Consider the following 90,000-nt stretch of genomic DNA (forward strand, 5'->3'; position numbering starts at 1 on the left):
CGGATAAAAGCTACCCCGGGGATAACAGGCTTATCTCCCCCAAGAGTCCACATCGACGGGGAGGTTTGGCACCTCGATGTCGGCTCATCGCATCCTGGGGCTGTAGTCGGTCCCAAGGGTTGGGCTGTTCGCCCATTAAAGCGGTACGCGAGCTGGGTTCAGAACGTCGTGAGACAGTTCGGTCCCTATCCGTCGTGGGCGTAGGAAATTTGAGAGGAGCTGTCCTTAGTACGAGAGGACCGGGATGGACGCACCGCTGGTGTACCAGTTGTTCTGCCAAGGGCATAGCTGGGTAGCTATGTGCGGAAGGGATAAGTGCTGAAAGCATCTAAGCATGAAGCCCCCCTCAAGATGAGATTTCCCATAGCGTAAGCTAGTAAGATCCCTGAAAGATGATCAGGTTGATAGGTTCGAGGTGGAAGCATGGTGACATGTGGAGCTGACGAATACTAATAGATCGAGGACTTAACCATATAATATGTAGCAAATGTTATCTAGTTTTGAAGGAATATATATTAAAATTTCTTCTTGACATTTCGAAAGAAATGTTTATAATGATAAAAGTCTGGTAATGATGGCAGAGAGGTCACACCCGTTCCCATACCGAACACGGAAGTTAAGCTCTCTAGCGCCGATGGTAGTTGGGACCTTGTCCCTGTGAGAGTAGGACGTTGCCAGGCTAATATTATTCCGCAGTAGCTCAGTGGTAGAGCTATCGGCTGTTAACCGATCGGTCGTAGGTTCGAGTCCTACCTGCGGAGCCATTATGCTTCCATAGCTCAGCTGGTAGAGCACTTCCATGGTAAGGAAGAGGTCACCGGTTCAAGCCCGGTTGGAAGCTTGGGAATAGGTTTAAAACTTTTTTGGCCCGTTGGTCAAGTGGTTAAGACACCGCCCTTTCACGGCGGTAACACGGGTTCGAATCCCGTACGGGTCACCACTTTTGGAGGATTAGCTCAGCTGGGAGAGCACCTGCCTTACAAGCAGGGGGTCGGCGGTTCGATCCCGTCATCCTCCACCATATATATTTAAAATGTCGGAGGGGTAGCGAAGTGGCTAAACGCGGCGGACTGTAAATCCGCTCCTTCGGGTTCGGCAGTTCGAATCTGCCCCCCTCCACCATTTTCTTTAAAATAACCTGAGAGGGTTTATTTTTTTGAAAAGATAACCATACTAGTAAATATTAATGGGCTATAGCCAAGCGGTAAGGCAACGGACTTTGACTCCGTCATGCGCTGGTTCGAATCCAGCTAGCCCAGCCATTTACGAGCCATTAGCTCAGTTGGTAGAGCATCTGACTTTTAATCAGAGGGTCGAAGGTTCGAGTCCTTCATGGCTCATCATTTTTGCGGAAGTAGTTCAGTGGTAGAATACAACCTTGCCAAGGTTGGGGTCGCGGGTTCGAATCCCGTCTTCCGCTTAATTAATAAGGGGCCTTAGCTCAGCTGGGAGAGCGCCTGCCTTGCACGCAGGAGGTCAGCGGTTCGATCCCGCTAGGCTCCATCTAAATAAAAAAGCTTATATCATACGATGTAAGCTTTTTTTGTGTTTAAAAAGACAACTTTTATACTTGTCGTTTAAAATGAAGAAAACGTAAAAATAAGGGATGGGGAGATAATTGTGAAAGTTGTTATTGCATCTGATTCATATAAAGAAAGCCTAAAAGCTATAGAAGTATGTGGAGCTATTGAAAGAGGTTTTAGAGCAATTTTTCCTAATGCAGAGTATGTGAAAATACCAATTGGAGATGGAGGAGAAGGGACGGTTGAATCACTTGTTGATGCTACAGGGGGGAGAATTATATCAATTAGTGTGACAGGACCGCTTAGAGAAGGTATACAAGCTTTTTATGGCATTTCTAAAGATAAAAAGACAGCGTTTATTGAAATGGCAGCAGCATCAGGATTACAGCACGTTCCAGTTGAAAAGCGCAACCCACTTATTACAACGACAAAAGGAACAGGAGAACTTATATTACATGCACTAGATCAAGGAGTGGAGTACATAATTTTAGGACTTGGAGGAAGTGCTACAAATGATGGCGGGGCAGGTATGTTAGCGGCTTTAGGAGTAAGGTTTATAAATGGAAAGGGTGAAGTAATAGATCCATCTGGAGGCACATTACACTCGATTGTTACTATTGATTTTTCACGAATGGACCCACGCTTAAAGGGGGTAAAGATAGAAGCGGCATGTGATGTGGATAATCCATTAGTCGGAATGCAGGGAGCATCTTTCGTATTTGGGAGACAAAAGGGTGCAAATATAGAGATGATGAAAGAGCTAGATGAGAATTTACAACATTATGCGAATATGCTTAAACGATATGTATCTTTTGATGTATCTGAAATACCTGGTGCAGGGGCAGCGGGAGGAATGGGAGCGGCTGTTATTTCAGTGTTAAAGGGAGACTTGCGTAGGGGCATTGAAATTGTATTAGATTATACAAATTTCGATAAACATATAGAAGATGCACATCTTATTATAACTGGTGAAGGTAGAATAGATAAACAAACTGCATATGGAAAGGCTCCTGTGGGTGTTGCGGGGCGTGCAAAACGTTTTTCTGTGCCTGTAATTGCTATTGGAGGGTCTGTATCATCTGATTATTCAGCTGTGTACGAGAAAGGAATAGATGCGGTATTTAGTATTACAACGAGACCGATGACACTAGAAGAAGCATATAAAGTAGCAGAAGAAAATATTGAAATGACAACGAAGAATATTGCAACAGTATGGAAAATAGCATCAGAAAAACACTTCTAAATATAGGAGTGTTTTATTATTATTATTTAATAATAGTGATTACGATTGTTTCATTAAGTTAACTTTATACATAGAATAGTCTTAAAATTTGGTTTTCAACGTGAATATAAGTGAATAAATTGTATATCCATACAGAAAAATGTCGAGTTGAGTCAGACTATATAAAAGATTTAAAATATTTAGTGAAGGCATAAAAGGGGGATACTATCTATGAAAAAAGAAATCTCAGTTATTGGAGTTCCAATGGATTTAGGACAGATGCGTCGTGGAGTTGATATGGGACCGAGCGCGATCCGTTATGCAGGGGTAATTGAAAGAATTGAAGAAATTGGATATGACGTTAAAGATATGGGAGATATATGTATAGAGAGAGAAAAAGAGATAGATGAAAATACAAAATTAAGAAACCTTACACAAGTTGCAACTGTATGTAATGAATTAGCAAGTAAGGTGGATCATATTATAGAAGAAGGTCGTTTTCCACTTGTATTAGGTGGTGACCATAGTATTGCTATCGGTACATTAGCTGGTGTAGCAAAACATTATAAAAACTTAGGCGTTATTTGGTATGATGCACACGGTGATTTAAATACAGAGGAAACTTCACCATCTGGAAATATTCATGGTATGTCACTTGCAGCAAGTTTAGGTTATGGACATTCTTCACTTGTAGATTTATACGGAGCATATCCAAAGGTGAAAAAAGAGAATGTCGTAATTATCGGTGCGCGTGCATTGGATGAAGGAGAAAAAGATTTCATTCGCAATGAAGGTATTAAAGTGTTCTCAATGCATGAAATTGATCGTATGGGGATGACGGCTGTGATGGAAGAAACAATCGCATATTTATCTCATACCGATGGTGTACACTTATCATTAGATTTAGATGGTCTTGATCCTCATGATGCACCAGGTGTTGGAACGCCTGTAATTGGCGGTCTATCTTATCGTGAAAGTCATTTGGCGATGGAAATGTTAGCAGAAGCTGATATTATCACATCTGCTGAATTTGTTGAGGTAAATACGATTTTAGATGAGAGAAATAGAACGGCAACAACAGCAGTTGCTTTAATGGGTTCTTTATTCGGTGAAAAACTAAAATAAATGTAAGAAAAGCAACTGAGAAGTTGCTTTTTTTATTTGAAAATAAGCGTATAATAATGATTTATATTATACTGTACAATAAAAATGTTTGACATCTTACCAATTTGAGCTAAAGGGGGTTGTTTGTAATTGTCGTTTGTTTCATGTATGGTATAATTAACTAGTTGTTGGAAATACATACAGATAGAGCATAAAACAATATTTCAATATATGGATAGAATTGCTCGTAAGTAGGAGGAAGGGATAGCATGCCTTTTGAAGATACGACCATTTTGAAATATCTTAGTACGGCATTAGATATTGCCATTGTATGGTTTATTATATATAAGCTAATTCTTATAATCCGAGGGACGAAAGCTGTTCAACTTTTAAAAGGGATTACAGTTATTATCGTCGTTAAGATGATCAGTATTTTCCTTGAATTGCGTACGCTATCTTGGCTAACTGAACAAGTATTAACGTGGGGATTTTTAGCCGTTATTATTATCTTTCAGCCAGAATTGCGAAGAGCACTTGAGCAGCTAGGGCGCGGGAGTTTATTTTCGCGTGTTGGAACGCATGAGGATGATGAACCTGAAATGGTTGCAACAGCAATAGCAAAAGCAACCGAATATATGGGGAAACGTAGAATTGGTGCATTAATTACTTTGTCAAAAGAGACCGGTATGGGTGATTATGTGGAAACGGGTATTCCGCTTAATGCAAACGTATCATCGGAATTACTTATTAATATTTTTATTCCAAATACACCTCTTCATGACGGAGCGGTAATTATGCAAGGAAGTACAATTAAAGCAGCAGCATGCTATCTTCCATTATCAGAAAGTCCGTTTATTTCTAAAGAATTAGGAACTAGACATCGTGCTGCAATGGGAGTTAGTGAAGTTACTGATAGTATTACAGTAGTTGTGTCTGAAGAAACTGGTCAAATTTCTTTAACGAAAAATGGTAAGTTGCATCGTGATTTGAAGACAGAACAGCTGAAAGATATGTTATTAGCTGAATTTAGTGGAAACGAAAAAACGACTTCTTCGTCTTTATGGAATTGGAGGAGAAAGCGTCATGGATAAGTTAATGGAGAATCATTGGTTTTTAAAAGGGATCTCATTACTATTGGCGTGTATGCTTTTTATGTCAGCGACGTTAACTGAAAAAAATACGACATCAGGTATATTACCTTTTGCAAATGATACGAAAGAAACATTAACTAATTATGCTATTAATCTTAAGTATGATGAGGAGAAATATATTGTAAGTGGTATTCCGGCAGAGGGCGTTAAAGTAAAATTAGAAGGCCCAAAAGCATCAGTTGCTACAGCAAAAGCAAAAAAACAATTTGACATACCGGTTGATTTGCGAGATAGTCCAAAAGGAACTTATGAGATTTCTTTAAAAACGAACGGGCTTCCAGATGATGTGAAAGGAACAGTTCAGCCATCAACAATTAAAGTTACTCTTCATGAAAAGGCGAGAAAATATGTTCATGTAGATCTGAAATTATCAAATGAGGATCAGATGCCAGCGGGGGCTACTCTAGAAAAATCAAGCCTTAAACCGGATACTGTTGAGGTAGTTGGGACGAAAGAAGAAATTGAAAGCATTTCCTCTGCCAAAGCGTATGTTGATTTAAAAGGTGTTAATAAAACTGTTACAAAAACGCCCGAAGTTACATTATACAATAAAGAAGGAAAACGTTTAAATGTAAGAACAAGTCCATCTAAGATTAGTGTAACGTTGAATGTGGCAACGCAAACTACAGCCAATAATACTGAAAAAACTGTTCCTGTAACGTATACGAAGAAGGGGAGTTTAGCAGAAGGATTGGCGGTTACAAATATCAGTGTTGAACCGAGAGAAGTAACGATAGCTGGTCCAAAAGATATTTTGGATAATATACAATCGCTAGAGGGGGTCGAAGTAGATCTTAGTCAATTGACAGAGTCTACAACATTCGATGCCTCTGTTTTATTACCCAAGGGTGTAACAAGTGCAAAACCGAATCAAGTGAAGGTTTCGGTGGGAGTGCAAAAAACAAAACAAACGAAAACAAAAACGATTGATGGTATCCCAATCCAGAAAAATGGACTGTCTAAAGATGTTACTGCTCAGCTACTTTCGCCGCAAGATGGAAAGATAAGTGTTGATATTTCAGGAGAAGCAAGTATAGTAGATAAAATAACAGCTGCTCAAATAACAGCGGTAATTAATCTGCAAAATGTATCCTCAGGGACGAAAGATATTTCCATTCAAGTGAGCGGTCCTGGTAATATTTCAATAGAGCCAAAACAAAAAAGTGCTAAAGTTACTATTGTGAAGAAAGAAAAACCAGATAAAGAAGTACAGGGTAACGGTCAACAACCGGATTCAAATACGGATCAAGAAAATCAAAATGAGAAACCAAAAAATCCTGAACCTGATTCAGAAAAAGAACAGGAAAAGAATCAAAACCAAAATCAAAATCAAGATAAAGATAAAGAAACGAGTCAAGAACCAACAGTAGATAATCAAAAAGAGCAAGAAAAAGGAGCGAATCATAATGGGTAAATATTTTGGTACAGATGGAGTACGCGGAGTTGCAAATAAGGAGTTAACACCTGAATTAGCTTTCAAAATTGGACGTTTTGGTGGTTATGTATTAACAAAAGATACAGATCGTCCAAAAGTAATTATCGGTCGTGATACACGTGTATCTGGTCATATGTTAGAAGGAGCTTTAGTAGCAGGTCTATTATCAACTGGAGCAGAAGTAATGCGCCTTGGCGTTATTTCTACACCGGGCGTTGCTTATTTAACAAAAGCACTAGATGCACAAGCGGGTGTTATGATTTCTGCATCTCATAATCCAGTACAAGATAACGGTATTAAATTCTTTGGTTCAGACGGCTTTAAATTAACAGATGAGCAAGAAGCTGAGATTGAAGCTTTATTAGACAAAGAAGTTGATGAACTACCACGTCCGACAGGTACTAATCTTGGACAAGTGAGCGATTACTTTGAAGGTGGACAAAAATATTTACAGTACATTAAACAAACTGTTGAAGAAGATTTCTCTGGCCTACATATCGCTTTAGATTGTGCACATGGTGCAACTTCTTCTCTAGCTCCATACTTATTTGCAGACCTAGAAGCTGATATTTCAACAATGGGAACTTCTCCAAACGGTATGAATATTAATGAGGGTGTAGGATCTACACATCCAGAAGGCTTAGCTGAATTGGTAAAAGAAAAAGGTGCGGATATCGGACTTGCTTTTGATGGCGATGGCGACCGTTTAATTGCTGTAGACGAAAAAGGAAACATCGTTGACGGTGATCAAATTATGTTCATTTGTGCGAAATATATGAAAGAAACTGGTCAATTAAAACATAATACAGTTGTTTCAACTGTTATGAGTAACTTAGGTTTCTACAAGGCACTTGAAGCAAATAATATTACAAGTGATAAAACAGCAGTTGGTGACCGCTACGTAATGGAAGAAATGAAGCGTGGAGGTTACAACCTAGGTGGAGAACAATCAGGCCATATTATCTTACTTGATTACATTACAACTGGTGATGGAATGTTAAGTGCACTTCAACTTGTAAACATCATGAAAATGACGAAAAAGCCATTATCTGAGCTTGCAGGAGAAATGACGAAATTCCCACAATTGTTAGTAAACGTTCGTGTAACAGATAAAAAATTAGCATTAGAAAATGAAAAAATTAAAGAAATTATTCGTGTTGTAGAGGAAGAAATGAACGGTGATGGCCGTATTCTTGTTCGTCCATCTGGAACAGAGCCACTTATTCGTGTAATGGCAGAAGCACCAACACAAGAAGTTTGTGATGCATATGTACATCGCATTGTAGAAGTTGTGAAAGCTGAAGTTGGCGCTGAATAATTAGCTGAATTTATATGAAAAAGGAGCACAAAAAGTGCTCCTTTTTCATATGTTTTATAGACGATGAAAAAAATTTCATTGACGGTTTATCCATGTTTGTTATAAGATGGTCTTGTTCTTTTTCTCAAAGGAAATATTGTAAATTATAAAAGCGCCAGAACTACAAATAGTGTAGTTGACGAGGTGGGGTTTATCGAGATTTCGGCGGATGACTCCCGGTTGTTCATCACAACCGCAAGCTTTTACTTAAATCATTAAGGTGACTTAGTGGACAAAGGTGAAAGTGTGATGAGAGAAGAGGAACGGATGAAAACTAGCTGTATAAGTATATACGGACTTAAACCCAATCGAGAGGAAGGTGAAAGCCGTTACAAGCTTACAGGGCTAGCAATATGTAATCCGTTTTTTAGTATAAATAAAAATGGTATCGGACTATGTCGTTACATGTTCGCAGAGCAGTGTAAGCATTTGTAACGGCGACTAAACATGTGTGGAATCGTAGGATTTATTGGAGAGCAAGATGCAAAGGAAATTTTATTAAAAGGTTTAGAAAAGCTAGAATATCGTGGATATGATTCAGCAGGTATTGCAGTACAAGCAGAGAACGGTGTTGTTGTATACAAAGAAAAAGGCCGTATCGCAAAACTTCGTGAAATCGTAGATGAGAACGTAGCAGCAAGCGTGGGTATCGGACACACACGCTGGGCTACACACGGTGTTCCAAGTAAAGTAAACGCGCATCCGCATCAAAGTACATCAAAACGCTTTACATTAGTTCATAACGGTGTAATTGAAAACTATGAATTAGTGAAAAAGGAATATTTACAAGATGTAACGTTCGTAAGTGAAACAGATACAGAGGTTATCGTACAGCTTATGGAACAACAAGTGAGCACAGGATTAAGTGTAGAAGAAGCGTTCCGTAATACGCTATCTCTTTTACATGGCTCTTATGCAATCGGATTACTTGATGCTGAAAATCCAAACATGATTTATGTTGCTAAAAACAAAAGCCCGCTATTAGTAGGTGTTGGTGACAACTTTAATGTTGTGGCAAGCGACGCTATGGCGATGTTACAAGTTACAGATCAATTTATTGAGTTAATGGATAAAGAAATCGTAATCGTAACGAAAGAAAGTATTACAATTAAAAACTTACAAGGTGAAACGATTGAACGTGCACCGTTTACAGCGGAATTAGACGCAAGTGATATTGAAAAGGGAACATATCCTCATTTCATGCTTAAAGAAATCGATGAGCAACCACTTGTAATCCGTAATATAATTCAAAAGTATCAAGATGAAAATGGCGAAATTGAATTAAATCAAGACATCCGCAATGCGATCTTAGATAGCGATCGTATTTACATCATTGCATGTGGAACGAGTTATCATGCAGGTCTTGTTGGAAAACAATTTATCGAGAAGTTTGCAAAAATGCCAGTTGAAGTACACGTGGCAAGTGAATTCTCTTACAACATGCCATTATTAACAGAAAGACCATTCTTCATTTACATTTCACAAAGTGGTGAAACAGCTGATAGCCGTGCAGTACTTGTGCAAACAAATGAAATGGGCCATAAAGCATTAACAATTACAAACGTGCCTGGTTCTACGCTTTCTCGTGAAGCTGATTATACACTTCCGTTATACGCTGGACCAGAAATTGCAGTTGCATCAACGAAAGCTTACACAGCACAGCTTGCAGTACTTTCAATTTTAGCGGCTGATATTGCTAAAGCAAAAGGTGAAGTTCTTGATTTCGATTTAACACACGAACTAGGACTTGTAGCAAATGCAATGATAGAACTTTGTGATCAAAAAGAAGAAATGGACGCATTAGCAAAACAATTTTTAGCAACAACGCGTAACTGTTTCTTCATCGGCCGTAGCGTAGACTTCTACGTAGGATTAGAAGGTGCGTTAAAACTAAAAGAAATCTCTTACATCCAAGCAGAAGGATTCGCTGGAGGAGAGTTAAAACACGGTACAATCGCTTTAATTGAAAATGGTACACCAGTTATCGCACTTGCTACACAAGAGCACGTAAACCTTGGAATTCGTGGTAACGTGAAAGAAGTAGTAGCACGCGGGGCTAACCCATGTATCATCTCAATGAAAGGCTTAGAAATGGAAGGTGACAGCTTCGTATTACCAGCTGTACACGAAGCGCTAGCACCGCTAGTAGCAGTTATTCCATTACAACTTATCTCATACTACGCAGCACTTCACCGCGAGTGTGACGTTGATAAGCCACGTAACTTAGCTAAGTCTGTTACTGTTGAGTAGGAGATTGGTAGGTTAATAAGTATAGTTATACGTTTGAAATAAATTAAAACTAAGAAAAAACTCTGTAAAAATCATTTTACAGAGTTTTTTTAGTTATTTATTGTTTTACATAACAAATTGTTACTTGTTCGTCTATGTGGAAAATCTGTAACGCTTTACCATCTAAATTTTTAACCTCATATGATGAATAAATAGGTCTTTCCAATTTCACTTCTTGACCATTTTGAGTTCCTTTTTCCACCATTAGCGTTAACTGATGGGAAGAAACGTCTGCTTGGTATGTTCCTGTTAAGTAATTATCTTTATTTGGATAAGAACCATTTGCATATGTTTCAAATGTCTTATCTGCTTTTAGGACTAACGTAGTTTTGACTCCGTCTCCGTAATCAATACCCCAATTACCTACAAGCTCTGTACCGTCTTTATAGTTGTTCTGTACATTCTTAAACTTAGCGGAATCCTCGTCTGGTGTATCAATTTTTCCTTTGAATATACCAGTTTTATCTTGGGTACTGTATGTTTTAACTGTATTACCACTAGATAAACTCGGTGAGTTAGAAGAACTAGTACCACTTGTTGTAGAAGTAGTTGTTGAACCACCCTTAGCTTCCGCTTTTAACTTATTAAATACAGGTTTCCAAATGCGTTTTGCTTCATCTAATTTATTGTTTGCTTTATCTATGATTGCATCATCCGTATCTTTAAGTGTTTTAGAGTAATCAAATAACTTGGATACTTCTTTGAAAGATTCTTTTAACTTTTGAACAGCTTTTACAATTTCCTTATGATCTTCCTTGTATTTTCCTGGTGCATCTATACGCTCTATTTTATTAAATACTTTATCTAAGTCTTTAATACTATCTCGTACCTCTTCATTTGACTTACTTCCCTTTTTATTATCTCTCACAGAAGCATCATAGTAATCTAGACGTCTTAATAAGTCTTCTTCAATGTCTACCATAAGTTGTGGGTAATCCTCAGGTAAAACCATAATCATCTTAACATCTTTACTTTCTTCTTTTGAGTTAGTTGATTTTTCCTTTGTTTCAGATGATTTACCTTCTGTCTTAGTTTCTTTACTTTCTTGTTTACCAGATTCAGCATTTGTTTTTTCTTTTTCTCCAAATAAATTTGTTACACTACAAGCTGACATAGAAACTACTAATCCAGATGCTAGTAAAATTTTACCTGTACTCTTTTTGAAATTCTTCATATGATTTTTCAATTCTCCCTTTAAAAACATAAAATAGATGTGCTTTAGCCCCTTTAAAACTAAAAAACATACCCCTTCTATATTTATTTTATAATACCTTTCTACGTATAATATTTTACAATTAATTACAGATGCGGTCAAAATTTATCTTAGTTTAACGATGTTCACAAAAAAGATGCGAAGCTTTATTCCTTCAAGTAAAGATTCTAAGTGAGTTTTGATTAAAATTTTTTTATAAAAATCTCATACTTAGTTAAAAAGAGTGATTCTATTTTGATCAATCGTTTTTTCAAAATGAATTTTTTTGTTGTTAAATAAAGATTTGTGACTTCATTTTTATCAAATTTTATTCTAAACCAACATATAGTTATAGCTTTAAAATAAATTTACAAATTTGTATCTAAAAGGGGTGTTTTTGTGTCGGAAAAGAACATCTAGAATTGGTAAGTGGATAGAACTCCATAAATTAAAGTTTTACTTTATCGACTTCACTTTTATTTATCTGAATTTTCCGTTATCATTTTAAGTATTCGTGAACAATTTCCTTTATTACGATAAAAAGAGACGAGAGATTTATGGACATTTCAAGGGGGTATATTGATGAAAGTGAATGAAAAAACATATTTAAGTATAGAAGAGATTATTTCATTACCAACCGTATCAAGTACAAACATAAGTGATGATGGTAAAAACGTAGCATTTGTTAAGAAGACGGCTGATTGGAAAGACAATACATATAGGAATCATGTATGGATATATGAAAAAGATAAGAAGCAGAGTTACCCATTATCAAATGGTGATATAGATAGTACACACCCATTATGGTCTCCAGATGCTAGGTGTATCGCATATCTTAGTCCAGTTGGCGATGGGAAAAATCAGATATTTGTTAAGTCACTAGATGGTTATAGAGAGTTTCAAATTACCGATGAGAAAGAAGGAGTCAGTACATTCAAATGGGGTCCTACTGGCAAGGCTCTTTATTATGTTACGCAGTCAAAAGAATGTGAGGAGATAAAGAAACGTAAGGATCTATATGGAGATTTTCAACATATAGGTAAGGAACACCAGAATAATTGTTTATATTACATTGAAATAGAGAAGGTGATACAAAGTGATACAGATGAACACGAGAACAGAGTTGTTTATCAATTAACGGATGGTAAGGATTTTCATATCCATGAATTTGATATTTCAAATGATGGTAAAAAGGTTGTATTTATGGCGACACCAAGCTCAAATATGGCAGATTATATAAATGGAGATCTATACATACTCCATATTAAAGCTGGAGAGCTACAAAAGCTGAATGTGGATAAGTTGTTGGGAGGGAGTGTTTGCTTTTCTCCTGACGGCAGTGAAATATGTTACACAGCAAGCATAAGAGAGAAGGGTTACTATAGAAACCATATACAAGATAGTACGTTAGAGATATATGATATAAATACCGGAGAGCTAATTCAACCTTTAACAGATTTTGATAGTACGGTTATGCCATTACAGTGGACAGCTAAAGGGGTTTTAATTAGGTGGCAGAATAAAACGAATTATCTTATTGGATTGCTAGCCGAAGATGGCACTGTGGAAATATTAAGCGAAAAAGTAGATGGCTTTATAATGGATGCTTCTATAACAAAGGATGGCAAACATATATCCTACAATAAGGCTATAACAAATGAAACCTTTGAAATCTATTTAGACGATAAAAAAATAACGGATGAAAATAGCTTTTTCAAAGGGAAACTTAGAAGTAACAGGGAAATCATCTCATGGAAAAGTAGCGATGGTCTTGAAATAGAAGGTGTTTTATCAACGCCAGTAGAGTTGGACACTAATAAAAAATATCCTTTATTAGTAGTAATTCACGGCGGTCCGGCTTGGGCATCTTTTCCGATATTTTCAGACTGCTTCAATGAGAAATATCCGATTGAACAGTTTGTTGAAAAAGGCTTTATCGTTTTAGAACCAAATTACAGAGGAAGTTCAGGTTATGGTAATGAATTTTTAAAAGCTAACTATAGAAAACAGGGGATTGCTGACTACGATGATGTTATATCTGGAGTGGATGAACTAGTAGAAAAAGGGATGGTAGACAAGGATAGAGTAGGAGTTATGGGATGGAGCAACGGTGGATATGTATCAGCTTTCTGTTCTACGTTTAGTAGTCGGTTTAAAGCTATTTCAGTTGGCGGTGGAATAACTAACTGGAGTACCCATTATGTAAATACAGATATACCTTACTTTATTAGAATGTATTTAGGAAATACTCCATGGAATGATCCAGAGATATATACGAAGACATCACCTATGACGTATATTAAATCAGCTTGTACGCCTACCTTAATTCAACATGGGGAAAAGGATGCAAGAATTCCAATTACAAATGCATATGATCTATATCAAGGATTAATGGATATGGAAGTTGATACAGAATTAATTATATTTAAAGGAATGGCATATAGTTCTGACCAACCAGGAGTTCATGTGGCTATTATGAAGCAGAACTTGATGTGGTTTTCACACTATATTCTTGGAGAGAGTATGGAGGGTTTTAGGGCTTTGTAAGGGATGTTTGTACAAGACATAAGGTTGAAACGGTCTTCATATTGAGATGATTTATTATAAAATATATACTTAAACTACTATCAGTACATACATCAGGGAGGACTAATATGACAGGAAATAAAAATGACTTACTAGTAGAAAAACGTGAAGAGTTATTGAAAGTATTGCAAGCTCGTTTTGAGAAAAACATGAACCGCCATGAAGGTCTTGAATGGGCTAAAGTTGAAGCGAAGCTGACTACTAATAATGAAAAAATGTGGTCACTTAACGAAATGGAAATAACTGGTGGTGAACCGGATGTTGTTGGTTATGATGAAGAAAAGGACGAATATACTTTCTATGATTGTTCAAAGGAGAGTCCTAAAGGCCGCAGAAGTCTTTGTTATGATCTTGAAGCGTTAGAATCAAGAAAAAAACATAAACCAGAAAATAACGTTATTGATGTTGCCAATGCTATGGGCATTGAATTATTAACGGAAGAACAGTATCGGGAATTGCAACAACTTGGCGATTTTGACATGAAATCATCAAGTTGGGTACAAACACCTTCAGATATTCGAGAACTCGGTGGTGCTTTATTTTGCGATTATCGCTTTGGACATGTTTTCGTGTACCATAATGGAGCAGACTCTTACTATGCTGCCAGAGGTTTCCGTGGCTCGTTAAAAGTTTAAATTAGGAGAAATAAGAAAAAGAGCCTATATTCAGGCTCTTTTTCTTATTTATATTTTAAAAGTAAACTGTTACTATGCAGTTTTACTTAATTTATATGTTCCGTGGTTGTTTTTACGGAAAAGTTTAGGGAAAACATAGCCATCTAATCCAATACGTCCAGCGTTCTGCCCTGCAACTAAAATGAACATAGTCAAAATAAGCAGGTTTGGGTTTACACTAACGGTTCCACTTAATAAAAATGAAAGATTCATTATGATTCCGAAAAATGCAGCTGTTTTTGTTAATCCGCCTAAAATTAAACCTAGACCTACTAAAATTTCTCCCCATTGAACTAAAAAGCTAAATAGGTCTGCGTTTGGAAGGACAAAATGTTGAAGAAAATCTGCCCACCAACTTTGTACTGCAGGGTGGTCACCTGATGCTTGAGCAATAGCACCCTTTAGAAAGCCACTTGCGTCAAAAGATTGTCCGAAGACTTTGCCTATCCCAGCAGCGAACCATGTATACCCTATGTAAAGCCGTAAAAGTAATAATATGAAAGTAGCACGTTTATCAGTTCTTAAAAAATTGATAACCATTGAAATCCCTCCAATATTGTATTTACATGTTTATTATATATATATTGTGAACAAATTCACAATGGATATAATGTGAACAAGTTTATGATTTTTTATTTGTAAAATTGTACATAAAGCATTTTGAAATTTATTTTTGGAAGGTGAAGAATAAATGTAGTATGGGAGCTATCTATTTTAGTAGAGAGCTCCCATAGTAAACAGATTCATGTAGTTTTTTTAGTGTATCTGGGCATTACGTATTATTTCTCTGGCTTTATATAAGGAACAACTTGCGCAGTCACCCCTACAGAAGCACCGCGAATAAAATCTTGGTTTTCTAATGCTTTAAAGTTTTCCGTTTTTCCTGTTAGCATAACACCTAAAATTTTCACTTGATCAAATGGTTTGTTTTTGTTTGCTTTTAAAAACTTCTGTATATCTTCGTCATGTCCATCGTCATCGTATTGATTAAGTGAATCAATGAACTCTTTGTACGCTTCTTTAGGGGACTTGTCTGGATTGAATCCGTAAACAGGCATACCAGCAGGTCCTTTACTTTCATCTCTGATTGGTGAGGTCATATATAGCCATACGATATTTAAGTTATCTGGTATTTTTGTTTGAACCTCTTTTAATGTATAGGGTTGATTGAAAGAGATGGCAACTTCGGCAACATAGTTGTTCATTTGTGAAACTTCACCTAATTCATTTTGCACACCATCGTGATAATCTTTAATAGCCGGATTATAAAATGTCGCAAATTTATTCTTTGTTTGTTTATCATACTCATAGAAATTTGTATCTGACCAATAAAAGCCAGGTGTTAACTCATTGAAGTCAATATGAGTCAGGAACCAACCATAAGAACTTGTTAATGTGTTCCATGGGACTACATAACCGTTAATGTTTTTGGAACGGTTTGATATAATATTGCCGCCAAACATAGATGAATTACTTGTTACTTGAGAATCAATTTGTACATTCGGTTCTGCAATTGCGTTATGTAAAAAGAGATGTTCGTGAAGTTTCGTAGAGCTTTTCGCTGCGAAGTAATTGCCAACTTTATAAATGATAGGGATAAGCATCATGACAACGATAATAGAGGTAATGATGATTTTAAGCAACTGTTTCCTTTTAGCCTTTTTTAAAGCATCTTTTAAAGAAGTATCCATTAATTTTTTCCTCCTACTTTAGAATGAATTGTCTTACGTGCACGATGTAATTTTTGTTTGACGCTGTTTACTTGAATATCTAGTATTAGAGCGATTTCTTCGTATGTAAAATTGTAATAATATTTTAAAAAGAAGGCTTCTTTATATTCTAATTTTATATCTTTTAATAAATAGAAAATCTCATCTTTATTTAAAACTGTATCCAATTCTCGGTCTGTATATTGAAGTTTTGAATAGATTTCTTCAGTTAAGTAGATGTTTTGCTGTTCTTTTTTGCGTTTTAAATCAATGTATTCATTTAATGCGACTCTGAAAAACCATGGACGTATGTTACTCTCGGTTAGATTATCTAGCAATGTGTATACTTTATAGAAGGTATTTTGGATGATGTCTTCTGCATCTTCTTTTATAGCCCCTTTCGCTAGTAGTAGTTTGAACACTTCCTCCCCTAGATTGATAAGATAGGAGGTAAATATATTTTCTTTTCCCATCACTTTTCCTCCCTACACTTATACAACGAATAGGTAATGATAAATGTATACACTTAAATTTAAATTAGTTATTCACTATGGTTTATAGTACACGATACTTTATAAATAGGAGTGGTTCTTTTATTTTTTGAAATATTAAATCTTTAGTGCTAAAATAAAATTTGGAGATATATGTAAAGGAGACAAAGACTCAATATGTGGATGAACTTGTAATGATTAGAAACTAGATAGATGAATTTTGCTCTCATAAGCGAGGGTTTATTTAGTCATCTGTAAATCATTCAAGGAATGCATATTTGGATTGTACATCCCTTTTATAAGGATAGGGGCCTATTTTATGTATCTGTCTTTTTTGTGGGAAAGTTTATATCTCTTATATAAAATATGCGTCCTTTAAACTTGGAGGAGTATATGATGAACCAATTAAAAAATAAAGTAGCAGTTATTACAGGGGTAAGTCGTCTAGATGGTATAGGCGCAGCGGTTTGTAAAGAATTAGCTGAATCAGGATACGATATATTTTTTACGTATTGGACAGCTTACGATAAAGAGATGCCTTGGGGCGTTGATAAAAATGAACAAATACAATTAAAAGAAGAGTTACTAAAAAACGGTGTTAAAGTCTCAAGTATGGAGTTAGATTTAACTCAGAATGATGCACCGAAAGAGCTTATAAATAAAGTTACTGAACAATTAGGGTACCCTCATATATTAATTAATAATGCAGCATATTCTACGAATAATGATTTCTCTACGTTGACTGCTGAAGAATTAGATAAGCATTATATGGTGAATATTCGTGCGACTACATTGCTCAGTAGTCAATTTGCCCGAGGATTTGATAAAAAATCTGGTGGTAGAATTGTGAATATGACTTCGGGGCAATTTCAAAGTCCTATGGTAGGAGAACTAGCGTATGCAACAACGAAGGGAGCTATTGATGCTCTTACTAGTACGTTGTCAGCAGAGGTAGCTCATTTAGGAATAACAGTGAATGCAATTAATCCAGGACCAACTGATACAGGATGGATGACTGAAGAGATAAAACAAGGGTTAAAGCCGATGTTTCCTTTTGGCAGAATTGGTGAGCCAAAGGATGCAGCTAGACTCATTAAATTTTTAGTAAGTGAAGAAGCTGAGTGGATTACTGGGCAAGTTATTCATTCAGAAGGTGGATTTAAAAGATAAAAAAGAAGGTATCTCACCTTAGTGAGATACCTTCTTTTTTAATCTTTCTTCAACCTTCGTGCAATACCATTCCCTAAAGACTGTAATCCTTGAACGAGGATAATTAAAATAAAGACAGTTGCATACATTACTTCAGGTTCATAGCGTAAATGTCCGAAGCGGTATGCTAAATCTCCTAGCCCACCAGCGCCTACAAGACCAGCCATTGCTGTTGCGCCGATTAAGCCAATCGTTGCAATTGTTAATCCAAGTACAAGGGAGGGACGAGCTTCTTTCACCATAACGTGCCAAATAATTTTTATAGTAGAAACGCCCATCGCTTGATAGGCTTCAATAACGCCGCGATCTACTTCTAATAAAGCAGTTTCCATTAATCGTGCAATATAAGGGGCCGTGAATACGACAAGCGGTACGATTACGCCTTGTACACCAATGGAGGTACCCATTAGAAACTTTGTAAAAGGTAAAATGAAGAATAATAGAATGATAAATGGAAGAGAGCGAATGATATTAATAATTGTATTAAGAATTGGGTAAATGATTTTATTTTCGTGCTGCCCACCAGGTCTCGTTAAAACAAGTGTAACACCAAGTGGTAGTGCAATAAGGATAGAGATGAATAGTGAAATAGATGTCATTTGAAATGTTTGAATGGTTGCTTCCCATATGACTTTACCCCATTCATCCAAAAAGGACTTGTTTCCCATAATCTGTTCTACCCCCTTCTACGATGATTCCTTGCTCTTGTAAAAATGATAAAGCGTGGTTGATTTCATTTTGTTCCCCTTGCATATGAATGACAAGTTTCCCGTATGCCTCATGTTTTAACTGTGTAATATTACCGGATAAAATATTTGGATACACTTGGAAACGTTTTGTAGCGATAGCTAACGCTGGTTCACCAGAAGAATTTCCTATAAATGAAAGTGTTACGATTTCTCCGGTTCTTTGTAGTTCTTTTTGTACTTCAGCTGGGATTTTTGCTGCAAATGCACTATTTACAAATTTCTTCGTTGTTACATGTTGTGGGTTTGTGAAGATCTCCTTCACAGTCCCGCTTTCAATTACTGCTCCATGTTCCATAACAGCAACTCGGTCGCATATACGTTGGATGACATTCATTTCATGTGTAATTAATAAAATTGTAATCCCGATTTCCTCATTAATCTTTAATAATAGGTCAAGAATAGAATCAGTTGTTTCTGGATCTAAAGCACTCGTTGCTTCGTCGCTTAATAACACTTCCGGTTCATGTGATAGTGCACGTGCAATGGCAACACGTTGTTTCTGGCCACCAGAAAGTTCACTCGGATAGGCATCTTTTCGATTAAAAAGATCGACAATACGTAAATACTTTTCTACCCTTTTTTCAATTTCTAATTTTGGAACGCCAGCAAGGCGTAACGGTAATGCGATATTTTCATAAACGGTAACAGTTTTGAGCAAATTGAATCCTTGAAAAATCATCCCGATTTTTTGTCTCGCTTTTGCTAGTTCTTTTGTAGACAGTGTTGTTAAATCTTGCTCGTTTACAATAATATTTCCTGTCGTTGGTTTTTCTAATAAATTTACACAGCGAATTAATGTACTTTTGCCAGCGCCACTATATCCAATGATTCCAAATACTTCGCCCTTTTTTACTTGGAGGGAAGTGGACTTAAGAGCTTCCACATTCCCCTTTTTTGTTGTAAATACTTTGGATACATTTTTTAATTCAATCATTATCGTCAGCTCCTACCAAGACGGTAAAACAGAACCATCAAATTTTTTCTCGATAAATTCTTTTACTTCTTTAGATTGATAAGCTTTCTTTAATTTATTTACAACAACATCATCTTTATTTTCAGTACGAACAACTACCCAGTTCACATAAGGCGAATCTTTGCCTTCACGGAAAATGGAATCTTTCGCAGGGCTTAATTTTGCACCTAATGCAAAGTTTGTATTAATTGCAGCTGCTTTTACTTCACTTAGTTGTGTTGGTAATTGAGATGCCTCTAACTCAACAATCTTTAATTTTTTTGGATTTTCAATTACATCTTTCGCAGTCGCTTTTTCTGTCGCTTTTGGATCCACTTTTAAAACCCCTGCTTTTTCAAATAACTTTAAAGCACGAAGTTCATTCGTTGGGTCATTTGGGACAGCGATTGCGTCGCCCTCTTTTAATTCTTTTACATCTTTTATGTCTTTAGAATAGACGCCCATAGGGAATGTTACTGTTGAAAATACTTCGGTTAATTTCATATTACGTTCAGCTTTAAATACGTCTAAATATGATTTCGTTTGATAGCTATTTACATCAAGGCTTTTTTCATCGAGGGATACGTTTGGTGCTACATAATCATTAAATACTTTTATATCAATTTCGAGACCATCTTTCGCTGCCACTTCTTTTACCTTTTCAAAAATCTGCTCATGCGGCCCGCCTGTTACACCGACAGTAATCTTTTTCTCATCTAACGCTTTTACTTGTTTATCTGAACCTGCGCTACATGCGCCTAATAATAGTACCGCTCCGCTTACAATGCTTAATAATACTTTCTTCATCTATGATTCCCCCTTCATATACGTTCCAAAATAAAAAGCACCTCTCAAAATAAGAGAGGTGCCGAATAGACGAAATAGGTTCCTCTCTTATCTTCCAAAACGAAAACTCGTTTTGCAGGAATTAGCACCTTAGCTTATACGTCATAAGCTCGGTTGCCGGGCATCATCGGGCCAGTCCCTCCGCCACTCTTGATAAGAGTATGTGTATGTAGTTTTTTAGTATGGTACTAATAGTAAATCTTACAAAAAGAATTGTCAATATTGTTTTCTGAATATATTTTATTTTAAGGTAATCGAAATGTTTCCTTTTTTATGCCCTTTTTCCACATACATATGAGCTTCAGCAATTTCTTCTAATCGGTAAGTTCTATCAATAACAGGTTTTAAATGTTCTGTTTCAGTTAGTCTTTTTAGTAGAATCATATCCTCTTTACTTACTTTTGCCATCATTCCATTCACAGATACATATTTTCCATTAGGCGCTAATACTTGTTTACAAAGGGATTTTTTATGCTTCCCAACTGCATCAAATATAATATCGTAACGCTCGCGCCGCTTAGTAAAATCTTCTTTCGTATAATCAATCACTTTATCCGCTCCTAAAGATTGCACTAGTTCAAAATTTGAATTACTACAAACAGCTGTAACGATCGCACCAAAATATTTAGCGAGTTGTATGGCAGCTGTTCCTACTGATCCAGAGGCACCATATATGAGAACTTGTTGCCCCTTTTTTATTCGGCCTTTTCTCAGAAAATGCAACGCTGAAGTTCCACCAAAAGGAATAACTGCCGCTTCTTCATACGTTACATTGGTAGGTTTTAATGTTATTAATCCACTTTCATGCACGCATGTGTATTCGGCATAACCACCAAGATTTAGTTCTGTTAATGCAAAAATTTGATCTCCTTTTTTAAATTGAGTTACATCTGTCCCGATCTCCTCTATCTCTCCTGCTAATTCTACGCCAAGTATAGGGTTTCTCGGTTTTCTAAGTCCTAATATAAGTCGCATAGGAATCCAAAATAATAGAGGGCTATTAAATCCGCGTATTCTACAATCTCCAGTCGATACACTTGTTGCGTGAATTTTAACTAATACTTCGTTCTTTTTAGGTATAGGTTTCTCTATATTTTGAAGCTGAAGAACGTTAGGTGGTCCATACTGTGTGCAAATGATCGCCTTCATAATGTCCTCCTGAAATGAGTTGTCTTTATTTACATCATATTTAAGATCTTTATTAAACATGTCGCTATATAGTGAGTATAGATTAAAAATTATATAGATTTCATAGGAAAAGAGGTGATATTATTTTGGGAAAGGGGGCAACAGTATGAAAAAAATTATTTTTGTTTCAAGTTTAGTACTTGCAATCAGTCTAGGGGTAGGGTGTAGTAATGAGAAAACAGCAAAGACGGATGAGCCGAAAAAAGAATCCGTTCAAAAAGAAAAGGAATTAACGGCGAAAGATGTTTTCAAGAAAACGAATGAAGCTTTTAAAAATGAAGAACATGTAACGATGACATATGGTGTAGGGGTAAAAGCTGAGGGAACAGAGATGGATATATTAAAGGCTAAGATGCAATTAGAGCCAAAGACAAAGAATTCTCGTTCTGAAATGAATATTTCCGGTACAGATGTTGTAGTGTATACTGTGGATGGTAAAGTTGCTGGTGAGGTAAAAAACCCTAATACAGGAGAAGTTGTAACCGTACCAGAGGAGCAATTAAACGCTGGTGGAATGAAAGCGACTCAAGATATTATAGATAAATTAGAAGTACCGGAAGTAGTTTTAGATAAAATGAAGCTGGAGAAAAGCAGAGATAAATATAAACTGAAATTTACATTAAAAGGGCAAGAAACAGAAAGTATGTTAACTAGCATGGATGAAACGCAGAAGAAAATGTTACAAGCACAAAATGCGAAGATAGAAGAAGTGGATGCAGAATATATCATTACAAAAGATTTTAAATATGAATCAGCAAAGATAGACATGATTATGAGTAGCAATGGCAAGGATAAAGCACACATTATTACGAACGCAAAATATACGTCGTATGAAAAGTTTGACCCAATACAATTGCCAGCAGCAAAGTAACAGTTTTGATAAGGAGGGACCTAAAATAAGGTCCCTCTTTTTTGTATTCTTTCTTCATAGGAAAATAGGTACAATATAAAGAGGAAAAGATGTAGAAGAGGAGAGTGTCATTTGAAAAAAGGAAAGATAGCGGCGGTCATTGTTGCATATACGGTTTTGCTTGCAACGTCTGTACATACGTATAAAAAACAAATTGATCATCCTATTATGAGTGATGTAGGTAAATTGCTTCCGACAAAAATAAAACGTGTTGAAAGTGCTACGGAAGAGCGCTCGTTAATAAAATTAGTGCGAGATGCAAAAGTTTCAGGAGAGAAAATTTCCATTGCAGGCATGCAACATAGCCAAGGAGGACAGACATATTATCCAAATGGCACGATGCTCGATATGAAAGGATATAATAAAATATTAGAATTTGATCCAGAGAAGAAGCAGATTACAGTTCAAAGTGGTGTCACGTGGAATGATATTCAGAAGAAAATAAATCCATATGGCCTTGCGGTACAGGTCATGCAGTCTCAAAATATTTTTACTGTTGGTGGTTCATTAAGTGTAAATGTACACGGGCGTGATATTCGTCATGAGGCACTAATTGATACAGTAGATTCATTTAGATTGTTAATGGCAGATGGTACGGTACGTAATGTAAGTAGAGAAGAAAATGCAGAGTTATTTCCATATGTCATTGGGGGTTACGGTTTATTTGGAGTTATTTTAGATGTGACGCTGAAGTTAACAGATGATGAATTATATGAAATGCACACGAGAATGATAGATTATAAAGAATACGTATCTTATTTCAAAGAGAAAGTGAAAAGAGATGAAAATGTTCGTATGCACTTAGCGCGTATTTCTGTTGCTCCAAATTCATTTTTAAAAGAGATGTATGTGACAGATTATACTTTGGCACAAAATCAAAATATGAGAGAAGAGTACAGTGAATTAAAGGAAGAAAATATTATAGCGGTACCGAAATTTTTACTTGGGTTATCACGTTATAGTGATTGGGGAAAGAATACGTTTTGGGATATACAAAGAGGTTATTTTGAACGTACAGATGGAAAGTATGAGACGCGTAATAATGTTATGAGATCAGATAGTGCTTTTATGGAATATGAAAATCCAAATAGGACCGAAGTGTTACAAGAATACTTTGTGCCTATAGATGCTTTCACGGAGTATATAGATGATTTACGTAACGTATTAAATGAAGAAGAGTTTAATTTACTCAACATTACGATTCGTTACGTGGAAAAGAATGAAAATGCAGTTTTGTCCTATGCGAAAGATGATATGTTTGCGCTGGTTCTTTTGATTAACCAGGGACGCTCAGAGAGTGAGATAAAGAAAACAGAGGATGTCATTCGGAAGATGATTGATGTTACTTTAAAGCATAACGGTAGTTACTATTTGCCGTACTATTCTTATCCAACGAAAGAGCAGTTAAAGAGGGCATATCCTCGTATTGAAGAATTTCTCAAGAAAAAGAAGGAAGTAGATTCAGAAGAGAGATTTGTGAATTTATTTTATAGGGAGTATACGAAATGACATATAGAAGATTTGTGGCTTCGCAAAGTATCATCATGATGGCAGGAAGTATGGTATTTCCTTTTTATATATTATTGCTTCGAAACATTGGAAATAGCTTCTCGCAATTTGGCTGGGCGTATGGCTTATTTGCTTTAACATCAGCACTTGTATATCCACTAGTGGGAAAGATATCTGATCAAGTAGGTGATAAAAAATTATTAATCATATACGCTTGGTCCATGGCAATCTTAATGCTTTGCTTTCCGATTGCCACGGAAGTATGGCATGTGTATATTCTTCAAATTGTAATGGGAGTTTTAGGTGCTGTGCAGCGTAATACTGAGAAGACTTCATTAGCACGAAAGGTTGCGCAGGAAAAGGCTGGTTATGAGATTGGAAAATACCATGTGTGGACATCCATTGGCGGAGCAGTAGCGGTTATTGCCACGGGATATTTAGTAGATTTCTTTACGATTGGTACAATTTTTTATATTGCATCTATTCTATATGTAGTGAGCGGGATTGTATTAAGTAGTAAAAAAATATAACTATTCCTATTTTCACCTTAATACCCTTTATTTGTTATACTAAAAGGGAATACAAAAGAAAAGGGGACAGTGCCTTTGATGAAATTTGTAGTTTTAGCTATTCTTACTTTGTTTTTGATTCCATGGACAAGAAGTAGTAGTAAGCTTCGAGCAGTGGATAAGAAGGGAGATAAGAAGGTTGTAAAGGGTAAGAAATCATCTATTTTAGTTATTCCTGTTTTATTTTGGATAGGTATTGCAATCTATGAATACTTTTGGCTAATTGATGATCGGGTAGACTCGATTCTTACTCATTATTCTGTTGCAGTAGCAATTTTAATTGGGCTTGTTTTATTTTCACAAGATCAAATAGGGAAATTAGAAGGTACATTAAAAGGACTTCTAATGTTTATTTTACTCGCAAGTTACGGCTACTTTGGTTATTTGCACGATATAGTAATCTCGCAAAAGAAATATGATTCTGTTGTTAAGGTAGAGAAAGATATTTCAGAGCCATTTACTGAAAATGACCAGCCGTTTACAGTGCCGCCAAAGACAGCGGAGAATAAGATGAAAAAAGTATTTGGTGATATTCCGAAAGTAGCTTATTTTGAGCTAGGAGAATTAACGCCACAAATGGTAAACGGCGAAGCTTTATATGTAGCGCCGATTGAAGTTTCAGGATTTTTTAAAGCGCGTAAAGCTGAGACAATTCCAGGGTATGTAACGATGTCAGGTACGAATCCTGATGCGGAAGCGAAACTGCACCTCGGTTATAAAATGAAATATGTGCCAAGCATGTTTTTTGGTAATAATTTAGAGCGTGTGGTAAGGCAAGCAGAACCAAATTTAATCTTTAAAGGAAAACCTAAATTTGAGGTTGATGATAAAGGAAAACCATATTATACAATGACGTATGGTGAATTTATTTCAGGAAGATCTGGATTTGAGGTAGAAGGTGTTGTCGTAGTAGATGCACAAACAGGTGAAGTGAAAAGATATGATAAAGGAAAGGCACCTAAATTTGTTGAGGGTGTATTAAATCATGAGACTGCATCTACGTTAAATACGTACTTTGGTAAATATATTCACGGATTTTGGAATACGAAATTCTCACAAACAGATATGAAAATTCCGACTGAGTGGGGAACGAAAGAAGGCGTGACCCCGATCTTTGGTAAAGATGGAACACTGTATTATTTTACAGACTTTACTTCTCCAAAAGAAGGAGTAGATTCAGCCCTAGGCTATTCATTAGTAGATGCACGCACAGGCAAGCTATATTACTATAATGGAAAAGAAGTAAAGGGGATTATGGATGGTTCAGCAGCTACAGAAGTAGTAGATAATTCCTTTAAGAGAGAGAAATGGCATGGGACAATGCCTGTCATTTATAACGTATACGGTAAACCAGCTTGGATTATTCCGGTTGTTGATGACGGAGGCCTAGTACGTGCACATACAGTTGTATATGCTGCTAATGCAAAAATATTTGCGACAGGTTCTTCGCAGAAAGAAGCGCTTGAGAATTATAAAAACGTAATGAGCGGTAATGGTGATACATTTAGACCAACCTCAACAGGAAAAGAAGCGCAAAAAGAAGGTATTGTACAACGTGTATATAAAGAAAAATCAGGTGAAAATACAATCGTGTACGTACTTTTAGAGAATGAACAAAAGGTATTTATGATACCGGTGAAGAAATTCCCATATGCTATGTTTACAGAAGTAGGAGACCCAATTCAAATTACATATTTAGATACGGGAGAGATGATGTCCTCAGTATCTAAATTTACGAATAGCAATGTGAAAAAGTAAAGCGATAGAATTTCTATCGCTTTTTTTACATTATGAAAGAGGAAAACGCGCTGTACTTGACGTATGTTTATGATGTAACTATAATTGTTACGATTCAGTTTGTATAGGAAAGGGTGAATTGAAAAAGTGAATGAAGTTAATCACGAAATATATAAACCTGTAAAGGCAAACAGGTTATGGATGATTCTTGTATTAGGAACACTTACGGCGATTGGACCATTATCTATTGATATGTATTTGCCTTCATTACCGAAGTTAACGGATGATTTGCAAACAGGTGCATCCCTCGCGCAGCTTACATTAACAGCTTGTTTGCTTGGGCTGTCAGTAGGACAATTATTTGTTGGCTCAATTAGTGATATTTACGGAAGACGCAAACCTCTTATTATTGCTCTTATTATTTATGTTGCTTCTTCTTTACTTTGTGCTGTTGCGCCATCTATTTGGACATTAGTGTTATTGCGCTTCCTACAAGGAGCTTCAGGATCAGCCGGGATTGTTATATCACGTGCGATGGTACGTGATATGTATTCAGGTTCTGAAATGACGAAGTTTTTCTCACTGCTTATGTTAGTAAACGGAGCAGCACCTATTTTGGCACCGATTATTGGGGGGCAATTATTACAGTTTACAACGTGGCGCGGTGTTTTCATCGTTCTTGGAGCAATTAGTGTATTCATGTTAATCTCAGCTACTTTTGTATTGCGTGAAACATTACCTCCTGAAGAAAGAGAAACGGGTGGTTTGTCAGGGACTTTGGCGACGTACGGAAAATTGTTAAAGGACCGTCTGTTTATGGGATATGCATTGTCACAAGGATTAGTAACAGCGGCAATGTTTGCATACATTTCGGGCTCACCATTTGTGTTGCAGAACATATACGGAGCATCACCACAGCAATTTAGTTTATTTTTTGCGATTAACGGCATCGGTATTATTATTGCTAGTCAGGTAACGGGTCGTTTAGCGGGGAAAGTGAATGAGAAGACATTATTTGTTGCTGGTATTATTATCGCAGCTGTTGGTGGCCTATCTTTACTACTGACAATCGTACTAGGAATAGGTTTAATCGGTGTTTTATGTTCGTTATTCCTTGTCGTATCAAGTGTCGGGGTTGTATCAACAACTGGGTTTTCATTAGCGATGAGAAATCAGAAACAAGCTGCAGGAACAGCATCAGCTTTATTAGGCTTATTACAGTTCATTTCAGGAGCTCTTGTTGCGCCGCTAGTAGGTATCGGTGGAAGTAATACAGCATTACCGATGGGGGTTGTTATTGCGCTTTGTGAAGTAGGAGCAGTGTTATGTTATCTATTTATGGCCAGAAGAAGTGAGAAGCAGTTTGAACTGCAGCAAAAACAAAATTTAGAGGCTTAACAAAAAAGAACTGATTCAAAGGGAATGTTTGAATCAGTTCTTTTTTTCATTTCTTTGAAATACCTCATACATATTATTCATGATCGTATCATATAAAACAGCAAGTTTATCCCACACCCAGCGATTACTATCGACTTCTTTTTCCCCACAGTCGATAATATCGGTATGGTCAGTAATTTTATACGCTTTTTTAACGATAATAGGAGCAATCTTCGGTATACGTGGGATTTCCTTTAAGGTATCTGCAAAGTTTCCAATGTAGACATGACCGATGATTTCGATTGTTAATGATTTATCCGATATATTGAGCACGGTATGAAATTGATTTGTATGTTGTTGTTTTAAATATTGAGCTAACTTAAATGGAGCATGCTTCTTCTTTAATACGCGGCGAAGGCTCTCTGTATTTTCGATATGAAGTGATTTTTCGCGAATAAGGACACGAATATCTTCTCCCATAAAAGGTATTGTGTTGTACATAGATGATTCTCCTTAAAACCTTACATATGTTTGCGTTATGCATATGTAAGTCTAGCATGGTTTGTTCTTTATGTGTGCTTACAGTTTTGTAAGGTGAGTAGTAAAGCATTGCAAAAGTTATTTGTATAAAGTGACGATACTGTGACAAACATGTTGGTATATATATTACGATGTCGTCTTAAGTGTAAAAAGTAGGGCGTTCTCGGTATAATAACAAGTGGAGATAAAAGAAACTATAATGAGTAATAGCTGTAGATAAAAGGAGAAGAAGAGATGAAGAAGGTTTTGGGTATTGCTGTAATGGGAAGTATGCTCCTTCTAGCAGGGTGTAATGGAAATAAAGATACGAAAGAAAAGGTAGAGCAATCTACTGAACAAACAGAAGAGATGAAAGAATACCGTGCAGTACATGAAAAATACGATATAAAAATCAATAAAGAAATTAATAAAGCACTGCAGTTATTTGAAGTGGCAAAAGAAAAGGGCGGTAAGGAAATAACGAATGCTACATATAAAGAAGATGTGCAAAAGGTAACAACTAGCATGTTAGAAGATATTGATCATATACGTAAAGAAATTCGTGTTCCAAAATCGAAAGAGCAAGAACATGAGGTATATGTTGGTTTCTTGAATGAATCAGAACAAGCAATGAAAAAATTACAGAAGTTAGCTAAAGAAGAAGATTCATCGTTGATTCGTGATATAGAAATTAATTTTGCAACAGCATCGACATACTATAAACGTTTTCAAGCAGAAACGAAAAAATAACCTTGCCTATGCAAGGTTATTTTTTCTTCTTGCCATCTCCATCTTCATCCTCGGATACTAATATCTTCTGTTCTTCGTGAAATTCGGAAATAGTTTGCCCGGTAATATTATCGAAAGGGGTATAAAAAGAAGTGATACTTTTCTTTTTGATGAAGAGTTTGTAGAAGCCGATGATGACAAGTATAACGATTGTTAAGGGTAATCCTATAGTAGCTAGAAGTAAGGGGTCCATCTTATAACTCCTTTCATATCTTTTTTTATTATAAGCGAAATACGATATAGATAAATAAAAGTATTAAAAACTGATTTTTCTAAATATATCCAATTTGATTGACTTTTCATTTTTTCAGAATTATAATTCGAAATATACAATTTGAACCAAATAATAATATAGCAATTTACTTATCCAGAGAGGTAGAGGGACTGGCCCTATGACACCTCAGCAGCGGGTTCTGTAATAGGAACACCGTGCTAATTCCAGCAAGCAAGTCTTGAAAGATAAGTGATGGGCCTTTGTTTATTAAGCCTTGATCTTATTTTTTAAGATCAAGGCTTTTTGTATTCTAAAAAGAGAAAAGGGAGTAATGGAAAAAGTACGTTTATAAAACTAAGTAAATATATGTGTTTAGGGGGTTATTGGGGTGTATGTAATTAAAAAATTATCAGTTATGGTGTTCACGCTATGGGTTATTACGACGGTGACATTTCTAATTATGCATATTATTCCGGGGGATCCATTTTCATCAGATGCAAAAATCTTTCCTGAAGAAGTGATCCAAAACATGAGAGCGAAGTATCACCTTGATGAACCGTTATGGAATCAATATGTTGCTTATTTAGACGGCGTAGTTCATTTTGATTTTGGTGAATCTGTTCAATCAACCGGGCAAGGTGTATCAGAAATTATAACAACTGGTTTTGGTCCATCAGCAATTATTGGTTTACAAGCACTTATTATTTCATTGCTAGTCGGAATTGCTGCAGGTACATTTGCTGCTCTCTATCATGGGAAGGTAATTGATTACGGTGTAAGTTTACTTGCCATCCTCGGTATTTCTATTCCGAGCTTTATTTTAGCACCACTATTTATACAAGTATTGGCTATTCAATTCGAGCTCTTACCAGTAGCTTCTTGGGGTACATTTGAACATACGGTATTGCCATCCTTTGCATTAGCGTTAGGACCAATCGCAGTGATTACAAGATTTGTTCGCTCTAATATGATCGAAGTACTGCAGAGTGATTATATTAAGTTAGCGAGAGCGAAAGGTATACCGATTAAGAAGATTATTATAAGACATGCTCTTCGAAATGCAATTGTTCCGGTACTTACATTTGTTGGACCATTAATGGCGGGACTTTTAACAGGTACTTTCGTTATTGAAAAGATTTTTTCAATTCCTGGTCTCGGAAAATATTTTGTAGATAGTATTTTTAATCGAGATTATCCAGTGATTATGGGAACAACCATTTTTTATAGTGCACTTTTAATTGTATGTATTTTTATTACAGATATTATTCATCGTATTGTTGATCCACGTATTCGTTCTATTACGTAAGGAGGGGGATGTTTAGATGGGAGCTTATGAAATTAATGACCAGTTATTAACAAATGAAGAGAAGAAAGAATTAACGATAAATAAAGATCAGCAAAAGATTAGCCGAAAGAAAGAAGTGTTTCGTAAGTTTGTATCGAATCCAATCGCAGTTTTAGGATCAGTGACGTTATTACTCATTATTGTTTTCTCACTTGTTGGTGAAAGTTTAACGCCATTTACTGCGAGTGAACAAGTAAAAGAGGCAACAAACTTACCACCTAGTAGTGAGCATTGGTTCGGAACAGATGATTTGGGAAGAGATATATGGGCACGTACTTGGGCTGGCGGGAAAATTTCATTAACAGTTGGATTAGTGGCAGCTGCTCTTGATATAGGACTTGGTGTGCTAATCGGAGGATTTAGTGGATATGTGAGAGGGCGCAATCGCCTTGGGACATTAATTGATGAGTGGATTATACGAGGAATCGAAGTGTTATACGGTATCCCGTATTTATTAATTGTTATTTTACTATTAATTGTTATGAAACCAGGTCTTTTTACCATTATCATCGCCCTTGCATTAACAGGATGGATTGGTATGGCACGTCTCGTTAGGGCGCAAGTCTTATCTTTAAAACAAAGAGAGTTTGTTATTGCAGCGGAGCGATTAGGTACATCCCATATGAAAATTATATACGGGCATTTAATTCCGAACTTAACGGGCATTATTATCGTAAATTTATCATTTACAATTCCCGCAGCTATTTTCTCAGAATCATTTTTAAGCTTTATCGGACTAGGAGTGCAATCACCGGCAGCAAGCTGGGGGACGATGACGAATGATGCACTTGGGACATTATTGAGTGGAGAATGGTGGCAGCTATTCTTCCCAGCAATCATGATTGCGCTCATTATGTTCGCATTTAATGCGATTGGTGATGGTTTACAAGATGCAATTGATCCAAAAATCGTAAAACGGAATCGAAAGGAGAAAAAACATGGGACAGCTCTTATCTTTAGAAAACGTAACGTTAGCCGTTGAAAAAGAGAATAGTAACCAAGCAATTGTGAAGCATGTTTCCTTTTCTATTAGCGAAGGTGAAATAGTTGCACTTGTAGGAGAAAGTGGTTCAGGGAAAAGTGTTACAGCACAATCTATTATCGGCTTAAATCAAGAATCAATTCATATTGATGATGGAAATATATCTTTTGAATCAAAGGAATTAACGAATCTACAAGAATCAGAATGGAATCAAATTCGAGGGAAAGATATTTCGTTTATCTTTCAAGACCCACTTTCATCTTTAAATCCGACGATGAAGGTGGGAAGGCAAATTACAGAGGTGATTTTGCAACACGAAAAGAAATCGAAAAAAGAAGCAAAAGAAATTGCGATTAACTTATTAAATGATTTAGGGATACATGAAGCAGAGAAACGCTTTGAACAGTACCCACATCAATTAAGCGGAGGCATGAGGCAACGTATTTGTTTAGCAATCGCATTTGCCTGCCACCCCAAACTCGTTATTGCGGATGAACCTACGACAGCATTAGATGTAACAATTCAAAAGCAAATTATGGAGTTATTAAAGGAAAGAAAGGAAAAGCAAAATACGAGTATTTTACTAATTACGCACGATTTAGCACTTGTACGTGAAGTAGCGGATCGAGTAGTTGTGATGTATGGAGGACGTGTTGTTGAAAAAGGAACGATAGAGGAAGTGATAGGTTCCCCTAAACATCCATACACAAAAAGCTTATTACAAGCAATTCCGAATATGGATGATTCTGAAAAAGTATTACGTGCAATAGAAGGGACGACACCTTCCATTGAGACGTTAAATAGCTTTGGTTGTCCTTTTGTAAATCGTTGTCCAGTAGCGATAAAAGAATGTATTCATCGTTTCCCAGAGAGAACAACATATTCCAAGGAGCATAGTTCACATTGCTGGCAACATGTTCTGGAGCATAATAAAGCGAAATCAAAAGAGAAGGTGAATGCCTCATGACGACAGATTTAATTACTGTAAAGCAAGTAACGAAAACGTATGGAAGTAAAAATAAAGAAATCGCAGCGTTAAAAGACATATCACTTTCTATCCCGAAAGGAACAACGCTTGGCATTATTGGAGAAAGTGGTTCAGGAAAAACAACACTTGGTAAGCTCATAGCTGGGATTGAGAGCCCAACGTCTGGTGAAATTGATTATAACGGTCAAGTCGTTCACAAGTTGAAGGCAACTCATAAACGTGATTTCTTACAGAAAGTACAGTTTATTTTTCAAGATTCCACAGCAGCATTAAATCCGCGCTGGAAAGTACGCGATAGCGTAACGGAAGGCTATATTTCATTTGGTTTAGGTGATAAAGGATTGAAAGATAAAGTAGCAGGTGATGCGCTAGAGCGTGTTGGGTTAGATAGACGATATATTGATCGCTATCCGCACGAATTTAGCGGAGGACAACGTCAACGAATTGCTATTGCAAGAGCGTTATTGTGTGAGCCGGAAGTATTAATTCTTGATGAACCAATTTCGGCATTAGATGTTTCGCTTCAAATCCAAATTGTGCACTTGCTGCAAAAAATTCAAAAGGAACAAGGTTATACATATTTATTTATCGCGCACGATTTACCGATGGTTCACTATTTATGTGAAAAAGTAGCTGTCTTATACAAAGGAGAACTTGTTGAATTTGGAAATACGGACGAAGTATTCCGTAATCCACAACATTCTTATACAAAAACACTATTGGCATCAACACCAAAAATTTCAGGTTAAAGGAGAATGTAGGATGAAGAAGTTTTTACTGTTTGTCATTATGACTGTTTTAGCAATTACTTCTGTCGCTTGCGGTAAGAAAGAGACACAAAAGGCGAGTGCTGGTAAGGGAGAAGGAGATCGATTAGTAACGAATATTGGTAGCGATCCATATACACTTGATTCCGCTATTGCGACAGATAGTACTTCAGGTTATGTAATTGGACATTTATTCTCAAGCTTATATACGCAAGATAGTGATGGAAAATATCAAAATGAATTAGCAGAGAAAGAAGAAGTAAATGCTGATGGAACTGAGTATACAATTCATTTAAAGAAAGATATTAAATGGTCAGATGGTTCTCCTATTACAGCAAATGATTTTGAATTTGCATGGAAGCGATTATTAAATCCGAAAACGGGTTCTATGAATGCGACAGAAATGTATTTTATTAAAGGGGCAGAGGCATACAATACTGGAAAAGGTGAAGAAGGACAAGTTGGTATTCAAGTTGTTGATCCTCAAACATTAAAGGTAACACTTGAGCACCCAGTTTCTTCCATTAAACAAAAATTAGCAAGCTCATTATTCATTCCATTATCAAAAAAATCAATTGATGATAATAATAAATTAAAAACAGATCCAAAAGAGTTAATTACGAACGGACCATTCACATTAAAAGAATGGAAGCATAATCAGGCTATTACGGTACAAAAAAATAAAGAATACTATGATAAAAAGGTAACATTAAAAGAAATTGAGTTTCGTATTATTCCAGATTCTAAAACAGCGTACCAATTATACAAATCAAAAGAATTAGATTTACTAAGTAGTTTACCGCAAGAAATGATTGAGAAAGAAAAAGGAAATAAAGAATATAAACGTGTTGCAGGATTTTCATCTTATATTTATTCGTTTAACGTAGAAAAAGAGCCGTTCACAAATGCGAAAGTACGTAAAGCATTCTCATTAGCAGTTGATCGTAAGTTTATTGTTGAAAAACTGTATAAAAACAATGCACAAGAAGCAAATGCATTCGTTCCAGAAGGAGCAAAAACACAAAGTGGGCGTGATTTCCGTAAAGAAAAAGGTGGTTACGTTAAATTTGATCCAGCAGAAGCGAAAAAATTATTAGAAGAAGGTATGAAAGAACAAGGCTGGTCTACATTACCTGAAGTAACATTAAAATTCACTACAGATACACAACATAAAAAAGTAGCAGAAGCAATGCAAGAAATGTTTAAGAAAAATCTTGGCGTAGATATTAAATTAGAAAATAAAGAGTGGAAGAGTTACATCGACACATATAAGCAAAGTGATTTCCAATTAGCTTATATGGGATGGGGCGGTTCTCTATTAGACCCAATTACTAAATTAGATTTATATGCAGGTGATGGTCCAAACAATTATGCAAAATGGCATAATAAAGAATTTGATGCTTTAGTGAAGGAAGCAGAAGTAGAACAAAATGAAGATAAGCGTTTTGATTTATTGCATAAAGCGGAAGATATTATGTTTACAGATTCACCATTAATTCCAATTATATTCCCGTCGGATTCCTATTTACAAAAACAAACGGTATCTGGACTTCAATATTATGTTGGATCTAAACCAGATTTAAGATATGCCAAAATAAAGAAGTAGGCAACCGCCTACTTCTTTATTTTATTTCTCTTTTATATTCTTTTTTCGTTCCATCAGAGAAGACAACTTCTAAATCGAATTTTTGATAGTCTTTATCAAGTTTGAACACGTTCACTACTTGATCGATTACTTCTTGGTCAGGAGTATCTTTATCAAATTTTAATTCTTGTAGAAGTGGGCTTAATTTTGTGATAGCCTCGTCTCCTGTTAATTTTACATCTGCTTTATGATCTTCAATTTTTGCTTCCATTTTCTTGTCAGCTGCTACATTTTTATAGTCTGCTTCGTAGTCTTTCTTTGTATCTTGGTAGTCTGCCTTTAAATCGAATTCATTGAAGTTTAGTTTTAAATCTGCAGGAGCCTCATTTTTTGCTTCTTCAGTCGTCTTTTTATTAGAAGTTGTGTCTTCTTTGGCAGGAGCTTTACATCCTGTTAATGCAGGTACTAGCATAAGAGCTAATAAAACTGATAGTAGAATTCTCATTATAAATTCCTCCTTATGTAAATTCGTTCTATACAAGTTTTTCCCAAAAACATGTAATTATGTATGTGTTGAAAATAAATTATTATCCTGCAGTCACAAGGGCTAATCCGCAATTTAAATCAAAAACGATTTGTATGTATATGGTAAATTGAAGTTGTGAGGGAGGGGCTAAAATGCATGAAGAATATAAAGAGATAATAAAAAAATCAATTGAATATATAGAGAATCACTTACATGAGGAGCTTACAACAGAAAGAGTGGCATCTCACAGTGCAGTATCAATGTACCATTTTCATCGCATCTTTCAAAGATATGTTGGGATGAGTGTAACAGATTATATTCGAAAGAGAAGGTTAACTCATGCTGCGCAAGTTTTAGTGTCAACGGAGAGAGCTGTTATTGATATTGCAGTGCAATACGGTTTTTCCTCACAAGAGGCATTTACGAGAGCTTTTAAAAGAATGTTTCAATTGCCACCAAAGAAATATCGAAAGTACTTTCAGTCATTTTATATAGAAAGAGAGGGTGTTTCAATGCAAAAAGGTATACCGAAAGGATGGATCTTAAGTGGAAGTCATCCTGCTGAATATGAGATGGGTTTAGATTATGAAGTTGTCCATCAAGGAAAAGTATCTGCATACATAAAAGCAAAAGAGAATGTTACGCATGGAGGATTTTCAACATTAATGCAAATGTTCCGAGCGGATAAATATGTAGGGAAGAGATTACGTTTTACAGCATTTATTAAGAGTGAAAATGTAAGAGATTGGGCAGGATTGTGGATGCGAGTAGATGGAAAAGATACAGAACCGCTCGCTATGGATAATATGCAAAATCGCCCCATTAAAAATACGAATAACTGGCAATCGTACTCGGTTGTATTAGATATAAAAGAAGAAGCACTTGGTATTGCATTTGGTGTTTTATTATCAGGAGAAGGTTGTGTGTGGCTAGATAGTATTCGATTTGATGAAGTAGATGAAAAAATCCCTTCAACAGATTTGGCAGAGAACTTTTATGAAACACTTTTAGAAGATCCGGTGAATCTACAGTTTGAAGAAGTAGAAAAATAAAAACAAGGAGAAAAGATATGCTCAAATATGTAAAACTAATAAGTATTAGTTTAGTAATATCGTCTTGTATTATGGGAATTAATTATTTAGTTAGCTATCTTTGGTCAGGGCATATACCTTCTTTGACGTGGAGAACATATTTGATGTTTGTGTTTATATTTATGATGAGTTTTGGTTCGATGCAAAAAGAAGGAAAAGAGGATTATTGACAATAGTCTTTTTCGCCTTTCTTTCATTAACACAAATGGTTGTAACTGTGCCACATGAAATGCTTTCTAAAACATATCAAACAATCAGTGAATTATTTCCTGCAACATATGCAGCGAATGGCTATTATACAATAATATTTGGAGGAGTTAGTTTAGAGAGAAATATTATTTCATTATTAGTTATTGTATTGGTTACACAATCAGTAGCAGTGATGACTTTAGCTATAAAAGGAATGGTAAAGGGAAGAAGAAGCTCTGTAGTTAAAGAAGTATAAAATAAAAAGGTATCCTCGGTGGGATACCTTTTTATTAGCACTTATTATTTTGTAACTTCTGTCCACTTGTAGTTAAACTCACCACCGAAGTCAGTTGTTACAAGTCCTTTAATGAAAGAGCGTTGTAAGTAAGAACGGCCTTGTTGGTATAAAGGAGCGACAGCGCCGTCTTGTAATAGAATTTTTTCAGCTTGCTTCATTGCTTCAAAGCGTGCTTTTTCATCGCCAGCTAAATCTGTTTTCACTTTATGAATTAGCTCATCGTACTCTTTGTTAGAGTATTTATCGAAGTTATAAGCACTATCTGTTGTAAATAAATCTAAGAATGTAATTGGATCAGCGAAGTCAGGGCCCCAGCCGTCAATACCAATTTCATAGTCACCACTTAATAGTAGTTTTAGCTGTTGTTTACGTGGTTGTGGTTTTAAATTCACTGTTAATCCATCTAGGTTCTTTTCTAATTCACCTTTTAAATATTCACCAGTCTTTTTAGCTAAAGCATTGTCACTTGTTAATAGTTCGATTGTTACTTTGTCAGTACCAAGTTCTTGTTTTGCTTTTTTCCAGTTTTCTTTCGCTGTTTTCACATCATCCTTGACTAGATTTCCATTTTCTTTACGGAAGTCATTGCCTTCTGGGCTCTTTGCAAATTTCGCAGGAACCATTCCTTCAGCTGGAACAGCGCCGTTATTTAAGATTGTTTCTACGTAAGCTTTTTTATTCATTGCGCCGTTAATAGCAAGGCGTGCATGTTGATTTTTTAATGTTTCATTTTTCTGATTTAATCGTAAGAATTGAATACCGACTTCAGCGCGTTCTTTGAAGTTTGGATCGCTCTTATATTTATCAACAAACTCTGCAGTTAAAGCAACACGATCAATTTGTCCTGAATCATATAAGTTCACTTCTGTAGACTTATCTTTAACGACATTGAAGTTGATTTCTTCTAATTTTACAGTTTTAGCATCCCAATAGTTAGGATTTTTCTTCAATTGGAAGCTTTGTTCATGTTTCCAGTTATCTAATGTGAAAGCACCGTTATAAATTAAATGATTTGTTTCTAAACCATATTTATCGCCTTGAGACTTTAAGTACTCTTCATTAATTGGTAAGAATGTTGAGAATGTAGTTAAGCTTAAGAAGTAGGGAACAGGACGGTCTAGTTGTACTTCTAACGTTTTATCATCAACAGCTTTGACCCCTAGTTGATCAATTGGCAATTGTTTTTGGTTTATTTGTTTCGCATTCTTTATATCGAAGAATAAGAATGCGTATTCAGCTGCTGTATCAGGATTTACGGCACGTTGCCAAGCGAAGGCAAAGTCCTTTGCTGTAACAGGAGTACCGTTTGACCATTTTGAATCACGGAGATGGAATGTATATTTTGTTTTATCGGGACTAATGTCAACCGACTCAGCGACACCAGGAACCGGTTTATTATCTTCTCCCATTGCATATAGCCCTTCAAAAACATTACGCATTACGTTCATGGATTCCCCATCCGTTGCTTTTGCAACATCCATTGTTGGAATTTCTGAAGCGAATGATAAGTTAATTGCCTGTTTATCAGGTGCTTTATCGTTTGCTTTCGCTCCGCTTGCATTATCTTTATTTCCCCCGCAAGCAGTTAGTAATAGACTTGCCCCCAAAACAGATGCAACAACAGGTACAACTTTTTTCTTCATTGTTCGTTCCTCCCTAAATGTGTTGTTCGTAACGTCATAATGTCCGTGTCTTGAAGTAGCTATAGAAGGAGATAAAACCTATTATAAATATTTGTTTATAGGTAATCAGGTGTTCTATATGTATATACATGTTGAACTGTAATCTATCGTTATATGTTTCAACGTAGTAGACATTATATTTTGATGGTGAAATATTTTGTTTCTTTGATTATTTAGAATATTAACACTGAAAAGAACTATATGTCAATAATAAAAATAGATTGTTAATTTCTCAGAATAATATATTAAAAAAGCAGATTCTCATGTGTGAGAGAACCTATTTTTAATATATTTTGCTAAAAAAACAATTGGTGTGGGCTAATAATAAGTGGGGATGAAGAAACCCCCACTTATTAAAGTTTCACTTTATTTTTCAATTTTTGCCCACTTGAAGTTTAATTGACCTGCAAAGTCTACTTGCACAATTCCTTTCACATAAGAACGTTCTAAATAAGATTCGCCTTTTTGGTAAAGAGGAGCGATAACAGAGTCTTTAAATAATATTTTCTCGGATGCTAGTAATGCTTCCCAGCGAGCTTTTTCATCACCAGCTAAAGTTGTTTTCACTTTTGCTATTGTTTCATCGAATTCCTTATTAGAGTAATGATCTAAGTTATAAGGGTTATTCGTTGTAAATAGCTCAAGGAATGTAATTGGATCCGCAAAGTCAGGGCTCCAGCCATCAATTCCGATTTCGTAGTCACCTTTTAATAAAAGCGAAACTTGTTGCTTACGCGGCTGAGGTTTTATATTTACTGTTAATCCATCTAGATTCTTTTCTAGTTGTCCTTTTAAGAATTCACCAGTTTTCTTATCAAGGTCAGCATCACTCGTTAATAATTCTAATGTTATCTTTTCAGAACCAAGCTCTTGTTTAGCTTTTTTCCATAACTCTTGTGCAGATTTTGTATCAACTTTTGTTAAATCGCCGTTTGCAGTACGGAAGTCTTTTCCTTCAGGTCCTTTTGCAAAGTTTTTTGGAACGAGACCAAATGTTGGTGTAGAGCCATCATTTAATAACGTATTTACAAAGGATTTTCTATCAATTGTTTGATCAATTGCTTGGCGTGCAGAAACGTTTTGAAGTACTTTGTTTTGTTGATTCATACGTAAAAATTGTACGCCTACGTTTGGACGTTCTTTAAAGTTAGCATCCTTTTTATATTTATCGACGAAGTCAGATGTTAGTTTTATACGATCTAATTGTTTTGACTCGAATAAATTTACTTCTGTTGATTTTTCTTTTACGACATTAAAATTGATTTCTTCTAGTTTGACAGTATCTTTATCCCAATAGGTAGGGTTCTTCTTAAATTTAAAGCTTTGTTCGTGCTTCCAATCGCTTAGTGTAAAAGCTCCATTGTACAAGATTGTATTATCTTCTAAAGCGTACTTATCACCTTGTACTTTAAAGAATTCCTCATTAATTGGTAGAAATGTTGGGAACGCTGTTAAGCTAATAAAATAAGGAACAGGACGCTCTAATTCTACCTCAAACGTATGGTCATCAACTGCTTTTACACCAAGTTGGTCGGCTGGAAGTTCTTTGTTGTTAATTTTTGTTGCGTTTTTAATATCAAAGAATAAAAATGCATATTCAGAGGCTGTTGCTGGATCTACGGCACGTTGCCAAGCGAACACAAAATCTTTAGCTGTAACAGGAGTGCCGTTTGACCATTTTGAATCTCGCAAATGGAATGTGTATTTCGTTTTATCGCCACTTACTTCATGAGATTTTGCAACACCAGGAACAGGTTTGTTACCTTCACCAAGATTATACAAACCTTCAAATACGTTTCTCATTACTTGACCAGAATCAGTATCTGTAGCACGAGCCGTATCCATTGTTCGTATTTCAGTAGGTGAAGATAAGTTTAAAACCTGTTTACTAGGTGCCTCGTCTTTTGCATTTGCTCCGCTTGCTTCGTTTTTATAACTACCGCAACCAGTTAATAAAATACTTACTCCTACAACTGATGCAATACCGGGTACAAACTTCTTTTTCATTTGATTTTCCTCCTAAATAATTAAGTTTGGATGATGATGAGGGAAATGAAAAATAAAAAATCCCTCTTTTCATATTGAGAAAGAGGGATTTTTACGTACAAGTTATGCACCCGTATATAAACGAAGTCCCTCATTCTATCTTTCAAGCATAAAGCTTGCAGGAAGTGGCACAGTATTCAAAATGAACCTGTTGCCGAGGTTTCAAAGGGCCAGTCCCTCCACCTCTCTTGATACAATGAGTAAACGAATAAATTTTATTAATTTTTGTGTTTCTTTGATAATTCAAAATCTTACACCTTGAATAATGAAGTGTCAACTAAATGAAATATAGTTTAAATTTTCAGTTTTCTTAAATGAAAAAACCACTGCATATGGCAGTGGTTTTTCTACTAGAAGTTAAAGTTATCTGGATCTGGACCAACGCGACGATCTTCATTTAAAGCTTGAATTGCTTTCATATCATCAGCACTTAATTCAAAGTCGAAGATGTTTGCATTTTCAATAATGCGATGTTCTTTAATTGATTTGGGAATTGTTACAACTTCGTTTTGTAAATCCCAACGTAAAATAATTTGCGCAGTTGATTTATTATATTTTGTCGCAATTTCTTGTAACGTTGGATTATCTAGTAGTTGTCCTTGCATTAATGGTGACCAAGCTTCAAGCTGGATATTATGTTCTTTACAGAATGCATGTAACTCTTCTTGTGCTAAACGTGGGTGGTATTCCACTTGGTTGACCATGGGCTTAATTTCAGCAATTTCAAATACGTCTTGTAAGTGGTGAATGTGGAAATTACTCACACCGATAGCGCGAACACGGCCATCTTTATAAAGTGTTTCTAATGCTTTCCATGATTCAGTATATTTCCCTTTTACAGGCCAATGTACTAAATATAAATCTAAATATTCTAGACCTAATTTCTCTAATGTAGTTTCAAATGCTTGAAGTGTTGTTTCATATCCTTGATCGCTATTCCATACTTTTGAGGTAATAAATAATTCTTCACGTGAAACACCGGATTCACGAATCGCTTGCCCAACGCCTTCTTCATTTTGATAGATTGCTGCAGTATCGATGCTGCGGTAGCCATTTTTAATTGCTGCTTTTACAGAATCAATTACTTCTGAACCATCTTCTACTTTAAAAACACCTAAACCAAACCAAGGCATTTTTACACCGTTATGTAATGTTGTATAGTCTTTTAAACTTGTTAAAATCATATTATTTCCCCCTAGCTTTTTTGTTTGTTGCTTCTAATGCTTTTTGAATTGCCTCTGAAAAATTATATTCGTATAAAGTTTTGAGACCCTCAGCTGTGGAACCACCTGGCGTTGTTACTTGTTCGCGAAGGTTAGCTGGATTTTGCGTTTGTTCAAGCATAGAAGCAGAGCCAGAAATCATTTGAATGACAAGATGTTTTGCGGTTTCTTCATCAACCCCATAACTTTTTGTTGCTTCAATTAAGCTTTCAGCAAAGTAATAAAGGAAGGCTGGTGCACTTCCAGTAACTGCAGTAAGCTGATGAACTTCTTCCTCAGTACAAAGTTGCGAAGTACCAATACCTTTTAAAAGTAGTTGCAGGGTTTCTTGATGTATCTCGTTTACTGATTGTCCCATTGTATATAAGGAGATAGACTTTCCAATTTCAGCAGCTGTATTAGGCATAATCCAAGCAACAGGCGTGCCTTTTGGGAGTCTAGCTTCTAAATAAGATGGTCCAATGCCAGCTGCTACTGTTACGACTAGTTGATTTGATATTAACGGAGATAGCTCAGCTAATAACTCTTCATGAGCCGAAGGTGGCATTGCTAAAACAACCGTATCAACAGATGTAACATGCTGTTTCCAATCTGTTGTAGTAGACACATTATATCGATGTTGTAACTGTTTTAGCTTTTCTATGTTGCTTCGGTTAGAGACGATAATTTCTTCGATGTACTCTTTGCTTGTTTTAAGTAATCCGGAAAATATAGCTTCTGCCATACGACCGGCACCAATAAATAAAATTCGATGTTTAGTTAGCATATCCTTTATTCCTTTCTAGTAGAGATATGTTATAAAAACGATATCATCTTTAAGAGAATTTTGTAAAAAGAAAAGACTTATCGTAGATGGAATGGATAATGAGAAGGCTGAAATTCATGGTAAAGGAAAGGGCTATTCCTTATACTGGTGATAGGGAATTTATTACACATCTGGGGAGAGATAAATATGGTTAGAAGTCCACTTTTTTTACTTGTTTCTAGTATTATTTGTGTATTAGTTGGATTGTATATTCAATCGAGTTATATTGAAATTTTCGCATCAATTATGGGGATCATTAATGTTTGGTTATTAGCGAGAGAAAAAGTATCCAACTTTTTATTTGGCATGATTACTGTTGCGGTATTTCTATACATTTTTATTACACAAGGTTTATATGCAATGGCAGTATTAGCCGCTTTTCAATTTATATTTAATGTATATGGTTGGTATTATTGGATTGCACGAAGTGGGGAGGGAGAGGTAAAAGCAACAGTTCGTTTAGATTTGAAAGGATGGACTTTTTATATAAGTTTTATTTTAGTTGCTTGGATTGGTTGGGGTTATTATCAAGTCCGTTATTTAGAGTCAACAAGTCCATATTTAGACGCTTTAAATGCCGTATTGGGACTAGTGGCTCAATTTATGTTAAGTCGAAAAATATTAGAAAACTGGCATTTATGGATGTTATATAACGTAGTTAGCATTGTAATTTATATTTCTACTGGTTTATACGTCATGCTAATATTAGCTATTATTAATCTCTTTATATGTGTAGCTGGTTTGCTAGAGTGGAAGAGCAATTATAAGGGGCAAGAACATACAAATAATTATATCTAGAAAATAATTAGAATTAAAAAACCCCTGAAGTACATATGCTTCAGGGGTTTACTAATAGAATATAAGATTATGCTTTTGTCATACCAAGTAATACAGCGCCGCCAATAATTAAAACACTACCGAGTGCAATAAAGACCAATTGACGTTTTGTTTTCTTTTCACCTAAGAATACAATCGCACCGAATGTTGAGATAACGATTCCAGTTTGAGATAATGGGAAGCTTGTTGCTACTCCAACACGTGGTAATGAAAGAAGTAAGAATAAGTTTCCAGTTCCCCATAGTAAACCAGACAAAGCATTACGGATTGCATATTTGTTAAATGGTTTATGTTTAGACGTCAGTACAACCGCACCAACAAACATACCAACTGCTTGTGGTAAAATAGCAGACCAACCATCGATATTATACCAACGAATAATAATTACATATACAAGATAGCCGAAAGTAGAAACAATTAAAGTAAGAAGTCCTTTTTTCAATTGTCCAGGTGGCTGAGCATTTTCTTTATCATCTAATGATGTGAATACAACACCAACTACGATTAATAGGATTGCAATCGTTCCCAGAATGATCGTTGTAGTAGTAGTCCACTCACGGAAAGCGATAACCCCAAAGATAGAAGTTGCAACAAGTTGCATACCAGTAGAAATCGTTACAGTAGTTGAAACACCTAGTTTTTCAACTGTTTTTAATTGGTTTACTTGTCCTAAAGCCCAGAATAAACCTGAAATAAAACCAACAATTAAGATTGTCATTGTTAAAGCTGGTTGAGTAAATACATACATAATTGTTGCGAAGAATAGAGCACCGATTGTCATACCTACCGTTTGGCTATATGCACCACCGCCCATTTTTACGCTTACTAATAAGATGTTTCCCCATGCAATTGCAGGAAGAAGCGCTAATAAAATGTCCATTACAAGACTCCCTTCGGTTTGCTATACCAATATAGTTACATATCGTTCTAACGATCGGTAATGCCCCACTAATAGAGTAGAAGATTACCGATCGCTAAAACAGGATGAAGAATTCACGATATAAATGCGTTTTCATTTCTTCATTTTTTGAAACACCTCCATATAATAACAGGAAATTGCCTATTTTAGAAAGTGAATTCAAATAAAATGTATATTTTAATAAGAGGTAAAATTCAGTTATTTCCCGGTGGTATATTTTATTTCCTAAGAAATAAAGAAGCAGCTTCGAAAAAAGCTGCTTTAAGAGTTAGTAATTCTTTTATTAATAAGTTGAATACATAGTAGAAATACGAGTGACATACCGATAGTAATAACTACAAGTGTCCATGCGAGTTGCATATTACTTGCATCAATAGCCATGTAAATTGCAGTTGGGATTGTCTGTGTTTTACCAGGAATGTTCCCGGCAAACATAAGTGTAGCGCCAAATTCACCGAGCGCGCGGACAAAGCTCAAAATCATCCCGCTTAGTAAGGCAGGAAATGCGAGCGGAAGTGTAACGTGCAGAAAAACTTGATATTCACTTGCGCCAAGGTCACGAGCACTTTCTTCAATTTGTACATTTGCGATAGAAAATCCCGTTTTCGCTGATTGGTACATAAGCGGAAATGCAACAACTGTAGAAGCAATGATCGCAGCAGTAGATGTGAACATAATAGACTGCTGAAATAATGATTCAACCCACTTTCCGATCGGGCTGTTGTTTCCAAAGATGATAATGAGAAAGAAGCCGATAACAGTTGGTGGAAGTACCATTGGTAATAAAAATATGGTTTCTAATAGTACTTTATATCGCCATGAGGAGCGAGCTAGTGCTCGCCCGACAATTGTCCCTAAAATTGTAACGAGAATAGTGGCGCATGCAGCTACTCTTAAAGATAGAAAGACAGGCGATAAAATAGCATCAATGCTCATAGTAATTACGACAGGACTGTAAATCCATATTTTTTAAAGATAGATTGTGCATCTTTTGACTGCAAATACTCATAAAATGAAGTCGCCTCTTTCTTATGTTTAGATTCCTTTATAACACCTAAAGGATAGTGGATTGGCTCATGAGAAGTAGCTGCTGCTGTCTCACCAATCTTTACTTTATCCGAAATGAGAGCATCTGTTTTGTATACGATACCAGCATCGACATTCCCTGTTTCTACATATGTTAACACTTGGCGAACATCTTTTGTAAATACGACTTTATTTTGAACATCATTCCAAAGGTTTTCGTGTGTTAGAGAAGCCTTTGCATATTTGCCAGCAGGTACAGATTCAGGTGTACCAAGTGCAATTTTTTTTATTTTTTCATCTTTTAAATCTTGAATTTTTGTAAGAGAACTATCTTTTGGGACGACTAGAACTAGTTCATTTCCAAGAAGATTTTTCCCTTCTTTTTCATTAATGAATCCTTTTTTTACAAGGGTTTGGAATTTATCTTCTGCTGCTGAGAAGAATAAATCAGCAGGTGCACCTTGTTCAATTTGTTGTTGAAGTGCTCCAGAAGCACCGAAGTTAAAAGAAAGTTTGATATTTGGCTCTTTTTCTTTATATTGTTTTTCGATTTCTTTTAATGCATCTTGTAAGCTTGCAGCAGCTGAGATAGTCAGTTCAACTGTTTTATCCTCTTTAGCAGCTGACTTTGTATGCTTTTCCCCACTTGTACAAGCAGCGCTAAATATAAGAAGGAAAGAAAGTATAAGTGCCCCGATGGAACGTAATATAAATTTATTCATAAAAAAATCCCCTTTCATTTTGACACATCTAATTATAACTAAATATAACTAAATATAACTAGTTATAATTGAATATAATTTGAACATAAGTCTATTTTTAAAAAATAGGAGAAATATTCTTTTCTTTGTTACAATGAAAGGAGAAAGTGAGGAATCGTCTATGGATCATCATTCCTACACAACGGAAGAAGTAGCAAAGCGATTAAAAGTATCAAAATTAACTGTATACGACTTAATTAAAAAAGGAGAACTTCCTTCTTATAGAGTTGGTAGACAGATGCGCATTGATGCAGCAGATTTAGATCAATATATAAAGCAAATGAAAACAGGGAAAGTACAAGTTAATCCTGTAAAAAACGATGGTAGTAGTATCTTGAACACGTGTATTATTAGTGGTCAAGAACTAACGTTAGATATGTTAGCTAAACGTATAGAAAATCGTTTGCCAAGTTCTAATGTTTTAAGAGCGTATCAAGGTAGCTTAACGAGTTTAGTGAAAATGTATCAAGGAGAAGGAAGTATCGTTAGTTTGCATTTGTTTGATGGTGAAACGGGTACATATAATATTCCTTACGTAAAACGTATTTTAGTAGGACAGCCATGTCTTATGATTAATTTATTGTCCAGAAATGTAGGGTTTTATGTTCAAAAAGGAAATCCGAAGAAAATAAAGACATGGGCTGACATATCCGGGTCCACTATAAAGTTTGTGAATCGAGAAAAGGGTTCTGGTATTAGAGTGTTAGTGGATGAACAATTACGAATCCGAAAATTAAATAAAGCTGATATTAGTGGATATGAATGGGAAGAATCGAATCATCTTGGTGTTGCCACGCAAGTTGCAAATGGAAAAGCTGATGTAGGAGTAGGTTCAGAAAAGTTTTCGCAAATTGTAAATGTGGACTTTATTCCAATCATGAAAGAACAGTATGATTTAGTAATTTTGAAGAATAAAGAAAATGAAGAGCTGATTGAAGTTGTGAAAGACATTCTGCAATCGGAAGAATTTCATAATGAATTAAATGCGATTGGCGGATATGATATTACGAAAACAGGTCAAATTGTATATGAAATAAAGTGAAACTTTAATCAGTGTGGGGGTTCTTCATCCCCCACTGATTATTAGTTGAACCAATCGGACTTTAATGGGCAGCCCGACCCCCCACCTAACTTCTTTGCTTTCGCTGAATTTTGAGGTGGGGGTCTTACTGCCCATTAAAGCGGGACAAACTAAAAAGCTGCTTGTCTATAAGACGAGCAGCTTTTTCTATATATAAAGGGGTTTGGGGAAACAAAGTGTTAAATAAGACCTTGAGCAAGTGTATAAATGAAAGCCGTAAGAAGAGTAGCTCCACTTGCAAGTCCGATAAAGTCTGATTTGTTGAAAGTAATGTTGTTCATTATAATCTCTCCTTATTTGTTTAATGTAGTTGCAACAGCTTTTGCATCGACAAGTGCGGATAGCACCATGCCCATTGTATTTAAAAATTTATTTGATTTCATATTGTTCATCATGCGTATCCGCTCCTTTTCGAATAGTTGTTGCCCTGCTTATGTCTTAATTATAGGGAATATGGATACTTCCAACTATCGAATTAGCTTACGAAAGACTTACACTTTTGTAAGAAAAAAAGACATTCATGTAAGAATGTCTTTCACAGCATATTGATATGATGATGGTCTTCAATTGTTTTTAAAAAACTACGCATTGAATTCGTCATATAGCTATCTTTACGGCGTATGAAAACCGTTGAAATACTGCCGTATTTTTCAGGGATTGCATGACAATGTACCTTACCTGCTTTAGAAAGATGATGGACAGCAGACTGTGGTACGAGTGTAATTCCGAGACCGAGTGCAACACTGTTTAATATTGTCTCTAATATATTGAATTCCATAATTCTTTTTGGTAGCAAACCTTCGTCTTTAAGCCAACGTTCTAGTTTGGAGCGGTATCCACATCCTTGGTTAAAAACGAGTAGAGGCGTTGTTGTAAATTCTTCTATATGAAAGGCTTTATTTTGTGTTATAAGCATTAATTTCTCTGTACTAACATCGTATTGTTCGATTAGTGGATGTTTAATAGGACCTGATATAAAGGCGCCATCTAATTGATGATCAAGTACTTCTCTAATTAATTCTTCTGTTAGACCCGCTTGTAATGATAAATCGACATTCGGATAGCTTTTATAGTAAGAAGATAAAATGGTAGGCAGTGTACTTACTGTTTCGACTGTACCGATTTTTAATATACCAGAAGGTGTTTCGCTATCTAAAAATACTTGTTTTAGTTCGTCGACATCTTGCAAAATTTTACTAACATAAACGAGCATTTTTCTTCCTTCAGCTGTTAAAGTCATTCCTCGTTTATGGCGGTAAAAGAGTGGGGTTTTTAATTCGTTTTCTAGTTGTTTAATACGTGCAGTTACATTTGATTGTACATAATTTAATTCCTTTGCTGCGCTACTTACACTACCCTGATCGGCAACGCTTTTAAAGATTTGTAAGTCTCTTAATTCCATTTTGTAATCCCCCTTGATGTTAACTATCATTATAAATGATAGTTAACATCATTTTGAATCATTTTACGTGATATATTTTTTCTTTTACAATTCTCTTTGTGCAAATAGAAAGAAACGGGGGATTGCGGTGAGAAGAGGTCAAATGATAATAGGGGCTTTGGCGTGTTTAATTGCGAGTATGTCATGGGGAGCGATGTTTCCAGTTGCTGATCATGCGCTAGAATACATAGATCCATTTTATTTTTCGCTTATTCGCTATGGAGCAGTGGCGATAATGCTGATTGTATTGTTGTTAGTGAAAGAAGGAAAACAGGCATTTTGTTTAGAGGGAAGAGGAAAGTTACTCGTCTTTTTTGGAACGATGGCATTTACAGTATATAATGTCCTCATATTTTTAGGGCAAATGTTAATGGGTAAGTCGGGTGTAATGGTAGCTTCCATTATGGAAGCACTTATGCCGATGATTTCTATTTGTATTTTATGGGGATATAAGCATATAAAACCGAAGAAGTATATGATAACGAGTATGGTTATTGCTTTTGTAGGAGCTGTGTTTGTTATTACAAAAGGTGACATGAGTTTCTTTGTAACATTGAAAGATAATATGTTCCCATTAGCATTTATATTTATTGGTGTTGTAGGGTGGGTTATTTATACGATGGGTGGTCAAACTTGTAGTGATTGGTCAACATTACGTTATTCTACGTTGACGTGTGTATTCGGTACGACTGTTACAGCGATTATAACGGTAATTATTACGTCGCTTGGATATATTTCAGTTCCGAGTATGGGAACGATTTCTATTGTGAAATATGATTTGTTATTCATGATGACATTGCCAGGTATTGTAGCGCTACTTGCTTGGAACTATGGTGTGAAAATTTTATCATCCATTAATGGGATTTTATTTATTAATTTTGTACCAATTACGACTTTAGCTATTATGATGATGCAAGGGTATCAAATCACAATGTTTGATATTATAGGGACTGTACTTGTTATTGCAGCGCTTATTCGCAATAACGTTTGCCAGAGAAAAGAAGAAAATATAAATAAGAGAGTTTTACAAGAAGAACAATTACGTCAAGCTGTTTAATAGGCAAATGGAGGATTTCACATGTTAGAAAGTTTATTGTTTTTCTTCGCCGTCGGAGTTGCCTGTGAGCTTGCAGCAATTAATCGAAATGGTCGTAAAAAGATAAAACAACAAGCTGAGCTGATACAGCTTTTAAAAGAATTGAAAGAAAGAAAAAATTAAAAAGACGACCGGGCATAGACGGTCGTCTTTTTCTATATAAAGGGGAAAGGGGACACAAAGTTATACAAGTGTAGCAGCGTAAATGAAAGCAGTAAGAAGAAGAGAGCCGCTAGCTAATCCTAAAAAATCTAATTTGTTAAAAGTAATGTTATTCATAATACATTCTCCTTACTTGTTTAATGCAGAAGCAACAGCTTTTGCATCGAAAAGAGCCGATAATACCATGCCCATTGTATTTAAGAAATTGTTCGTTTTCATTTTGTTCATCATATTGATCCACTCCTTTTCGAATAATTGTTGCCCTGTTTCTGACTTAATTGTATGAAATATAGTAAGAAGTAACTATCGAATTAGCTTACAAGAAAATTACACTTTTGTAAGAATTGAAATTTAACAATTCATCCTTAATTTTATTACCAACTCCTAAAACTTAGTGTTATAATTATTATAAGAATATGATTATACTTCGGATGTTTAGAAAGGAACGAAATAAATGTATAAACCAATTACATTTTTGTTGAAATATATATTTAAAACAGCTGGGAAAGTAGAAGTACAAGGAAGAGAAAAGCTACCAGAAGGTGGACCCTATGTTGTTGCATGTACACATACAAGTTTTATGGATGTATTAATGTTAGCTACAGGGATGTATCCAACTCAAATTCATTACATGGCCAAAAAAGAATTATTTGAAGGGAAATTCAAAAATTGGTTCTTTAAAAATGTAAATGCATTCCCTGTAGATCGTGCGAATCCAGGACCAAGTACACTTAAAATTCCATCACGTTTATTAAAAGAAGGAAAGGTAGTAGGGATTTTTCCGAGTGGAACAAGATCGGCGGAAGATGTTTCATTAAAAGCGGGTGCTGTGACAATTGCGATGCGTTCCAATGTTCCGTTAGTACCAGCAGCTTATGTTGGTCCATCAAGTATAAAAGAATTAATAAAGGGGAAAAAGGCACAATTGATTTTTGGAGATCCAATTCAAATTGAGGCTGGAGAACAAATAGATCGAAAAACCGCTATGAAAATGATGACGGATCAATTAAATGAGAAGTTTGAGGAGTTAAAAGAAGCTTTGCAATCAAATCAAAAATAAGAAAAGACGACCGGGCATAGACGGTCGTCTTTTCTATTACTATTTATAATAAAGGGGAAAGGGGACACAAAGTTATACAAGCGTAGCGGCGTAAATAAAAGCAGTAAGAAGAATCGAGCCACTAGCTAGTCCTAAAAAATCTAATTTGTTAAAAGTGATGTTATTCATAATACATTCTCCTTACTTGTTTAATGTAGAAGCAACAGCTTTTGCGTCGATAAGAGCGGAAAATACCATGCCCATTGTATGTAAGAAATTGTTCGTTTTTATTTTGTTCATCATATTAATCCGCTCCTTTTCGAATAGTTGTTACCTTGTTTCTGACTTAATTGTATGAAATGTTGCGGAAAGTCACTATCGAATTAGCTTACAGAAAAATTACACTTTTGTAAGAGAAACGAATGAAGGTGTAATGATAAGAAGATTTGACATATGTTCATGAGATTCATTAAGTTAAAGGTAGAGGTGAGTGTATGGCTAATATTAAAGATATTGCAAAGATGGCGGGAGTTTCAGTTACGACTGTTTCGAGAGTGTTGAATGATCACCCATATGTAAGTGAAGAAAAAAGAAAAGCGGTTATAGAGATAGTTGAGAAATTGAATTACTCGCAAAACGCAAATGCTGTTCATTTATCAAAAGGAAAAACGAATATTGTTGGTGTGATTTTACCGTATATTAATCATCCGTGTTTTGATGCGATGGTGAGCGGAATGATGGAGACTGCGTTAGCGCATAATTACAGGGTGCTACTTTGCCAAACGAATTATAATAAAAAAGAAGAAATGAAAAGTTTACATATGTTAAAAACAAAACAATTGGATGGTCTTATTATTTGTTCACGTGCAAATGATTGGGAAACGATAGAACCGTATGCTTCTTACGGCGCAATAATTGCTTGTGAAGACAATGATATTTCAAACATCTCAAGTGTATATACGAATCATTCAGCGGCCTTTCAATTAGGAATGGATTATTTGATTGAGAAAGGTTATAAAAAAATTGGTTATTGTACGGGAAGAAAATTAGGGCCGAGTAGTCAAAAGCGTTTTGATGTTTATAAACAGCAATTGCAATCTATAGACGAAGAGGTTAATGAAGAATGGATTTTTACAGAATGTTTTACACTAGAAGATGGTGTAAAAGTGGCTCATAAGTTAAAAGAGATGCAGGATCTTCCTGAAGCATTAATAGTAGCAGGTGATGAAGTTGCGATTGGGGTTATGACAGAGGTTGAAAAATTAGGGATTCAAGTTCCTGAGGATTTAGCGATTATTGGCTTTGATAATCAACCTATCTCGCAAGTGTTACAATTGACAACTATTGATCAAAATTTAAAGGAGATAGGGAAAACTGCTTTTGAAATGTTGCATAGAAAAGTGAATGACGAGAGTTCTGAACAAGAAAAGCTGGAAATTCCATACGAACTTGTGGAACGCTCTACAGTTTAATCGTAATCCGTTATGTGTATAATCGCATAACGGATTATTTTTTTGAAATATCTTTGACAGGAAACGCGTTTCATACTTTATAAAGGAGTTAAACCGGTCTGTAATAATCCATGGATTCTTTTCAAGTGTTAATGCAGTGAATAGAATTTGGAGGAATATGCATGAATGAACTTTTATCGAGTATGAAAAAGTATGTAGATGATGATGAAAAGATTCTGGCTTTTGTGGTAGGGATATTTGAGAAGGATAATTTTATATTATCGTATCAACATGGGGTTTTTGTTGCCACTACTAGACGTCTCCTTTTTTACGGGAAATTTCCGTACTATTCTTCAACATTTAAAGAGTATTCATATTTGTATATAGATAGCATAGATTTTCATCCGTATTTTGAATTTACTTGTAGTCATGAAACCATTCGCGCTAAGTATATTCAGAAAGGGAATGTGGAGCGATTTGTCCGTGCAGTTAGAGCAAATATGAATAATTAATCAACCCTCTGTTTAAACATAATATTTCAATTTTTAAGAGGGAAAATGCGGAATAAAAACCACTTCTAAACCTCTAGGAGATAGTGATACAATGTCAAATGGGGGGAGGGTATGAACTATGGTTAATCAACGTATAAAGGAAATAACACTAATTACAATTGGTTCATTATTATTCGCAATTGGTATTAATTACTTTGCAATTCCAAACCGTTTATCGGAAGGTGGAATTATTGGTTTAACGGTTGTTACGTACTACTTATTTGATTGGTCACCAGGAATTGTGAACTTTGCTATAAATGCAATTTTACTAGCTGTTGGTTATAAATTTTTTGATAAGAAAACAATGATTTATACAATTTTAGGGATTGTAGAAACATCTTTGTTTTTATACGTTACAGAACATATTGAGTATCATGTAAATAGTGATACATTATTAGCAGCTTTATTTGCTGGTTTATTTGTGGGAATTGGATTAGGTTGTATGTTCAAAGCCGGAGGTACATCGGGAGGATCAGCAATCTTAGCTCAGTTAGCAAATCAATATTTAGGTTGGAGTGTAGGTAAAGGCGTACTAATTATTGATATTGTTGTAATTGCTGGTTCTGTATTTATAATAGGGCAAGAAAAGGCGATGTATACACTTGTGGCTGTGTTCATTGGAGCGAAGGTGATTGATTTCATTGTAGAAGGAATGGACACAAAAACGGCTGTTACGATTATTTCGAATCAACCAGATTTAATTCGTGAAGCTATTACGAAAAATATGACACGCGGTGTTACTGTATTAGAAGGGCGCGGCGGATATACTGGTAAAAATAAAGAAGTTTTATATGTTGTTATTAATAAACAAGAGCTTGTTAAGTTAAAACAAGTTATTAGCCGGGTAGATGAAGATGCTTTCGTTGTTATACATGATGTACGTGATGTACTTGGCGGTGGCTTTAAAGCAAGCTAAAAGGTGAACGAGCAAATTCGTTCACCTTTTTTAATTCTTACAAAAATGTAAGTGTAATGTAATGAGATTCAATAGTAGTTTTTATTCCCCCTTTTTAAAATGGATGTATATATATCCTGCAGAGGAGGAATGTTTATTATGAAGAAAAAAATGATCACTACTATAATAGCGATGATAGTGATAGTAGTAATGTTACTGCCTACGAAACTTGGACCAGTTATCGATAAATATAATCCATTTTATAAGACGAAAGAATACTATACGGTTGTGAATACAATTGGTCAGCATATTGGTGATGAGTGGTATGAATATGAATTTATTGCATTCGATGAACGTGGTAGAGAGCAGAAAATAAAGAAAACGGTTAAGCATATGTTAAAGAGAGATGAAGCATTAAAGGTTTTTGCAAAAGGACGTTACGGTGAATCGATTGAAGAGATTGAGGTTGCAAATATTCCTATAAATGCGAAGAGCAAACTTTTAACGATGAGATAGTGAAATATACCCCCGGCTATTTTTTGTCGAAAATAAAAATACTGGGTAAGGGTATTTTTGGATTAACAAAAAAGCCTTAGTCCATATAGACTAAGGCTTTTTTATTATATAAAGGGGAAGGGGGTACATTGTAGTAGCATGGGTGAAAGGTATAAGAAGAGTAGCTACTAGCAATGTAATTTGGTTATGTGAGTGTTCTTCTTATTTGGCTTACTTTCTAACTTTATTGTACGAAATATAAGTAAGGGGAACTATCGAATTACATTACACATAACTTACAAACATGTAAGCCTTCTGTAATGTAATTCGATAGTTAAAAGATAGTAATTTTCATATAGTGTAACTAGAAAGTCTCAATGTATTACTTTCTGTTTGTAATGAAGAATGAAAAACCAACTAATTTTTAATAATCCTCATCTGAATAAAGATGGGGATCCTTTTTTAAACCTTACAACATTGTAAGGTTTACGTAAGTTAATTCGATAGTAAATTTGTCATATTTTTTGCATAATAGATACAGATAGAAAAATAATTAGGGATCTAGTAAGAAGGGAGAAGAATGGGATGCGTAAAGAAGAAGTAGTGAAGTTACCAATTAAAGATTTCTGTAGCTACTTTACTGTTGCCGTAGTGTGTATTGGATTATTTGATATCATAACAAACTTAATTGTTAAATAATATAGATGCTAAAACAAGAAAGGAAGTCCTTTCTTGTTTTTTTATGGGGGCATAAAGATGAAATGGATTGATAGTCATATACATGTTGATCAATATAAGGATGAAGAGAAGAGCAGATTGCTGAAAGAGGTGGAAAATAGTAAGGAAATAAAGGGGCTTATTGCAGTATCTATGAATTATCAATCTTGTAAGGAAACGTTATCTTTAGCGAAGAAGTATCCCTTTATATATCCAGCGATAGGGTTTCATCCAGAGCAACAGATTCATAAAGAAGAGTGTGAACAGATTTATCAACTTATTGAACAGAACGCAGAGGAAATTGTTGCGATTGGTGAAGTAGGTTTGCCCTATTATTTGAGAAAAGAAGATGAAAGAATTGCTGCAGATCCATACATAGCTGTATTGAAAAAATTTATAGAACTAGCTAGTAAGTATAATTTGCCGATTGTATTACACGCAGTTTATGAAGATGCTGACATTGTATGTGATTTGCTAGAGAAATATAAAGTTTCACGTGCACACTTTCATTGGTTTAAAGGAAGCGATGAAACAATGAAACGGATGATGAGAAATGGTTATTATATTTCGATTACACCGGATGTTTTACATAAGGAGAAGATTAGAAAAATCGTTTCGTATTATCCGCTTGAATATATGATGGTAGAAACAGATGGTCCGTGGGAATTTCAAGAAGATGTTATAACGCACCCAAGAATGATTCGAGAGGTATTAAAGGAAATTAGTTCTATAAAAAACATATCCATTGATAAGGTCGCAGAAACAATATATGAAAATACAAGTCGATTTTATTTGAAAGGATAGGAGAATTATAGTTTTAATCATGTAACGGAAAAAGTAAAAGTTGAATTTATTTAATAAAATGCCACGGTTTGATATAGGACAAAAAACCACCAAGCGTTCCGCTCGGTGGTTTTGTATTAGGATTCTAATTTTTTCGCACGTTTTAATAATAAAAGAAAGACAATGATAACGAACCCTAGCATAAGGAAGAAGCCATATTGCTTTATATAATCAATTATGTCATTCGCACTGGTTGGTTTTTCAACGTGAATGCCGTCTTTATTCGTCGTAATATGAATATCTTTCATTTTTACTTCATTCTTTTCCTTTTGTAAATCAATCCATTCTATATTTGGAATACTTTCTAGATCCTTTAACACTTCTTTTAATGGTTTCGCACCTAAGTAAGGATGATAGAATGCACCAATAACTCCATCGGATAATTTAGAAACAGATAGAGCACGCTCTTTCATTTTAGCAGTAGTTTGTGGCGTATCTTCTTCAATAAATCCGACTGTTTCAGGCAATAGTTTCATTCCATGTAAAAATGATGGAGTACTTGTATAATATGGTGAGTGCATGGATTTCCAAGTTGTATCATTTAACTGTAGTTGTCCTACATAAGTTGAAAAGTACCTTGATAATATTTCATATCCTTTTTGAGACATCGTGTAATGAGGTGCTTCAAAGGCAACAGGATATAGTTTAGCATCTACAAGTTCTTGAATTCCTTTTTCGATATGATCTTTCGTATATTTTCCCTCGAATTCTTCCCCTTTTTTTACATATTGGTTATATGCCTCTATATTTGGAAAGTCATCTTTTGTCTTCGGTTTTTCATGCTTCGGTTGGCGAATTGGTTGATCTGTTTTTACATCCCAAAATTCAAAGCCTTCACCTGTTTCACTGTCATAAAATTGGTGAGTATAACCATGCATAATAATTGCTGCACCATCATCTTGCATAGAGCGTAAAAGATCAACTAGTTCTGGTTTATCTTTTAAATGTATTATCTTTCCTGTATCTGGATCTTTATATACCGGAATAACAGTAATCATGTAAGGCATCTTTTTCTCTTTTAGTAATTCAGCAATTTCTTTCAATTGATTTATATCTGCTGCGGGGTGAACATCCTCAAGGCGTAAATAAGCTTCAACTTTATTTTTCGTTGGTTTTTGGCTGAAATAAGAAAATAACATTTCACCGACGTAATGAGACATCCAGTCAAAGAGGTTAGGTGTTGCAACATAATAAGATGTTTCATGCTGAACGATTAGTGGGTTAGTGTTATTTGAGCTTAAGGCGTTAGCAAGCACAGTTCCATTCGTATCAAATGATTGAATTAATCGTTCCTCCTCTAAGGTATTTTTTAGCTTCTTGTCTGGATATTCAATTTTATTAACTCGTATATCATCACTATTCAAAGTAATGAAAGAAAAACGCTTAGATAATTGTTCAACATTTTGTCCTAATACTAATACAGGGCCGGAGAAGTTTTCTAGAAATTGTTTCGTTTCATCAGAAAACGCTTCTTTTGTTTCACCGATATAAACAATATGTGTATAGGAGGATACGTTATTAATTGAAGTTGCTTCTTTTAAGTTTTTTACAGTTATATCATTTGTAAAATGTCCTAATTGAGTATTAAGGATTTGGACATTATTTGAAAATTTATCGTCTTGTGTACTATACAAAACAAGTACTTTTGGTTTTGATGATGTTTGTGCAGAGGTGTAGGTAGGGATGAGTAGTAAAATGCTGAACAAGAGTGTTAGGCATTTTTTCATTTTGTATGCTCCTATTCTATATATAGAGTTCAGTTTACAATTATATACAATAAATGCGTTATAGTCTATGAAAGTTACATTTTTGCACGTATTTACCAGCTGTTTTTTCACAAAATCGGTCTAAAGCATGATGATAATATGTATAGTTATTTGCTATGATAAAAGAGTAATAGAATGTAGGTAATTGTAAAGGGAAGGCTGAAAGGGGGACAAATTTCAGCGGAGAAAGAGGTAGAGGTAGTGAAGAAATTCTTTGTAGGATTTTTAGTTGTTCTTGGGGTATATTTATATTTCCAAGGAAAGTCTGAAGGAATGGATAAGCTAGTGAATGGAACAAGCTATGTTGATTCAGAAGAAGCAAAACAGATGAAACAAATCATTATAGAGGAAGCGAAGAAAGTAAATCTTCCGGAATGGATACCTCTTGCAATTGCTGAGCATGAAAGTCGATTAAATCCAAGAAGTGTTGGAGATAATGGAACTTCATTCGGATTGTTTCAACTACACCGGGGCGGCGGGCTTGCACCAGAACATTTAACTGATGATGAGCTAAAAGATCCACGTACAAATGCACAAATTGCAATGCCGCATTTGATGAAAGGATATAAGCGCGGGGTGCAAAAAGGTTTGACTGATTTTGCATTACTGAAATATATAGCGAATACATCTGGATGGCCAGGGAATTTAGGGCCGGAGTGGACGGATAATAACATGAAGTATAACATCGGATTAGAAGATGTGTACTATCGAAATAAAGGTGTAATTAAAGAGTAGGTTTTCTATACCTACTCTGTTTTTTTATGAATAATTTCATCCTTTTCTTTCGTGAAATACTGCGTGAGTTGTATTTTCACCTCTTCTAGTTTTGTAGAAACTTGCGGTATTTTATATCCTACATACAATGGTGAAACGACAAACCTAGGAACAACTTTACAAATAATTTTTCCATTTAAGTAATAGAAGAATAAGTTATAACTACTGCATCCTTTATGAAAATCTATCAGTATGTAACGTACAGTTTGCTGAATGTAATTTGCCATTTCATCTATATATGAAATATTATCAATGATTATATTGAATTCAGTGAAGCCAATAATGGGACGCTCTGAAATATTAAGCTCAATGCGTTCATTTTTTTGAACAATTACTCCTTGGAAATTTTCCTCTTTAATATTTTCAAGATAATCTACATATTTCATTCCGATAATTTGCATGTGTGCATGATGCAAACTTCCACCTGAAAATGGACCGTGATTTTTATATAAAATCACAGATGCGAACTCTTCGTTCTTCTGTAAGTGTAACCAATGTTGAATAGAAAATTGCATTAATTTTCTCATATGTTCTTCTGTATATGTTGCGATATGATCTTCGCAATTATCGGTTTCGATTAACACTGTTTGAAATGTATCTTGTAATGTAGGAAATTTATTTTTTAACCAAATAATAGAACCATCAGTTGCTAAAATATCCGTTAATTGTTCTTTATCGCAAAATGGACATGCAGCGCTTCTATTCCGAATACTTTCTGGTTTTTGTTTACCGATATCGTTTAAAAAATATAGTTGTTGTGTATCCATTTGTATATATGCCCCTTTAAAATATGTGTAAAAATCCCGCTTAATACATTCGGGAAAAGGAGAAGGAAATCCTCTAAAGGAATAGGGGAAAAATAAAAGACAAGATATCCTCATTACGATAGGGTACCTTGTCTTTTATTTTTTCTCTAATAGCGTGTATGGATAATATAGAACATTTTCATTATTTTTCTTTTTTCTCTTTTTTATTGTGTATAAGGTAATTGCTGTGCTTGCAATTATAATAATGGCTTTCTTCATATTCATATACCCCTTTTTATTGTTGGTTTAATTCTTGGCTAACTGCTTTTGCATCGACTAAAGCGTGTAAAATCATTTTCACCATGTTCATCATATTTCTTCACTCCTTTTTATAGTTCATTTAGTTCTTTTACAACTGCTTGTCCGTTCACTAATACCTCAAAGATTGCTTTTACGATTTCTTTCATCATGTTTGTTTCCTCCTTTTGTTTGTCTCGCTTGTTTACATCTTTATTGTATAGGGAGGCATCTTTTCGTACTATCGCTTTCCATTACGTGAACATAACAGTTTTGTAAGATTTGATGTCACTTATTGAAATGTTTAGTCTATCTTCATTATTTTCAGAAAAATGACTATTCAAACATGAAATTGGAAAGTATAATAAAGAAGTAAGTATTAAATTCCGTACGAAAGGGGTGAATGAGATGAAACGTTCTTTAGCTGCGCGTGCCAAATTTTTAGATTTTATTTATTTTTGTCGTGCGATTTTTCATGATGTAGTTGTTAACGGGATACGTATGCCCTTTTTTAACAATTGCATAGTGACTATTGAACGATAGAAATCTCTTCACCCATTTTTAATAAACGTGTGAAAAGGGAGCTATTTGGCTTCCTTTTTCTATGCCGAAAACCATGGGGAATGTTTCTTTCTCATGGTTTTTTATATTGAAAGGAGTACGGAAAATGACTATTTGTAGTGTAAATAATGTAATGAAATCTTTTGGTGGAAACATCATATTTGAAAATATATCGCTTGAAATAAAGAATGGTGAACGTGTTGGGTTAGTTGGTCGTAACGGTAGTGGGAAGACAACAATCTTTGGACTTCTAACGGGAAGGGAGAGTTTGGATGCAGGAGCCATCCATATGAAGAAAGGTACACGTATTGGTCATGTCGCACAAATTCCGAAGTTTGATGAGGTCATGAATGTATATGATGTATTGAGTTCCGCTTTTAAAGTAGAAAAGGAATTAGAAAAAGAAATGCATGCTTTAGAAAAAAATATGGCGGAGGAGCAGGAACAATCTTCATTGCAAAAGCTAATGGAGAGGTACGGAATAATTCAAGAAAAATTTGCATTTCTCGGTGGTTATGAAATAGAGGCAAATATAATGAAGGTAGCAAATGGCTTACAAGTAACAGACTTATTTCCAAGAGTATTTACGGAATTAAGTGGAGGAGAACAGACGAAAGTTAGCCTTGCATATATGTTATTGCAGAAACCAGATTTACTTCTATTAGATGAACCAACAAATCATTTAGATTTGTTTGCAGTTGAATGGTTAGAGAAATTTTTAAAAGAATATACTGGAACAGTTATGGTTATTTCACACGATCGCTATTTCCTTGATGAAGTTGTAACGAAAATTTTTGATTTGGAAGATGGAGAGATTCACGTGTACCATACGAATTATTCTCAGTTCGTCGAGGAGAAGGAAGAAAGATTACTTCAAGAGTTTCAAGCTTATCAAGAGCAGCAAAAGAAAATAAAGAAAATGAAAGAAGCAATTAAGCGCCTACGTGAATGGGCAAATCAAGCGAATCCTCCGAATGAAGGATTGCATAAAAGAGCGAGGAATATGGAACGTGCGTTAGAGCGTATAGAGAAATTAAAGAGGCCGATTTTAGAAAGAAAACAGATGGGTCTTCAGTTTGAAGGGCAAGAGAGAAGCGGAAAAGATGTTGTTGTAATGAAAGAAGTGAGTAAAGGTTTTGCTGGCCGACCTTTATTTGAACAAGCGAATTTACATGTTCGTTTTCAAGAGCGTGCTGCTATCGTTGGTCATAATGGTACAGGGAAGACCACGTTACTAAAATTACTATTAAAAGAAATGGAACCAGACGCTGGCGCAATTAGGATGGGGAGTAGTGTAAAAATCGGTTATTTATCGCAGCATGCATATGAAAATATGAAGAGTAATGTATTGGAAGCATTCAGAGAGAATGTGGCTGTAACAGAGGGAGAAGCAAGACATATATTAGCTAAGTTTTTGTTTTATGGTCCAGCAGTATTTAAGAAAGTAACGCAACTTAGTGGTGGAGAAAAAATGAGATTAAGACTTGCGCAACTTATGTATCAAGACATCAATTTTCTAATTTTAGATGAGCCGACAAACCATCTTGATATTGAATCAAGGGAAGTTTTAGAGGAAGCCCTTGAGCAATATAATGGGACGATTTTAGCTGTTTCACACGATCGTTATTTTTTAAATAAGTTATTTGAAAAGACGTACTGGATTGATGGATGCCAATTATTTGAGTTTGCAGGAAACTATGCATGGGCTCGTCAAAAGTGGGAGGAAAAGCTTGAGAAGCAAGTAATAAAGCAGAAACGCCAAGGGAGAAAAAGTGTTGAAACGGTTCCTGTAAAAGAGAAAGAAGCTAGGAATCTTGAAGAGATTGAAAATGAGTTAATGCATGTAGAAGAAGATATATATGCAATAGAATGTGAAATGGAACATGTAGCTGATGTTGAAAGACTTGAAAAATTATATGAGGAAAAAACGAAGAAAGAGTTGTTACGAGCGAAGTTATATAGTGATTTAGAGAATATTGTGGAGTAAAGAGTAGAAAGCCACTTCCTTTCAGTTTTGTTGGAGGAAGTTGCTTTTTTCATAATGATATTTTGCTTTAAAGATTAAATGAAGCGGTGTGTTTCACGTGAAACAGTAACTTAGATAAATCCGTGTTCCTCAATTTGCATAGTTTGTGAAACATATGAAAATGATAAGGTGAAAAAGAAATGTCATTAGTGGCTTTTCGATAGGAGTAATTACAAAAACAAAGGCTAATTATTTCCCGAGAGATAAAGTGAGGGCTTTTACGGGCAGCCCGACCCCGACCTAACTTCTTTTGCTTTCGCTGAATTTTGAGGTGGGGTTCTTACTGCCCGGCAAATAGCGGGATAAATATGTATAAAAGAGACTAGTGAATGAAAACGAAAAGAGAGCAAAGTTACAGCTTTACGCGCTGAACTCTGCTCTCTTTTTGCGTGGCATCTTCTCTCGTTGAAATTATAATAGCGATCCCGAGCATGATAAAAAAAGCTAAAAAGAGGACGAACTTTGGGAAGAACGGGAATAGTAATAGCGCTCCGACTATCATAATTGTTAATAATACGTAGTGCAGGACGTATTGGAATAGGTTGTCCATATTTTCGCCCCCTTTTTGGTAATTGGTTATTAGTATTCTATGTTTCATGTTGAAGGAATAGAAGTAGATTTTTAAGTTTTTTAATACGAATTATAGCTGAGTTTTCTTAAAGTATAAATGTAGAGTGATAATTTTGGAAAAATTCTCAAAATATTTATTTAGAAAGAATTGACAAAACATAATGAACGATATAAGCTAATAACCATAAAGTCTACCGGAAAGGTCGGAATAAGATTGTTACCCCTCAAAAACATCTATTTTTTTTACGATTAAAACCGACTTTTCCGATTGGCTATAAATGTTGCTGTGGGAGGCATACATAAGGTAATTCGTTCAGAGGGTATAATCATAAAAAGTTAGGGTGGGGACAATGAAGAAAAAGACAAAAAAATGGGCTGGTGTATTTTCGGTATTAATGAGTAGTTCGCTTGTGTTGTCTGCTTGTGGGGGACAGGAGGACGCGGCTTCTACAGAGCCGGTTAAACAGCAGGATTTAAAAAATGTGAAAATTGAAAAGATCGCTGCGACAGATAAAACGAAAGTGCCAGACAAAGCGAAGAATAGAAAAGATACGTTAGTAGTTGGTATTAGTAAGCCAGGCGGCGTATTTTTGCCATACTTCCAACAAAATGGTTGGGATGGAAACGTAACTTCAGTTATTTTTGCATCTCTCGTATCAACCGATAAACAAGGGAAACCAATTCCAGAATTAGCTGAGAAGTGGGACGTTTCTTCTGATCAGTTAACATATACATTCCATTTACGTAAAGATTTGAAATTTAGTGATGGATCGCCATTAACGGCGGATGATGTAGCTTTCACATTGACGCTTTTACATGATAAGGCATATGAAGGTGAAGTAGATATCTCTCAATATGCGGTTAAAGGTGGTAAAGAATATAAGGAAGGAAAAGCAACTTCAATTGAAGGTATTCAAGTTGTTGATCCACAAACAATTAAAATTACAACTGAAAAAGTGAATTCACAAGCTATATTTGTTTTAGGAGGTACAGTACTATCAAAAGCTTATTATGGAAAAGATTATAAGCAAAATACAAGCTTAGATTACTTAAAAGATTTATATGGAAAGCCATTAGCTGCGGGTCCATATAAATTTGAAAAGTATATTCCAGGTCAAGAAGTTCGTTTTGTAGCAAACGAAAATTATTATGCGGGTAAACCAAAAATTCAAAACTTCATTTATAAAATTACTTCTGGTGATACGAAGCTTCAGTTATTCCAAACAGGAGAAGTTGACCATACTGGCTTAGGTACTGGTGATGAGGTTCTTGAACAGGCTAAGGCTTTAGAATTCGCCAATATCCAAATCGAAACAGCACCGTCATTTAGTTATATTTATATGAATAATAATAAGCCTTACTTAAAGGATAAAAAGGTTCGCCAAGCACTTATTTACGGATTAGACCGCAAAAAATATGTTGATACAGCGTTAAAAGGATACGGTACAGTAGCCAATGTACCAATTCATCCAACTTCTTGGGCTTATACGGAAGAAGGAGTTAATAAATACGAATACGATAAAGAAAAAGCGAAAAAATTATTAGATGAAGCAGGGTGGAAAGTTGGTTCGGATGGAATTCGTGAAAAAGATGGTCAAAAATTAAAACTTTCTTATTTCGGTCCAAGTTCGGCTAAAGATAGTGATTTATTAATTCCGATTGCGAAAGAGAATTATAAAGAAATAGGTGTAGAGTTTAATCCTGAATTTATGGACTTTAATACGATGCTTTCTAAGGTAAACAAAGGGGATTATGATTTAGCTTCTGTTTCGACACCGATTACAAGTGATCCGAGTGAAACAGCTGGTGAATATTTGTCTACTGCAAATGAAACTAGTCTTGGTTATAAGAATGCAAAAGTAGATGAGCTAATTCAAAAAGGTATTGAAACTGTAGATATCGAAAAGCGTAAACCTATTTATAAAGAATTGTATAAAGAATTAAGTGATGATCCACCAGTAATTCTATTAAACTACCGTAGAACAATTACTGGTTATAACGGGAATATAAAAGGAATTGATCCTGAAAAGTACAACAGTATTAGTGCAAACTTACCAGTATTATCATTTGAAAAATAACGATAAGAATGTATAAGTAGAAGACATTTTTTCATTCGGTTAGTAATGTGCCGCTTTGAAAAAATGTTCTTCTATTTTAAGCATAAGATTGGAGAGAAAAAGGGTGAAAACATATATTGTTCGTAGGTTGTTACAAATGATTCCTACACTGCTTGGTACATCAATTATTATCTTCGTCCTGTTCGCACTTCTTCCTGGGGATTATATTGATTCAAACCCGAAAATTACACCGGAAAGAGCAGCTGAACTGAGGGAGTTATATGGGTTGAACAAACCAATTGTTGAGCGTTATTTTCATTGGTTAGGTAATGCATTGCAAGGGGACTTTGGCTTCTCACTTCAATATCAAGAGCCTGTAACGTCATTATTAAATAAATTTATTTGGAATTCCTTTAGTGTAGCAATTATTGCATTGTTTTTTATTTGGCTAATTGCACTTATTATCGGTGTATTCTCGGCGACGAAGCAACATTCTTTATTCGATAAACTTGTAACAATCGGTGTTTTTGCAGCAATGTCATTCCCTTCATTCTTTATCGGTTTGTTTTTAATTAAGGTGTTTGCGGTTGACTTTAAGTTATTACCGATAGGTGGAATGATTGATGTTGGCAGTAATTCAACAGGATTTGCTTACGTGATAGAAGTTGCAAAACATATGATTTTACCAGTATTTATTTTGACACTTCTTGGGGTCGGCTCGCTAACTCGTTATTTTAGAACAAGTATGTTAGAGGTTGTAAGACAAGATTACATACGAACAGCAAGAGCGAAAGGTTTGAAGGAGAAGACGGTTATTTATAAGCATGCATTAAAAAATGCAATTTTACCGGCAATTACGTTATTAGCATTTGAATTACCTGGATTGTTTTCTGGGGCAATTATTATTGAACAAATTTTTAACTGGCCAGGGATTGGTAATATTCAATTAGAAGCATTAAATTTCCGTGACTATACAGTATTGATGGCATTTACGATGTTTCTTTCTTGTTTAACAATCGTTTCAAACTTTTTAGCAGATATCGTATATGCAGTTGTTGATCCAAGAATTCGGTTGAAGTAAGGGGGGGAAAGAAATGGAGACTGTTACAGTAATTACAGAAAAAAAAGAAAAAAAGAGAAGAAATGAATCATCACCATGGCGACAAGCTTTTAAAAAGATAAAGAAAAATAAGATGGCACTTGTAGGGTTTTATGCATTAATTTTTATGTTTTTATTTTGTTTTATCGGTCCGTTCTTTTCTCCATATGCATCAGGAAAAATACAAGTTGCGCTCATTAACAAACCACCTAGTTTTTCTCATTGGCTTGGTACAGATCAATTAGGAAGAGATATTTTAACAAGGCTTATGCAAGCGGGACGTATTTCATTAACCATTGGTTTAGCTTCAATGGTTTTATCGGTTATACTTGGAGCTTTATTAGGAGCGATTGCAGGTTTTTATCGTGGTATTGTGGACAATATTATTATGCGACTTGCAGATATTTTAATGTCGATGCCAGGATTACCGTTACTTATTATAATGGGTGCGATTTTATCAGAGTGGAAAGTACCGTCTGATTATCGTTTGTATGTCATTATGATTATTTTAAGTTTAGTAGGTTGGCCAGGGCTTGCACGCCTTGTAAGAGGGCAAATTTTATCACTTAGGGAGCAAGCATTTATGCAAGCTGCGGATGTGTTAGGAATAAAAGATTACCGGAAAATTATATATCACTTAATACCTAATGTTTTACCCATTTTAATTGTCGTATCTACATTAGGTGTTGCAGGTTCTATTTTGGGAGAATCCGCACTAAGTTACTTAGGTCTCGGAGTCGTTCCACCTACACCATCATGGGGGAACATGATTAGCGCAGCTAACTCATTAATCGATTTCCAAAAGCGTCCATGGTTATGGATTCCGCCTGGTTTTGCAATCTTTATAACAGTTGTATCAATTAATTTACTTGGTGATGCACTTCGTGATGCATTAGATCCAAAGATGAGACGGTAGGTGAGGAGATATGAGTAAAGCGGTAATAGAGCTGAAAGATTTACAAACACACTTTCAGACAGAAGAAGGGACAGTAAAAGCTGTGAATCATGTTAGTTTTTCTGTTCGAGAAGGTGAAACTGTTTGTGTTGTAGGTGAATCTGGTTGCGGAAAAAGTGTAACGGCGTTATCTGTTATGGGACTTATTGCTGAATCAGGCAGTGTAGTAGGTGGAGATATTTTATATGAAGGAAAAAGTCTTTTAGGAATGAAAGAGAAAGAGCTTCGTAGTTTACGAGGGAATGATATTGCGATGATTTTCCAAGAACCGATGACATCGCTAAACCCCGTCTTCACTGTAGGAGAGCAAATTGTAGAAACGTTAAGGGAGCATGAATTACTTAGTAAAAATGAAGCATATAAGAAGGCAATTGAGTTAATTCGTAAAGTCGGCATAGCCCGCGCTGATGAAATCGTCCATTCTTATCCGCATGAACTGAGTGGCGGGATGTTACAACGTATTATGATTGCTGTTGCACTTAGTTGTAATCCTAAGTTATTAATTGCGGATGAACCAACAACAGCTCTTGATGTTACTATTCAGGCTCAAATATTGGATCTACTAAGACAAGTGAAAGAAGAATTTAAAACGTCGATTTTATTAATTACACATGACTTAGGTGTCGTAGCGGAAATGGCTGATTATGTTGTCGTTATGTATGGCGGGAAAGTTATTGAAGAAGCCCCAGTACTAGAGATATTCCAAAATCCAAAACATCCTTATACGAAAGGATTATTGAAATCAAAACCAGTAATGGGAAAACGAATAGATAAACTATATTCTATTCCAGGGCAAGTTCCGAATTTAGTTGGTTTAGGTGAGTTTTGCTACTTTAGTGGGCGTTGTGAGTATTGTATGGAAATATGTGGAAAAGAAGCCCCAAATCTAAATGTAAATGATGAAAATCATAAAGTAGCTTGCTGGCTATATGAGGAGCGTGCGGAACAATGAGTGAACCATTATTAGAGGTGAAAAATCTAAAGACATATTTTCCAATTAAGGGTGGCGTATTTAGTAGAACAATTGGGCATGTAAAAGCGGTTGATGGAGTAAGTTTTACTATTAATAAAGGTGAAGTGTTTGGTCTCGTTGGCGAATCAGGGAGCGGAAAAACAACAATAGGAAAAACAATTTTACGCCTCGTTCAAAAAACGGAGGGAGAAGTGAAGTTTAAAGGGAAAGATGTTCATTCTTTATCCAAGGATGAATTAAGAAAACATCGCCCTAATATGCAGCTCGTTTTCCAAGATCCATTTAGCTCATTAAATCCGAGAATGAGAATTGGAGAAGCGCTTGGAGAGCCAATGTTGGCCCACGGATTAGCGACGAAAGAAAATGTTCGTGAAAAGGTAATTGAAGTATTGGAGTTATGTGGGTTAGCTCCTTATCATATTGACCGGTATCCCCATGAGTTTTCTGGTGGACAACGTCAGCGTATCGTAATCGCAAGAGCTATGGTATTAAATCCGGAATTTATTGTAGCTGATGAACCTGTGGCGGCACTAGATGTATCTATCCAAGCACAAATTATTAATTTATTTAGTGAGTTACAAGAGAAAAAGGGATTATCTTATTTATTCATTTCGCATGATTTAAGTGTAGTAGAACATTTATGTACGAAAATCGGAATTATGTATTTAGGTACGATTGTGGAGACAGCACCGCGTGATGAGTTATTTACCAATCCGCTACATCCTTATACGAAAGCATTGTTATCAGCTGTTCCAATACCAGATCCAACAGTGAAGCGAGAGCGAATTATACTAGAAGGGGATATTCCAAGTCCAGCAAATCCACCTTCGGGCTGTCGTTTTCATACACGTTGCCCATTTGCGACGGATGTTTGTAAAAAAATAGTACCAGAATTCCATAATGTTGGTGCAGAGCATTTTGTTGCTTGTCATCACGTATAAAAAAGGACTCTTTCAAATTGAAAGAGTCCTTTTTTTATTTAATAGATGAAGTTTGTTTCAATACAAATTGCTCGATTGCGTGAGCAACACCATGTTCATTGTTTGTTAGTGTTACAACATCACATAGCTTTTTTACATCTTCTTCAGCGTTGCCCATTGCAACAGATAAGCCTGCTACTTCTAACATCGGTACATCATTAAAATTATCACCAATAGCAACTGTATCTTCAATAGGGATATTAAAATGAGCTGCCATCTGCTGTATCCCGTTTCCTTTATGTCCATTCTTATCCATAATTTCTAAGTTAGTAGGAGCCGATGCTGTAACCATAATATCAGCATCTTCTTGTAATATACTTAATAGTTGTGCACGATGCGCTGCATTAAACGTTAAAATGAAGAATTTAGATATTTCTAGTTCTTGGTTATTTACAACATCTTCTATTTTTTTGAAATCAGTAATTAGGTTCGATTTCTTTTGCTTTTCTGTAATTCGTTCAAGTTCCTCTAATGTAACATCAAGCGCATGCTTATTTTCTTCGAATGCTTGCATCACTTGATCTTGCCATGTATATGGAGAATAAACTCCTTTATTCGTATATAGCTTATATGGGAAACCTTCAGATTCTAGTAATTTTGCAAGTTTGTACACTTTGTCGTTTTGTATACAACGCGAGTTAATTACTTTTCCATCCACATAAACAATAGCCCCATTGCTTGCTCCGACTGGAAGAGATAATTTATATTCTTCCAATAGCTTTAAAGCATCCTCTTTCGCACGACCAGAACAGATCATTACAATATGACCAGCTTCTTGTGCAGTTTGGATTGCTTGTAGGTTTTCTTTGGAGATTTCAAGATTAGATGATAGTAGTGTACCATCCATATCTAATGCGATTAATTTCAAAATGACCACCTCTTTGTTTTTATTATACATAGTTATATAGAGGAAACATATAAACTTATCTTGGAAAGACGGTATTTTATCTCATATTAAAAGTAAGTAAAGATTAGATAGGTTTAGTGTCACTAAATAAACGATTTGTAACAAAAATAGAGAGGGATATGACGACATTTCACTTTATGACTGTAATGTTACACGAATGTTACAAACGTGAACTAAGTGAAAAACGCATTAAATAAAGGTTTTTGAGGGTTATTATAAAAAAACGTAAAAAAAGTGTAATAAATTTTACGTAATTATATTGCAACGTAATAATAGTTATGTTACATTAATGTTACAAACGTTACGTTATCAAATTTAATGTAACGTTAACATAAAAACTATGAAATAAACATTTCTTAGAAATTACATATAGATAACTTATAAAAAGGGAGGATAAATGATATGAAAGAGCAAGTATTACAAGTAACAAAAGGTGATTTCGTAGGATCAGCAAGTGGAGCGGTAGTATTAACAGCGTTAATCGTATTTCTATCAAGCGTATTAGTATAATAGAAGCTTTGTAACAAAAGAAAAGGAAGGGAGAATGAAAGGTATGAAAGAGCAAGTATTACAAGTAACAAAAGGTGATTTCGTAGGATCAGCAAGTGGAGCGGTAGTATTAACAGCGTTAATCGTATTTCTATCAAGCGTATTAGTATAATAGAAGCTTTGTAACAAAAGAAAAGGAAGGGAGAATGAAAGATATGAAAGAGCAAGTATTACAAGTAACAAAAGGTGACTTCGTAGGATCAGCAAGTGGAGCAGTAGTATTAACAGCGTTAATCGTATTTCTATCAAGCGTATTAGTATAATAGAAGCTTTGTAACAAAAGAAAAGGAAGGGAGAATGAAAGATATGAAAGAGCAAGTATTACAAGTAACAAAAGGTGACTTCGTAGGATCAGCAAGTGGAGCGGTAGTATTAACAGCATTAATCGTATTTTTATCAAGTGTATTAGTATAATAGAAGTTTTAAATCAAACAAAAAAGGAAGGAGAATGAGGGATATGAACAGTGAACAAGTGTTTCAAGTAACAAAAATAGATTTATTAGGATCCTTAGGTGGAGCGGTAATATTAACATCATTTATTCTATTCCTTGCAAATGTATTAGTATGAGATATATAAATACAATCATTCAAAAAAAATAAAGACTCTAACGTATTAGTAAGTAGTTAATATGTTGGAGTCTTTTTTATATTCTTCTTATATCCCCTCAAGTATTAAAGTTACCTCATTATCCAGCATGCATGGCTAATTAAACGTTGCGGTTGAAACTTGATTCAACGAATAATCAAAAATCCACTGAATAAAATCCCGCTTTATTTCAAAGAGAAAAAAGTCGAATTTTATATGTAAGAAAAAAAGAGGAATTTGACAGAAAAGATAGAAAATTTTAAAGGTCAGAATTTGTTAGCTTGCTAACTAATTTCTATTAATTAACGTTGGAAGCGTTTTCGGTTGGTTTTAAGTATGGACCATTTAATCTATTTACAGGGGGATGAAGATATTATGAAACAAAAATCTATGGATACGCTAGCTGCACAAATGGAGGACTTTTTTCCAGTACGTGATGTAGATCATTTGGAATTTTACGTAGGGAATGCAAAGCAATCGAGTTATTATCTTGCGAGAGCGTTCGGATTCAAAATTGTGGCTTACTCTGGATTAGAAACTGGAAACCGTGAAAAGGTATCTTATGTTCTTGTGCAAAAAAATATGCGTTTCGTTGTGTCTGGAGCTTTAAGTAGTGAAAATCGTATTGCAGAGTTTGTAAAGACTCATGGTGATGGCGTGAAGGATGTGGCACTACTTGTTGATGATGTTGATAAAGCATACTCAGAAGCAGTGAAACGTGGTGCCGTCGCAATTGCTCCACCGCAGGAATTAACAGATGAGGACGGTACATTGAAAAAAGCAGTTATTGGTACGTATGGTGATACAATTCATACGCTTGTAGAGCGTAAAAATTATAAAGGGGCATTTATGCCAGGATTCCAAAAGGTAGAATTTAATATTCCATTTGAAGAGTCTGGTTTAATTGCTGTTGATCATGTAGTTGGTAATGTTGAAAAAATGGAAGAGTGGGTTAGTTATTACGAGAATGTTATGGGCTTTAAACAAATGATTCATTTTGATGATGACGATATTAGTACAGAGTATTCGGCGTTAATGTCGAAAGTTATGACGAATGGAAGTCGTATTAAGTTTCCTATTAACGAACCAGCAGACGGAAAGAGAAAGTCACAAATTCAAGAGTATCTAGAATTCTATAATGGAGCTGGTGTACAACATCTTGCTTTATTAACAAGTGATATTGTTAAAACAGTTGAAGCGCTTCGTGCAAATGGGGTGGAGTTTTTAGATACACCTGATACTTATTATGATGAGTTAACTGCACGAGTTGGAAAAATCGATGAAGAAATTGATAAGTTAAAAGAATTAAAGATTTTAGTAGATCGTGATGATGAAGGTTACTTACTACAAATCTTTACGAAACCAATTGTAGATCGCCCGACTTTATTTATTGAAATCATTCAACGTAAAGGTTCTCGTGGATTTGGTGAAGGAAACTTTAAAGCGTTATTCGAATCAATTGAAAGAGAACAAGAGCGTCGCGGAAACTTATAAGATTTATATCCACCAGCAAAAGTCCCTTTGCTGGTGGAAATTTCATTTTTATAAGGAGGAATCAGGATGAAATTTGTTACATTTTGTCTTCCTTCAAAAGAACTACGGGCTGGATGGCTTGAAGGTGACAAAGTAATAGATATGAATCTTGCTAGTGAAGGGAAAATCCCTTCTTCTATGATGGCTTTTTTAGAGAAAGCGGATGAGTATGTAGAAGTAGTGCGGAATATTAAGAATCCAAATAAGGGTATATATGCTTTAGAAGAAGTACAATTGACAGCTGCTCTTCCTAATCCGAGTAGTATTCGAGATTTTTACGCATTTGAACAACATGTAAAAACAGCTCGCGGACGAAGAGGATTAGATGTTGTGCCCGAATGGTATGATATTCCGGTTTTTTATTTTACTAATCATCGTGCTGTAATTGGTTCCGGTGATTTTGTAATTGGTCCGAAAAAGTCTAAAAAGCTTGATTATGAGTTGGAGATTGCTTGCGTAATGGGAAAAGAAGGGCGAAATATTTCTCGTGAGCAAGCAGAGGAATATATTTTTGGTTATTGTATTATGAACGACTGGAGTGCGAGAGACTTACAAGCAACAGAAATGAAAGTAGGTCTCGGTCCAGCGAAAGGAAAAGACTTTGCAACTTCTTTAGGAGCACATCTTGTTACGAAAGAGGAATTAGACGTTTATCGTAATGGTGATCGATATAATTTAGAAATGACTGCTCATGTAAATGGAAAACTATTATCAAAAGGAAACTTCCAAGATATTTATTATACATTTGCTGAAATGATTGAACGTGCTTCAGAGGACGTTACGTTATATCCAGGAGATGTGATTGGTTCTGGGACAGTAGGAACAGGATGTATTTTAGAACTGGGTACAGAAGAGTGGCTACAAGATGGAGATGTTGTAGAACTGTCGATTACTGGTTTAGGTACACTACGTAATACGATCAAAAAAGAAAAGGAAGCGGGTGATGGGCATGTTTTATCGTCACATGGGAGAACTACCTCATAAACGACATGTACAATTTCGTAAAAAAGATGGATCGCTTTATCGTGAACAGGTAATGGGAACAAAAGGTTTTTCTGGTACGCAGTCTATTTTGTATCATCATTATATGCCAACAGAAGTAGGTCATTCTGCATTATCGCATTCTTGTCAGTTGCAGTATGAAGAGGATGTTGCTCTTTCTCATCGCCACTTTCGAACGAAAGAAAGTAAAAAAAGTGGTGATGCAATAAGTGGACGGAATTTCATACTTGGAAATGAAGATTTATTAATTGGAGTAGTGAGTCCAACAGAAAAAATGGATTATTTCTATCGTAATGGTGATGGCGACGAAATGTTATTTGTTCATTATGGAACAGGGAAAATTGAAACGATGTTTGGAACGATTCACTATAGAAAAGGCGACTATGTAACGATCCCAATTGGAACGATTTATCGTGTTATTCCAGATGAAGGAGAGACTAAGTTTCTTGTTGTAGAGGCGAATAGCCAAATTACAACGCCGCGTCGTTATCGAAATGAATACGGACAATTGTTAGAACATAGTCCGTTTTGTGAAAGAGATCTTCGTGGTCCAGAAAAATTAGAGACATATGATGAAAAAGGCGAGTTTGTCGTAATGACAAAATCAAGAGGCTATATGCATAAACATGTTTTAGGACACCACCCGTTAGATGTTGTGGGATGGGATGGCTATTTATATCCGTGGGTATTTAATGTAGAGGATTTTGAACCAATTACAGGGCGCATTCATCAGCCACCGCCAGTACATCAAACATTTGAAGGACATAATTTTGTTATTTGCTCTTTCGTACCACGTTTATACGATTATCATCCAGAGTCAATTCCGGCACCATATTATCATAGTAATGTTAATAGTGATGAAGTTCTTTACTATGTAGAAGGAAACTTTATGAGTCGCAAAGGTGTGGAAGAAGGTTCTATTACACTTCATCCGAGCGGGATTCCCCATGGACCGCATCCGGGGAAAACAGAGGCAAGTATAGGGAAGAAAGAGACGCTTGAATTAGCTGTTATGATAGACACATTCCGTCCGCTTCGTATTGTAAAACAAGCACATGAAACAGAAGATGAAAAGTATATGTATAGCTGGATTGAACAAGGTTCATATACTGTGAAATAAGTAAAAAGGCATGCTCTCAATAAGGGGGCATGCCTTTTTCACGGAATCGACATGTATAATAATACCAAAAAAATAATGGAAAGATATATAGAAAGAATAATAAGGATTGTGCATATTCAGAAGAATTTCTACTTGTTTCGACAAAAGTATTGACTAGGAAAAGCGTAATGAGTAAAATAAAAAAGCGAATTAAAAATTTTCAGAAAATTTAAAACTTGGAGGAGTGAAAGATGAAGCAAATTTTTCAAAAGAAGCCAATTGCAAAGTTAATGCAAGAAAGTAAGCAAAAAACGTTAGCAAGAACATTGGGCGCGCTAGATTTAACTATGCTTGGAATCGGAGCAATTGTTGGAACTGGTATTTTTGTTCTAACGGGTGTTGTGGCAGCGAAACATTCTGGGCCAGCTATTATATTATCATTTGCGATTGCCGCTCTAGCTTGTGCCTTTGCTGCATTTTGTTATGCTGAATTTGCTTCTTCAGTTCCTGTCTCGGGCAGTGTGTATACGTATACATACGCGACGATGGGGGAAGTATTCGCATTTTTAATTGGCTGGGACTTAATGCTGGAATATTTACTTGCTACATCTGCTGTAGCGAACGGTTGGTCTGCATATTTTCAATCTTTATTAAAGGGGTTTGGAATTCATATTCCGACTATTCTCTCCTCGGCTCCTGGTACAGGTAAGGGTGGAATAATTGATCTACCTGCAGTTCTAATTATTTTAGTGATGACAGTTCTTTTATCTAGGGGTGTTCGTGAAAGTGCACGAGTAAATAACATTATGGTATTTATTAAAATAGCAGTTGTTCTTATTTTTATCTTTGCTGGTTTTAATTATGTGAAACCTGAAAACTGGACGCCTTTTATGCCATTTGGTTTAGATGGTGTAATGGCTGGAGCGGCTACAGTATTCTTCGCATTTATAGGATTTGATGCAGTTTCAACAGCGGCAGAAGAAGTGAAACGTCCGCAACGTGATTTACCAATTGGTATTATTGCATCGTTATTAATTTGTACAGTTCTTTATATCGTTGTTTCGCTTATTTTGACAGGAATTGTTCCATACGGACAGCTAAATATATCAGATCCAGTTGCTTTTGCACTTCAATTTATTGGACAAGATGGTTTAGCGGGGGTAATTTCAGTAGGAGCAATTACAGGGATTACAACAGTAATGCTAGTTATGATGTATGGGCAAGTTCGTGTTTCTTATGCGATGAGCCGAGATGGTTTACTGCCGAAACGTCTTGCTAAAGTTCATCCGAAATTTAAAACGCCATTTTTAAATACATGGACAACGGGAATTATTGCGGCACTGATTTCAGGATTAATAGATTTAAATGTTTTAGCACATCTTGTAAATATGGGGACATTGTCAGCATTTGCACTCGTAGCTGTTGCGGTAATCGTAATGAGAAGAACACATCCAGACTTACCAAGGGCATTTAAGGCTCCGCTTGTACCATTTTTACCAGCATTAACAGTGATCTTCTGTTTATACTTAATGCTTCAATTATCGGGGACAGCATGGATTAGTTTTGGGATATGGATGGTTATTGGTATAGCGGTTTACTTCTTATATAGCCGAAAACATAGTGCTTTAAATAATAGTAAAAAAGAAGAAGATGTTGCAAATTTATAAGTGAAAAAATCCATTCTAATTCTGTTAGAATGGATTTTTTATTTGAAAATTTACATTTTTCTGAACTTATTATAAGATAATTGTTGGCTAACTAAAGGGGTGAAATGATGAAAAATACGTGGCGTGAGTTAAGGGAGATGGACCGTAACGTATGGATTCGATTTATTGGAGAGACGTTAAATGGAATTGCAATGATGATGTTAATGCCTTTTTTTGCATTATATTTAAAAGATAAGGTAGATTCGTTGTTGGAAGTTGGGGTTATTATGGCGCTTTCTCCAATTGCTGCAAGTTTTGGATCACTTATAGGAGGGAGAATTGCTGACATATATGGAAGAAAGCCTATTATGATATTTTCTATGGCAAGTAATGCATTATTAATGCTCGGTTTTCTATTTATAGAAGGATTTATTCCATATGCAATTTTATCTATTTTTTTAGGGTTGAGTAATTCTTTATTTCATCCAGCTGCATCAGCTATGGTCGCGGATGTAACGGCACCAGAAAAAAGAACAGAGGCATATGGTTTATTACGAATGGGACACAATATAGGTGCTGCGATTGGTCCGATAATGGGAGCATCAGTAGTTGTGTTGTCAAAGAACCTTGTGTTTATTATTGCCTCTTCTACAATGCTATTTTATGCGTTACTTGTATTACTTCTTATTCAAGAGACGATGCCAAAAAGGACAGATAAGGAAGAACATAAAGAAAAGGAAACTGGGGCAGTTTGGAAAATTGTAATGCGAGATAAGGTACTAATGATTTACTTATTAGCAGGCATTATCATTTCGATGGGGTTTTCTCAAACCGAAGGCATGTTGCCACTACATTTTGATAATGAAATGAAGCATATTTTTGGAACGAATAATCCATATCCATATTTAATGGCGTTAAACGGACTATTAGTTGTTTTATTCCAGTTTCAAATTTCAAAATGGGCTACGGATAAACCGGTCGGGAAGACGATGTTATATGGTGCATGTTTATTCGGGATTGGATTATTTTTTATAGGGTGGTTACCGAAGTGGTTTGGAGAATTTAATACAAATGCTACAATTATTTTAATAATACTACTGTTCGTTTATGCTATATATACGTTAGGTGAGATGATTATGTCGCCTGTACAGATGACATTTGTAGCAAATTTGGCCCCTGAGCATTTGAGGGGGACTTATATGGGAGCTGCAAGTTTGCAGTGGATTACAGGAAGCGCATTTGGTCCACTTTTGGGCGGTTTTTTATTAGATCGATTACTTGGTCACTTTCTATTTACAATTTTAGCTGTAGGATGTGTAGTTGCAGGTATTGTATATGTTTCTTTAGATCGCCTTGTGGAGCAAAGGCAAAAAGACACACTAACCAAACAATCTTCTTAGTGAATAGGTGACATACAGAAAAAAGGGGATTTCTACATATTTTAGGTACATAACTAGATTAGATTGCCATTTTATTTTGTGTAGTTATATAGAAAATGAAATGAAAAACCAATAAGTGATGTTATTTAATTATTTATGGAAGTTACATTTTATTTCAAATAGGAACTACCTATTTTTATAAAAAGTGCTAAAATAGAAAAATGAAAACAATTGGTTAGGGTGATTTCATTGACGAAAATTAAATTAGGTTTATTATATGGTGGAAAATCAGCTGAGCATCAAGTTTCGCTACAGACGGCTCTTGCTGCTATTAAAGCGTTAAATCAAGATAAATTCGAGATTCATCCAATTTATATTACTGAACAAGGTCAATGGGTACGCGGTGAGCGTATTGAAGGCGAAGTAACAGATGTTGAAGCTTTAAAAATGAGCGGTGCAGAAAATGCGATTTCTCCGTTATCATTAAGTACAGAAATTATCCCATCTGCAGCTTCTGAGGAGAACGCTATTGACGTTATTTTCCCATTACTACATGGACCAAACGGTGAAGATGGAACGGTTCAAGGACTATTAGAATTAATGAATATCCCTTATGTAGGAAATGGTGTTCTAGCATCATCTGCTGGTATGGATAAAGTTGTTATGAAAAACATCTTTGCAGAGGCTGGTTTAAAACAAGCAAAATATGCATCCTTCATTCGTAGTGCATGGGAAAAAAATCGTGAGGAAGCTTATTCTAAAGTAGAAGATAAGTTAGGATATCCTTGCTTCGTAAAACCAGCGAACCTTGGTTCAAGTGTTGGTATTAATAAGTGTAAAAATCGTGAAGAACTTGAGGATGCATTTGTAGAGGCATTCCAATTTGATCGCAAAATTATTGTAGAAGAAAATATTGTAGGTCGTGAAGTAGAAGTTGGGGTACTAGGTAATGATGAGCCGAAATGTTCAGTTGTAGGTGAAATCGTTCCGAAAAAGGACTTCTATGATTATAAGTCGAAATATATCGATGGTGATACGGCGCTAATTATTCCAGCTGAAATGACAGAAGAAGAATCTAATGTAATTAAGCGTGATGCGATTATTGCATTCCAATCATTAGACGGTGCAGGTTTAACGCGAGCTGATTTCTTCTTAACGAAAGATGGAGAAGTGTATATTAACGAAGTAAACACAATGCCAGGATTTACACCGTTCAGTATGTTCCCTCTATTATGGCAACATACTGGGTTATCATATCCAGAATTAATCGAAGAGCTAATTCGTTTAGCGATTGAACGTCACGAAGAAAAACAAAAAATTAAATATACAATCTAACAAAAAAGGAGGAAGCACTATTCATAGGAATAGTGCTTCCTCTATGTAAGGAGCGTTTATATATGATAAAGCGAATGTTAAAGCAAGTGGAACAGATGGTAAATGGTACTGAATTAGCAGAGCAATATGAGGGAATTACTATTCAAGGCGTGTCTATTGATACGAGAAAAATTGAAAAAGGAAACTTGTATGTTCCGATTCAAGGGGAGCGCTTCGATGGACATGCTTTTGTAGATAAAGCTGTTGAAAATGGAGCTGTGGCTACATTATGGATGAAAGATGTAGCGAATCCACCTGAGAATCTCCCGGTTATTTTTGTAGAAGACACGCTATCGGCATTGCAAATGTTAGCGAAAAACTATCGCGATCAATTGGATGTTAAAGTTGTAGGTGTAACGGGTAGTAACGGTAAAACATCTACGAAAGATATTGTAACAAGTCTTCTTGCGACTAAATTCAAAGTGCAAAAAACAGAAGGGAACTTCAATAACCATATCGGATTACCTCTTACCATTTTAAACTTAGAAGAAAATACAGAAGTAGCAGTATTAGAGATGGGTATGTCAAGCCGAGGCGAAATTGAATTCTTATCTAAGTTAGCTCGTCCTAATGCAGCTATCATTACAAATATTGGTGAGGCACATTTAATGGATTTAGGATCTCGTGAGGCAATTGCTGAAGCGAAATTAGAAATTGTTACAGGATTACAAGAAGGTGGCGTGTTCGTATATAACGGAGATGAGCCTTTATTAACGAATCGTGTTCCTGGAATGAATTTAGCAGCAGAAACGGTTACGTTTGGTGATGCAAGAGCAAACGATTATTATCCAACGACTGTAACATTACAAGCAACTGGGACACATTTCAAAATGAATAGAGATGAAAATATTTCATTCTACTTACCGGTGTTAGGAAAACATAATGTGTATAATACACTTGCTTCAATGGCAATTGCGAAACATTTTGGTGTAACGTGGGAAGAGATGAAAGAAGGTTTAGTAACACTTCAAATGACGGGCATGCGTATGGAAATTGTGAAAACAAATAGTGGTTTAACAATTATCAACGATGCTTATAATGCAAGCCCGACGGCTATGGAAGCAGCATTCCATTTAATGAATGGTTTAGATGGTTTTGCTAAAAAAATCGTTGTGCTCGGTGATATGTTAGAACTTGGAGATCAAGAAGTACAGTTCCATTATGAGGTAGGAAAATTAATCGATCCAGCAAAAATCTCACATGTATTCACATACGGTAGATTAGGGGCTCAAATTGCTGAAGGAGCAAAAATTAATTTCCCTAATGAACGTGTAAAGGCGTATGATAATAAAGAAGAGTTAGTAAAAGATTTACAAGCAGTAGTCGATGTGAAAGATGTTGTATTAATAAAAGCATCTCGCGGTATGAAATTAGAAGAAGTAATTACGATGTTGAAATAATTGGTGTATATAAATAGGGATGATAGTTACGAAAATAGAAGAAACTTATAATAAGCGCTTACAGTAAATATAAAAAAATAAAAGTGAAGAAAAAAACTCTGAATATGAAAATAAGGTAACAGTTGGGTTTGCTTTTTACACATACAAAACTTATAATTGATAAAGTGTAATAACGTTTAGAAGTATTTTCGTGAAGAATATACGCCCGTTTATATACGTGAGCATTCAGGAAAAGGGCTTTTCCGCAAATTCGGAAAACGCCTTTTTTTAAATGATAAGTATAGGATAGAAAAGGAGAAGTAACATTGACAACATTTCGAGAATTAGGATTAAGTGATTCTTTACTGCAATCTGTTGAAAGTATGGGCTTTGAAGAGGCTACACCAATTCAAGCTGAAACAATTCCACATGCATTGCAAGGTAAAGATATTATTGGGCAAGCGCAAACAGGTACAGGGAAAACAGCAGCATTCGGATTACCACTATTAGATAAAGTGGATACACATAAAGAATCGGTTCAAGGTATTGTTATCGCGCCAACGCGTGAATTAGCAATTCAAGTTGGAGAAGAATTATACAAAATTGGTAAGCATAAACGCGTTCGTATTTTACCGATTTATGGTGGTCAAGATATTAACCGCCAAATTCGTGCTCTAAAAAAACACCCACACATTATTGTTGGTACGCCGGGTCGTATTTTAGATCATATTAACCGTAAAACACTTCGTCTGCAAAACGTAGAGACAGTTGTTCTTGACGAAGCGGATGAAATGTTAAACATGGGCTTCATTGAAGACATTGAAGCAATTTTAACAGATGTGCCAGAAACACATCAAACATTACTATTCTCAGCGACAATGCCGGATCCAATCCGCCGTATTGCTGAGCGTTTCATGACTGAGCCTCAACACATTAAAGTAAAAGCAAAAGAAGTAACAATGCCAAACATTCAGCAGTTCTATTTAGAAGTGCAAGAAAAGAAAAAGTTTGACGTGTTAACACGCTTATTAGATATTCAATCTCCAGAGCTTGCAATCGTATTTGGTCGTACAAAGCGTCGTGTTGATGAATTATCAGAAGCATTAAACTTACGTGGTTATGCTGCAGAAGGTATTCACGGTGATTTAACTCAGGCGAAACGTATGTCTGTATTACGTAAATTTAAAGAAGGTTCTATTGAAGTTCTTGTTGCAACAGACGTTGCTGCGCGTGGTCTTGATATTTCAGGCGTAACGCACGTATATAACTTCGATATTCCACAAGATCCAGAATCATACGTTCACCGTATCGGTCGTACTGGTCGTGCAGGTAAAAAAGGTATTGCAATGCTATTTGTAACACCACGTGAATCAGGACAATTAAAAAATATCGAGCGTACAACAAAACGTAAAATGGACCGTATGGATGCACCGACACTTGACGAGGCATTAGAAGGTCAACAACGTTTAATCGCTGAAAAGCTTCAAAGCACAATTGAAAATGAAAACTTAGCATACTACAAGCGTATTGCAGAAGAAATGTTAGAAGAAAATGACTCTGTAACAGTAGTAGCTGCTGCTTTAAAAATGATGACTAAAGAGCCGGATACAACTCCGATCGCTTTAACATCAGAACCACCTGTTGTTTCAAGAGGCGGCGGTTCTAAAAAACGCGGCGGTAACGGAGGCGGATACCGTGATGGTAACCGTAATCGTAGTCGTGATGGACGCGGCGGTGGCGATGGACGTAATCGTGACCGTAACCGTGATGGACGTAATCGTGACGGAAACCGTGATCGCAATCGTGATGGTAACCGCGATCGTAATCGTGATGGTGGTAGTCGTGGTCGTAGAGGTGAAGGTCAAGGTCGCCCTGGTTCTTCAAATGGACGCGGCGAAAGAAAACATCATAGCCGTCCACAAGCTTAATAAAAAAAGAGAATGCCCTTTGCGGGCATTCTCTTTTTTTATTTCTATAATTGTGCATACTACATAATAGTTATGATAGAAAAGGGGCTGTTATATGCTTGTAAGGCTTGGTTACGTTGCGATGAGTGTGCATTTGAAGAATGCATCTCCATCTCAAACGATGACGTATGCACAGTTTCAGAAATTAGATGATCGTGATGCTGCAATTCGTAAGCTTGAAAGAATTGCTAATTCCAATTTAGAAAATTGTTTACGTTTATTAAAGCATAATAAAGGGCATGACATATCTTTCTTTCGGCTCAGTTCAAAGCTCATTCCTTTAGCGAATCATGAGGAATTGCTAGAGTGGAACTATATTCGTCCGTTAAAAGAAAATTTAAAAAAACTAGGTGAATATGCAGTTCATATGAATATGAGAATTGATTTCCATCCAGATCATTTTGTTGTACTAAATTCACCTGAAGAGAGTGTTTTTAAACAATCTGTAAAAACATTGCAGATGCACAAAAAATTATTAAAAGGCATGGGGATTGAACATAAGCAACGATGTGTACTGCATGTTGGAGGAGGATATAAAGATAAAGAACTTGCATTAGAGCGCTTTATAGAGAATTGGTCGAATGTCCCAAGGGGTATTCAAGAAATGATTATATTAGAAAATGATGATACAACCTTTACGTTAGAGGAAACATTATATTTAGGAGAAAAATTAGATATTCCCGTCGTATTTGACTTGCATCACCATATGATGAATAATGAGCAAGAAGATTGGTATGAAGATTGGGCACGTGTTGTTCATACGTGGGAAACGTCTTTGTTGCCGATTAAAATGCATATCTCTAGCCCTAGAGAGGGAAAAGATCCAAGAGCTCATGCAGATTATATTAATGTAGACGCATTTTTATCTTTTTTAAGAAGGATAAAGGGAAGTGTTCCGCAAATTGATTGTATGATTGAGGCGAAGATGAAGGATGAGTCTTTATTTCAATTAATGAGAGATTTAAGTGAACAAGTAGATGTAGAAATTATCGATGGTGCAAGCTTTTATATTAAATAAGCTTTGCACCATCGTTTTTTTTTGTTAAAAAAGGGGTTAAAATGCCACCGGTTATTAAACCTGTTAAATGACTGATCGGATTGGCAGAAGGGTTAAAGAAAGTAAATAGCAGTAATAGAAGTATCATAATTGAGAAAATGGCAATTTCTTTTGGTTTTGAAGAGCGGTATCGATTGTACAATAAAAATAACTGTGCACCTAATAGTCCGAAAATACCACCTGATGCACCTGCGTGAATATATTCAAGCGGCATAATAATATAAGAAGAAATATTTCCAGAAATTCCAGAGAGAAAAAATAGAATAAAAAAAGAAAAGTGTCCGAGTTGCTTTTCGATAGAAGAACCAAGAGCAAACAAAAAAATACTATTAGAAAGAAAATGTTGTAAGTCTACGTGTACGAGAAGAGAAGTTATGACACGCCACCATTCTCCTTTCGCGATATATTCATTAGAGGCTGCCAGTGGTAAGAGAAAAAAGTCGCCTAATATCATCATGACTAAATGAATAAGCAGTAAGGTAAGAATAGTCGGTTGTAAAGAAATATGAGTGGATCTTATTAGCATACGGTTACTATCACCCCTTTTGCATCAGAAAGATTCTCTGTTATTCTTATCAATATGAAAGAAGAAAGTTAAATAGAAGAAGGGGATTTTGAAATGATTATAGGGATTGGTATCGACATTATTGAATTAAATCGTATTGAAAAAATGCTAGATGGAAAGCTTAAATTTATGGAACGTATTTTAACGGAAAATGAACGTAATGTTGCTATGGAGCTGAAAGGAAGTCGCCTTACAGAGTTTGTAGCTGGAAGGTTTGCAGCGAAAGAGGCGTATTCAAAAGCTGTAGGTACTGGTATCGGAAAAGAAGTGAGTTTTTTAGATATTGAAGTGAAAAATGATGAAAGAGGTAAGCCAATTCTGATTACAAGTACAGAGTATATTGTTCATTTATCAATTAGTCATAGTAAGGAATTTGCTGTTGCTCAAGTTGTTTTAGAAAGCTTGTCACGCTAGTCTGCATATTTTATATCTTTGTCTCATATATTTGAGGTAGCGATAAGGAAGGTACATCTTCCATTCATTTATAGGGGCAAAGGGGCTGAATTGATGAAAAGGCGTCTGTTTTTAGTTCTTGTCGGTTTGTTGACCGTTTTTGTGTTGGCGGGTTGTATGGAAAAGAAGCAAGATGATGTCGTGAGAGATTTAGAATCAAAAGTAAAAGGGATGAAAAGTTATCAAGCTGAGGCAAAATTATCTATTAAAACAGGCAATGAGCCTCAAGAGTATAACGTAGAGATTTGGCACAAGGAACCGTCTTTTTATCGTGTGAATTTAAAAAATGCAAAAAAAGATCAGAGCCAAATTATTTTGAGAAATGAAGAAGGTGTATTTGTATTAACGCCAGCACTTAATAAGAGCTTCCGTTTTCAAAGTGATTGGCCGCAAAATAGTAGCCAGGCTTATTTATATGAATCACTTGTAAGAGATATTTTGCAGGACAAGAAAAACCTTACTTTTGAGAAAACAGATAAGTATTATATTTTTAAAACAAAAACAAACTATCAACATCAAAATATGTTGCCGAGACAAGAGATTACATTGAATAAGAGCGACTTGACTCCAGTTTCAGTGAAGTTAATGGATAATGATCAAAATGTTCTTGTGAAAGTAGATTTCTCTAAAGTGAAATTCGATGCGAAATTTGATAAAGGTGCATTTGATACGAAACAAAATATGTCTAGAGCGCAGGTAGATGTTCAAACAACAGCGAAAGAAGACAAACCGTTTGCTATTTTGTATCCACTTGATACACCACAAGGTATGACTCTGCAAGATGAAAAAGAGTTGAAGACAGACAGTGGCAAGCGTGCGATACTCACATACACTGGAAATAAGAAATCCTTTACTTTAATACAAGAAAAGGCAAAAGTTGCAGAGGCATCATCAGCGGTAAGTGTAAGTGGAGAACCAGTTGATCTTGGGTTTACGATTGGTGCATTAACGAAAGACTCTGTAACGTGGTCGCATAACGGAGTAGAATATATGCTCGTGTCTAAAGGTTTAGAGCCGAAGGAGCTGTTAATGGTTGCTCGTTCAGTTACAGCGAAGCAGGTGAAGTAAACTTCTTAGACGTGGTGATATATGTGCACCACGTCTTTTCTTAGTTTGAAGGTGGATTTCATAAAAGAAGCATATAAAAGAATAAGCTTCGCATATCGTGTATAAGGAAGTGTATTTATGGAAGAAGCACCATTTTACCGTGACACTTGGGTGGAAGTGGATTTAGATGCCATTTATAACAACGTTACACATATTAAAGAGTTCATCCCAAGTAATGTAGAGATTTTTGCTGTAGTTAAAGCAAACGCATATGGGCACGATTATGTACCGGTGGCTAAAACGGCATTAGAAGCAGGTGCAACAAGGTTAGCTGTTGCTTTTTTAGATGAAGCTTTAGTGCTTCGGAGGGCTGGTATTACTGAGCCGATTTTAGTGTTAGGTCCCTCGCCGCCGCGTGATGTAAATGTAGCTGCTGAAAATGATGTAGCGCTAACGGTTTTTCAAAAAGAATGGGTGGACGAAGCAATTAAACTTTGGGATGGTTCATCTGTAATGAAATTCCATATTAACTTTGATAGTGGTATGGGGAGAATTGGAATACGTGAAAGAAAAGAGCTAAAAGAATTTTTAAAGAGTTTAGAGGGTGCACCGTTTTTAGAGTTAGAAGGAGTATACACGCATTTTGCAACGGCAGATGAAGTTGAGACTTCGTATTTTGATAAGCAATATAACACGTTCTTAGAGCAGTTAAGTTGGTTGAAAGAATTCGGAGTGGATCCTAAGTTTGTTCATACAGCTAATAGTGCTGCGACGTTACGTTTTCAAGGGATTACATTTAATGCAGTGCGAATTGGGATTGCAATGTATGGATTATCTCCTTCTGTAGAAATACGTCCTTTTTTACCATTTGAATTAGAACCGGCGCTATCACTTCATACGAAAGTCGCTCATATTAAACAGGTAATTAAAGGTGATGGAATTAGTTATAACGTCACCTACCGAACGAAAACTGAAGAATGGATTGCGACTGTAGCGATTGGCTATGCAGATGGGTGGCTTAGGAGGTTACAAGGATTTGAAGTGCTTATAAATGGTAAAAGGGTACCGATTGTAGGGCGAGTAACAATGGATCAGTTCATGATTCATCTTCCTTGTGAAGTGCCACTTGGTACGAAAGTTACGCTTATTGGAAGGCAAGGAGATGAGTATATTAGCGCTACAGAGGTTGCGGAATACTCAGGGACTATTAATTATGAAATTATTGCAACGATCAGTTTCCGTGTGCCGAGAATATTTATACGGAATGGTAAGGTTGTAGAGATAATTAATTACTTGAACAATATATAGAAGGTAGTATGATTGCTTCTTGTCATTGGAGTGACTGTTCATTGCTGGATAATAAGCTCTTTTTGATGAGAAGCTTTTTACTTATAATCATTTTTTATATAAGTTGCACGTAAGTTTTGAAGAGGAGTTCTATTGTTTTTAGTTAGTTATGAGATAAAAAATTTAAGAAGATGAATGTTTTGTTTGTGAATTGGAAAACATAAGCAAGGAATAAGGAAGTCTTTGCAACAGGCTCCATACAATGGTATTATTACAATAGGTGTCATATATATATTTGGGTGTGTAGTTGACGGTGGAGGTGTATTTTTGTGTCCGAATCAAGTGTAACTACTGAAATCGTGGTTCGGTTGCCAAAGCAAATGGTAACGGAATTGGACGGAATTGGAAAACAAGAGAATAAGAATCGCCATGAACTAATTTGCCAGGCAACACAATTGTTATTGCGTCAACATAAGACGAAGAAACGCTACCAACATGAATCAATGCGACGTGGGTACATTGAAATGGGAAAAATTAATCTTGGTATTGCATCTGAAGCTTTCTTAGCAGAGTATGAAGCAGCTCATACAGTAGAACGCTTAGTTAGCGGGGGGTAATATTTTGATTGTAAAACGCGGCGACGTGTATTTTGCAGACCTTTCCCCAGTTGTTGGTTCTGAGCAAGGAGGCGTTCGTCCGGTTCTTGTCATTCAAAATGACATCGGAAATCGTTTTAGTCCAACGGTGATTGTAGCGGCTATTACTGCACAGATTCAAAAAGCGAAATTACCCACTCATGTGGAAATTGATGCGAAAAAGTACGGTTTTGAGAGAGATTCTGTTATTTTACTTGAGCAGATTCGAACAATCGATAAGCAGCGCTTAACGGACAAAATCACTCACTTAGATGAAGTGATGATGATTCGTGTAGATGAAGCGCTACAAATTAGTTTAGGACTAATAGATTTTTAAATCGGCAGTTTAAGTTGCTCTCTTTGAAGGGCAACTTTTTTTATTATAGAGGAGGTTACGGTTGTATATGGAAATGGTAGATAATCGACAAGCGTTAATGAAAATGTTAGTGAAAGAATTAGGCTTTACCGAAAAGCAAGTTCGTCATGTTATTCAATTAACAGAAGAAGGTAACACAGTTCCATTTATTGCTCGTTACCGAAAAGAATGGACAGGCTCTTTAGATGAGGTGCAAATTCGTACGATTTTAGAGAGATGGCAATATATGATGCAACTTGAAGATAGGAAGGAAGAAGTTCTTCGTCTTATTGATGAGAAGGGGAAACTGACAGAAGAGCTACGACAGCAAATTGTTAAAGCTACAAAGTTGCAAGAAGTAGAAGATCTATATCGTCCATATAAAGAGAAAAGAAGAACGAAAGCGACAGTTGCTAAAGAAAAAGGATTAGAACCATTAGCTGAATGGTTATTGTTATATAAGAAAGAAGATCCGGCTAAAAAGGCAGTGGAATTTATTAATGTAGAGAAAGAAGTGCAATCTGCAGAAGAAGCTTTACAAGGTGCACAAGACATTATTGCAGAAATGGTTTCAGATGAAGCTGCGTATCGTAGTTGGATTCGAAATGTTACTTTTAGAAAAGGTGTTATGTCTTCTTCCGTGAAAGATGAAGAAAAAGATGAAAAGAATATATATGAAATGTATTACAGTTATGAAGAACCATTGCAAAAAGTAGTACCACATCGTGTATTAGCAATGAATCGTGGCGAGAAAGAAGATATATTGAGAGTTGCTGTTGTTCCGCCAGTAGATGAGATAGTAACCTTCTTAAATAAGAAAGTAATTCGTGATAACGATTCGAAAAGTGCACATTATGTACAATTAGCGATTGAAGATGGTTATAAACGATTAATTCAATCTTCAATCGAAAGAGAGATTCGTAAAGAATTAACAGAAACAGCTGAAGAACAAGCAATACATATTTTCTCTGAGAACTTACGTAACTTATTATTACAACCTCCGATGAAAGGGAAAGTCGTGCTAGCGGTAGATCCGGCATATAGAACTGGTTGTAAATTGTCTGTAGTAGATGATACGGGGAAAGTACTACATATCGATGTTATTTATCCGCATCCACCTGTTCGTAAATATGATGATGCAAAAACGAAAGTTCTTTCTATTATAGATAAATATCAAGTTGAAATGATTGCAATTGGTAATGGGACAGCATCTAGAGAAACAGAAGAGTTTATAGTAGATGTATTACAAAGTGTGAACCGAGATGTCTTTTATATTATTGTAAATGAAGCGGGTGCTAGTGTATATTCAGCTTCTGATTTAGCCCGTGAGGAATTCCCAAATTTACAAGTTGAAGAGAGAAGTGCCGTTTCTATTGGGAGACGTCTGCAAGATCCACTTGCTGAACTTGTGAAAATTGACCCTAAATCAGTTGGGGTTGGACAATACCAACATGATGTATCTCAAAAGAGACTGAATGAGTCATTAACATTTGTAGTAGAAACAGCTGTTAACCAAGTTGGGGTTAATGTAAATACGGCTTCGGTTGCATTGTTACAATATGTTTCAGGTTTATCGAAAACTGTTGCGAAAAATATTGTAGCAAAGAGAGAAGAAGATGGGAAATTCACGAAGCGCACGGAATTAAAGAAAATCCCACGTTTAGGTGCAAAGACTTATGAACAATGTATAGGTTTCTTACGTATACTAGAAGGAGCGAATCCATTAGATCGAACAGGTATTCATCCAGAGCAATATAAAAATGTTGAATTGTTATTGAAGAGTCTAGGGTTATCGATAGATGACGTAGGACAACCGCAATTACAAAAGAGATTGGAAGAAGTAGAGATTTCTAAGTTATCTCAAGAAACAGGAGTTGGGGAGCCGACGTTAGTTGATATTATAGATGCGCTTATTAGTCCTGAACGAGATATGAGGGATGAGTTGCCTAAACCACTTTTGAAAAAAGGGATTTTGAAATTAGAAGATTTAAAACGTGGTATGGAACTAGAAGGAACAGTTCGTAACGTTGTTGATTTTGGTGCTTTTGTTGATGTTGGTGTAAAGCAAGATGGTTTAGTACATATTTCTAAACTTAGCAAACAGTTTGTAAAGCATCCGTTAGATGTTGTATCAGTAGGGCAAATTGTAAAAGTATGGGTAGATGATATTGATACAAAAAAAGGACGCGTTGCACTATCTATGTTGCCGATTGAATAGTAAGAGAAGAGAGCAG

90 protein-coding genes, 9 tRNA genes, 2 rRNA genes and 3 riboswitches (1 of these 104 cut by a window edge) are annotated in these 90,000 nt (G+C 35.6%); of the genes, 73 read left to right on the top strand and 28 right to left on the bottom strand.

Annotated elements, in window-relative coordinates; translation table 11 throughout:
- The 18 genes from V7S45_RS00885 to glmS form a co-directional block, all read left to right on the top strand.
- A 23S ribosomal RNA gene (locus V7S45_RS00885) occupies nt 1–473 on the top strand; it begins 2,449 nt to the left of the window's first position.
- 91 nt (nt 474–564) lie between these two features.
- Nucleotides 565–680, top strand: a 5S ribosomal RNA gene (gene rrf, locus V7S45_RS00890).
- Nucleotides 681–689: 9 nt separating this feature from the next.
- A tRNA-Asn gene (locus tag V7S45_RS00895) sits at nt 690–764 on the top strand.
- Between the two features lie 4 nt (nt 765–768).
- Nucleotides 769–841, top strand: a tRNA-Thr gene (locus V7S45_RS00900).
- Between the two features lie 24 nt (nt 842–865).
- A tRNA-Glu gene (locus V7S45_RS00905) sits at nt 866–940 on the top strand.
- Nucleotides 941–945: 5 nt separating this feature from the next.
- A tRNA-Val gene (locus tag V7S45_RS00910) sits at nt 946–1,021 on the top strand.
- 17 nt (nt 1,022–1,038) lie between these two features.
- A tRNA-Tyr gene (locus V7S45_RS00915) sits at nt 1,039–1,122 on the top strand.
- 65 nt (nt 1,123–1,187) lie between these two features.
- Nucleotides 1,188–1,262, top strand: a tRNA-Gln gene (locus tag V7S45_RS00920).
- A 5-nt stretch (nt 1,263–1,267) separates the two neighbouring features.
- Nucleotides 1,268–1,340 (top strand) — tRNA-Lys (locus tag V7S45_RS00925).
- An 8-nt stretch (nt 1,341–1,348) separates the two neighbouring features.
- A tRNA-Gly gene (locus tag V7S45_RS00930) sits at nt 1,349–1,420 on the top strand.
- A 10-nt stretch (nt 1,421–1,430) separates the two neighbouring features.
- Nucleotides 1,431–1,503: transfer RNA gene (locus V7S45_RS00935), tRNA-Ala, on the top strand.
- A gap of 117 nt (nt 1,504–1,620) precedes the next feature.
- Complete coding sequence (locus V7S45_RS00940) at nt 1,621–2,766, top strand: glycerate kinase (protein ID WP_000869587.1); 1,146 nt, start codon at nt 1,621–1,623, stop codon at nt 2,764–2,766.
- A 210-nt stretch (nt 2,767–2,976) separates the two neighbouring features.
- Nucleotides 2,977–3,870, top strand: a complete 894-nt coding sequence (gene rocF, locus V7S45_RS00945; protein WP_000711563.1) for an arginase — start codon at nt 2,977–2,979, stop codon at nt 3,868–3,870.
- Nucleotides 3,871–4,118: 248 nt separating this feature from the next.
- A complete protein-coding gene (gene cdaA, locus V7S45_RS00950; protein ID WP_001115697.1) occupies nt 4,119–4,940 on the top strand; it encodes a diadenylate cyclase CdaA in 822 nt (273 codons plus the stop codon).
- Complete coding sequence (locus V7S45_RS00955) at nt 4,933–6,414, top strand: CdaR family protein (protein WP_000359601.1); 1,482 nt, start codon at nt 4,933–4,935, stop codon at nt 6,412–6,414. Before cdaA ends, V7S45_RS00955 begins: the two co-directional genes overlap by 8 nt.
- Nucleotides 6,407–7,753 carry a phosphoglucosamine mutase gene (gene glmM / locus V7S45_RS00960; RefSeq protein WP_000521476.1) on the top strand — a complete coding sequence of 449 codons (1,347 nt, stop codon included), beginning with the start codon at nt 6,407–6,409 and terminating at the stop codon, nt 7,751–7,753. Before V7S45_RS00955 ends, glmM begins: the two co-directional genes overlap by 8 nt.
- Nucleotides 7,754–8,041: 288 nt before the next feature.
- Nucleotides 8,042–8,227 (top strand): hypothetical protein, encoded by a 186-nt coding sequence (locus tag V7S45_RS00965; protein WP_001206405.1) that lies wholly within the window; start codon nt 8,042–8,044, stop codon nt 8,225–8,227.
- A gap of 12 nt (nt 8,228–8,239) precedes the next feature.
- Nucleotides 8,240–10,042 (top strand): glutamine--fructose-6-phosphate transaminase (isomerizing), encoded by a 1,803-nt coding sequence (gene glmS / locus V7S45_RS00970; protein WP_000334163.1) that lies wholly within the window; start codon nt 8,240–8,242, stop codon nt 10,040–10,042.
- A gap of 97 nt (nt 10,043–10,139) precedes the next feature.
- Here glmS and V7S45_RS00975 read toward each other — a convergent pair whose 3' ends face one another.
- Nucleotides 10,140–11,255 carry a DUF3994 domain-containing protein gene (locus V7S45_RS00975; RefSeq protein WP_000787708.1) on the bottom strand — a complete coding sequence of 372 codons (1,116 nt, stop codon included), beginning with the start codon at nt 11,253–11,255 and terminating at the stop codon, nt 10,140–10,142.
- A gap of 600 nt (nt 11,256–11,855) precedes the next feature.
- On the opposite strand from V7S45_RS00975, the gene V7S45_RS00980 reads away from it, so the two are divergent.
- On the top strand, nt 11,856–13,820 hold the full coding sequence (locus V7S45_RS00980; protein WP_025690523.1) for a S9 family peptidase: 1,965 nt from the start codon (nt 11,856–11,858) through the stop codon (nt 13,818–13,820).
- A gap of 107 nt (nt 13,821–13,927) precedes the next feature.
- Nucleotides 13,928–14,494, top strand: coding sequence for a DUF4256 domain-containing protein (locus tag V7S45_RS00985; RefSeq protein ID WP_000147391.1), 567 nt, complete (start codon nt 13,928–13,930; stop codon nt 14,492–14,494).
- A gap of 72 nt (nt 14,495–14,566) precedes the next feature.
- Here V7S45_RS00985 and V7S45_RS00990 read toward each other — a convergent pair whose 3' ends face one another.
- The 3 genes from V7S45_RS00990 to V7S45_RS01000 form a co-directional block, all read right to left on the bottom strand.
- Complete coding sequence (locus V7S45_RS00990; RefSeq protein ID WP_025690519.1) at nt 14,567–15,073, bottom strand: DoxX family protein; 507 nt, start codon at nt 15,071–15,073, stop codon at nt 14,567–14,569.
- A gap of 239 nt (nt 15,074–15,312) precedes the next feature.
- Entirely contained in the window at nt 15,313–16,224 is a 912-nt protein-coding gene (locus V7S45_RS00995) for a sigma factor regulator N-terminal domain-containing protein (protein WP_006920121.1), read from the bottom strand.
- Complete coding sequence (locus V7S45_RS01000; RefSeq protein ID WP_086401947.1) at nt 16,224–16,715, bottom strand: RNA polymerase sigma factor; 492 nt, start codon at nt 16,713–16,715, stop codon at nt 16,224–16,226. The genes V7S45_RS00995 and V7S45_RS01000 overlap by 1 nt, the downstream gene beginning before the upstream one ends.
- 411 nt (nt 16,716–17,126) lie before the next feature.
- Here V7S45_RS01000 and V7S45_RS01005 point away from each other — a divergent pair, with 411 nt between their 5' ends.
- Entirely contained in the window at nt 17,127–17,903 is a 777-nt protein-coding gene (locus V7S45_RS01005) for an SDR family oxidoreductase (RefSeq protein WP_025690516.1), read from the top strand.
- 38 nt (nt 17,904–17,941) lie between these two features.
- Here the strand turns inward: V7S45_RS01005 and V7S45_RS01010 are convergent, their stop codons facing one another.
- From V7S45_RS01010 to V7S45_RS01025, 4 genes are all read right to left on the bottom strand, one after another.
- The gene (locus V7S45_RS01010) at nt 17,942–18,610 is read right to left on the bottom strand and encodes a methionine ABC transporter permease (protein ID WP_000527136.1); all 669 of its coding nucleotides are present in this window, start codon (nt 18,608–18,610) and stop codon (nt 17,942–17,944) included.
- Complete coding sequence (locus V7S45_RS01015; protein ID WP_000571355.1) at nt 18,585–19,625, bottom strand: ATP-binding cassette domain-containing protein; 1,041 nt, start codon at nt 19,623–19,625, stop codon at nt 18,585–18,587. The genes V7S45_RS01010 and V7S45_RS01015 overlap by 26 nt, the downstream gene beginning before the upstream one ends.
- 12 nt (nt 19,626–19,637) lie before the next feature.
- The gene (locus V7S45_RS01020) at nt 19,638–20,450 is read right to left on the bottom strand and encodes a MetQ/NlpA family ABC transporter substrate-binding protein (RefSeq protein WP_000756980.1); all 813 of its coding nucleotides are present in this window, start codon (nt 20,448–20,450) and stop codon (nt 19,638–19,640) included.
- 84 nt (nt 20,451–20,534) lie between these two features.
- A riboswitch (SAM riboswitch) is annotated at nt 20,535–20,649 on the bottom strand.
- A gap of 80 nt (nt 20,650–20,729) precedes the next feature.
- Nucleotides 20,730–21,638: an NAD(P)-dependent alcohol dehydrogenase gene (locus tag V7S45_RS01025; RefSeq protein ID WP_025690511.1), complete on the bottom strand. Its 909-nt coding sequence runs from the start codon at nt 21,636–21,638 to the stop codon at nt 20,730–20,732.
- A gap of 145 nt (nt 21,639–21,783) precedes the next feature.
- On the opposite strand from V7S45_RS01025, the gene V7S45_RS01030 reads away from it, so the two are divergent.
- The 5 genes from V7S45_RS01030 to V7S45_RS01050 all read left to right on the top strand — a co-directional run bounded on the left by V7S45_RS01030 (nt 21,784) and on the right by V7S45_RS01050 (nt 27,800).
- Complete coding sequence (locus V7S45_RS01030) at nt 21,784–22,548, top strand: hypothetical protein (protein ID WP_025690509.1); 765 nt, start codon at nt 21,784–21,786, stop codon at nt 22,546–22,548.
- Between the two features lie 111 nt (nt 22,549–22,659).
- Nucleotides 22,660–24,096, top strand: a complete 1,437-nt coding sequence (locus tag V7S45_RS01035; RefSeq protein WP_000715436.1) for an FAD-binding oxidoreductase — start codon at nt 22,660–22,662, stop codon at nt 24,094–24,096.
- Nucleotides 24,093–24,626, top strand: a complete 534-nt coding sequence (locus V7S45_RS01040) for an MFS transporter (RefSeq protein ID WP_025690505.1) — start codon at nt 24,093–24,095, stop codon at nt 24,624–24,626. The genes V7S45_RS01035 and V7S45_RS01040 overlap by 4 nt, the downstream gene beginning before the upstream one ends.
- Before the next feature lie 78 nt (nt 24,627–24,704).
- Entirely contained in the window at nt 24,705–26,423 is a 1,719-nt protein-coding gene (locus V7S45_RS01045) for a DUF3981 domain-containing protein (protein WP_342761910.1), read from the top strand.
- A 117-nt stretch (nt 26,424–26,540) separates the two neighbouring features.
- Nucleotides 26,541–27,800 carry a multidrug effflux MFS transporter gene (locus tag V7S45_RS01050; RefSeq protein WP_224200803.1) on the top strand — a complete coding sequence of 420 codons (1,260 nt, stop codon included), beginning with the start codon at nt 26,541–26,543 and terminating at the stop codon, nt 27,798–27,800.
- Nucleotides 27,801–27,833: 33 nt separating this feature from the next.
- Here the strand turns inward: V7S45_RS01050 and V7S45_RS01055 are convergent, their stop codons facing one another.
- Nucleotides 27,834–28,280 carry a hypothetical protein gene (locus V7S45_RS01055; protein ID WP_000282860.1) on the bottom strand — a complete coding sequence of 149 codons (447 nt, stop codon included), beginning with the start codon at nt 28,278–28,280 and terminating at the stop codon, nt 27,834–27,836.
- Between the two features lie 273 nt (nt 28,281–28,553).
- Between V7S45_RS01055 and V7S45_RS01060 the strand changes: the two genes are divergently transcribed.
- Nucleotides 28,554–29,048 carry a hypothetical protein gene (locus V7S45_RS01060; RefSeq protein WP_000756541.1) on the top strand — a complete coding sequence of 165 codons (495 nt, stop codon included), beginning with the start codon at nt 28,554–28,556 and terminating at the stop codon, nt 29,046–29,048.
- A gap of 16 nt (nt 29,049–29,064) precedes the next feature.
- Here V7S45_RS01060 and V7S45_RS01065 read toward each other — a convergent pair whose 3' ends face one another.
- Nucleotides 29,065–29,280 carry a DUF3951 domain-containing protein gene (locus V7S45_RS01065; RefSeq protein ID WP_000371388.1) on the bottom strand — a complete coding sequence of 72 codons (216 nt, stop codon included), beginning with the start codon at nt 29,278–29,280 and terminating at the stop codon, nt 29,065–29,067.
- Nucleotides 29,281–29,447: 167 nt separating this feature from the next.
- Nucleotides 29,448–29,553, top strand: a riboswitch (SAM riboswitch).
- A 136-nt stretch (nt 29,554–29,689) separates the two neighbouring features.
- On the opposite strand from V7S45_RS01065, the gene V7S45_RS01070 reads away from it, so the two are divergent.
- The 5 genes from V7S45_RS01070 to V7S45_RS01090 are packed head-to-tail and all read left to right on the top strand — an operon-like array spanning nt 29,690 to nt 34,989.
- Nucleotides 29,690–30,607, top strand: a complete 918-nt coding sequence (locus V7S45_RS01070) for an ABC transporter permease (RefSeq protein ID WP_000289313.1) — start codon at nt 29,690–29,692, stop codon at nt 30,605–30,607.
- Between the two features lie 16 nt (nt 30,608–30,623).
- On the top strand, nt 30,624–31,628 hold the full coding sequence (locus V7S45_RS01075) for an ABC transporter permease (protein WP_000501525.1): 1,005 nt from the start codon (nt 30,624–30,626) through the stop codon (nt 31,626–31,628).
- Nucleotides 31,585–32,595 carry an ABC transporter ATP-binding protein gene (locus V7S45_RS01080; RefSeq protein ID WP_000531264.1) on the top strand — a complete coding sequence of 337 codons (1,011 nt, stop codon included), beginning with the start codon at nt 31,585–31,587 and terminating at the stop codon, nt 32,593–32,595. The genes V7S45_RS01075 and V7S45_RS01080 overlap by 44 nt, the downstream gene beginning before the upstream one ends.
- On the top strand, nt 32,592–33,365 hold the full coding sequence (locus V7S45_RS01085) for an ATP-binding cassette domain-containing protein (RefSeq protein WP_000205673.1): 774 nt from the start codon (nt 32,592–32,594) through the stop codon (nt 33,363–33,365). Before V7S45_RS01080 ends, V7S45_RS01085 begins: the two co-directional genes overlap by 4 nt.
- Nucleotides 33,366–33,378: 13 nt before the next feature.
- Nucleotides 33,379–34,989 carry a peptide ABC transporter substrate-binding protein gene (locus V7S45_RS01090; protein WP_025690493.1) on the top strand — a complete coding sequence of 537 codons (1,611 nt, stop codon included), beginning with the start codon at nt 33,379–33,381 and terminating at the stop codon, nt 34,987–34,989.
- A gap of 16 nt (nt 34,990–35,005) precedes the next feature.
- On the opposite strand, the gene V7S45_RS01095 is transcribed toward V7S45_RS01090, so the two are convergent.
- Nucleotides 35,006–35,473: a YusW family protein gene (locus V7S45_RS01095; protein ID WP_001221552.1), complete on the bottom strand. Its 468-nt coding sequence runs from the start codon at nt 35,471–35,473 to the stop codon at nt 35,006–35,008.
- Nucleotides 35,474–35,646: 173 nt separating this feature from the next.
- Between V7S45_RS01095 and V7S45_RS01100 the strand changes: the two genes are divergently transcribed.
- Genes V7S45_RS01100 through V7S45_RS01110 form a run of 3 tightly spaced genes read left to right on the top strand, consistent with a single transcriptional unit; the run spans nt 35,647 to nt 37,030 of the window.
- Complete coding sequence (locus V7S45_RS01100; RefSeq protein WP_000544202.1) at nt 35,647–36,546, top strand: AraC family transcriptional regulator; 900 nt, start codon at nt 35,647–35,649, stop codon at nt 36,544–36,546.
- 17 nt (nt 36,547–36,563) lie between these two features.
- Nucleotides 36,564–36,755 carry a hypothetical protein gene (locus V7S45_RS01105; RefSeq protein WP_000922547.1) on the top strand — a complete coding sequence of 64 codons (192 nt, stop codon included), beginning with the start codon at nt 36,564–36,566 and terminating at the stop codon, nt 36,753–36,755.
- On the top strand, nt 36,752–37,030 hold the full coding sequence (locus tag V7S45_RS01110; protein WP_000156944.1) for a hypothetical protein: 279 nt from the start codon (nt 36,752–36,754) through the stop codon (nt 37,028–37,030). Before V7S45_RS01105 ends, V7S45_RS01110 begins: the two co-directional genes overlap by 4 nt.
- Nucleotides 37,031–37,074: 44 nt before the next feature.
- On the opposite strand, the gene V7S45_RS01115 is transcribed toward V7S45_RS01110, so the two are convergent.
- The 4 genes from V7S45_RS01115 to proC form a co-directional block, all read right to left on the bottom strand.
- Nucleotides 37,075–38,715, bottom strand: a complete 1,641-nt coding sequence (locus tag V7S45_RS01115; RefSeq protein WP_000731086.1) for a peptide ABC transporter substrate-binding protein — start codon at nt 38,713–38,715, stop codon at nt 37,075–37,077.
- Between the two features lie 405 nt (nt 38,716–39,120).
- Nucleotides 39,121–40,761, bottom strand: coding sequence for a peptide ABC transporter substrate-binding protein (locus tag V7S45_RS01120; RefSeq protein WP_000726482.1), 1,641 nt, complete (start codon nt 40,759–40,761; stop codon nt 39,121–39,123).
- A 132-nt stretch (nt 40,762–40,893) separates the two neighbouring features.
- Nucleotides 40,894–40,998, bottom strand: a riboswitch (SAM riboswitch).
- A 152-nt stretch (nt 40,999–41,150) separates the two neighbouring features.
- The gene (locus tag V7S45_RS01125) at nt 41,151–41,984 is read right to left on the bottom strand and encodes an aldo/keto reductase (RefSeq protein WP_000604203.1); all 834 of its coding nucleotides are present in this window, start codon (nt 41,982–41,984) and stop codon (nt 41,151–41,153) included.
- Between the two features lies 1 nt (nt 41,985).
- Complete coding sequence (gene proC / locus V7S45_RS01130) at nt 41,986–42,789, bottom strand: pyrroline-5-carboxylate reductase (protein WP_025690488.1); 804 nt, start codon at nt 42,787–42,789, stop codon at nt 41,986–41,988.
- A gap of 186 nt (nt 42,790–42,975) precedes the next feature.
- On the opposite strand from proC, the gene pnuC reads away from it, so the two are divergent.
- Complete coding sequence (gene pnuC, locus V7S45_RS01135) at nt 42,976–43,626, top strand: nicotinamide riboside transporter PnuC (RefSeq protein WP_025690487.1); 651 nt, start codon at nt 42,976–42,978, stop codon at nt 43,624–43,626.
- A gap of 67 nt (nt 43,627–43,693) precedes the next feature.
- Here pnuC and V7S45_RS01140 read toward each other — a convergent pair whose 3' ends face one another.
- The 3 genes from V7S45_RS01140 to modA form a co-directional block, all read right to left on the bottom strand.
- Nucleotides 43,694–44,545 (bottom strand): GRP family sugar transporter, encoded by an 852-nt coding sequence (locus V7S45_RS01140; protein WP_342761626.1) that lies wholly within the window; start codon nt 44,543–44,545, stop codon nt 43,694–43,696.
- A gap of 300 nt (nt 44,546–44,845) precedes the next feature.
- Nucleotides 44,846–45,520: a molybdate ABC transporter permease subunit gene (gene modB / locus V7S45_RS01145; RefSeq protein WP_000020526.1), complete on the bottom strand. Its 675-nt coding sequence runs from the start codon at nt 45,518–45,520 to the stop codon at nt 44,846–44,848.
- A 5-nt stretch (nt 45,521–45,525) separates the two neighbouring features.
- On the bottom strand, nt 45,526–46,332 hold the full coding sequence (modA, locus tag V7S45_RS01150; protein ID WP_001031841.1) for a molybdate ABC transporter substrate-binding protein: 807 nt from the start codon (nt 46,330–46,332) through the stop codon (nt 45,526–45,528).
- Nucleotides 46,333–46,492: 160 nt separating this feature from the next.
- Here modA and V7S45_RS01155 point away from each other — a divergent pair, with 160 nt between their 5' ends.
- A complete protein-coding gene (locus V7S45_RS01155) occupies nt 46,493–47,413 on the top strand; it encodes a substrate-binding domain-containing protein (protein WP_002180310.1) in 921 nt (306 codons plus the stop codon).
- 218 nt (nt 47,414–47,631) lie between these two features.
- On the opposite strand, the gene V7S45_RS01160 is transcribed toward V7S45_RS01155, so the two are convergent.
- Nucleotides 47,632–47,733: a DUF3948 family protein gene (locus tag V7S45_RS01160; RefSeq protein ID WP_001060017.1), complete on the bottom strand. Its 102-nt coding sequence runs from the start codon at nt 47,731–47,733 to the stop codon at nt 47,632–47,634.
- 254 nt (nt 47,734–47,987) lie between these two features.
- On the bottom strand, nt 47,988–48,854 hold the full coding sequence (locus V7S45_RS01165; protein ID WP_000423031.1) for a LysR family transcriptional regulator: 867 nt from the start codon (nt 48,852–48,854) through the stop codon (nt 47,988–47,990).
- Nucleotides 48,855–48,981: 127 nt separating this feature from the next.
- On the opposite strand from V7S45_RS01165, the gene V7S45_RS01170 reads away from it, so the two are divergent.
- Together V7S45_RS01170 and V7S45_RS01175 are read left to right on the top strand one after the other, a co-directional pair.
- Nucleotides 48,982–49,950: a DMT family transporter gene (locus tag V7S45_RS01170; RefSeq protein WP_002180311.1), complete on the top strand. Its 969-nt coding sequence runs from the start codon at nt 48,982–48,984 to the stop codon at nt 49,948–49,950.
- Nucleotides 49,951–49,971: 21 nt separating this feature from the next.
- Nucleotides 49,972–50,112: a YrzO family protein gene (locus V7S45_RS01175; RefSeq protein WP_000894065.1), complete on the top strand. Its 141-nt coding sequence runs from the start codon at nt 49,972–49,974 to the stop codon at nt 50,110–50,112.
- Between the two features lie 60 nt (nt 50,113–50,172).
- On the opposite strand, the gene V7S45_RS01180 is transcribed toward V7S45_RS01175, so the two are convergent.
- Nucleotides 50,173–50,268: a DUF3948 family protein gene (locus V7S45_RS01180; RefSeq protein WP_001060007.1), complete on the bottom strand. Its 96-nt coding sequence runs from the start codon at nt 50,266–50,268 to the stop codon at nt 50,173–50,175.
- A 337-nt stretch (nt 50,269–50,605) separates the two neighbouring features.
- Here V7S45_RS01180 and V7S45_RS01185 point away from each other — a divergent pair, with 337 nt between their 5' ends.
- Nucleotides 50,606–51,211, top strand: a complete 606-nt coding sequence (locus tag V7S45_RS01185; protein ID WP_025690483.1) for a 1-acyl-sn-glycerol-3-phosphate acyltransferase — start codon at nt 50,606–50,608, stop codon at nt 51,209–51,211.
- Nucleotides 51,212–51,283: 72 nt separating this feature from the next.
- Here the strand turns inward: V7S45_RS01185 and V7S45_RS01190 are convergent, their stop codons facing one another.
- Nucleotides 51,284–51,379, bottom strand: coding sequence for a DUF3948 family protein (locus V7S45_RS01190; RefSeq protein WP_001059999.1), 96 nt, complete (start codon nt 51,377–51,379; stop codon nt 51,284–51,286).
- Between the two features lie 305 nt (nt 51,380–51,684).
- On the opposite strand from V7S45_RS01190, the gene V7S45_RS01195 reads away from it, so the two are divergent.
- The 5 genes from V7S45_RS01195 to V7S45_RS01215 all read left to right on the top strand — a co-directional run bounded on the left by V7S45_RS01195 (nt 51,685) and on the right by V7S45_RS01215 (nt 56,103).
- Entirely contained in the window at nt 51,685–52,662 is a 978-nt protein-coding gene (locus V7S45_RS01195) for a LacI family DNA-binding transcriptional regulator (RefSeq protein WP_001273903.1), read from the top strand.
- A gap of 161 nt (nt 52,663–52,823) precedes the next feature.
- On the top strand, nt 52,824–53,153 hold the full coding sequence (locus tag V7S45_RS01200) for a PH domain-containing protein (RefSeq protein ID WP_001004246.1): 330 nt from the start codon (nt 52,824–52,826) through the stop codon (nt 53,151–53,153).
- Between the two features lie 118 nt (nt 53,154–53,271).
- A complete protein-coding gene (locus V7S45_RS01205) occupies nt 53,272–54,108 on the top strand; it encodes a YitT family protein (RefSeq protein WP_000248045.1) in 837 nt (278 codons plus the stop codon).
- A gap of 138 nt (nt 54,109–54,246) precedes the next feature.
- Nucleotides 54,247–54,603: a YxeA family protein gene (locus V7S45_RS01210; protein ID WP_000728422.1), complete on the top strand. Its 357-nt coding sequence runs from the start codon at nt 54,247–54,249 to the stop codon at nt 54,601–54,603.
- A gap of 735 nt (nt 54,604–55,338) precedes the next feature.
- Entirely contained in the window at nt 55,339–56,103 is a 765-nt protein-coding gene (locus V7S45_RS01215) for a TatD family hydrolase (protein ID WP_000871102.1), read from the top strand.
- Between the two features lie 116 nt (nt 56,104–56,219).
- On the opposite strand, the gene V7S45_RS01220 is transcribed toward V7S45_RS01215, so the two are convergent.
- A complete protein-coding gene (locus V7S45_RS01220) occupies nt 56,220–57,869 on the bottom strand; it encodes a polysaccharide deacetylase family protein (RefSeq protein ID WP_089607170.1) in 1,650 nt (549 codons plus the stop codon).
- A gap of 240 nt (nt 57,870–58,109) precedes the next feature.
- Between V7S45_RS01220 and V7S45_RS01225 the strand changes: the two genes are divergently transcribed.
- Nucleotides 58,110–58,643 carry a transglycosylase SLT domain-containing protein gene (locus tag V7S45_RS01225; protein ID WP_000713249.1) on the top strand — a complete coding sequence of 178 codons (534 nt, stop codon included), beginning with the start codon at nt 58,110–58,112 and terminating at the stop codon, nt 58,641–58,643.
- 11 nt (nt 58,644–58,654) lie between these two features.
- Here the strand turns inward: V7S45_RS01225 and V7S45_RS01230 are convergent, their stop codons facing one another.
- Both V7S45_RS01230 and V7S45_RS01235 read right to left on the bottom strand, forming a co-directional pair.
- Nucleotides 58,655–59,449, bottom strand: coding sequence for a DUF4931 domain-containing protein (locus V7S45_RS01230; RefSeq protein WP_025687132.1), 795 nt, complete (start codon nt 59,447–59,449; stop codon nt 58,655–58,657).
- 135 nt (nt 59,450–59,584) lie between these two features.
- Nucleotides 59,585–59,713, bottom strand: coding sequence for a hypothetical protein (locus tag V7S45_RS01235; protein WP_002023099.1), 129 nt, complete (start codon nt 59,711–59,713; stop codon nt 59,585–59,587).
- A 420-nt stretch (nt 59,714–60,133) separates the two neighbouring features.
- Here V7S45_RS01235 and V7S45_RS01240 point away from each other — a divergent pair, with 420 nt between their 5' ends.
- Nucleotides 60,134–60,268: an RAxF-45 family protein gene (locus V7S45_RS01240; RefSeq protein ID WP_000830643.1), complete on the top strand. Its 135-nt coding sequence runs from the start codon at nt 60,134–60,136 to the stop codon at nt 60,266–60,268.
- Between the two features lie 124 nt (nt 60,269–60,392).
- Nucleotides 60,393–62,273 (top strand): ABC-F type ribosomal protection protein, encoded by a 1,881-nt coding sequence (gene abc-f / locus V7S45_RS01245; RefSeq protein ID WP_025687133.1) that lies wholly within the window; start codon nt 60,393–60,395, stop codon nt 62,271–62,273.
- A 391-nt stretch (nt 62,274–62,664) separates the two neighbouring features.
- Here the strand turns inward: abc-f and V7S45_RS01250 are convergent, their stop codons facing one another.
- Nucleotides 62,665–62,862 (bottom strand): hypothetical protein, encoded by a 198-nt coding sequence (locus tag V7S45_RS01250; protein WP_000369254.1) that lies wholly within the window; start codon nt 62,860–62,862, stop codon nt 62,665–62,667.
- A gap of 370 nt (nt 62,863–63,232) precedes the next feature.
- On the opposite strand from V7S45_RS01250, the gene V7S45_RS01255 reads away from it, so the two are divergent.
- The 5 genes from V7S45_RS01255 to V7S45_RS01275 all read left to right on the top strand — a co-directional run bounded on the left by V7S45_RS01255 (nt 63,233) and on the right by V7S45_RS01275 (nt 68,907).
- Nucleotides 63,233–64,960, top strand: a complete 1,728-nt coding sequence (locus V7S45_RS01255) for an ABC transporter substrate-binding protein (protein WP_000730692.1) — start codon at nt 63,233–63,235, stop codon at nt 64,958–64,960.
- A 103-nt stretch (nt 64,961–65,063) separates the two neighbouring features.
- Entirely contained in the window at nt 65,064–66,020 is a 957-nt protein-coding gene (locus tag V7S45_RS01260; protein WP_000860748.1) for an ABC transporter permease, read from the top strand.
- Between the two features lie 13 nt (nt 66,021–66,033).
- On the top strand, nt 66,034–66,954 hold the full coding sequence (gene opp4C, locus V7S45_RS01265; RefSeq protein ID WP_000451077.1) for an oligopeptide ABC transporter permease: 921 nt from the start codon (nt 66,034–66,036) through the stop codon (nt 66,952–66,954).
- A 10-nt stretch (nt 66,955–66,964) separates the two neighbouring features.
- Nucleotides 66,965–67,945 (top strand): ABC transporter ATP-binding protein, encoded by a 981-nt coding sequence (locus V7S45_RS01270; RefSeq protein ID WP_025687136.1) that lies wholly within the window; start codon nt 66,965–66,967, stop codon nt 67,943–67,945.
- A complete protein-coding gene (locus V7S45_RS01275; protein WP_088344232.1) occupies nt 67,942–68,907 on the top strand; it encodes an ABC transporter ATP-binding protein in 966 nt (321 codons plus the stop codon). Before V7S45_RS01270 ends, V7S45_RS01275 begins: the two co-directional genes overlap by 4 nt.
- Before the next feature lie 34 nt (nt 68,908–68,941).
- Here V7S45_RS01275 and V7S45_RS01280 read toward each other — a convergent pair whose 3' ends face one another.
- Nucleotides 68,942–69,814, bottom strand: a complete 873-nt coding sequence (locus V7S45_RS01280; RefSeq protein WP_000766420.1) for a Cof-type HAD-IIB family hydrolase — start codon at nt 69,812–69,814, stop codon at nt 68,942–68,944.
- A gap of 432 nt (nt 69,815–70,246) precedes the next feature.
- Here V7S45_RS01280 and V7S45_RS01285 point away from each other — a divergent pair, with 432 nt between their 5' ends.
- The 14 genes from V7S45_RS01285 to uvsE all read left to right on the top strand — a co-directional run bounded on the left by V7S45_RS01285 (nt 70,247) and on the right by uvsE (nt 83,385).
- Nucleotides 70,247–70,363: a DUF3948 family protein gene (locus V7S45_RS01285; protein ID WP_025988984.1), complete on the top strand. Its 117-nt coding sequence runs from the start codon at nt 70,247–70,249 to the stop codon at nt 70,361–70,363.
- A 34-nt stretch (nt 70,364–70,397) separates the two neighbouring features.
- The gene (locus tag V7S45_RS01290; RefSeq protein WP_000677736.1) at nt 70,398–70,514 is read left to right on the top strand and encodes a DUF3948 family protein; all 117 of its coding nucleotides are present in this window, start codon (nt 70,398–70,400) and stop codon (nt 70,512–70,514) included.
- Between the two features lie 34 nt (nt 70,515–70,548).
- Complete coding sequence (locus tag V7S45_RS01295) at nt 70,549–70,665, top strand: DUF3948 family protein (protein ID WP_000654250.1); 117 nt, start codon at nt 70,549–70,551, stop codon at nt 70,663–70,665.
- A gap of 34 nt (nt 70,666–70,699) precedes the next feature.
- Nucleotides 70,700–70,816: a DUF3948 family protein gene (locus V7S45_RS01300; protein ID WP_000654250.1), complete on the top strand. Its 117-nt coding sequence runs from the start codon at nt 70,700–70,702 to the stop codon at nt 70,814–70,816.
- Nucleotides 70,817–70,859: 43 nt separating this feature from the next.
- A complete protein-coding gene (locus V7S45_RS01305; protein WP_001083689.1) occupies nt 70,860–70,970 on the top strand; it encodes a DUF3948 family protein in 111 nt (36 codons plus the stop codon).
- A gap of 393 nt (nt 70,971–71,363) precedes the next feature.
- A complete protein-coding gene (gene hppD, locus V7S45_RS01310) occupies nt 71,364–72,482 on the top strand; it encodes a 4-hydroxyphenylpyruvate dioxygenase (protein WP_000810922.1) in 1,119 nt (372 codons plus the stop codon).
- A gap of 66 nt (nt 72,483–72,548) precedes the next feature.
- Nucleotides 72,549–73,505, top strand: a complete 957-nt coding sequence (locus tag V7S45_RS01315; protein ID WP_000673988.1) for a fumarylacetoacetate hydrolase family protein — start codon at nt 72,549–72,551, stop codon at nt 73,503–73,505.
- Nucleotides 73,471–74,643, top strand: a complete 1,173-nt coding sequence (locus tag V7S45_RS01320; protein ID WP_013141710.1) for a homogentisate 1,2-dioxygenase — start codon at nt 73,471–73,473, stop codon at nt 74,641–74,643. Before V7S45_RS01315 ends, V7S45_RS01320 begins: the two co-directional genes overlap by 35 nt.
- A 230-nt stretch (nt 74,644–74,873) precedes the next feature.
- Nucleotides 74,874–76,289: an amino acid permease gene (locus tag V7S45_RS01325; protein WP_000809361.1), complete on the top strand. Its 1,416-nt coding sequence runs from the start codon at nt 74,874–74,876 to the stop codon at nt 76,287–76,289.
- Nucleotides 76,290–76,396: 107 nt separating this feature from the next.
- Nucleotides 76,397–77,668 carry an MFS transporter gene (locus V7S45_RS01330; protein ID WP_000799723.1) on the top strand — a complete coding sequence of 424 codons (1,272 nt, stop codon included), beginning with the start codon at nt 76,397–76,399 and terminating at the stop codon, nt 77,666–77,668.
- A 228-nt stretch (nt 77,669–77,896) separates the two neighbouring features.
- Nucleotides 77,897–78,982 carry a D-alanine--D-alanine ligase gene (locus V7S45_RS01335; RefSeq protein ID WP_342761627.1) on the top strand — a complete coding sequence of 362 codons (1,086 nt, stop codon included), beginning with the start codon at nt 77,897–77,899 and terminating at the stop codon, nt 78,980–78,982.
- A gap of 62 nt (nt 78,983–79,044) precedes the next feature.
- On the top strand, nt 79,045–80,421 hold the full coding sequence (murF, locus tag V7S45_RS01340; protein ID WP_000595957.1) for a UDP-N-acetylmuramoyl-tripeptide--D-alanyl-D-alanine ligase: 1,377 nt from the start codon (nt 79,045–79,047) through the stop codon (nt 80,419–80,421).
- Between the two features lie 305 nt (nt 80,422–80,726).
- Nucleotides 80,727–82,328 (top strand): DEAD/DEAH box helicase, encoded by a 1,602-nt coding sequence (locus V7S45_RS01345; protein WP_000206592.1) that lies wholly within the window; start codon nt 80,727–80,729, stop codon nt 82,326–82,328.
- 94 nt (nt 82,329–82,422) lie between these two features.
- Nucleotides 82,423–83,385 carry a UV DNA damage repair endonuclease UvsE gene (uvsE, locus tag V7S45_RS01350; RefSeq protein ID WP_000961166.1) on the top strand — a complete coding sequence of 321 codons (963 nt, stop codon included), beginning with the start codon at nt 82,423–82,425 and terminating at the stop codon, nt 83,383–83,385.
- Here the strand turns inward: uvsE and V7S45_RS01355 are convergent.
- The gene (locus V7S45_RS01355) at nt 83,378–83,950 is read right to left on the bottom strand and encodes a rhomboid family intramembrane serine protease (protein ID WP_000908523.1); all 573 of its coding nucleotides are present in this window, start codon (nt 83,948–83,950) and stop codon (nt 83,378–83,380) included. The two genes, uvsE and V7S45_RS01355, sit on opposite strands and share 8 nt — an antisense overlap.
- A gap of 93 nt (nt 83,951–84,043) precedes the next feature.
- Here V7S45_RS01355 and acpS point away from each other — a divergent pair, with 93 nt between their 5' ends.
- The 6 genes from acpS to V7S45_RS01385 all read left to right on the top strand — a co-directional run bounded on the left by acpS (nt 84,044) and on the right by V7S45_RS01385 (nt 89,984).
- The gene (gene acpS / locus V7S45_RS01360; RefSeq protein WP_000583416.1) at nt 84,044–84,403 is read left to right on the top strand and encodes a holo-ACP synthase; all 360 of its coding nucleotides are present in this window, start codon (nt 84,044–84,046) and stop codon (nt 84,401–84,403) included.
- A 156-nt stretch (nt 84,404–84,559) separates the two neighbouring features.
- On the top strand, nt 84,560–85,510 hold the full coding sequence (locus tag V7S45_RS01365; protein ID WP_002004297.1) for an outer membrane lipoprotein carrier protein LolA: 951 nt from the start codon (nt 84,560–84,562) through the stop codon (nt 85,508–85,510).
- 117 nt (nt 85,511–85,627) lie between these two features.
- Nucleotides 85,628–86,797 (top strand): alanine racemase, encoded by a 1,170-nt coding sequence (gene alr / locus V7S45_RS01370; RefSeq protein WP_000390615.1) that lies wholly within the window; start codon nt 85,628–85,630, stop codon nt 86,795–86,797.
- A 308-nt stretch (nt 86,798–87,105) separates the two neighbouring features.
- Entirely contained in the window at nt 87,106–87,393 is a 288-nt protein-coding gene (locus tag V7S45_RS01375; protein WP_000004570.1) for an antitoxin EndoAI, read from the top strand.
- A gap of 4 nt (nt 87,394–87,397) precedes the next feature.
- The gene (ndoA, locus tag V7S45_RS01380; RefSeq protein ID WP_000635963.1) at nt 87,398–87,748 is read left to right on the top strand and encodes a type II toxin-antitoxin system endoribonuclease NdoA; all 351 of its coding nucleotides are present in this window, start codon (nt 87,398–87,400) and stop codon (nt 87,746–87,748) included.
- 67 nt (nt 87,749–87,815) lie between these two features.
- Complete coding sequence (locus tag V7S45_RS01385) at nt 87,816–89,984, top strand: Tex family protein (protein WP_000426242.1); 2,169 nt, start codon at nt 87,816–87,818, stop codon at nt 89,982–89,984.
- Nucleotides 89,985–90,000: the final 16 nt, after the last annotated feature.

Origin of the sequence: Bacillus sp. BR3(2024) (assembly GCF_039134555.1) — a bacterium.
Lineage (GTDB): Bacteria > Bacillota > Bacilli > Bacillales > Bacillaceae_G > Bacillus_A > Bacillus_A cereus.

Bases quoted from the DNA above. Each gene is read 5' to 3' on its own strand.
- rocF (WP_000711563.1), top strand. From the start codon at position 2,977: ATGAAAAAAGAAATCTCAGTTATTGGAGTTCCAATGGATTTAGGACAG.
- cdaA (WP_001115697.1), top strand. From the start codon at position 4,119: ATGCCTTTTGAAGATACGACCATTTTGAAATATCTTAGTACGGCATTA.
- V7S45_RS00955 (WP_000359601.1), top strand. From the start codon at position 4,933: ATGGATAAGTTAATGGAGAATCATTGGTTTTTAAAAGGGATCTCATTA.
- glmM (WP_000521476.1), top strand. From the start codon at position 6,407: ATGGGTAAATATTTTGGTACAGATGGAGTACGCGGAGTTGCAAATAAG.
- V7S45_RS00965 (WP_001206405.1), top strand. From the start codon at position 8,042: ATGAGAGAAGAGGAACGGATGAAAACTAGCTGTATAAGTATATACGGA.
- glmS (WP_000334163.1), top strand. From the start codon at position 8,240: ATGTGTGGAATCGTAGGATTTATTGGAGAGCAAGATGCAAAGGAAATT.
- V7S45_RS00975 (WP_000787708.1), bottom strand. From the start codon at position 11,255: ATGAAGAATTTCAAAAAGAGTACAGGTAAAATTTTACTAGCATCTGGA.
- V7S45_RS00980 (WP_025690523.1), top strand. From the start codon at position 11,856: ATGAAAGTGAATGAAAAAACATATTTAAGTATAGAAGAGATTATTTCA.
- V7S45_RS00985 (WP_000147391.1), top strand. From the start codon at position 13,928: ATGACAGGAAATAAAAATGACTTACTAGTAGAAAAACGTGAAGAGTTA.
- V7S45_RS00990 (WP_025690519.1), bottom strand. From the start codon at position 15,073: ATGGTTATCAATTTTTTAAGAACTGATAAACGTGCTACTTTCATATTA.
- V7S45_RS00995 (WP_006920121.1), bottom strand. From the start codon at position 16,224: ATGGATACTTCTTTAAAAGATGCTTTAAAAAAGGCTAAAAGGAAACAG.
- V7S45_RS01000 (WP_086401947.1), bottom strand. From the start codon at position 16,715: ATGGGAAAAGAAAATATATTTACCTCCTATCTTATCAATCTAGGGGAG.
- V7S45_RS01005 (WP_025690516.1), top strand. From the start codon at position 17,127: ATGATGAACCAATTAAAAAATAAAGTAGCAGTTATTACAGGGGTAAGT.
- V7S45_RS01010 (WP_000527136.1), bottom strand. From the start codon at position 18,610: ATGGGAAACAAGTCCTTTTTGGATGAATGGGGTAAAGTCATATGGGAA.
- V7S45_RS01015 (WP_000571355.1), bottom strand. From the start codon at position 19,625: ATGATTGAATTAAAAAATGTATCCAAAGTATTTACAACAAAAAAGGGG.
- V7S45_RS01020 (WP_000756980.1), bottom strand. From the start codon at position 20,450: ATGAAGAAAGTATTATTAAGCATTGTAAGCGGAGCGGTACTATTATTA.
- V7S45_RS01025 (WP_025690511.1), bottom strand. From the start codon at position 21,638: ATGAAGGCGATCATTTGCACACAGTATGGACCACCTAACGTTCTTCAG.
- V7S45_RS01030 (WP_025690509.1), top strand. From the start codon at position 21,784: ATGAAAAAAATTATTTTTGTTTCAAGTTTAGTACTTGCAATCAGTCTA.
- V7S45_RS01040 (WP_025690505.1), top strand. From the start codon at position 24,093: ATGACATATAGAAGATTTGTGGCTTCGCAAAGTATCATCATGATGGCA.
- V7S45_RS01045 (WP_342761910.1), top strand. From the start codon at position 24,705: ATGAAATTTGTAGTTTTAGCTATTCTTACTTTGTTTTTGATTCCATGG.
- V7S45_RS01055 (WP_000282860.1), bottom strand. From the start codon at position 28,280: ATGTACAACACAATACCTTTTATGGGAGAAGATATTCGTGTCCTTATT.
- V7S45_RS01060 (WP_000756541.1), top strand. From the start codon at position 28,554: ATGAAGAAGGTTTTGGGTATTGCTGTAATGGGAAGTATGCTCCTTCTA.
- V7S45_RS01065 (WP_000371388.1), bottom strand. From the start codon at position 29,280: ATGGACCCCTTACTTCTAGCTACTATAGGATTACCCTTAACAATCGTT.
- V7S45_RS01075 (WP_000501525.1), top strand. From the start codon at position 30,624: ATGGGAGCTTATGAAATTAATGACCAGTTATTAACAAATGAAGAGAAG.
- V7S45_RS01080 (WP_000531264.1), top strand. From the start codon at position 31,585: ATGGGACAGCTCTTATCTTTAGAAAACGTAACGTTAGCCGTTGAAAAA.
- V7S45_RS01085 (WP_000205673.1), top strand. From the start codon at position 32,592: ATGACGACAGATTTAATTACTGTAAAGCAAGTAACGAAAACGTATGGA.
- V7S45_RS01090 (WP_025690493.1), top strand. From the start codon at position 33,379: ATGAAGAAGTTTTTACTGTTTGTCATTATGACTGTTTTAGCAATTACT.
- V7S45_RS01095 (WP_001221552.1), bottom strand. From the start codon at position 35,473: ATGAGAATTCTACTATCAGTTTTATTAGCTCTTATGCTAGTACCTGCA.
- V7S45_RS01100 (WP_000544202.1), top strand. From the start codon at position 35,647: ATGCATGAAGAATATAAAGAGATAATAAAAAAATCAATTGAATATATA.
- V7S45_RS01105 (WP_000922547.1), top strand. From the start codon at position 36,564: ATGCTCAAATATGTAAAACTAATAAGTATTAGTTTAGTAATATCGTCT.
- V7S45_RS01115 (WP_000731086.1), bottom strand. From the start codon at position 38,715: ATGAAGAAAAAAGTTGTACCTGTTGTTGCATCTGTTTTGGGGGCAAGT.
- V7S45_RS01120 (WP_000726482.1), bottom strand. From the start codon at position 40,761: ATGAAAAAGAAGTTTGTACCCGGTATTGCATCAGTTGTAGGAGTAAGT.
- V7S45_RS01125 (WP_000604203.1), bottom strand. From the start codon at position 41,984: ATGATTTTAACAAGTTTAAAAGACTATACAACATTACATAACGGTGTA.
- proC (WP_025690488.1), bottom strand. From the start codon at position 42,789: ATGCTAACTAAACATCGAATTTTATTTATTGGTGCCGGTCGTATGGCA.
- pnuC (WP_025690487.1), top strand. From the start codon at position 42,976: ATGGTTAGAAGTCCACTTTTTTTACTTGTTTCTAGTATTATTTGTGTA.
- V7S45_RS01140 (WP_342761626.1), bottom strand. From the start codon at position 44,545: ATGGACATTTTATTAGCGCTTCTTCCTGCAATTGCATGGGGAAACATC.
- modB (WP_000020526.1), bottom strand. From the start codon at position 45,520: ATGAGCATTGATGCTATTTTATCGCCTGTCTTTCTATCTTTAAGAGTA.
- modA (WP_001031841.1), bottom strand. From the start codon at position 46,332: ATGAATAAATTTATATTACGTTCCATCGGGGCACTTATACTTTCTTTC.
- V7S45_RS01155 (WP_002180310.1), top strand. From the start codon at position 46,493: ATGGATCATCATTCCTACACAACGGAAGAAGTAGCAAAGCGATTAAAA.
- V7S45_RS01160 (WP_001060017.1), bottom strand. From the start codon at position 47,733: ATGAACAACATTACTTTCAACAAATCAGACTTTATCGGACTTGCAAGT.
- V7S45_RS01165 (WP_000423031.1), bottom strand. From the start codon at position 48,854: ATGGAATTAAGAGACTTACAAATCTTTAAAAGCGTTGCCGATCAGGGT.
- V7S45_RS01175 (WP_000894065.1), top strand. From the start codon at position 49,972: ATGTTAGAAAGTTTATTGTTTTTCTTCGCCGTCGGAGTTGCCTGTGAG.
- V7S45_RS01180 (WP_001060007.1), bottom strand. From the start codon at position 50,268: ATGAATAACATTACTTTTAACAAATTAGATTTTTTAGGATTAGCTAGC.
- V7S45_RS01185 (WP_025690483.1), top strand. From the start codon at position 50,606: ATGTATAAACCAATTACATTTTTGTTGAAATATATATTTAAAACAGCT.
- V7S45_RS01190 (WP_001059999.1), bottom strand. From the start codon at position 51,379: ATGAATAACATCACTTTTAACAAATTAGATTTTTTAGGACTAGCTAGT.
- V7S45_RS01195 (WP_001273903.1), top strand. From the start codon at position 51,685: ATGGCTAATATTAAAGATATTGCAAAGATGGCGGGAGTTTCAGTTACG.
- V7S45_RS01200 (WP_001004246.1), top strand. From the start codon at position 52,824: ATGAATGAACTTTTATCGAGTATGAAAAAGTATGTAGATGATGATGAA.
- V7S45_RS01205 (WP_000248045.1), top strand. From the start codon at position 53,272: ATGGTTAATCAACGTATAAAGGAAATAACACTAATTACAATTGGTTCA.
- V7S45_RS01210 (WP_000728422.1), top strand. From the start codon at position 54,247: ATGAAGAAAAAAATGATCACTACTATAATAGCGATGATAGTGATAGTA.
- V7S45_RS01215 (WP_000871102.1), top strand. From the start codon at position 55,339: ATGAAATGGATTGATAGTCATATACATGTTGATCAATATAAGGATGAA.
- V7S45_RS01220 (WP_089607170.1), bottom strand. From the start codon at position 57,869: ATGAAAAAATGCCTAACACTCTTGTTCAGCATTTTACTACTCATCCCT.
- V7S45_RS01230 (WP_025687132.1), bottom strand. From the start codon at position 59,449: ATGGATACACAACAACTATATTTTTTAAACGATATCGGTAAACAAAAA.
- V7S45_RS01235 (WP_002023099.1), bottom strand. From the start codon at position 59,713: ATGAATATGAAGAAAGCCATTATTATAATTGCAAGCACAGCAATTACC.
- V7S45_RS01240 (WP_000830643.1), top strand. From the start codon at position 60,134: ATGAAACGTTCTTTAGCTGCGCGTGCCAAATTTTTAGATTTTATTTAT.
- abc-f (WP_025687133.1), top strand. From the start codon at position 60,393: ATGACTATTTGTAGTGTAAATAATGTAATGAAATCTTTTGGTGGAAAC.
- V7S45_RS01250 (WP_000369254.1), bottom strand. From the start codon at position 62,862: ATGGACAACCTATTCCAATACGTCCTGCACTACGTATTATTAACAATT.
- V7S45_RS01255 (WP_000730692.1), top strand. From the start codon at position 63,233: ATGAAGAAAAAGACAAAAAAATGGGCTGGTGTATTTTCGGTATTAATG.
- opp4C (WP_000451077.1), top strand. From the start codon at position 66,034: ATGGAGACTGTTACAGTAATTACAGAAAAAAAAGAAAAAAAGAGAAGA.
- V7S45_RS01270 (WP_025687136.1), top strand. From the start codon at position 66,965: ATGAGTAAAGCGGTAATAGAGCTGAAAGATTTACAAACACACTTTCAG.
- V7S45_RS01275 (WP_088344232.1), top strand. From the start codon at position 67,942: ATGAGTGAACCATTATTAGAGGTGAAAAATCTAAAGACATATTTTCCA.
- V7S45_RS01290 (WP_000677736.1), top strand. From the start codon at position 70,398: ATGAAAGGTATGAAAGAGCAAGTATTACAAGTAACAAAAGGTGATTTC.
- V7S45_RS01295 (WP_000654250.1), top strand. From the start codon at position 70,549: ATGAAAGATATGAAAGAGCAAGTATTACAAGTAACAAAAGGTGACTTC.
- V7S45_RS01300 (WP_000654250.1), top strand. From the start codon at position 70,700: ATGAAAGATATGAAAGAGCAAGTATTACAAGTAACAAAAGGTGACTTC.
- V7S45_RS01305 (WP_001083689.1), top strand. From the start codon at position 70,860: ATGAACAGTGAACAAGTGTTTCAAGTAACAAAAATAGATTTATTAGGA.
- hppD (WP_000810922.1), top strand. From the start codon at position 71,364: ATGAAACAAAAATCTATGGATACGCTAGCTGCACAAATGGAGGACTTT.
- V7S45_RS01315 (WP_000673988.1), top strand. From the start codon at position 72,549: ATGAAATTTGTTACATTTTGTCTTCCTTCAAAAGAACTACGGGCTGGA.
- V7S45_RS01320 (WP_013141710.1), top strand. From the start codon at position 73,471: ATGTTTTATCGTCACATGGGAGAACTACCTCATAAACGACATGTACAA.
- V7S45_RS01325 (WP_000809361.1), top strand. From the start codon at position 74,874: ATGAAGCAAATTTTTCAAAAGAAGCCAATTGCAAAGTTAATGCAAGAA.
- V7S45_RS01330 (WP_000799723.1), top strand. From the start codon at position 76,397: ATGAAAAATACGTGGCGTGAGTTAAGGGAGATGGACCGTAACGTATGG.
- murF (WP_000595957.1), top strand. From the start codon at position 79,045: ATGATAAAGCGAATGTTAAAGCAAGTGGAACAGATGGTAAATGGTACT.
- uvsE (WP_000961166.1), top strand. From the start codon at position 82,423: ATGCTTGTAAGGCTTGGTTACGTTGCGATGAGTGTGCATTTGAAGAAT.
- V7S45_RS01355 (WP_000908523.1), bottom strand. From the start codon at position 83,950: ATGCTAATAAGATCCACTCATATTTCTTTACAACCGACTATTCTTACC.
- acpS (WP_000583416.1), top strand. From the start codon at position 84,044: ATGATTATAGGGATTGGTATCGACATTATTGAATTAAATCGTATTGAA.
- V7S45_RS01365 (WP_002004297.1), top strand. From the start codon at position 84,560: ATGGAAAAGAAGCAAGATGATGTCGTGAGAGATTTAGAATCAAAAGTA.
- alr (WP_000390615.1), top strand. From the start codon at position 85,628: ATGGAAGAAGCACCATTTTACCGTGACACTTGGGTGGAAGTGGATTTA.
- V7S45_RS01385 (WP_000426242.1), top strand. From the start codon at position 87,816: ATGGAAATGGTAGATAATCGACAAGCGTTAATGAAAATGTTAGTGAAA.